Source organism: Ottowia sp. oral taxon 894, from assembly GCF_001262075.1.
Taxonomy (GTDB): Bacteria; Pseudomonadota; Gammaproteobacteria; order Burkholderiales; family Burkholderiaceae_C; genus Ottowia; species Ottowia massiliensis.
In genome coordinates this window covers 1631863-1742370 of record NZ_CP012073.1, presented here as the reverse complement: position 1 = coordinate 1742370, position 110508 = coordinate 1631863, and the positions used below count along the sequence as shown (strand labels likewise).

Here is a 110508-nt window from a genome sequence, read left to right as displayed (position 1 = left end):
TCTGCGCACGTTTCACGGAGACCACAGCCGTTTTCAGGCCCTCAAATTCGCTCCTGGAAAAGGAGCTTTGCACCGACTGCCGGAGAACAGCCAGGCGAAAAAAAGCCGGACGGCCAGCGGGTCGCGCGCCCGCCTTGCCTGCCATCCGGCCCGGTTTGCATGAAGCGGCCCGAAGGCCGTGAGGCATCAGCAGCGGTTCAGATTTTTCCGACCAGCTCCAGCGAAGGCTTGAGCGTTTGCTCGCCTTCCTTCCACTTGGCGGGGCAGACTTCGCCGGGGTGCGCGGCCACGTATTGGGCAGCCTTGACTTTGCGCAGCAAATCGCCCGCATCGCGGCCGATGCCTTCGGCGGTGATTTCCACGGCCTGAATCACGCCTTGCGGATCAACGATGAAGGTGCCGCGATCGGCCAGGCCCTGGTCTTCGCGCATGTTTTCAAAGTTGCGCGTGATCGTGCCCGTGGGGTCGCCAATCATGGTGTATTTGATCTTGCCGATGGTCTCGGACGCATCGGCCCAGGCCTTGTGCACGAAGTGCGTGTCGGTGGAGACGGAGTAAATCTCCACGCCCAGCTTCTGGAATTCGGCGTAGTGGTCGGCCACGTCGCCCAGCTCGGTGGGGCACACGAAGGTGAAATCGGCCGGGTAGAAGAAGAACACGGCCCACTTGCCTTTGACATCGGCTTCGGTCAGCTCGATGAACTGGCCGTTTTTGTAGGCGCTGGCCTTGAAGGGTTTGATTTCGGTGTTGAGTACGGACATGAGAGGCTCCTTGAGTTGAGAGGTTGAGATGGACGCCTGCGAACAGGTTCTGAAAAGCGCGCCTGGCTGGGCGACGGGCTGAATTATCAAGGCAAACTATCAACTATTCCAATTCATTTTGCCTAATCTATTGTTAGGCGGGAGCTATCTGCTGCGGTGAGGCGCGCCTTTGGGCTGATTGCTCCGCCGAACCACATCAAAAACAGGAGCAAATAAAAGGTGCCTGGAGTGCCTGCCTGCGCAGACCCCCACTAGGACATAGTGCTATTAATGTGGGAGCAAAATACTCCAGTGCTTCGCCAACTTCGATCCGCCTTGAAGCGAAGGGATTCAAATTGAAGTGAACGCGAAGCGCGGGCGCGCTTGTTCCCGCGTTCTTGTCTTGGCAAGGCCCGTCCTGCGCTGTCTGCGTTTGCTGGCAGACCGGCGAGCAAGTCCTTATTCGCCCTGTTGGGCTGCGGGGGCGGCAGGCTCTTCAAACTGGGCGCCAGCGGCATTGGCCATATAGGCAACGGCGCGGGCCACCTCCAGCTCGGTCGCAGAACCGCCCGCCTGGGCAGGCATGGCACCTTTGCCGTGGACGGCCGCGCTGACCAGCGCGTCAAAGCCCTGCGAGATGCGCGGCGCCCACTCGCTGCCATTTTCAAATCTGGGTGCGCCAGAAACGCCTGCGGCATGACAGGCGGCGCACTGCGCCTTGAAAACAGCTTCGCCCGCGCGCGGCTCACGCGGGCCTTTGGCGGCCTGCGCAAACCGGATGCTGCCCACCTTTTGAATGCGCCGGGCCATATCCAGCTCTTGCGTAGCGCTGGGCAAAGACTTGCCATAGTCAGCGGGTGAAGGCAACAGCCAAGCCAAGGCAATGAGGGCCAGCAGAGCGGCCGCAGAGGCGGCAATGATGGGGGCGGAGGATTTGGATGTGTCGCTCATGGCGTGTGGGGTCCGGGCAGCGCATCGGAGGTGAACGGCCTGACGGCAATTGCTCCAGAAAGCGTGCGGGCCGAGCCACTCTTTCTTGTTGCGGTTCAAGCGGAGCCGCGAAATTTATAGGTCCGCCCGCACTCCATGTTCGCCATGCCGAATGCCCGAGCGCAGCGCTGGGGAAAAGAGCCGCGCGGACAACAATGCGGCGCCATCGAAGCCGCAAGGCTTATTGCCCGCCGATCAATACGCTTTTTTGCCATTGGCCGGGCCGGTGGAAATTTGATCGGTCTTTGCCCCTGCGGTATTTTTCATGCCAGAACTCCCTCGCTGCCATGCACTCGCTACACGACCTGCCCGCGCCGGCCAAGCTCAATTTGTTTTTGCACGTCACGGGCCGCCGCCCTGACGGCTACCACTTGCTGCAATCGGCCTTCGCGCTCATCGACTGGTGCGACACCCTGCACATTGAAAGGCGCGCCGGTGGACGCCTGAGCCGCGAAGACCTTGGCGCGCCGCTGCCTGCCGATGACCTGACGCTGCGCGCCGCCCGCGCCCTGCAAGCGGCCACCGGCTGCACGCAAGGCGCGCACATCGCCATTGAAAAACGCATTCCCGCGCAAGCGGGCATGGGCGGCGGCTCTTCAGACGCCGCCACGGCGCTGCTGGCGCTCAACCGCCTTTGGCAACTGGGGCTGGATGGCGCGACGCTGGCGCACATCGGCCTGCAACTGGGCGCGGACGTGCCGTTCTTCCTCTTTGGCCGCCACGCCTGGGCCGAAGGCGTGGGCGAAAAACTGCAGGCCATTCACCTGCCGCCCACGCGCTTTGTGGTGCTCAAGCCGCCTGCCGGCCTGGATACCGCGCAAATTTTTCGCTCGCCTGAGCTGCGGCGCGACACGAAACCTGCTATAGTCCGCGCTTTCGCTGCAAGCCCGCTTGCCTTTGGCAAAAACGATTTGCAGCCAGTGGCCGAGCGGCTCAATCCGCAAGTCACCCAAGGCATTCAACTGCTGCAATCTGCGGGTCTGAATGCGCGGATGACAGGCTCTGGCAGCGCTGTTTTTGCGCCGCTTCATCAGGAGCGGCAAAGCGGCCCCATCACGCCGCCGCAAGGCTGGCTGATGAAGGAATGCAGCAGTCTTGCCATCCACCCGCTGGCCGGATGGGCGGCAGGCAAGATTTCAGGGTGATTCATTGCGAATCATCCCGCGCAGGGGAGTCGCCAAGTTGGTTAAGGCATCGGATTTTGATTCCGACATGCGAGGGTTCGAGTCCTTCCTCCCCTGCCAAACATTCTGGGTAAGCGCCATGCTGCGCGGCGCGCCATACAAGTCCCACTGATCCTGCGCCAGCTTATGCAGCCTTCCACATCCAACGAATTTCTGGTTTTCGCCGGAAACGCAAACCCCGCGCTGGCGCAGGAAATCGCCAGCAACCTCCGCATCAACCTGGGCGCAGCCGCCGTTGGCCGCTTCTCCGACGGGGAAGTCACGGTCGAAATCAAGCAAAACATTCGCGGGCGCCACGTCTTCGTTGTGCAGCCCACTTGCGCGCCCACCAATGAAAACCTGGTGGAGCTTTTGATCATGGTGGACGCGCTCAAGCGCGCGTCAGCCGAAAGCATCACCGCCGTCATCCCCTACTTCGGCTACGCGCGGCAAGACCGCCGCCCGCGCTCCACGCGCGTGCCCATTTCCGCCAAGGTGGTGGCCAATCTGCTGCAAACCGTCGGCGTGGCCAGCGTGCTCACGATGGACCTGCACGCCGACCAAATCCAGGGTTTTTTCGACATTCCGGTGGACAACATCTACGCCTCGCCCGTGCTGCTGGGCGACTTGCGCCAGAAGAACTACACCGATTTGCTGGTCGTCAGCCCTGACGTGGGCGGCGTGGTGCGCGCCCGTGCGCTGGCCAAGCAGCTGGGCTGCGATCTGGCCATCATCGACAAGCGCCGCCCCAAAGCCAATGTGAGCGAAGTCATGCACATCATCGGCGACATCGACGGGCGCAACTGCGTCATCATGGACGACATGATCGACACCGCCGGCACGCTCGTCAAAGCCGCCGAAGTGCTCAAGGAGCGCGGCGCGAAAAAGGTTTACGCCTACTGCACGCACCCCATTTTTTCCGGCCCCGCCATTGACCGCATCGCCAACGGCACGGCGCTGGATGAAGTGGTCGTCACCAACACCATCCCCCTTTCCGGCGCTGCCACGCAGTGCCACAAGATTCGCCAGCTCTCGGTTGCGCCGCTGTTTGCGCAGACCATGCAGCGCATTGCGCGCGGCGAATCGGTCATGAGTCTGTTTCTGGAGCAGGACGGCCTGTTCTGATTCCGGAGACGGCCAGGCGGGCCTGCACGGCATCAGCGTGCGGGCCTTTTTTCATCAGAACCGGGCTGGTCGCGGCACGGTTCAAACAGGAGTCACACATGAAATTTGTCGCTTTTGAGCGATCCACGCAAGGCACGGGTGCGAGCCGCCGCCTGCGCAACGCCGGCAAGGTGCCGGGCATTGTTTACGGCGGCGAAGCCCAGCCGCAAATGATCGAGCTGGACCACAACGCGCTGTGGCAAGCCGTCAAAAAGGAAGCCTTCCACGCCTCCGTGCTGGAAATGGAGCTGAACGGCCAGACCAGCAAAGTGCTGCTGCGCGATCTGCAAATGCACCCCGTGCGCCAGCAAATCCTGCACGTTGATTTCCAGCGCGTGTCGGCCAAGACGCGCCTGCACACCAAAGTGCCGCTGCACTACAAGGGCGAAGAAGAATCGCCCGCCGTCAAGCTGGGCAAGGCGCTGATCAACCCCGTGCTGACCGAAATCGAAATCTCGTGCCTGCCCGCTGATCTGCCTGAAGCCATCGAGGTCGATCTGTCCAAGCTGGAAATCGGCGCCACCTTGCACCTGAGCGATGTGGCTCTGCCCAAGGGCGTCAAGCCTGTTCTGCATGGCAAGAATGATCCCGTGCTGGTCACGGTGGTCATGCCTGCGGCAAGCAGTGAAAGCGAAGACGAGGCGCCAGCGCCAGCACCGGCGGCTGATCAACCCACCGCCGAATAAGGCCACCTGTCTGGAGTCAGGGCGCGGGGAGCGTGGCCGATCAGCACCACGCCAGGCGCAAGCCACGGCAACCCGCCACAAGCCGCCATTTGAGTGGCGGCCCCTCCAGACTCCGCTGCTTTTCCTCTTCGGCTTTGCCCGGGGCCACAAAAGCCTGCCAAGAACACTTGGCAGGCTTTTTTTGTGCCTTGGCCAGCTAAAAAACTGTTCACTATCCGCAAGTGGTCTGCAAGGTCCGCCTGCGGGCTTTTGTCCCATGCCGCCAGAGCATGGACAGGCTTTCAAAGGCCAGATGCACCGCTTGCTGCTGGCTGAAATGGTCCGCTGCCAGCTGGCCGCGTCCATGGTCTCGCACGACGTGACGGAAGCTGTCGCCTGTCCAGCACCGCCATCAGCATGGTCAGCCAGCCTCGCGTCCGCCTTGCCTGCCGATGGCGGTGCACCTCCGCCCCGTCTTCCGCCAGCGCGCGCTGCTGAAGGCAAGCTGAAAAAGGGCTGCTGCGCCGCTTCGCCTGCCTGCGCGGCTTCATGGCGCATTCACGGGCCGCTGCGCGTGAGCCAATGACGCCCGGCGTCTGGTTGCAGCCGGCCCGCGCCGGGGCGGGCAAGCCTGCACCGTCAAGATGAATCAAAACAGGAGCAAATTCAAAGGGGCATAAATATCATTCTGCGCAATATCTACTAGGACATCGCGCTATGGATAAAGGAGCTAAAAAGCCATTCTCCGCCGCACATGATCTCGCCTGAAATGCAGCCCGCTCCGCAAAGCGGGGGCTGCCCGCGCGGGCGGCGGTGGCATCCATGCGCTTGCGGCATGCTGCTTGGCCCATGAGCCATTTCACGCGCAGGGATTTTTCGTTTCGCCGTTCATGAGCTTCGTGGCTCGTGTTCCTTTTGCTCTAGCTTGCGCAGCTCTTTTTCCACTTGTTCGATTTGCGCGTGTGTCTGCGCCCGTGTTGGCGCGTCGTGGCCCAGGCGCGCTTCGATGCCGCGCACCAGCGGCATGATGAGCTGGCGGTAGGTGACGGAAAGCGACAGCAGCGCTTCGACCATGCACTTTTCCTGGGCGCGGTCGCTGTGCTGGGCCAGATCGGCGGCGGCGCCCTGCAAGGCCTTGAGGGCGGCTGCCGTGGCGGACAGGGTGTCTTGCAGCTGGCGCTGGGTGGCCGCGTCGCCTTCCTTGATGCTGCGGGCCAGTGCGGTCAGGGGCCGCGCCAGGAGCATGTGGCCTTGCGTGAGCTGGCGGGCCAGTTTTTCGGCGGTTTTTTCGGGGTTGAGGGCTTCGAGGCTGCGTGAAATATCGAGCAGGCCGCGCGTGATGCGGATGGCGGGGTCGTCATCGGCGCCGCCCATCTGGCGCTGGCGGCGGAATTCGGCCTGCACTTGCTGCCAGCGGGCGGTTTCTGCTTCAGTGGCCTGGCCGGTGAGCTGGGCGAGCTGGAGCAGGTTTTCTTCCGCGCCGCTGGTGAGGGTCTGGGCTTCGGCGCGGTAGTGGTCGCGCAGCAGATCGCCGATTTCCTGCGGTGTCATCAGCGGGGTGACTTGCGGGGCCAGGCGCGCCATGTTGCGGTAGCTGCCTTGCAGCCGGAAGGGGGGCGACTGGCGGTAGCGGTCGTCTTGCGCGGCGGACTGGATGTAGGCCTGATTGACCTTGAGCAGCACGTCGCGCACGCTCATCAGGCGCACCAGCAGGTTGCGGATTTCTTCCAGCTCGGCGGCGCTGTAGGGGTGGGCCAGGCGGGCGGCGTCCACGGCTTCGCCCTGGGCCATGCGCACGAGCAGCTGCACGTCTTGCGGCTCGCGGCTGGCCAGCGGCTGGGTGACGGGGTGGCTGGTGAGGCTGTTTTCGATGTAGGAAAGGGCAAACGCTTCTTCGCGGCCCGTGAGCACGTCGCCCAGGTTGTAGATGTCGGCGCGGTTGGCGAGCATGTCGGGGATGCGGAAGACTTCGCCCGATTCGGTGTAGGGGTTGCCGGCCATGACGATGGCAAAGCGCTTGCCGCGCATGTCCCAGGTGCGGCTTTGGCCCTGCCATACGCCTTCGATGCGGCGGGTGCTGTCGGCCAGGGCGATGAACTTTTGCAGGAATTCGGGGTGGGTGTGCTGGATGTCGTCCAGATACAGCATGACGTTGCTGCCCATCGCCAGGCCGAGGTTGAGCTTTTCCAGCTCCTGGCGCGCGGCGCTGTTGGGGGCGGCGGCGGGGTCGATGCTGGTCACGCCGTGGCCCAGCGCCGGGCAGTTGATGCGCACGAACACCAGCCCCAGCCGCTGGGCCACGTATTCCATGAGCGTGGTTTTGCCGTAGCCGGGCGGGGAGATGAGCAGCAGCAGCCCGCTGCGGTCGCTGCGGCTGGCTTCGCCCGCCGCGCCGATTTGCCGCGCAAGGTTGGCGCCGATGAGCGGCAGATACACCTCGTCAATGAGCCGGTTGCGCACGAAAGTGGTGAGGGGCTGGGCCTGAAACTGCGCCAGGTGCAGGCGGGCGCGCTCTTGCTCCAGCAGCTCGTGCCGCAGGGTCTGGAAGGCGTGAAAGCCGGGCAGCACGCGCTCGCGGTGGCGGCGCACGCGCTGCCAGAAGTCATTGAGATCCAGCGCCAGCGCGCCGTTCGTGATGCGCGGGTGCTCGCTGCGCAGGCCGGTGACGGTGGCCGTGAGAGCGGCATTGACGCGGCGGCGCGCGGCGGCGCACGCCAGGCAGGTGGCGGCGTCTTCCACGCTGCCCGGGCGTGCGGCGCTGTCTTTGCCCTGGGCTTGCGCGAAGGCACTGGCCCACTGGCGGGCGATGCGCCACTTCTCCAGCGGAGCGGCGGCGGCCAGGTCGCGCTGCCAGGCCGCCAGCTGGCCGCCGCTGTCCAGCGAGCGCTCCAGCGCGGCAGCCAAGTCCTGCCCGCTGCCGCTGGCGGCCCAGGTCAGGCCCCCTTCGGCTTCGCCTTGCGCCAGCTCGCGCGCAAGGTAGGCGGCGGCTTCGCGGCACAGGCTGGCGCGCTCTTGCGCGTCGTCGGCGGCGGGCAGCAGCTCTTGCAGCACGTCGGGGTGTTCGGCCGCGAAGGCTTGCAGCATCAAATCCGCCTCTGCCGCAAGCGCATCAACGCTTTGGCGCTCTGAAAACAGTAGCGCAATGCCTTGCGCGGCGCGCGCGCGCCGGGCCAGCGATTCGCGCGCTTCGTCGCGCAGGCCGTTTTCCCACATCAGCAGGGCCAGCGCGCGGGCCGCGCCGCTGTAGATAAGCAGCCCGGCGGCGGCCTGCATGGGGGCAAGGGCGCGCACGATGGCCAGCGCGTCATCGTCATGAATGCCGCGCTGGTAGCCCTCCTGGTAGCGGGCGGCGGCAAAGCGGCGCAGCGGCTCCAGCAGGGCAGCGGGGGCGGCCGCTTCGCCGTTTTCAGCGGATTCAGCAGGGTCGGCAAGGTCGGATTCGGTGAGCGCGGCCAGCAGCGCGTCCCAGCCGGGTTCGGCCTGGCCGGCCTGCACGGCGTCCAGCCACTGGGCGGCCAGCCATTCGGCGCGAGCCAGTTGCGGCGTTTCAGACGCCAGCGGCTGGTTCCAGAAAGGGCGCAGCGCCAGCAGGCGCTCGTCTCGCGCGGGGGCCAGGTAGTCGGTGCCGGTGATCTGCCAGGCCAGCGCGGGCTGGCCGCCTTCTTCATGCGCCACCAGCGTCAGGTCGATGGGCTGGCGATTGACGGTAAAGACGTGCTGGCCCAGGCGGATGCCGCCCGCGCCCCCTGCGGCGTCTTCAGCGGCCAGGTCGCGCTGGTCGCGCACGGCGCGCATGGCCTGCTCTTGCGCGGCCTTCAGGCGTGTGGCCAGGTCATCGGCCGCCACGGCCGCGCCCAGGCGGCGCAACTCGGCCCCCTGCTCGCGCAGCTTGGCCAGCAGGGGGTCGGCGGCAAAGTAGCTGTGCACTTGCGCCACGTCGGCAAAGCTGGCCACGCGGCGCGGCACGCCGTCCAGAATGCGGCCCGCCGCGTCGGCCAGGGCCTTGGCGCGGCGCTGGCGCGCGTCCAGCAGGCTCTGGCGGCGCGCGCCCAGGGCTTCGTAAACGGCTTCGCGCTGGGCGGCAATGTCGGCCAGAAAGTCTTCCTGATCGGCAAAGCGCGCCTCGATGTCTTCCAGCTGCGCCAGCAGGCGGGTGAGCGCCTCGTCGCATTTTTCGGGCGTGTCGGCCAGCTCCAGCGCGTTTTCCACGGCCTGGCCGAACAGTTTGAACTGCGCGCCAAATTCGGCCCGCTGCTCGGCCGCGCCCAGCGTGCGGCGGCGCTGGCGGGCCTCGGCGCGCAGACGGTTGATGTCGGCATACAGCCGCGCAATGCGGTCCAGGATGGCGGTGCGCTGCACGGCGTCGCCGCCCGGCAGCAGGCCGATTTGCTCGCTCAGCAAGTCCAGCCCGGCCGCTTGCGCGTCCAGCCCGGCCAGCATGTCGCCCACTTGCGTGGCGCTGCCCGCCTGCGGCAGCTGCTGGGTCAGTTGCGCCAGCGCCTGCTCTTGCGCGGCAAAGGCTTTTTCGCCGCTCAGAAATTGCAGGGCGCGCTCGCCCACGCGCTGCTGCTCGGCGGCCAGCTGCTGCGCCATGCCGTCGATGCGCGGCACATCGGCATAGCGCAATTCGCGCAGCGCATGCATCTCGCCCTGGCGCTGGCGCAGCTGCTCCAGCGCGTGCACGAAATCGGCGGGCTGGCGCCACATCTGCGCGGCCAGCTCGCCCAGCAGCTCGCGCGTTTTCGATTCGGCGGCGTCCAGTGCGCGCGCCGTGCTGGCGCGGATGGCCTCCACTTTCTCGAACTCGGCCAGCGTGGCCTGCGCCGTTTGCTCGATGGCGTGCAGGTCTTGCGCGGCCTGGCCGGCCTCTGGCGCGTCCAGCCAGAAGTAGGCATCGCGCGCGCGCTGGCACTGGCGGATGAGGTCTTCATACGCCGTGCGCGTGGGCGCTTGCTCGCGCACCGCGCGGGCAATGCCGTTCAGGTCGGAAATGCCGCGCACCAAATCGGCATTGCCCACGCGGCCATAAAAGCCCGTGCCGTGCCGCCCCGGCTGGCGGCTGGCGTATTCCTCCGTGGCAAAAGGCGTTTGCCACAGCTGCATGGGGTGTATGCGCGTGGCCTCGCCTTGCGTGGCCTGAAAAACCAGCACCCGCCCGTCATAAAACCGGGCAAAACCGTTGGCCATAATCGGCGCGGCCAGCCGCTTTTCAATCAGGTTGTATGTAAACAGGGCGTAATGCGGAATATCCAGATGCGAAATATCGGAGTGGCCCTGGCCTGATTTTCCGTTATGGGGCGTGCTGCCGTAAAAAATATACGCCACATCTTCGCCATTGGGCGAGCGCAACATGCGGGCAAAACGCAAATTGGCCGCCGTTTCGGCCGGCAAATCAAACTGCTTGTATTCGCCTGATTGCAAATAATAGCCGCCCGGAAAGATAATGCCGTGGTCTTCGGGCAATTGCACGCAGGAAGCGCCGATGGCATCAATGCGCACCACCTGCTGCGTGCGCTGGTTGTAAACCAGATAGCGCACCGTGCTTTCACGGTACGGGCGTATGCGCAGCAAAATCAGCCGGCCCAGTTTCGCGTAGGCAATTTCGGCATCGCCCAGCGCCTGGCTGGCGTCTTCCACCGGCTCGCTGTAAATGCCCAGGCCCGATTCGGTATTGTTTTCCACCTTCACGGTCAAATCGCCGCCCGTGGTTTCAACAAAAACCGTGTCCAGAATATTGATGTGCGGATGCCGCCCGCTCACGTGCTGCTCGCGCGTGACGGCCGTCCATTCAAAATCATGGCTGGCGGGCAGGGCAATATCGCGCTCGCCGCGATTGTCCACATAAGTCAGGCTGCCGTCGGATTCATAGCGCCAGCGGAATACGCGAATATCCTGATTTTGCTGCCCGATTTGAAATGAAGCCAGCACATATTCCTGCGTGTGCGTGAGCTGCCGCAGCGTGGCGTGTTTGTAATAGGTATACAGCTCGCGGAAATCGGCCACAAAGCGCGCGTCTTGCAAAAAGCTGCCCTCAATGGGCAGGGCGATCAGCTCGTCGCTTTCCGCCTCGCCCTCGGTGTGCGCCAGCTCGTAGAGCGCGAACACGTCGCCCACGCCCGTTTCCTGCCGCAAGCCCATGAACACGTTGAAGCCAAACAGCAGCTTGCCGGGGCCGATGCGCACCATGTCGCGCGCCACGCAGTTGTGCTCGGTGCGCGCGCGCGTGCGCAGCACCAGGCGCTGCTCGGTCTGCCCGAATTGCGCCTGCCGCCCGGCGTTGAGCGCCAGCGCCTTGTCCAGCAGCGCACCGCCTTGCGCTTGCAGGCGCTTTTTCAGCAGCTCATAGCTGCTGCTGGCAGCCACGGCGGCATCCACGGCATCTACGGCGGCGGCTTCGGGGTTTTCGGCGGCGCGTTCGGCGTTGCGTTCTTCAGGGGCATTCATGAGGGTGGTCCTTGGCGGATCAGGCGGGCGGGATGGAATGGGAAATGTGGAATGGGAAATGGGAGCGCGCCGCCAGCTCCATGCGGCCAGCAGCCTGGCGGATGCTATCGGAATGAACAGACGGAAACAGCGATGAACAGCAGGAAACAGACCGTGTCCGCGATGCGCCGCTTCACGCCCCAAGAGCCTGTTTGCAATCTGACCGTCAGGGGCAGAGGATCAGCGCGAACGGCAAGGCGCAAACCACAAACGGATCTTGTGACCCGGCGAGGATTCGCAACGCCCCAAGTCACCCGAGGCTGCGCTTTCCGCACCCAAGGCAAACTTTGAGCGGGCCTTCAGAACCCATGCATCAAAAAGAATGCCGCAGTCCCAGCTCAATGCCTTTGCGGCCTGGCTGACTGCGGGCCTGGTCATGCGCCACCGTGGCGTAGAGCACGGTGCGCCGGGAGAGCTTGTGGCGGTAGCTCAAGGCCAGCAGCTTGCGGTCGGCTTGCGGCGCAGGGCCACGGTCATCGAGCCGCGAAAAAGCGGCGCGCCATTCGCCCGCGCCGCTGGGCAGCGCCAGACCGATCTGCCAGGCAGCGCGGCAGCGCCCCTCGCGGGCGCCTGCATGGAACTGGGCCATTGGTTTGATGAAACCGAAATCCCATGCCAGGCCCGCTGATGCCACATGCCCGCCTTCGCCTGGCTGGCCGTAGGCCACGGAGAGATCTGCCGCGCCACGCCGATAGTGCAGGCGAAGTGAACGCGCCCGGCGCCGGGGCTTTGCGCCGCCTGCGGCATGGAGCGAGACGGCAGCAGACAAGGCCAAACCCGCCAGCCGGGGGGTTTCGTAATACACGCCGTTTTCAAAACGCACAAAGGTGGCTGAAGCGTGGCCCAGCAGCAAGGCGCGCGTGCCTGGCGTGCCGATGCCGCCGTCCATTGCGTCATAGCTGGAAGCGGCGTAGCGCGAAGGCGAGTAAGAGCGCCCCATGCGCAGCGCGCCCCAAGGGCCGCGCAGGCCCAGCCAGGCCTGGCGGCCCCAGGGGCGGGCGGCGTCCACAGCGCCGTCCTTCAGGCTGATGCGGCTTTCAAGCTGGAACTGGGCGCGCAGGCCGCCGCCCAGATCTTCGCTGCCGCGCAGGCCGATGCGGCTGTGCGAGGCGCGGTCCATGTGCCATTTCTGACCTCGGGCGCGGGTGAGATTGACGTCCAGGCGTCCATACAGCGTGACGCCGTCCTGTCCTTGCGCCACGGCGGGCGCGAAAAGGCTGGCGGCCAGCAGGGCCAAGGCCAAGCGGTCCGGGCGCGAATAGAAGGTTTTTTGCATCAATAAGAGGAGCAAATTTAGGAGCCAGAAATGGGCGCTCGCGCTCGTTCTACTAGGACCTAATGCTATGGAATAAGGAGCTGAATCGATGCCTGCTTGCGCCCGCACGGCAGCTGCGGGCGGACTGCCAGCGCCGATCAGTGCTTGACCAGGCCGCCATCCACAATCAGGTTCTGCCCCGTCACGGCGCGCGCCCAGGGCGAGGCGAAGAACAGCACGGCATCGGCCAGCTCGGCAGGCGTGGTCACGCGGCGCAGGGGCGTGCTGGCGGCAATCAGCTCGAACACCGCTGCGGGCGTGGCGGCAGAAGCGTCGGTGGTGCGCAGCAGGCCGCCAGAGACCATGTTCACCGTGATGCCCTCCGGCCCCAGCTCCTGCGCCAGCGTGCGCGTGAGCGCCAGCAGCGCCGCCTTGGCTGCGGTGTAGTCGTGGTAAGGCACCACGGGGTTTTGCACGAGATTGGTGCCGATATTGACGATGCGGCCAAAGCCCTGCGCCCGCATGCCCGCCAGCGCCGCCTGCGTGGTGTTGAGCGCGGCGCGCACGCCTTCGAGCTGGCCGGATACGGCCTGCCAGCTCAGCGCATCGGCATGCGGACGGGCGTCACCGTTGAAGCTGAAGGCAGGCAGCGCGTTGTTCACTACGGTGCAAACAGGCGCGCCAAAGTGCGCGCGCGCTTGCTCAAGCATGGCCTGCACAGCCTGCGCGTCACGCACATCCGCCTGCACGGCCAGCGCCTGGCCGGGGTGCTGCGCCGCCAGCGCGCGGGCCGCCTCCAGGCTATGCAGGCAGTTGATGAGCACGCGCGCGCCTTGCGCCAAAAAGGCCTCCGAAATGGCGCGGCCCAGACCGCGCGCGCCGCCCGTCACCAGGATGGTCTGCGCCGCCAGCGGCGGGCAGGCTGCGCTCGCAATTGCGTTCATGATGGTGTTTCCTTGCAAGAAAAATCGTTCAAATGTTGAAAAAAGTCGCTTATCATGCCGTCATTTTTCACTAGGGAGAACACGCATCATGTCTTTGGGATTGGGGCTTTTGCTCATCGTCGCCGTGCTGGCAGGCGTTGGCGCGTGGCTGTACATGAAGCAGCAAAACAAGTCATCCACCGCCTCCATTGACGACAACCGCTACGCGACGGAAGAAGCCATCTCGCCCGCGCACATCAGCTTGCTGATGTACCTGCGCGAGGCTTTCCCGGGCCGCGCCGTGCTGTTCCGCCCCCGCATGGATCAGATCATTTCCGTGCGCCACTCCGAAAACCGCGCGCTGGCCACCGCGCAACTGGCCGCGCATGTGGTGGATTTCGTCGTCTGCACGCCTGACGGCAAGGCCGAGCATGTGTTCGATGTGCGCATGCGCAGCGCCAACATCGACGAGAACCAGCAACGCCGCGAAACCGCCTTCAAAACCCTGGTTCTCAAGAGCGTGGATTTGCGGCTGCTGCGCATCCAGCGCTCGGTCAGCAAGCTGCCGCCGCCTGAAGAATTCGCCGCCAAGCTGGCCGAATCACTGGGCCGCGCGCGCGACCCCATCGCCTCCTACTACATCAAGCAAGACAAAGGCGGCAGCCAGGCTGGCGGCAAACCAGCGGCGACCACCACCAGCCCGGCCAATCTCACCGACCTCATGGGCCTGCCTCCTGACAGCGAGCCGGGCAAGCTGAACAAATAAGCCCCTGTCAGCAGTCCGTGGGCGCGAATGAGGCGCTTCGAAACACGTCTGCCAAGCCGTGCATCAAGGCTTGCGGGAAATAGCAAGAAACGCGGATGCGAGGCGGGCTGCGCAACAGGCAGCTGGTATCGGCTTGTTGCGCTTTTTTATCAATAGCACCGAGTCCTGGCAAAACGGGCATGAATGCCTTTTTTTCTCCTTGAACTCGCTCTTGCTTTAAAACGTCACAGACTGCCTGTGGTGCTATTTACCACCCGGTTTTCCAACGTGGCAGGGCATGCTGCCTGCTGGCACAAATGCAGCGAGCCTGAAACGAGCGGCATAAGCACATTGAAGCAGGCCCCAGGCGCCTGTTAAAGAAAGAGCGCGCACAAGAAAACAGCGCGGCACAAAACACATCGTAAGGGGCCACCTTACGCGGATGGGTGCTCTTGCGTGCGCCCTACCTCTCCAATAGGGGGCAGATGCGCTCAAGCTGTTTTCGGTTAATGTCGCTTGGATATTTCAGTTGGGTATTTTGGGTTGCTTTTCATCCCTCTTCATCAGGCCATGCGCAGAGCTTTTTTGGTTTGGTTTCTGGGCGGAGGATGCTGTAAATGTACAGCATATTACTGAGTGAACAACTTGAATTGGAAATTTCGCATGAGTATGTTTTCTGGCGCGTGTTTTCAATACGCTAACATAATACCCGCACGACAGGTTGACTGTAATATCGTCAAACGATGGTGCGGTATTGAGGATGATTTTTAGAACAGCCTCCAGATGGGCAGAAATAAAAGACCATCCGGATCAGGCTGGCACAAAAGTATCTATGACCGGCCTGCTGTTTAATGAAATGCCACAAGGCCTGCGCGCGGAAAGAGGCGTGCTTCGTCCGGAGCAGAAGACCGGCGCGCCAGCCAGAAGGCAGCCTCTGTCCGGGGCTACCATCTTTTCATTTGCAGGTTTGGAACGCGGGAGCATTTGCGATGAAATGGGAAGGCAATCGACAGTCTGACAATGTGGAAGACCGGCGCGGTTCCGGCGGCAGCTTCGGCGTGGGCGGGCGCGGCATTGGCGTGGGCAGCGTCGTCATTGCGCTGGTGGCCTGGGGCGTGTTTGGCATCAATCCGCTGACCACGCTGGGTTTGCTGGCGGGCAGCGGACAAACACAGGTGGCGCATCAGGCGCCTGCAAGGCAGCCGCCCGCCAATGACCGGGATGCCGCTTTTGTATCTACCGTGCTGGCTTCAACCGAAGATGCCTGGCAGCAGGTGTTCGCTGCGGCAGGGGCGCGGTACCAGCCGCCGCGTCTGGTGCTGTACCGGGGCGCAACGCCTACGGCTTGCGGCACAGGGCAGGCGGCGATGGGGCCGTTTTATTGCCCTGGTGACCGCAAGGTGTATCTGGACATGGATTTTTTTGACACCCTGAGCCGGCAACTGGGCGCGCCGGGCGAATTCGCGCGGGCCTATGTCATTGCGCATGAGGTGGGGCACCACGTGCAGACGCTGCTGGGCACCACGCAGAAGGTAGATGCCTTGCGCGGGCGCATCAGCCAGCGCGAGCAAAACGCCTTGTCGGTGCGCGTGGAGCTGCAAGCCGATTGCTATGCGGGCATCTGGGCGCACCAGTCGCAGCGGGCCAAACAGTGGCTGGAGCAGGGCGATCTGGAATCAGCCATCAATGCCGCCGCCCAGATCGGCGATGACCATCTCCAGCGCGAGCAGTCTGGCGTGGCCCGGCCCGACACCTTCACCCACGGCACCAGCGCCCAGCGCCAGCGCTGGTTTTTGACGGGATACAAAAGCGGCAGCGTGGCGGCTTGCGACACTTTCGGCGCGCAGTCGCTTTGAAACAGATCTACAACACCTTTGCCCGCTGACGTCAGCGCAGCGTGTGGGACGTGCTGCTGACGCTGCTGCACCAGCAGGTGCACGCCAAGGCATGCGGGCCAAGCCCAGCGCGGTCGTCATCAACTCCCAATCGGTCAAGACCGTCTCAAAAGGGGCAGCGCGAATATGACGCAAGCAAAAAAATCTTGGGCGCAAGCGCCACATAGCCGTAGACCCGATGGGACTGCTGTCGGCCGTGGTGATGCACTCGGCTGGCATTCAAGACCGGGCAGGAGCCAGGGCTTTGCTGATCAGGCTGTTCATGCTTGCCTGGCTAATAAGTCAATCGAGACGATTAAGTAAGGACGACGAAGTCAGCGTGGCCTCAGCTGAAGCATTCGTCAAGATCGCTTGCGTCCGGCGCATGGTCAGACTTTTGGGATCGTTTTGAGGACGGAATCTCAATTAAAAAGGAGCAAATTTATAGGGTCAAAAAACCCGTTTTGCGCTGATTTCACCAAGACTTCATGCTATGAAATCAGGGGCAAATTCGCCTCCCCTCTTTCTCTTTCCGGCATGGCCGACATGCATGCCGCAGCGCGGGCTGCTGTGCAGCATGCGTGAAGCCTTGTAGCGATAGCGGTGTGGTTTGCTGCGTGGCGGCAGGCAGCCGCGAACAAAACGTGGGCTGCACCCATGGGCGGATTTCGTACAGGCTCTGAGGGCTTTGCCCTTGCCTGCCAGCCGCTGATGGACAGTTGAAGTGAGCCGTTGAAATCCGCAGCTCTCTATCTGGCATTGCGCTCCAGGCCTTCACGCACACGCCTGGCAGCGCCCATGAACGCGGAAAACGGCCCGCTCTCGTCTGCCGTTTCGACGTCCGGCTCGCCATTGGCCCGGATGCCCTTGACAGCCAGTGGGCGCATGGCGTTGCTCAGACGGGTGTCTGGAGACATCTTGCGGGCCGTATTTGAATCCAGATTCAGCATGCGCCATTGACGACCGGCTGGCGTGGCATCAGCCAGGCTGGCCGCATAAGCCAACAGGCGTTCAACCAGCTTGCCACGCGCGCTTTCGTCGGGCGCTGCCGATACCAGGGCAGCCTGCAACACACCAGCCCAATAGCCCAGCGTTGCCGCAGGGGTGTACGGCGCATAGGGCGCAGCTGGGGCATGGGATGTCGATGGCGCAGTGGCCGTGTTAAAGCGCTGTGGCGCTGGCTGCTGCAATTGCCCTCCTAACACCAGCCGTGCCAGCACATCGGCCAGGGGCTGGGTGTCGCCCGCGCGCAGCAGCGCCCGCGCCCAGTCGTGAAGCGCACGCCCGTCGCGCTCTTGTGCGTGTAGCGCCAAGGCCTGCACCACTTCGGGGGCCTGCGTGCCGGTCACCAGCGCCGTCACTTGCGTTACGGCCTGCACATTGCCTGCGCGCAAAGCATCACGCAAGCTGGCGATGGTCTGCGCAGCTTGCTGGGGCTTGGGTTCGTGGTGAGCGGTCATGAAAGTGCTCCCGGCGCTGGGGGTGGCTTCGGCGTCGTGCCAGACAGGTTGTGAACACGCATCTTTGCACGCCACCAACAGCGCAATCAGGTTGACAAATAGCCATGCATGGCCCAGCCCAGCCTTGCGCCTGTGCGTCAGGCGGATAAACGCCCCTGGTTTCATGGCAGCGCACTGTTTTTGACAAGAATCCATGTCGCTACGAAATAGGTCAATCGAATTCGACTTATATGCTGTCTCCTTATCTTTTTCTCCGCTCGAACGCTGGCGGGCGCTGCCAACAGGCAAAGAGGCATCCAGCAGTTTGGCCACGGCATCGTGCTTGGCACTGACGGATTGATCGTAGACGGCTTTGGCTGCAACACCACTTCCCGTCGCGCCCGAAGTTACACCGGCACCGCCCAAAGGCGGCAGTCTCAGAGCCACCACTGCGACCGTGTTGCTGATTAACGCATTGACGGTCTTTACCTTTTATTGGCGTCACTGAAATTAGGGCTATTGAACAACTCTGCGTGATCTTCCTTCAAGTCATTGCCCCGTGCCAAACGAACCTGAATCGCCCAACTGCCTATACGCTTTGGCATTTATGACCGATTTGGCATAAATAGCCATGGCTGCTTCTGAAAGCTTGCTCACCACCGCACTGGCATCTTCATTCGGTAAATCGGCTACCTCCTCCATGGGTTTTATTGACTGCGGCTGATGCTCCGCCGCCTCCACCCACTTGAGAGCAGGCGCATTGGCTAGCAGCTGAAAGAAGAAAAAGAATCCTCCATATAAAGCCTTTCATGGAAAAAATGGGAAAGCAACCGGTTCGGCTTGACTAAAAAGCCGCCAGAGGCCCTTCAATGCTGACAGCCTCAATTTGCGGGGATCGTTCCCGGCTGGTGTTACTCGCTAGGCGGCCGTTGCGCGCGGCTGCCGCTGCCGCCCGATACAGACCCCGCACAAGCGGTTTTTCGCCGCCCGCAGGCGGGCTATGTGCATGCACTGCAAGCCTGAATGAATCAAAAAAACAGGAGCAAAAAACAGGGCATCAAAATATCAAGTGACGCAGTATTTACTAGGACATTGCGCTGCAAACAAAGTAGCAAAAATAGTATCTATCCGTCTGCTGTTGATACCCGTCCCGCGCCCTGGTGCGGACCACTACGGTTGCGGCGGCGCATCAGTGCATGGGAAACGCCAATGAAGATCTTGCAAGGCGCGGCGCAGGCGCGGCCAGTCAAAGCCGCTGCCGGGGTCATGCTTGCGGCCTGGGGCAATGTGCTCGTGGCCTGCCACGGCGCGGATGGGGCAGGCAGTAGCCAGCGCGCGGCACAGGGCGGCCAGCGTGGCGTACTGGGCGTCTTCAAACAGGCCGCCTTCCAGCCCTTCCAGCTCGATGCCGATGGAGTAGTCGTTGCAGTTGGGGCGGCCCTCGTAGCTGGAAGCGCCTGCATGCCAGGCGCGCGCCTGCACGGGGGCGAACTGCCAGAGTTCGCCCGTGCGGCGGATGTAGAAGTGGGCCGACACTTGCAGGCCGCGTATCTGGCTGAACCAGGGGTGGACGTCCCAGTCCAGCGTATTGGTGAACAGGCGCTGCACTTCGTCGCCGCCGTACTGGCCGGGCGGCAGGCTGATGGAGTGGATGACGACGAGGTCGATCATCACGCCCGCAGGACGCGCGCCAATGTTGGGCGAGGGGCAGCGGCGCGCGCCAGCTAACCAGCCGGCCTGCCAGACGGAGGCGGCGGGAGTAGCGGGAAAAGCGGGGTCAGGCTGCTTCGCCGTCATCGCCGTCGTTACCGCTTTCTTCGGCGTGGCTGCCGGGCGGAACGATGCCCAGGCGCGCCATGCGGTAGCGGATCTGGCGCAGGTTCAGCCCCAGGCGGGCGGCGGCGGCCGTGCGGTTAAAGCCCGTTTCATTGAGCGCGCGGATGAGCACCTGGCGCTCCTGCTCGTTGAGCCAGGCTTCCAGATCAGACGGCAGGGGCGTCTGGCCGCTGGCAACGGCCTCGCCCGGTGGCAGGCCCGCATCTGAAACGGGTGCGGCGGGCGGCGCGGCAGGCGCAGGCTCCAGCGAAAAAGGAGCGCCATACGCCTGGGCCGCGCGGGCCGTCTGCTCGGCGAAGGTGGGCGCGGGCGGCTGGAACGCGGCAGGCGCGGGAGGCGGCACGAAAGGCTGCGCCGCCACGGCAGATGGCGGCGGGTAAGACTGCGGCGGCTGCGCGGGCGCGGCAGGCTGGCCATAAAACGGCGCTTGCGGGAGCGGCGCCTGAAGAGACGGCGTTTGAGGCGGCATTTGAGGCAGCGTTTGAGGCGCCTGAAACGCCTGGGGAGGCTGGGCATACGGCGGCGCAGCCGGGTATGCCGCCGCGAGCGCTGGCGCAGGCATGGCAGCCGCAGGCGGCGGCCAAGCGGGCGTGGCGGCGGCGGCAATGCGCGCGGCATCGGCCCAGTCCAGCGCGCCGGGGCTGCCAGCAGGTGCTACCTCGCCCAGTGCCACGGCGCGGTGCAGCAGGTTTTCAAGTTCGCGCACGTTGCCTTCCAGTGGCTGGGAGGCAATGTCGCGCATGAGCTGCGGCGTCAGGGCCAGCGGCGGGCTGCCCGCCTCGCTGGCGATGCGCGCGAGCAGCGCCTGGCAAAGCAGGGGCAGGTCTTCGCGGCGCTCGCGCAGGGGCGGCACGATGAGTTCAATGACGTTCAGGCGGTAATACAAGTCTTGCCGGAAGTGGCCGGCCTGCACTTGGGCGGCCAAGTCTTTGTGGGTGGCGCTGACGATGCGCACGTCTACAGGCTCTTCCTGGGTGGCGCCCAGCGGGCGAACGCGCCGCTCCTGTATGGCGCGCAGCAGCTTGGCCTGCATGGCCAGGGGCAGGTCGCCGATTTCGTCCAGAAACAGCGTGCCGCCCGCAGCGGCCTGGAAAAAACCAACACGGTCTTGCGTGGCGCCGGTGTAGGAGCCTTTGCGCGCGCCGAAAAATTCGGCTTCGAGCAGGTTCTCAGGAATGGCGCCGCAATTGACGGGCACGAACGGCCCGCTGGCGCGGTGGCTGCATGCATGCACGGCATTGGCCACCAGCTCTTTGCCCGTACCCGATTCGCCGTGCACCAGCACGGGGGCCATGCTGCGGGCCACTTTGGCTATGCGCTGCTTGGCCATTTGCATGGCGGGCGACTGGCCTACCAGCCGCGCCAGCGCCGCCTGACCTTGCGGGCTGATGTCTTCGCCTTCGAATGCGGGCGCAGCGGGTGCAGCAGGCGCGGCGGGGGACGGGGTGGCCGGGGCCGGGCGCGCCGCCGCAGCTTGCGAAGCGGCGGGCGCAGCGGATGCCGCCGGGGCAGCGGCCCTGGCAGGCGCGGGCGCGTCTTGCAAGGCGGAGGCGACAACGGTGCGCAGCTGTTTGAGATCGACCGGCTTGGTGAGGTAGTCAAACGCGCCGGCCTTGAGGGCTTCCACGGCGGTCTCGGGAGATCCGTAGGCCGTCACCATGATGCTGCGCTCCGGCCTTCTGGCGGCGGCCAGTTCGCGCAGCAGCTCCATGCCCAGGCCGTCAGGCAGGCGCATGTCGGTAATGAGCACGTCAAACGTGGCTTCGGCCAGGGCGCTGCGGGCTTCGGCCAGCGTGCTGGCGGTCTGCACCTGATGGCCTTCGCGGATGAGGGCCAGCTCGTAGAGGGTGAGCAGGTCGGGTTCGTCATCAACGACAAGAATGCGTGCGGCTGTAGTCATGGCGGTCAGGCGGGATCATTGAGCGCAAGCTGGGGCTGCACGGGCACGGCGGCGGGCGCGGCAACGCGCTCAAGGGTGACGAAGAATTCGTTGCCTTCCACAAGCTGCCCCTCATACAGACGCGAGGCGCGTTCGTAGGCGATGGCGCCGCCGTGGCGCTGGCACAGCTCGCGGCAGATGAAAAGCCCCAGGCCGCTGGAGCGGCTTTCGGAAGAAAAAAACGGCTCGAACAAGTGGCGTTGCACGCCCGGCTCCAGCGCAGGGGCTTTGCTCCAGACCGCCAGACGGGCCTGCTTCGCAGAGACGAGTTCCGTCACGACCTGAATGGCCCCTTCGCCCGGCGCGGCATAACGCAAGGCGTTGTCCAGCAGATTGACCAGCACGCGGTGCAGATGGTCAGTGGTGAAGCGCACCTGTGCGTCTTCGCCCCTGAGCGTGATGCGCAGATTGCCTTTGATGCCGTGCTGGCGCACCCAGCCAGTGCAGATATCGGCCACCTCTTCGTCAAGCGCGATTTGCTGCAATGTGCCCGTGCTGCCTTCGTGCTGCACGCGGGCAGCGTCCAGCACGTCATTGACGATGCGGCCCAGCCGCTGGGCGTTTTGCGCCACCATGCCCGACAGGCGCCGCATGGCCGGATCGTCCAGCTGCTCCAGCAGCAGCGCGTTGGCCTGGCTGATGGCCGCCAGCGGGTTGCGGATTTCGTGCGCCACGGCGGCTGAAAGGCGACCCATCGCAGCCAGTTTTTCAGTGCGCACGCGCGCCTGCATTTCGCGCAAATCCTGCATGAAAAACACGCACAGGCCCTTGGCGCTGGGCATGGGCGCGGGCGTATGCTGCACGCGCGCCAGCGCATGGCGTGCAGTCTGCCCCTCGCGTTGCAGGGTGATTTCAGCCGTGCGCTCCTGCCCGTCGGCCAGCACCTGCCGGGCCAGCGCCACCAGATCGGCCCAGGCGGCATCGTCCGTCAGCGTGAAAGAAGCGGGCGTGACCACTTCATCCGTGCCCAGCATGGCGCGCGCGGCCGGGTTAGCGGCGCGCACCGCAAGCTGCTCGTCCACGACCAGCAGGCCATCGTGCATGTATTCGATGACCAGGTCATTAACCAGCGTTTGCAGCAGAGCCTCGGCGTGCGCGCGCCGGCCCTGGCTTTCTTCCTGCTTGAGCCGCGCGGCCAGCTGGCTGGTCAGCAAAGCCAGCACGAACAAGCCCGCGCCGCTGAGCGCCGCTTGCGAGAAGCTGTCCACCGACACGCGGCTTTCCGTCAGATAGGTCCAGCCCGCGTTGGACAGCAGCAGCAACGTCGCCACGGCCGCCGTGCCCAGCGCCAGCGCCCGGGTGGCCAGCATGGCCGTCATCAGCACCGGCACCACGAACAGCGGCGTGTAGCTGGCGGCTTCCTGCCACCAGTGCAGCAGGGCGAATACCAGCAGATCCACGCCCGCCACCCACAGCCAGCGCACGCCTGCGGCGCGGGCGGGCGGCGGCGTCAGCCACAGGCGGGTGACCAGCGTGATGACCAGATAGGTGACGCAGATCCACACCGCCACCTGCGGCGCCGGGCGGCCCATGCCCCACGCCAGGCCCTGCAAGGCCAGCAGCGCCAGGGCGATGAGCGTGCGCGCCGTCAAAAAGGCATTCCACAGTCTCGTGAAGCTGCGGCGCGTCTCTGGCGGCTGGGGCCACTCGGCCGCACTGGCGGCGGTCAGGCGGTTCAGCAGCCGCGCTTCGGCAAAACGGGCCTGTTCTGCGGAGGAAGAAGTCACTCTTTTCTCTCCCCTGGGCGGGATAACGCGTCCTGCGCAGCCTTTGCCTGATGCGCCGCGCAGCAATACGCGCCACGGGCATCTTGCAAGGCTTCGCTGGCGGGCGTCTGCGTGCCGCACACCAGACAGCGCAGCATGGGCTGCGGCGCGGGACGGGGCGGGGCCTCGCGCATCTGCCGCAGCTGCCTTGCCAGGCGGCCCACCTGCGCCAGCCGCTGCAGCCACCACAGCCCGGCCACCACGGCCAGCAGCACCAGCAGCTTCATGCCGTGCGCTCCAGCAGCACTTCCAGCACGAAGCGCGAGCCTACATACGCCAGCAACAGCAGCGCCGCACCTGCGTAGAGCACGTGCACGGCGCGCCGCCCGCGCCAGCCCAACTGCCAGCGGCCCAGCAGCAGCACGGCGAACGTGGCCCACGACAGCAGCGTGAACACGCGTTTGTGATCCCAGCGCCAGCCCGTGTGCTGGCTGCCATACAGCGTTTCGCCAAAAATGCCGCCGGCCAGCAGCGTGGCCGACAGCACGATGAAGCCGGCCGTGATCAGCCGGAACATCAACCGCTCCAGCGTCAGCAGCGGCACGCCGCTGGCGTTTTGTGCGCGCTGGCGCAGCAGGCGCTCGGAGCGCAGCATCAGCCAGCCGTGCGCTGTGGCGGCAGCAAACAACCCGTAGGAAGCGATGCCCAGCGCCCAGTGCAGCGGCAGCAAGGGCGATTGCGTGGGCGGAAGTTTCTGCCCCGGGAAAAACAGCGCCAGCAGCACCGCCGCCGAGCCAAAACCGGCCAGCGCCCAGCGCGCACGCAACTGGGGCAGCACCTGGCTTTCCACCACATACACCGTCACCACCAACCAAGCCGTCACGGACAGCGCCTGCGCGAAGCCAAAGCGCGCGCCGCCATGTCCGCCCAGGAGCGCCCAGCCCAGCGCCGCCGCATGCAACGCCCAGGCCACCACCAGCGCCCAGCGCGCACGCCTCTCGCCCAGCGCACGCCAGGCCAGCGCCGGCACGGCGTAGGCCAGCGCCGCGCCCGCGCCCAAAAGCACGCCTTCAAGAGGGGGGCTGGCTAAAATCATGCGCACAAGTTTAGCGGCTGGCCCCTCTGCGCAAGGGGCTTTTTCATGGCTCTTTCACGCTTTCGCCACCGCTGCTGCCACCCTCTTGGCTCTTCTTTCGCGCCTGGCGCGCGATTTCCCGATTGCCCTTGTCCGCGCCGCATTCCAGCGCCCTTTTCCATCGCCCTTCCTGACATGGCCTCCGCCCTTACCGAAAAACTCTCGCGCCTGGTCAAGCACATCAGCGGCCAGGCCCGCATCACCGAAAGCAACGTGGCCGACATGCTGCGCGAAGTGCGCATGGCCCTGCTGGAAGCCGACGTGGCCCTGCCCGTGGTGCGCGACTTCATCGCCCGCGTGAAAGAAAAGGCGCTGGGCCAGGAAGTGCTGGGCAGCCTCAAACCCGGCCAGGCGCTGGTGGGCATCGTCAATCGCGAGCTGGCCGCCACCATGGGCGAAGGCGTGAGCGACATCAACCTGGCCGCGCAGCCGCCCGCCGTCATCCTCATGGCCGGCCTGCAAGGCGCGGGCAAAACCACCACCACGGCCAAACTGGCGCGGCACCTGATCCAGAAGCGCAAGAAAAAAGTGCTCACCGTCTCGGGCGACGTGTACCGCCCCGCCGCCATCGAGCAGCTCAAAACCGTGACGGCGCAGGCCGGCGCCGACTGGTTCCCTTCCTCGCCCGATCAGCAGCCGCTGGACATCGCCCGCGCTGCCCTGGACCACGCCCGCCGCCAGTATTACGACGTGCTGCTGGTGGACACCGCAGGCCGCCTGGCCATTGACGAAGCGCTGATGCAGGAAATCAAAACCCTGCACGCCGCCCTCAAGCCCGTGGAAACTTTGTTCGTGGTCGATGCCATGCAAGGCCAGGACGCCGCCAACACCGCCAAAGCCTTCAGCCAGGCGCTGCCGCTCACCGGCATCGTGCTCACCAAGATGGACGGCGACTCGCGCGGCGGCGCGGCGCTGTCGGTGCGGCAAATCACCGGCGCGCCCATCAAATTCGCGGGCACATCCGAAAAAATCGACGGCCTGGAAGTGTTCGACGCCGAACGCCACGCGGGCCGCATCCTCGGCATGGGCGACATCGTGGCCCTGGTCGAGCAAGTGGCCGAAGGCGTGGATTTGGCCGCCGCCCGGAAGCTGGCCGAAAAAATGAAAAAGGGCAGCAGCTTCGACCTGGAAGACTTTCTCGGCCAGCTCCAGCAGATGAAGCAAATGGGCGGCCTGGGCAGCTTCATGGACAAACTGCCCACCCAGCTGGCCGCCAAAGCCAGCGAAGCCGACCTGACCCGCGCCGAAAAAGACATCCGCCGCAAGGAAGGCATCATCAACAGCATGACCCCCGAAGAGCGCCGCAAGCCCGAGCTGCTCAAGGCCAGCCGCAAGCGCCGCGTCGCCCAGGGCGCGGGCGTGCATGTGCAGGAAGTCAACCGCCTGCTCAAAGAGTTCGAGCAGATGCAGGGCATGATGAAACAGCTCAAAGGCAGCGGCCTGATGAAGCTCATGCGCCGCATGGGCGGCATGAAAGGCCTGGGCGGCCTGCTCGGCGGCGGCCTGCCGCCCATGCCTCCCGGAATGGGCGGGAAAGGGCCGTTTTAAGAACCTGTTCATGATCTGGCTGCGGTCAATCCACATCAGAAACAGGAGCAAATTCGAAGGCCAGATATGCCATTCAGCCCAGTTTGCACTAAGACATGATGCTACGAATAAAAGAGCGAAATCATGGTGCTTGCTGGCGCATGCCGCCATCAAAGCCCAGGACGTAACGGTCGGAATCGCGCACCAAGTGGAGTTTGCCCCGGCAAAGCCCCTTCAAAGCGCCTGCACCTCAGCCAGCAGGGCAGCCTGCTCTTCGGGGCTGTGGTGGCGGGGCCGCAAGGCGGCGCCAGGCGCGGCAGGCAGCGTGGCTCTGTCAATGAATTCAATGAAATAGAGCACGCGCCACTGACTGCATTGCTGCATGACCCGCAACCCATTGCCAAACGGACAGCGGCGCAATCAACCGCAGTGGCCGCTGGCGCGCGCTGAAGCTGGCGCCGCATGGCATCGCCACAGTCAATGAGATGCCAGCCGCGTTCTGAACCCGTCCAAAGTCTGGTCCTGAGAGAAATTAGAAAGAGGAGCGAATTCAAGGGGCCTGAAATGCCTCTTACGGCCATTCCACTAGGCCGAATCGACATTCACCCCACCCACAAGGGAATTGATGCGAGGTAGAGGAAAGCCAGGAAGTGGGAGGGCTTGCGGTCGAAGCAAGTGGCGATGCGGCGAAACGGTTTGAGCCTGGCAAAGCAACGTTCGATGCGATTGCGTAGTCGGTACAGTGCCTTATCGTAGGCACGCGGTTGCTGGCAGCTGCGAGGCGGGATCACCGGCTGGGCGCCGAGCGAGTGGATCTGCGCCACCAGTTGCCGGCTGTCATAGCCTTTGCCGGCCAAGACGCACTTGGGCTTGAACCGGGCCAGCAGCGCTGGGACTTGCGTGATGTCGTTACGCTGGCCGCCAGTGAGGATAAAACGCACCGGGCGGCCCTGGCCATCCACCGCCATGTGGATCTTCGTGCTCAGACCTCCTGGGCAACGCCCCAGAGCCGGGTGCGTTGCCCCCCTTTTGCGGTCGCCGCCTGTGCATGCGCCCGGACAATGCTGCTGTCGATCAGCAGATACTCGTTGCTTCGCTCTTGAATCAGGGACTGCAACACCCGCTCCCAGATACCCTTGGCCGCCCAGCGGGTGAAGCGCTTGTGCACGCTCTTGTAGGCGCCGTAGCGCGTTGGCAGATCACTCCAGCGCGCCCCGGAGCGCAACACCCACAGCACGCCATTGACGAATCTGCGGTTGTCCGCCGCCGTACGTCCAGGGTCACTGGCCTTGCCTGGGAGCAGATCTTCGATCCGCTCCCATTGGGTTTGGGTCAATTCGTAGCGACTGGGCCGCGGATGCTTGGCCTCGGACATCCGCCGAAGATACCGGATGAATGTCGATTCGGCCTAGGGTCTGTTGAGAATTACCGAGATTGAATCACAGCCGAAGCCAGATAGATCACCGCCTTGAAGCTGGCATCGGTCTTGTCACTGCGCATGGCACAAGGCGCTTGAACGTTGCGTACCAGCATAGCGGGTGCCCAACAGGTCTTGTCACTGCGCATGGCACAAGGCGCTTGAACTCCTTGAGCTTGCCAAAAAAGTTTTCTATGAGGTGACGCCAGCGGTACCTGTACTCATCAATGGTCAAAGGCCGGCGTCGATTGGATCTTTGAGAGATCACGATTTGCACGCCTTGTGCTTGCAATCGATCTATCAGCCATTGAACATCAAACGCCTTGTCCGCCAGCAGCGCCTCAAACTTTTGGTTCCGGATCAGTTATTCGACTTCTTTGCTGTCATGCCGCTGGCCTGGCATCAGAGCGAACTTGACCAGATTACCCAGCGCATCGCACAGGGCCAGTATCTTTTTGGTGCTCACGCCCCCACGCGAGTGCCCTATGGCCTGGCTTTGAGTCCCCCCTTTGAGTCCCCCTTTTGCGCCCTGACCGTGACGGTGCACTTTCACGATCGTGGCATCAACCATGGCGTATTGCATATCCGGCTGGCCGCTGACAGCATCAAAGAGTTTTTGCCAGATATCGGCCTTGACCCAGTCACGAAAGCGTTTGAAAACGGTGTTCCATTTGCCGAATTCTTCAGGCAAATCGCGCCAGGGGCTGCCTGTGCGCACGATCCACTGCACGGCCTCTACAAACAAACGGTTGTCCGTGCCTCTTGGCCCTGCATCGCCAGGCTTTCCCAGGCAGTGCGGGGGCATCAGTGCCCAATGCTTGTCGCTCAATACTCTTCTTTCCATGGCGGGATTGCAGCATAAGAGGGGATTCTCAACAGGCCCTAGTAGCTGTTCTTCTCAATTCGCGCAACTCGGTGGCCCCTTCGATGGAGTCATCGAATACAACGACTCCGCTGTTAGCGAAGTCAAAAGAGCAAACGCAATTGGAGTTACTATCGATATTCGTTCTTCTTCATCCAGCAAACAAAAAGGCCTACCAAAAGCTGGCAGGCCTTAAATATTGGTTGCGCGGGAAGGATTTGAACCTCCGACCTTTGGGTTATGAGCCCAACGAGCTACCAGACTGCTCCACCGCGCGACAAAATTATATTGTACTTTATTCTTTAGCTTCCTGCAAGTCACTGCTCTCAACAACGGCATCAGGTCTATCTACCAGCTCAACAAAAGCCATCGGAGCGTTATCCCCTACGCGAAACCCCATCTTCAAAATGCGCGTATATCCTCCTGGACGGGTTTGATAGCGAGGCCCCAGAACGGCAAACAGCTTGACAACACTATCGCGATCGCGCAGACGATTAAACGCCAAGCGTTTATTAGCCAAAGAATCCTTCTTTGCAAGCGTGATCATGGGTTCAATGATCTTGCGCAGCTCTTTGGCCTTAGGCAAGGTCGTCTTGATTGCCTCATGCTCAATCAGCGAATTCATCATATTGCGCAGCATCGCTTGACGATGGGCGCTGGTGCGGTTGAGTTTGCGTAAACCATGACGGTGACGCATAGTGCTTCCTTTCTTTGCTTATAAAAGGCCGCCGTATCAGGTACGGCCTCCGGCACATGGCGCCATTCATGGCGCACAAAAGAACGACATCCAGCGGACATCATTCCAAAACTTCTCACTCATTCAATTAGCGCTTATCCAAACCCAAAGGCGGCCAATTTTCCAGCTTCATGCCAAGCGTCAGTCCACGAGAAGCCAGGACCTCTTTGATCTCATTAAGTGATTTACGCCCCAGATTCGGTGTTTTCAGCAACTCGTTTTCCGTTCTCTGAATCAAATCACCTATATAATAAATATTCTCAGCCTTCAGACAGTTGGCCGAACGCACCGTTAACTCCAATTCATCGACAGGGCGCAACAAGATTGGGTCGAAACGATCCGCCGCCCCTTTCTGTGTTGACTGGTCGAAGGCCGCCAGTTCGTGCCCTTCCAGTTGGGCAAATACTGCCAACTGCTCAACCAAAATCTTGGCTGCTGCACGAACAGCATCCTCAGCACTGATCGTGCCATTCGTTTCAATATCCAAAACCAATTTATCAAGATCAGTGCGCTGCTCTACACGCGCGCTTTCTACGGCATAACTAACACGGCGAATCGGCGAAAAAGACGCATCAAGCACTATTTTCCCAATTGGCTTAGATCCCTCATCAGCGTAACGCCGGACATTGCCAGGAACGTAACCTCTGCCCTTCTCCACCCGAATCTGCATATCCAGCTTGCCGCCCTGCGAAAGCGTAGCAATAACATGCCCAGGGTTCACAACTTCTACATCATGAGGCACCTGGATGTCTGCTCCAGTTACCACCCCCTCTCCATCCTTACGCAGAGTTAGCGTCACCTCATCGCGGTTATGCAGTTTAAAGACGACTCCCTTGAGATTCAGCAGAATATTAACGACATCTTCCTGTACGCCATCCAGAGTTGAATATTCATGAACAACGCCCGCAATCGTTACCTCAGTAGGAGCATATCCTACCATGGATGACAACAACACACGCCGCAAAGCGTTACCCAAGGTGTGACCATATCCCCGCTCAAAAGGCTCTAATATCACCTCAGCCCGATTGTCATCCAAAGATTCGACCGTAATACTTTTGGGTTTCAGCAAATTTGTTTGCATATTCCGAACTTCCTCTCAATACCTGCGGTTCGTTGCACCGGCAAGGTTGGTGAAGCACCAAACCCGCCAAGGTGGCGGGCGTGGAACACTAAGGGACGAGACCCAAAACTAGCGTGAATACAATTCAACGATCAACGATTCATTAATATCAGCACCAAATTCATCGCGGTCTGGCACCTTCTTGAAAACGCCTTCCACTTTGTCGACGCTGACCTCAACCCAAGATGGCATACCCACTTGGGTAGCCAATTGCAAGGCCTCCTGGACACGTGTCTGTTTTCTGGACTGCTCGCGGACAGCGATGATATCGCCCGCTTTCACCAAATATGAGGGAATGTTCACAGACTGGCCATTCACGAGAATGGCCTTGTGCGAAACCAACTGACGCGCTTCGGCGCGAGTCGATCCAAACCCCATACGATAAACCACGTTGTCCAGACGAGATTCGAGCAAAAACAGGAGATTCGCGCCCGTATTTCCGCGACGGCGATCAGCCTCCGAAAAATAACGGCGAAACTGCTTTTCCAAAACACCGTACATGCGCTTAACCTTCTGTTTTTCGCGCAACTGCAAGCCATAATCTGAGGTGCGTGAGCCAGAAGTCCGACCATGCTGACCGGGTTTCGTATCAAATTTCGCCTTGTCACTAATCGAGCGACGGGCGCTCTTCAAAAAAAGGTCTGTGCCTTCGCGACGAGAAAGCTTAGCCTTGGGTCCGATATAACGTGCCACCTTAAATTCCTTTTTTCCTTCTTCCTCACTTATTAAGCGAGGGAGCCTTCACGCTGAACAATGCGACGGCAGTGGTCTTGATTGCAAACACCAGAACAAACCGATTCTGGCAACGATAGTATTAAATGCGTCGCCGCTTCTGAGGACGGCACCCATTATGTGGGACAGGCGTCACATCGGAAATCGATGTAATACGAATTCCAAGAGCTGCCAGCGCACGAACAGAAGACTCCCGACCCGGACCTGGCCCTTTGATTTCGACATCAAGATTTTTGATACCCTGATCCTGTGCTGCACGGCCAGCCACCTCTGAAGCAACCTGCGCAGCAAAGGGGGTAGATTTGCGTGACCCTTTAAATCCTTGCCCACCAGAGGAAGCCCAAGACAAGGCATTCCCCTGTCTATCAGTGATAGTAATAATGGTATTGTTAAATGAAGCATGCACATGAGCGACCCCGTCCGCAATATTTTTGCGGACCTTCTTGCGTACGCGCTGTGCAGCATTTCCTGCTGGAGACTTTGCCATAACTGTTCTCTCTTAAATTATTTTTTCAAAGACTGAGCCGCCTTACGAGGCCCCTTACGGGTTCGTGCATTTGTGCGCGTGCGTTGTCCACGCAAAGGCAGTCCCCGGCGATGACGAAAACCTCGATAACACCCGATGTCCATGAGCCGTTTAATATTCATCGTAGTTTCGCGGCGAAGGTCGCCTTCAATTACGAATCGGGAAACCTGGTCACGAATCTTTTCCAGATCGGCATCACTCAGATCTTTAACCTTCTTAGAATATGAAATGCCGCAAGCGTCGCAAATTTTGCGCGCTCGCGCACGGCCAATGCCATAAATAGCCGTCAACCCGATCTCTGCGTGTTGATGCGGCGGGATATTGATACCAGCAATACGAGCCATAGTTTCTAGCCTCTAAACAATTTATCGCAGGAAAGTGACGCCACTCAACCCTGACGCTGCTTATGCCGCGGATCTGAACAAATCACGCGCACGACATTTTTACGCCTGATGATTTTGCAGTTGCGACAAATCTTCTTTACTGATGCGGAAACTCTCATCCAATTCTCCTAAACCAAAATATTCACTTCTACAGAGACGCCTTGAAGCTCGCTTTTTTCAACAGAGACTCATATTGCTGACTCATCATGTACGTCTGAACCTGCGCCATAAAGTCCATTGTCACAACAACCAAAATTAACAACGAGGTTCCACCAAAATAAAACGGCACATTGTATTTTAGTATCAAAAACTCTGGCAACAAGCAAACCAAAGTCACATAAATAGCACCAACAAAAGTCAAACGCGCCAGAATTCTGTCGATAGCCTTAGCAGTATTCTCTCCAGGCCGGACGCCAGGAATAAAAGCACCACTCTTCTTCAGATTATCCGCCGTCTCCCTACTATTAAAAACCAGCGCCGTATAGAAAAAACAAAAACCAATAATGGCTGTCGCATACAGCATAATATAAATTGGCTGCCCAGGAGAAAGCGCCGCAGCAATATCACTAAGCCAATGAGTAGACTCTCCTGCACCAAACCACCCAACGACTGTTGCCGGCAATAAGATAATAGAAGAAGCAAAAATCGGCGGAATAACGCCTGCCATATTTAATTTTAACGGTAAATGAGACGACTGCCCCCCGTAAACCTTGTTGCCAACCTGCCTGCGGGCATAGTTTACCAAGATTTTTCGCTGTCCACGCTCAACGAACACGACAAAATAAGTTACCAGCACAACCAGTGCGCAGATAAACAGCGCCACTATCTCGCTCATCGCTCCTGAACGAACCAGCTCAAGCATGCCACCAATGGCTCCTGGCAGCCCAGCAGCGATACCCGCAAAAATTAGTATTGAAATACCATTCCCCAAGCCTCGCTCGGTAATCTGCTCACCAAGCCACATCAAAAACATAGTTCCAGCAGTCAGACTAACCACCGTTGTCAATTGAAAAAGCAATCCCGGATTCAGTACCAATCCTTGCGATGATTGCAACGCAACTGCAATTCCCCAAGACTGGAAGATTCCCAACGCCAAGGTTCCATATCGTGTGTATTGGGTGATCTTGCGCCGACCGGCCTCACCCTCTTTTTTGAGCTGTTCGAAAAATGGAACAACGTAGGAGACAAGCTGCATGATGATCGATGCCGAAATATAAGGCATGATCCCTAATGCAAAAACCGTAAAACGAGAAAGCGCCCCACCGGAAAACATATTGAACAAATTCAATATGCCCCCTCCTTGGCTTGAAAAAAACTGCCGTAATTGGTCTGGATTGATGCCCGGAACTGGTATATGCGCGCCAACTCGATATACCACGAGCGCCAGCAGCAGAAAAACAAGGCGACGGCGTAGGTCACCATATTTTCCCGTTTTCGCGATCCGCACTGCGTCTATTGCCACGATGTCCGCTCTAATCAGACAATGGAACCACCAGCCGCTTCAATTGCCAGCCTCGCCCCTGCCGTCGCAGCCACACCCGTCAATTTAACAGCCTTCGTCAGATTTCCGGACTTGATCACCTTGACAGTCTTGGCATGAGCAGGTACTAAACCCCTTTCTTTCAGCAGCAATAAATCAATCACTTCAACTTGCAAACAAGCCAAATCCGAGAGCGTAATTTCCGCGTTAAATCTCAAGGAAACAGACTTGAACCCTCGCTTCGGCAATCGACGCTGCAAAGGCATCTGACCACCCTCAAAGCCGACCTTATGGTAACCGCCAGAACGCGACTTTTGGCCCTTGTGACCTCTGCCAGCAGTTTTCCCCAGACCAGAGCCAATGCCACGCCCAACGCGGCGACGCGCGTGTTTAGCTCCCGCAGCGGGCTTAATTCCATTAAGTTCCATTTGCAATCCTTTAATTAACAACCGATTAAAGCAATTTAACCAGGTAGTCAACCTTATTGATCATGCCTCGAATTGCCGGAGTATCTTCCAGCTCACGCACGCTATTTAACCTACGCAAACCCAAACCACGGACGGTCGCGCGATGAGACTCTTTGCATCCAATCGGGCTGCGGACAAGCTGAACTTTTAACGTCTTGTTTTCCTTAACCATCTCTCACATCCCTGCGAATTACGCAAACAAATCATCGACACTTTTGCCTCTCTTGGCAGCAACTTCCGCAGGAGTCGTACAGTTGGCAAGCGCGTCAAATGTGGCCCGTACCATATTATATGGATTAGAAGAACCGTGACTTTTCGCCACGATATCAGTAATTCCCATCACCTCAAATACAGCGCGCATAGGGCCGCCAGCAATGATGCCCGTACCCTTCGGAGCAGGCGCCATCATGACAACAGCGGCGCCATGCGTCCCCGTTACATTATGGTGAATGGTGCCATCCCTTAAAGAAACTTTCGTCATGTTGCGACGGGCCTCATCCATGGCCTTTTGCACCGCGGCAGGCACCTCTTTGGATTTCCCCTTACCCATGCCAACTCGCCCATCGCCATCGCCAACAACAGTCAAAGCAGCGAAGCCGAGAATACGGCCCCCTTTAACAACTTTAGTAACGCGGTTGACTGAAATCATCTTTTCGCGCAAGCCATCCTCAGGGCCATCGCTTTGCATTTTCGCCTGAAATTTAGCCATTTTGATTCGCCTCGCAAAAATTAAAACTGCAATCCAGCCTCACGCGCAGCATCGGCCAGCGCCTTGACACGTCCATGATAAGAAAAGCCAGACCGATCGAAAGCGACCTTTTCTACGCCAACAGCCTTGGCACGCTCGGCGATACGCTTACCAACGATCTCTGCAGCCGCCACATTGCCACCCTTTCCAGATCCGCACAATTGCTTGCGAACTTCTGGCTCTATCGTTGAAGCGCTCGCCAATATACGAGCACCATCGTCAGAAATCAAACTGGCGTAAATATGCAAATTGGTTCTATTGACCGCAAGACGAGCGATCCCTTGTTCTGCAATACGGATACGGGTCTGCCGGGCGCGACGCAGACGTTGCTCTTTTTTATTCAACATGATGAGAAGCCTTTATTTCTTCTTGGTCTCTTTAATGATGACCTTTTCGTCAGCATAACGCACACCCTTGCCTTTGTAAGGCTCCGGAGGCCGTATTGCACGAATCTCAGAAGCGATTTGGCCGACTCGTTGGCGATCAGCTCCTTTAATCACGATTTCCGTCGGCGAAGGAGTAGCTACAGAAATACCTGCAGGCATCTCAATAATTACAGGATGCGAAAACCCAAGCGCAAGATTCAGCTTATTGCCTTGTGCCTGAGCGCGGTAACCCACGCCCACCAAGGCCAACTTCTTTTCAAACCCTTTGCTTACGCCAACGACCATGTTGTTGACAAGCTGTCGCATGGTTCCACTCATGGCATTTGCTTCCCGCGTTTCATCAGCAGGTTCAAAAGACAAAACACCATTTTGAGACGAGATTTTCACTAAAGCGTTCTGAGCCAATTTCAGCTCTACTCCGCCGCCTTTGACCGTAATTTGATCATCCTTCAAGTTGACATCGATGCCAGAAGGTATCGCCACGGGCATTTTTGCTACACGGGACATTTCATCTCTCCTTTGTTCCGCGCATTAGGCCACGTAGCACAACACTTCGCCACCAACACCGGCAGCGCGCGCCTTGCGATCCGTCATAACGCCTTTTGGAGTCGTCACGATTGCCACCCCCAGACCATTCATCACCTGAGGCAACTTCTCGCACCCTTTATAAACGCGCAGGCCAGGGCGGCTTACACGCTCAATACGCTCGATAACAGGCCGGCCAGCGTAGTATTTCAGAGTGATCTCCAACTCTGACTTCTTGCCATCAGCCTTCACCTGAAAACCATCAATATATCCCTCATCTTTCAGCACCTGGGCAATTGCCACCTTGACTTTGGAAGAAGGAACTACAACTGTAGATTTTGCGACCATTTGCGCATTGCGAATGCGCGTGAGCAGGTCGGCAATGGGATCACTCATGCTCATTATGTATCTCCTGCCCGGATTACCAACTTGCCTTGGTTACGCCAGGGATATCGCCAGAAAAGGCCATTTCGCGAATCTTGGCTCGCCCCAGTCCAAATTGACGAAATGTGCCACGCGGACGCCCTGTAATTTCGCAGCGATTGCGCTGGCGCGTTGGATTGGCATTTCGCGGCAGTTTCTGCAATGCCAGACGGGCTTGTGCACGTTCTTCCTCGGAACGTTTGACATCACCAGCGACAGCCTTTAGTTCGGCATATTTAGCCGCATATTTGGCGGCCAGGTTTTTGCGCTTGAGTTCACGCTCGATCAAAGCGGTTTTTGCCACAACGTTACCCTTTAGTTCTTAAACGGAAAACGGAAAGCTGAAAGCAGCGCCTTGCACTCTTCATCAGACTTGGCCGTCGTCGTAATGCTGATGTTCAACCCTCGCAAAGCATCCACCTTGTCGTATTCGATTTCGGGGAAAATAATTTGCTCTTTGACGCCCACGTTGTAATTGCCGCGCCCGTCAAAAGAACGTCCCGAAATACCCCGAAAATCTCGCACGCGAGGCAGCGCAACGGTTACAAAACGATCAAGAAACTCATACATACGAACGCCACGCAGCGTCACCATGCAGCCAATCGCCTGCCCCTCGCGAATCTTGAAGCCGGCAATGGCCTTGCGGGCCTTGGTCACAACAGGCTTCTGACCGGCAATGCGCGCCAGATCCGACACCGCGTGATCCATCACCTTCTTATCAGCCACAGCTTCGCTCACACCCATATTCAGGGTGATTTTGCTCAGACGAGGAACTTCCATAACGGATTTGTAGCCGAACTTCTGCATCAGTTCGGGCACCACTTTTTCGCGATAGTGTTGTTGCAGTCGTGCCATTTCACGCCACCCTGATTTCTTCACCGCTGGACTTGAACACACGGACACGCTTGCCATCCGCAAGCGTCTTGACACCCACGCGATCAGCCTTGCCTGTTGCGCTATTGAAAATGGCGATATTGGATTGATGAATCGGCATCGTCTTTTCAGTGATGCCGCCAGGCACACCCATCATGGGATTGGGTTTGACGTGCTTTTTCACAATATTCACGCCTTCGACAATCACGCGTTCTTCACTGACGCGCGAAAGCACTTTGCCGCGCTTACCCTTGTCGCGCCCGGCAATCACGATGACTTCATCGCCTTTGCGAATCTTCTTCATGGCAACAGCCCTTTCAGATGACCTCAGGGGCCAGCGACACGATCTTCATGAATCGCTCGGAACGCAGCTCGCGCGTCACCGGACCAAAAATGCGGGTGCCAATCGGCTCCAGCTTGTTGTTGAGCAAAACGGCGGCATTGCCGTCAAATTTGATGAGCGAACCATCAGGCCTGCGCACACCTTTGGCCGTGCGCACCACCACGGCGCTATAAACCTCGCCTTTTTTGACGCGGCCACGCGGAGCGGCTTCTTTCACGCTCACCTTAATGATGTCGCCAACACTTGCGTAACGGCGCTTGGATCCGCCCAGCACCTTGATGCACAGGACGGACTTGGCGCCGGTGTTATCGGCAACCTCGAGTCGAGATTCAGTCTGGATCATTTCAATTTCCCAACTTGCACCCTGTCATATCACCAACAGGAACAGTCTTGGGCCCGTGTATGGGCAGAATTTGCTTGAACCACCCGCTTTGAGTAGCTCGAAAGCAAGTGAAGCAGCGAATTATGGCAACCTGAAACAAGCTTGTCAAGCTCTTTTTGCGCCCCCAAGACTGCCAAATTGAGCAGCCAAGGTCAGAAAGCTTTCCAGCCCGGCATCCCGGCCCGTCTCTTCTTGCAGCACATTCGCCACGGCAGGCGCCACGGCAGCCGCAGCCGCAGCGTCCAGAAACAGCAGGCGCGAGCGGCGCGCCAGCACATCTTCCACGCTGCGGGCGTATTCATGCCGCGCCGCAAAGCGCACCATGGCCTCGCTCAGCCCGTCCGCCACCCAGCGTTCATGCCCCGGCAGTTGCGTCAGCGCATCCGCTTCGCCGCCATACAAATGCGGCCCGGGCGCCTCGTTCAACGGTACGGCTTGCGCGCCATCCGGCAAGGCGCCCACCAGCTTCAAGCCTGCCGTGCGCGATTTACCTTGCGGCACCAGGCCCGCGTCGGCGCAGCGGGCCAGCACGTCCTGGGCCATGGCACGGTAAGTCGTCCATTTGCCGCCCGTCACGGTCACCAGCCCGCTTGCGTCGATCAGGATGGTGTGCTCGCGGCTGATTGACTTGGTTGCAGCCTGGCCCTGCGGCTTGACCAGCGGCCGCAGCCCCGCCCACTGGCTGCGCACATCGGCGCGCCGGGGCGGGCGGCGCAGGTAGCGCCCCGCTTCGCGCAAGATGAAGTCCACTTCATCTTCTTGCGGGCAAGGCTCCAGCGGCAAATCATGGCGCGGGTTGTCCGTCGTGCCCAAAATGAGTTTGCCCAGCCACGGCACGGCAAACAGAACGCGCCCGTCCGCCGTGCTGGGCACCAGCAGCGCGCGGCGGCCAGGCAGAAAGTCCTGATCCACCACCACATGCACGCCCTGGCTGGGCGCAACCAGCGCGCCAGCGCTGCGCCCTGTGGCTGCGGCGTCTTGCTGGCGCAAGGCGTCCACCCACACGCCTGTGGCGTTGATGACGCAGCCCGCCTCAATGTCATATTCCTGCCCTGTTTCGGCATCCCTTGCCCGCAGCCCCGTCACCTTGCCGCCTGCGTGGCGCAACTGCGTCACGGGGCAATGGTTCACCAGCAAAGCGCCATGCGCCGCCGCCGTGCGCGCCAGCGCCAGCGCCAGCCGCGCGTCGTCAAACTGCCCATCCCAATACTGCACGCCGCCCTTCAGGCCCTGCGGCTGCGCGCCCGGCAGGCGGTTTTGCACGGCAATCGTGCCCAGCCACTGCGTACTCCCCAAACTGGCCTGGCCCGCCAGCAGGTCATAAACCTTCAGCCCCATGCCGTACCAGGGCGTTTCCCACCAGCTGTAAGACGGCATCACGAACGCCAGCGGCTGCGCCAGATGGGGCGCCGCCGCCAGGATGTGCGCGCGCTCGTGCAGCGCCTCGCGCACCAGCGCCACATTGCCCTGCGCCAGATAACGCACCCCGCCATGCACCAGCTTGGTGGCGCGTGATGAAGTGCCCTTGGCAAAGTCATGCGCTTCCAGCAGCAGCACTTTCAGGCCGCGCACTGCCGCATCCAGTGCCACGCCCAGCCCCGTGGCGCCGCCGCCAATCACCGCCACGTCATACCGCCCGGGCCGGGCCAGACGTTGCATCAGCTCAGATCGATGGGTCGGCATAGGGGCGGCAGTCATGAAGCACACGCGGCGGTATTGAAAAAGAGGGGCGAGTGTATGCAGGGGCGGCGCTCTTCGCCTGCATTCACTATCAAATCAATAGCTGCAAATCCAGTCTGCACCAGGACGTCAGGCCGATTTGATGCATGACGGCGCGAACCGCATGCCCTGCCGGCAGATCAGCCGGCGGGCTGCTCCAGAAAGTTCCTGAGCATGGCGTGGCCGTGCTCGGTCAGCACGCTTTCGGGGTGGAACTGCACGCCTTCGATGGGCAGGGTTTTGTGGCGCACGGCCATGATTTCGCCGTCATCGTCGCTGGCGGCGGTGATGTCCAGCTCTGGCGGGCAGGTGGCGCGCTCAATCACCAGCGAGTGGTAGCGATTGACGGTGAACTGCCTGGGCAGCCCGGCGAACACGCCTTTTTGATCGGTGGTGATGACGCTGGTTTTGCCGTGCATTTGCCGCCCGGCGCGCACGATGCGCCCGCCCAGCGCCTCGCCTATGGCCTGGTGGCCCAGGCACACGCCCAGAATGGGCACTTTGCCCGCAAAGTGGCGAATGGCAGCCACCGACACGCCCGCCTGCGCTGGCGCGCAAGGGCCGGGGCTGATGCACAGGCGGCTGAATTCGCCCCGGGCAAAGCGCGCCTGCAAATCTTCCAGCGTGGTTTCGTCGTTGCGCAGCGTGCTCACGCGCGCGCCCAGCTCGCCAAAGTACTGGACGATGTTGAAAGTGAAGCTGTCGTAGTTGTCAATCATCAAGAGGTTCATGGCGCAGCTCCTGCACAAGAGGATGAAGCGGAATCGGGGCCAGCCTGCAAGCGGCGCAGCTCTTCGTGCTCATGGGCAATGCAGCAGTCGATAAGGGCGCGGTAGATGCGCTCCAGCAGGCCGGGGTTGCCGCCTTCGGCGGCGGCCTGCTCGCGCACGCGGGCCACGATCTGGTCGATGCGGGCCTGGTCATGAACCAGCCGGGCATCGCCCTTGATGCGGGCCGCTTGCGTCATGTAGCCGCAGCGGGTCACGAGCAGGGGCACAAGGGCGTCGTCCAGCGCGTCCACGCAGGCGCGCACTTCGGCCATGTTTTCGCAGTGGCGAACCTGGGCAATGGCTTTCACTTTCATGATCAGTGCAGCCCTTCTTCCACCAGCTCGCTGGCGCGCAGCAGGGCGCGGGCCTTGGCCTCGGTTTCGCGCCACTCCATTTCAGGGTCGCTGTCGGCCACGATGCCGGCGGCCGCCTGGGTGTAGAGCCGCCCGCCCTTGACGATGCCGGTGCGAATGGCAATGGCCAGGTCCATGTCGCCCGCGTAGCTGATGTGGCCGCACGCGCCGCCATACACGCCCCGCTTGCTCGGCTCCAGCTCGTCTATCAGCTCCATCGCGTGAATCTTGGGCGCGCCGCTCAAGGTGCCGGCGGGGAAGGTGGCCCGGAGCACGTCCATGTGGCTCATGCCATCCAGCAGCAGGCCTTCCACATTGCTGACGATGTGCATGACGTGGCTGTAGCGCTCCACGGCAAAGGCTTCGGTCACTTTCACGCTGCCAATGCGGGCGATGCGGCCAATGTCGTTGCGGGCCAGGTCAATGAGCATGACGTGCTCGGCGCGCTCCTTGGGGTCGGCCAGCAGCTCGGCTTCGGCGGCCTGGTCGGCCTCGGGCGTGGCGCCGCGCGGGCGCGTGCCCGCCAGCGGGCGGATGGTGATCTTCTGCCCGCCTTCGGCCCGCTCGTGGCGCACCAGGATTTCGGGGCTGGAGCCGACAACGTGGAAATCGCCCAAGTCATAAAAATACAGATAGGGCGACGGGTTGAGCGAGCGCAGCGCGCGGTAGAGCGACAGCGCATCGCCCGCAAAGGGCTTGGACAGGCGCTGACCCACTTCCACCTGCATGAAGTCGCCCGCCGCAATCAGCTCCTTGGCGCGCGCCACGGCGGCCAGGAAATCGGCCTTGTCGAACTCGCGGTGCACGGCTTGCGCGGGCGCGGGCCGCAGGCGCGGCGGAATCACGGGCTGGCACAGGCGCTCGTGCAGCTCGTGCAGGCGCGCGCGTGCACGCTCGAAAGCGCCCGCCTGGGCCGGATCGGCATAGACGATGAAATGCAGCTTGCCCGTGAGGTTGTCAATGACGGCCACCTCCTCGCAGTGCAGCAAAAAAATGTCCGGGCAGCCCAGCGTGTCGGGCGGGCAGGTGTGCGCCAGCTTTTTCTCGATGTGGCGCACCGTGTCATAGCCAAAGTAGCCCGCCAGCCCGCCGCAAAAGCGCGGCGCCGCTGGCGGCAGCGCCACCTTGAAGCGGCGCTGGTAGCGCTCGATGAAATCCAGCGGATTGCCCGGGGCGGTTTCCACCACCTGGCCATCGGTCACCACCTCGGTTTTCGCCTGCTCGCCAAAGCCGCTGGCGCGCAAAAAAGTGCGCGCGGGCAGGCCAATGAACGAGTAGCGCCCGAAACGCTCGCCGCCCACCACCGACTCCAGCAAAAAGCTGTAGCGGCGGCCGCCCGTGTCATCCGGCTTGCCCGGCGTGGCCGTGAGCTTCAGATACAGCGACAGCGGCGTCTCCAGATCGGCGAACGCCTGGGCCACCAGCGCAATGCGGTTGTAGCCCTGCGCGGCCAGGGCCTTGAATTCCTGCTCGGTCATGAATCGGTTTCCTGTCATCAGAAAAACATGCGCGCAAAGCCAGCCGCTGGCGCGCGCGAAAGAAACTTGAAAAGGGGAAAAAGGCTGCGGCGGCGGCCTCCGCCGCGCGCGCCCATTGCGGACGCGAAAGCCAGGGGCAAAGTCAGCGCGCAGGCTTGCGCCAGGGCCACGCCCCCCGGGCACGGCGGCCCGCATCAGCAAAAGAAAAAAGCAGCGGCAACATGGGGCGGGCAGTTTACTGGAGGGCCAGCAAACAAGCTGGCGGCGGCAAGCAGGCTGGAAACGGCGCGGGAAAAGCGCCTTGATTCGCTCTTTGTTTCATAGCGCACTATCACGCCAATAAAGCGACGAGTGGCTTTTTTGCCCCTTTGAATTCGCTCTTCTTATTGAAGTATCCGGCTGCCGGGCCGCCCGCGTGATCAAGCCGCTTGCAGGCGCTTGGCGATGGCGGGCAAATCCGGCAGCACGGCATCTGCGCCTTCCTGCTCGACTGGGCAGCCGTAGTTGTAGCCATAGGGCAGCAAGAAGACGGGGCAGCCCGCCGCGCGCGCAGCCTGCGCGTCGTTGCGCGAGTCGCCCACCATCAGCGTGGCCGCAGGGGGCGCGCCCAGCAGGCGGCAGGTTTCCAGCAGCGGCAGCGGATCGGGCTTCTTGCGCGCGAAGGTGTCGCCGCCGTGAATGAAGCGGAAAAACGGCGCCAGCCCCAGCCTGCGCATCAGCTCGCGGGCAAAAGCCTGCGGCTTGTTGGTCAGGCACGCCAGCGGCAGCCCCTGCGCCTGCAAGGCCGCCAGCCCTTCGCGCACGCCCGGATAGAGCCGGCTGTGCGTGCCATTGACTTGCCCGTACGCCTGCAAGTAAGCGGCCCAGGCCTGATTGAACGTGGCCTCATCGGGCATTGCCCCGCCATCTTGCAGGGCCAGCACGCAGCGCAGCAAATGCTCCGTGCCGCGCCCCACGAAGCGGGCGATCTGCTCGCGCTCGATGCGGGGGCAGCGCATCTGCCGCAGCATGGCGTTCAGGGCGGCGTCAAAGTCGCCCAGCGTATCGACGAGCGTGCCGTCGCAGTCAAGCATGACGGCCTGGATGGGAGCTGGCATAGGGCGCGGGAAATGAAAAGAGGAGAAGGGAAAAGAGGAAAAGAAGACAGCGGCGATTGTCCGCTGGCCGCTTTTGGCGTGCCGCCGCCGTCAGGCAAGCAGGCACGCTGGTTTCGCGCTTGATTTAGCTCTTGAATCAAGAGCATGATGTCCTAGTGGAAACTGCGCCAGACGGCATTTGCACCCCCTCAAATTCGCTCCTCTTTTTGGGGCAATGGCGCGCCATGCGGCGGCCCGCGCCTGGCCGCCCCGGCCTTCAGTTCAGCGCCATGGAGAGCTTGCGGCGGTAGCGCGAGACGAGTTCGGCCTGCGGGTCTTGCTGCGCGGCGGCGGCCTTGCCGGTCAGCTCGATGCCGCCAGCGCTCTTGCCTTCATGCGCCTTGGCCTTGTCGGGCGCGGGCGTGAGCAGCTCCAAAATGGCCACGTAGGTTTTGCGGGCCAGATCGTCTTCCCACTTGCGGTCGCGCATGACGATTTCGAGCAGCTCGTCCATCGCCTGCGTCCACACGCCTTCGGCCATGAGGATTTGCGCTTTCTGGTAACGCGCGGTGAAGTTGCGCTTGTCTTGCGCAATGGCCGCATCCAGCTCCGCCAGCTTCCACTGCCCCCAGTCGCCTGCCTTGGCGGCGCGCGCCGCTTGCAGCCAGTGATGGAGCGCGTCAAAGCGCAAGGGGCGCGGCTCGCGCGCCAGCGGCTCTTGCAGGGCCGCGCCCGCTTCGTCCAGCCGGCCCGTGGCAATCAAGAGGCGCACGTAGTCAAAGCGGGCCTCGTCATTGGCCGGGTCTTGCGCCAGCGCATCGGCCAGCTTGGCCAGGGCGGCGGCCGGGTCGCCCGATTCCAGCAGCGCGTCGGCTTCTTGCACGCTGCCCTCGGCGGCCACGGCGCCTTCGCTGGGCACGTGCTTGTCCAGAAACTGGCGCACCTGCCCGGCGGGCAGCGCGCCGGTAAAGCCGTCCACCGGCTGGCCGCCCTTGAGCAAGATGCACGTGGGCAGGCTGCGTATGCCAAAGGCTGCGGCCAGTTGCTGCTGCCGGTCTGAATCCACCTTGGCCAGCACAAAGCGGCCTGCGTATTCGCCCTCCAGCTGCTCCAGCACGGGGCCAAGCGACTGGCAGGGGCCGCACCAGGCCGCCCAGAAATCGAGCAGCACGGGCGTGTGCATGGAAGCGGCGATGACTTCGCTTTCAAAGTTTTGCAGGGTGACTTCAATCATGAAAAACGCTCTCTGGATGAATCAGTGAAACGGGGAAAATCGGGCCAAAAAACCATTGTGCAAGATGATGACCGACACGCCCGCCCCTTCCGGAACCCCTTCTCAAACCTCTTCCCAAGCCCCTCTCGTCGGCGTGCTCATGGGCTCCAGCAGCGACTGGGAAACCATGCAGCACGCCGTGCAAATGCTGCAATCCTTTGGCGTGCCGCACGAGGCGCGCGTGGTCTCGGCCCACCGCATGCCCGACGAGCTGTTCGCCTACGCCGAAAGCGCGCGCGGCCGGGGGCTTGAAGCCATCATCGCGGGCGCAGGCGGCGCCGCCCACCTGCCCGGCATGCTGGCGGCCAAAACGCCCGTGCCCGTGCTGGGCGTGCCCGTGGCCTCGCGCCACTTGCAAGGCGTGGACTCGCTGCACAGCATCGTGCAAATGCCCAAGGGCGTGCCCGTGGCCACCTTCGCCATTGGCGCGGCGGGCGCAGCCAACGCGGCGTTGTTTGCCATTGCCATGCTGGCCTGCCGCGACGCCGCCTTGCGGCAAAAGCTCGACGCATTCCGCGCCGCCCAGACCGAAGCGGCCCGCGCCATGAAGCTGCCGCCAGCGGCCTAGCGCCTGTTCACCCGCCGCCCGCAGGGGCGGCAGAGCAAGGCCAAAGCGCCTGCCATTTCGCTCCTTATTTCGCTCTTTTATTCGGAGCACAACGTCCTAGTGGATACTGCGCGAAGCGGCATTTCCGGCCCTTGAATTCGCTCCTGTTTTTGGCACTCTCAGGCTGATGCGCAGGCCCTGTCTGGCCCATCCGCCGCGCGCAATGGCCGCCCGGCGGATCACGAGTCGCTTCTGCGGCCAAAAACCCTTTGGGCCTTGAAGTGAACCAGGCTCAGATAAGCCGCCACGTAGCTGGCGGCAAAAAGCAGGCAAAAAGCCAGCAGCACGGCGCTGTTGCGCCAGAACAGAACGGCCGGCGCCACGGTGAGCAGCAAAAAGCCCCAGAGATAGGGCGCTGTGCGGCTGTTGCGCTTGAGCATGGCGGCGGCCTCGTCTTCTTGCAGCACGCTGCACGCCAGGCGGCGGTAGATGAGCTGGTGCAGGTGCAGCGCGTCAGCCATGCCGGGCGAGTCGCCCCGGGCCAGCTTGCGGTAGATAGAAAAAACGGTTTCCCACACCGGATACATCAGCACCAGCACGGGAAACCACGGCGACACGCCCGGGTGGCGCTGCACCAGCAGCACGCTGAGCATGGCAATGACCAGCCCCCACAGGTAAGCGCCCGAATCGCCCGCAAAAACCAGCCCGCGCGGGTAGTTCCAGAACAGAAAGCCCGCCGTGGCGGCGGCCAGCGCAATGGCGATGGAGGCCAGCTCCCGGTCGCCCAGCTGAATGGCCACATGCGCGAAAGCCAGGCACACCACCAGCGCCACGGTGCCCGCCAGGCCGTTCACGCCGTCGATCAGGTTGAAGGCATGGGGCAGGCCCGTGACGGCAAAAACGGCCAGCGCCACGCCCAGCCACGGGGCGGCGCTCCAGTAGCCGTCGAGCCAGCCAAAGCCCAGGCGCGGCACCTGCGCGCCCAGCAGCGCCCAGGCCAGCAGGCCCGAAACCAGGGTGAGCAGCAGCCGCCAGCGCGCCGTCAGGCGCTGGGTCAAATCTTCCAGCACGCCGCCAGCAAAGGCGGGCAGCAGCGCGGCCGCCCACCAAGGCAGGGCCAGCCGGACCAAATCAATATTGCCCGCCATGCCCAGCCGCTGGAGCAGCGGCAGCGCCGCGAGGGCGCAGGCCCAGCCCGCAAGCACGCCCAGCCCGCCCAGGCGCGGCACATAGCCCACATGCAGGCGCTGCGAGGCATCTTGCGCATAAGGGGTGTGCCAGCGCAGCGCCAGCCGGCGCACCAGCAAAGTGGCCACCAGTGACACCAGAAAGGCAAACAGCGCCAGCGAAGTCATGTGGGAAAAAGTGCCAAAAAATTCGCGCATGGTAGCATTCGCCGCCATCTGGACGCCCTCTTGCCTCCCCCTTTGCCGCCCCTCTCCGCAGGGGCGTTTTTCCGGGTTTCCGGCGCCGGTTCGCTCTTGCCCATCCACACATGCGAGCGGGCCACAGGAAAGAGAAATTTTTGCTCCTTGATTGGTAGCAACCCATCCCTGCAGATAAAGCGACAATCCTGTTTTTGGATGCCCTGAATTTGCTACTGTTTTAATCGCAAAGGCGGCCACAACCCAGGCTCTTGCCTGATCAAGCGAGCGCGAACGCCTGGCCTTTCAGGCGCGCGCCGCTCCTTTCCTTGCTGAATGCCAGCCCATGACCATGCCCTCTTCCGCCCTGCACGTGTATGACCGCGAGATTCACGGCAGCGAGCGCACCTCCCTTTCCGTTTTGAGCGCCCACATTCCGCCCGGCGCGCGCGTGCTGGACCTGGGCTGCGGCAGCGGCGCCGTGGGCCGCTTTCTCACGCGGCGCGGCGATGGCGCGGTGATTGACGGCCTCACGCTCAACACCGAAGAAGCCGCCCTGGCCGCTCCCGACTACCGCCGCGTGGAAGTGGCCAACCTGGACAGCGCCGACCTCGCCGCCCTGTTCGCCGGCAGCCAGTACGACGCCATCGTCTGCGCCGACGTGCTGGAGCACACCCGCCACCCGGAGCAGGTGCTGGCCAGCGCCCGCCGCCTGCTGGCCGAGAGCGGGCGCGTGCTCATCTCCATTCCCAACGCTGGCTACTGCGGCCTGATTGCGGAGCTGATGGCGGGCGAATTCCGCTACCGCCCCGAAGGCTTGCTGGATGAAACGCACCTGCGCTTTTTCACCCGCCGCGCCCTCACGCGCTTTCTGGCCGAAAACGGCTGGGCCATCGACAGTCTGGAAACCATCCAGCGCACGCTGCCCGAATCAGAATTTCGCGCGGCCTTTGACGCCCTGCCCGCCCCCGTGGCGCGGCACCTGCTGGCGCTGCCCGACGCGCTGACCTACCAGTTCATCGTCGTGGCGCGCGCCGCCGCGCCGGGCGAGCGCGTGGAGCCGCCCCCGGCAGAGCCGCTGCTGCCCGCGCAAGCGCTGTTCAGCAGCGAGCTGTATCTGGGCCAGCCCGGCGGCGGCTTTGCCGAAGAGCACAAGCTGCGCGCAGCAGGCGTGATGGGCCAGCCGCAGCAAACCCTGCGCTTTGAGCTGCCTGCGGGCGAGCCGCCCACGGGCCTGAAGTTCGACCCCGCCGACCGCCCCGGTTTTTTCTACCTGCACGCCATCACCTTGCGCAGCGCTTCAGGCGAGCCGCTCTGGCAATGGGATAGCCGCAACACCCTGCCCCTGCTGCAAGCCAAACGCAGCGGCATGGCCTTGCAGCCGCCCGCCACGCCGCAAGGCGCGCTGGTGGCGCTGCTGCTGGATGACGACCCGTGGATGGAGCTGCCCATCCCGCCAGACGCGCTGGCGCTGGCTGCGGGCGGCGCGTTGGAAGTGCAAGCAGGCTGGCCCATGTCCGCCGACTGGCTGGCGCTGGCTGGCGCGGCCCAGCGTGAAATTGCCGATGCCCGCGAGCAAACCGAAAGCGAGCGCGCCGCGCACCAGGCAGACCACGCCGAATGGGAGCGCCAGATGCACGAGCGCGCCAGCGCCCTGCACGCCGCCGAGGCGCAAGGGCGCGAGCTGGCCCGCCAGGTGGCCGCGCTGGAGCAGCAAAACGACAGCCTGCGCGAGCAGGGCAAAACCCTGCTGGAGCGCGCCAGCGTTCTCACCCGCGAAAACGATGACGCCCGCCGCCTGCTGCGCGACATTGAAAACTCCACCGTCTTTCGCGCCACGCGCCCCATCGTCCACGCCAAGATGTCCATCGACCGCCTGCTGGGCATCGGCTCGGCCCGCCCCAAGCCCGCCCCCGCGCCCCAACCCCTGACCCCGCCTGATGCGCCCGTGGACATCATCGTCCCCGTCTATCGCGGGCTGCAAGACACGCGCCGCTGCATCGAATCGGTGCTGGCCAGCGGCTGCAAAACAGCCTGGCGGCTCATCGTCATCAACGACGCCAGCCCGGAGCCGGAGCTGGCCGAATGGCTGCGCGCCAAGGCCGCCAGCGAGCCGCGCATCACCCTGCTGGAAAACGAACAGAACCTGGGCTTTGTGGGCACCGTCAATCGCGGCATGGCCCTGTCTGATGCGCATGACGTGCTCCTGCTCAACAGCGACGCCGAAGTGGCTGGCGACTGGCTCGACCGCATCCGCGCCGCCGCCTATGGCGACCAGCGCGTGGCCACCGTCACGCCCTTTTCCAACAACGCCACCATTTGCAGCTACCCGCAGTTTTGCAAAGACAACGAGCTGCCCGCCGGCTACGACACCGCGCGGCTGGACGCCCTCTTTGCCCGCGCCAACGCCGGCCAGGCCGTGGACGTGCCCACTGGCGTAGGCTTTTGCATGTACATCCGCCGCGCCGCCTTGCAGGCCGTGGGCCTGTTTGACGAAGAGCACTTCGGCAAAGGCTATGGCGAAGAAAACGACTTCTGCATCCGCGCCGCCCAGGCGGGCTGGCGCAACCTGCACGCGCTCGACACCTTCGTGCGCCACTTTGGCGGCGTGAGCTTTGGCGAGGCCAAAAGCCCGCGCGAGCGCGCCGCCATGCAAACCCTGCGCCGCCTGCACCCGCGCTACGAGGGCGATGTGCTGCGCTTCGTGCAGGCCGACCCGGCCCGCCCCGCGCGCATGGCCGTGGACGTGGCCCGCATCCTCGCGCCCAACCAGGAGGGCCAGCCGCGCCCCGTCATCCTTGCCGTGCTGCACGACCGCCAGGGCGGCACCGAGCGCCACGTGCACGAGCTGGCCGCCGCCTTGCGCGAGCGCGCCCAGTTCATCGTGCTGCGCCCCCTGCCCGGCCAGCGCGTGAGCCTGCGCCTGCCCGATCCGGATGAAGGCTTCGAGCTGGTCTTTTCCTTGCAAAGCGAATACCCGCTGCTGCTGGACGTGCTGCGCCAGTTCGGCGTGTGCCACATCCACTTCCACCACCTGCTGGGCCACGGCGACGAAGTGCGCCGGCTGCCGCTGCGCCTGGGCGTGGGCTACGACTTCACCGCGCACGACTTCTACCTCATCTGCCCCGAAATCACCCTCACCGGCCCCGACGGCCGCTACTGCGGCGAAGACGGCCCGCCCGGCGGCAGCCCCGCCGCGCTGGCCGCCTGGCGGCAAAACCACATCGCTTTTGCCAACCAGGCGCGCTACCTCATCGGGCCGGGGCGCGACGTGCTCCAGCGCCTGGCCCGCTACCTGCCCGGCGCCCCCCTGCGCCACGTGCCGCACACCGACATCGACCCCGCCCGCCCCCTGCCCGCGCCGCACCCCAAGCCGCTGCAAGGCGGCCGCCCGCTCAAAGTGGCCGTGATCGGCGCGCTCAGCGCCATCAAGGGCGCCGACGTGCTGGAAGACGTGGCCGCCGCCGCCCGCAAAAGCGGCGCGCCCGTCGAATTCCACCTCATCGGCTACGGCTACCGCACCCTGCGCGCGCGCCCGCGCACCCACCTCACCGTCTATGGCCGCTACGAAGAAGCCGACCTGCCCGCGCTGCTCGACTGGCTGGCGCCCGACCTCGTCTGGTTCCCCGCCCAGTGGCCCGAAACCTACAGCTACACCTTGAGCGCCTGCCTGCAGGGCGGCTGGCCCGTCGTCGCGCCTGACTTGGGCGCGTTCGCCGAACGGCTGCAAGGGCGCGGCTGGACCTGGGTGCAGCCCTGGGACCAAACCCCCGCCCAGTGGCTGGCCTTCTTTGAAGACATCCGCCAGCGCCACTGGCTCACCGGCCAGGCCCCGCAGCCTTGCGCCGCCGCGCAGCCCAAAGAAGCCACGCACCACATCCCGCCCGCGCCCGAGCGCCCCGTGGACTGGTATCTCACCGACTACCTGGCCCGCCTGCCCGCCGTCCAGCCCCGCCCCGGCGGCCCCGACCGCGCCGTGCTCGAAGCCCACCTGCCCGCCACCGGCCAGGCCAGCGGCCCCCGCAGCGCCGCCCTGCGCCTGCTCGCCTGGCTGCGCAGCCTGCCCGTGCTCTCCAGCCTGGCGCGCGCCGTGCCGCCGCACTGGCAAAGCCGCATCAAAAGCTGGCTGGTGAAGTAAGAAGCTGTTCAGAGCCGGGCCGCAAGGAGCAAAGGCCCGGGAACTGAGATGGCTGCACGGCGCGGAGAGATATCCGCGAATCAGCATGGGCAAGGCTGAATGGGCTGCGTCCTGCTTCAGCAGTATCTTTTGCTCTGTTATCCATAGCACAATGTCCTAGTAGATATTGCGCGAAATGGTGTTTCCAGCCCTTAAATTCGCTCTTCTTTTTGATGTATTTGGGCAAGTCCGGGCAGGCGCTCACATCCGCCAGTTGCCATACCCCAGCGTTGCGTAGATATTGATGGCCATGACCGCCAGCAGGCCCAGCGCGCCAACCAGCATGGCCCAGACGCCCGGCTTGCTCTGGCGGTATGAAAAGCCGCCCAGCAGCAAAAGGCAGCAGATGCTGACGGCGGCCATATTGAAGTGCAGAAGGTGCATGGCAGCTCTCCTCGTTTTCCATGAATGGATTGAATGCGCCCATTGTGGCCCCGGCAGGCGCTGCCGGGCCGCATGGCAAACGGGCTGCGGCAAAGGCCAGCAGCGGGCCTGGCCCGCAAGGCGCGTGATGCCATGCCGTGGGGAAACCCTGCCCGCGCGCGCCCTTTCCTTTTCTGCGGGCGCAAAAAAAGCTGCCCGCAGGCAGCTTTGGGTGTGGGGCGGAGCCGGGAAAAAGCCCGCAAAAAAGTCCTTAATTGCGGGACTTGTCCACCAGCTTGTTGGCCTTGATCCAGGGCATCATGGCGCGCAGCTGCTCGCCCACGATTTCGATGGGGTGCTCGGCATTGAGGCGGCGGCGGCTTTGCAGCGTGGGCGCGCCCGCCTGGTTTTCGAGAATGAAGCTCTTGGCGTATTCGCCGGTCTGGATGTCTTTGAGCGCCTGGCGCATGGCGGCCTTGGTGGCTTCGGTGACAACGCGCGGGCCGGTGACGTATTCGCCGTATTCGGCGTTGTTGCTGATGGAGTAGTTCATGTTGGCGATGCCGCCTTCATAAATCAGGTCCACGATGAGCTTGAGTTCGTGCAGGCACTCGAAGTAGGCCATTTCCGGGGCGTAGCCTGCTTCCACCAGCGTTTCAAAGCCGGCCTTGATCAGCTCCACCGCGCCGCCGCACAGCACGGCCTGCTCGCCGAACAGGTCGGTTTCGGTTTCTTCGCGGAAGCTCGTTTCGATGATGCCGGCCTTGCCGCCGCCATTGGCCATGGCGTAGGACAGGGCCAGATCACGCGCCTTGCCGCTGGGGTTTTGGTGCACGGCAATCAGGTGCGGCACGCCGCCGCCTTGCTTGTAGGTGCTGCGCACGGTGTGGCCGGGGGCCTTGGGGGCGACCATCCACACGTCCAGATCGGCGCGGGGCGCCACCTGGCCGTAATGCACGTTGAAGCCGTGCGCGAAAACCAGCGAAGCGCCCTGGCGGATGTGGGGCTCCACTTCTTCGCGGTACACCTTGGCGATGTGCTCGTCGGGCAGCAGGATCATGACCACGTCCGCCTGGCGGACGGCTTCGGCCACTTCGGCCACTTTCAGGCCCTCGCGCTCGGCCTTGGGCCAGCTTGCGCCGCCCTTGCGCAGGCCGACCACCACGTTCACGCCGCTTTCGTGCAGGTTCTGCGCGTGCGCGTGGCCCTGGCTGCCGTAGCCGATGATGGCCACCGTTTTGCCCTTGATCAGGCTCAGGTCGCAGTCTTTGTCATAAAACACTTTCATGGATTTTCTCCTGGTTTGAATGGATTGATTTTCACGGGAAATCCCGTCATGAAACGGCATTTTCTGCCGCCGGTTTTCCGCTCATGGCGTTTTGCCGCCTTTTCATGGCGCGGCTGGCGGCTGGGGCTGGCCGCCCAGCTTGCGGTCGATGGATTGCAGGGCTTCGTGCATTCTGAAAAACAGAATCAGCCATTCAAAGAATATGCGCACGACAAGCAGCCCCAGGCACAGCATGACAATGCCATTCCAAAAGCTGCCTTTGAACATCTGAATAAGGGACAAAACAATGACGAAGGCCGACAACAGCAGATAAACGCCTTTGGCAATCAGCGGCGTAACCATGACTTTGAAATCGAGAATATCCCGCATTTTTAATCTCCAGGTTGATGAAAAACCGGCCGTGGGATTGGTTTGTGATTTTCTTGATTCATGGCGGGCCTTCACACCCGCAAAACGCGCTCGCCGCGCCCGATGCCGCTGGCGCCGGTGCGCACGGTTTCCAGAATGGCGCTGCGCTCAATGGCGTTCAAAAAGGCGTCGTTCTTGGACTGGTTGCCCGTGAGTTCGATGGTGTAGCTCTTGTCGGTCACGTCGATGATGCGGCCCCGGAAGATGTCGGCCATGCGCTTCATCTCTTCGCGCTCCTTGCCGATGGCGCGCACCTTGACCATCATGTGCTCGCGCTCGATGTAGCCGCCTTCGGTCAGGTCAATCACTTTCACCACTTCGATCAGGCGGTTCAGGTGCTTGGTGATTTGCTCGATCACGTCGTTGGAGCCGCGTGTTTCGATGGTCATGCGCGAGAGGCTGGCGTCTTCCGTGGGCGCGACGATGAGCGATTCGATGTTGTAGCCCCGCGCGGAAAAGAGGCCGACCACGCGCGAGAGCGCCCCGGCTTCGTTTTCAATGAGAACGGCGATGATGTGTTTCATGGTGTCTGGTTCCTCTGAAGGCCGCCGGCGCTGGCCGAAGCGCCTTGCGCTGGCGCGCCGCTGGCTTGTGGGTCATGGCCTGCGCGCGTCTGGCAAGGCCGCGCCGCAGGCTGGCAGGCCGCAGCTTCAGGCCGCGTCCGTTCTCAGCATCATTTCCGTGATGCCGCGCCCTGCGCGCACCATGGGAAAGACGTTTTCCGTGGGGTCGGTGCGGATGTCGAGAAAGACGGTGCGGTCGCGCAGCTTGCGCGCTTCGCGCAAGGCAGGCTCCACGTCTTGCGGGCGCTCGATGAGCATGCCCACGTGGCCGTAGGCTTCGGCCAGCTTCACGAAATCGGGCAGCGCGTCCATGTAGGTGTGGCTGTAGCGGCTGCTGTATTCAATTTGCTGCCACTGGCGCACCATGCCCAGGTAGCGGTTGTTCAGGGCAATGATTTTCACGTGCGCGTCGTAGTGCTTGCAGGTGGCCAGCTCCTGGATGTTCATCTGGATGGAGCCTTCGCCGGTGATGCAAAACACTTCGCTGTCGGGCCGGGCGATCTTGATGCCCACGGCAAAGGGCAGGCCCACGCCCATCGTGCCCGCGCCGCCGGAGTTGATCCAGCGCCGGGGCTCGTCGAATTTGTAGAACTGCGCCGCCCACATCTGGTGCTGGCCCACGTCGCTGGTGATGTAGGCGTCGGCGCCGCGCGTCATGTTCCACAGCGTCTCGACCACGTGCTGGGGCTTGATGACTTCGGTATTGGCGCGGTCGTATTGCAGGCAGTCGCGGCTGCGCCACTGCTCGATTTGCTTCCACCAGGCGTCCAGCGCGGCCGCGTCGGGCCGGGCCGGGTTTTCGCGCAGCATGGCAATCAGCTCCGAGAGCACTTCCCTGGCGTCGCCCACGATGGGCACGTCGGTCTTGACGCGCTTGGCAATGCTGGAAGGGTCCACGTCAATGTGGATGATCTTGCGCTCTTGCTGCGCGAAGTGTTTGACGTTGCCGATCACGCGGTCGTCAAAGCGCGCGCCCACGGCCAGCAGCACATCGCAATGCTGCATGGCGTGGTTGGCCTCCAGCGTGCCGTGCATGCCCACCATGCCCACAAAGCGCCGGTCGGTGCTGGGGAACGCGCCCAGCCCCATCAGCGTGGCGGTCACGGGCACATTGAGCAAGTCTTCCAGCTCGCGCAGCTGCTGGCAGGCATTGCCCAGCAGCACGCCGCCGCCCACGTAAATCAGCGCCCGCCTGGCCGACAAAAGCAGTTGCAGCGCCTTGCGGATTTGCCCCGCGTGGCCCTTGCGCACGGGGTTGTAGGAGCGCATCGAAACGGACTCGGGGTAGCCCGTCCAGAGCGTTTTGTTGAAGGAAACGTCTTTCGGAATGTCCACCAGCACCGGGCCGGGGCGGCCTGTGCGGGCGATGTGGAAGGCTTTTTTCATCACCTCGGCCATCTGCCGCACATCCTTGACCAGAAAGTTGTGCTTGACCACGGGCCGCGTCACGCCCACGGCGTCGCACTCCTGGAAGGCGTCTTGCCCAATGAGCGGCAGCGGCACCTGCCCGCTGATGACCACCAGCGGAATCGAATCCATGTAAGCCGTGGCAATGCCCGTGATGGCATTGGTCAGGCCGGGGCCGGATGTCACCAGCGCCACGCCCACCTCGCCCGTGGCGCGCGCGTAGCCGTCAGCCGCGTGCACGGCGGCCTGCTCATGGCGCGTGAGGATGTGTTGGATGCTGTCTTGCTGGAACAGCGCGTCATAAATGTGCAAAACCGCGCCGCCCGGGTAGCCAAAAATCTGCCTGACGCCTTCGGCCTGCAAGGCCTTGATGAGAATTTCCGAACCGCGCAGCTCCTGCGGCGCGCGCTCGGACGTGTCAGACGTGCATGAGTCCATCGTGATCAACCTTTCGGAAATTTCAGTCGAGAAAAACCTTGGGTGCCCCTTGCCAGCCCTTGTGGGGCCGCGTCAGGACTTGAGGCCAGCGGCCATGGGCGGGCATGAGTGGCACCGCCGGGCCGTGACCCGTTTGCCTTGTGTATGTGCAGCCGCGCATTATGGCACCGCCTCCTGCGGCCAGGCCGGACGGCGGGGCCTGGCCAGGCCGGTTCATCGCCACAATCGCCGTCTTTGCCCAGCCTCCCGCTTTCGCCTGCCCGCCCATGCCGCCCCTTGCGCCTTCCGTTGATTCAGCTTTTTCTGGCAGCCAGCCCGCCGCGCCGCGCCAGGCGTGGTGGCAAATGGCGGCGCTGGCGTGCCTGCTCTGGGCATGGATGTCCACCGTGGCCAATGGCAATCTGGACAGCCAGTTCGACATGCTGGAGAACTACGCCTGGTCGCAATCTTTCCGCTGGGGCACGCACAAGCATCCGCCGCTATTTGCCTGGGTGGTGGGCGCGTGGTTCGCGGTGTTTCCTCAAACGGACTGGGCTTACCGCCTGCTTTCGTACGCCAATGTCTGGGTGGCGCTGGCCGGAGTGGCGGCGCTGGGCCGCCGCCTGGGGCTGGGAACGCTGGCGCAATGGGGGGCGCTGCTGCTGCTATGGAGCTTTCCCTACACCACGCTGGCGGGCAAGTTCAACGCCAACAGCCAGCTTTTGCCGTTGTGGCCGTGGACGGCGGCGCTGCTGCTGGCCAGCTGGCGCGCCAGCGGCTGGCGCGGCGGCTGCGCCAGCGTCTTGCTGGGCCTGCTGGCAGCCGCCTGCATGCTGGGCAAGTACTACAGCGGCGTCTTCCTGGCGGGCCTGCTGGCGCCTGTTTTTTTGCACCCGCAGGGGCGGCGCTGGCTGCTCACGCCCCGGCCCTGGCTGGCGCTGGCCGTGTTCGCGCTGGCGCTGTGGCCGCATCTGGACTGGGTGGCGCAACACGGCTGGGCCACGCTGGCCTACGCGGCCGACCAGAACGGCGGCCAGACGGTATGGCGTCACGTGCTGCGCTTCGCGCTCTCGCCCCTGCTGTACTGGCTGCCCGCCTGGCTTGCGCTGTGCCTGGCGCACGCCGCAGCCGGGCGGCGCGAGGCCGGCGGCTGGCGGCGCGCGGCAGTCCGCGCGGCCTGGCAAAGCTGGCGCCCGCAAGGCTGGGGCGACACGCTGTTCTGGCTGGCTTTCGCCCCCTGGGCGCTCACATTGGGCTTTGGCGTGGCGGGCGTGGCGGAGCTGTCCATCCCCTGGGCCATACCCATCGGCTATGCCTTTTCGCTGCTATGGCTGCGCAATTTGCGCGCGCTGGACGCGGCGGCGCTGAACACGGCGCTGGCGCGCCTGCAACGCGCCTGGTGGCCCGCGCTGGCCGTGGCGCTGGCGCTGGCGCTGGGCGTGGCCGCCTTCAGGGCGATCACGGGGCAGGCCGACTACTACCGCCCTTCGCGAGAAGCGGCGCAAGCCATCGTGCAGGACTGGCAGGCCCGCCATCCTGGCCAGACCCTGCACTGGGCAGGCGGCGAATGGGCGGAAAACGCCATGCTCGCCTTTTACGCACAGCCCAATCTGCACACCGTGCCCGGCCTGCCTGACAGCCTGCCCGCGCGCCTGACCTGGCCTGGCCCCTGGCAAAGCCTCGATGGCCTGCTGCTTTGCCCGCTGGGGCCGCTTTCACAGGCTCCGCAGCCTGCCGCCGTGCCAGCCACCCAATGCGTGGCGCAAGCGCAAGCCTGGCTGGCCGCGCGCGGCCAGCCCGCCGCGCCGCGCATGCTGACCGCGCAGCGCCACGGCTGGGCCTTTCCCCGCGCCATGCCATTCGCCTACGCGGTGTTTGACGTGCCTGCGGCAACGCCCGCCCCCTGAAAGACAAGCCAGGCTGCACTCACAAGATGAGCCAATCAGAGAGGTCATGAACACCCGCCTGCGCAGTCTCTGCTGAACCTTTTAACGATGGTTTTTGATAGCAAGCCCCTTCTCCGCCCCCTGCCATGACCGAGCCTGACCGCAACGCCGAGCCGCCACAACGATTGGAACAACTGGATCGCCTGCGCGAGCTGGCGCGCAGGCGCGAAAGCGCACGCGAAGCAGGCAATGCGCCCCCGCCCGCCGCCCGCCCCGGCTGGCGCTTTTTGCGGCATCCGGCGCACTGCATCGCCCTGGGCTTTGGCTCCGGGCTTGCGCCCGTGGCAGCGGGCACGGCAGGCACGCTGTGGGCCTGGGGCGTTTGGGCCTGGCTGATCGCGCCCTGGCTGCCAGCGCCCGCGCAAGGGGCGCTGGCAGCAGCGGCGCTGCCGCTGGGATGGTGGGCCTGCGCGGTGACGGCGCGCAAGCTGGGCCAGCCTGATCCGCGCGCCATCGTGTGGGATGAAGTGGCCGCTTTCTGGCTGGTGCTCTGGCTCATTCCTGCGGCCTGGGGCTGGGCCTCCCAAGCCGTGGCCTTCGCGCTGTTCCGCTTGTTTGACGCTGCCAAGCCCGGCCCCGTGCGCTGGGCCGATCAGCTCTTTCATGACCGGGGCGGCTGGCTGGGCGCGCTGGGCATCATGCTGGATGACCTGGTGGCCGCTGCCTGCACCTTGCTGGCTGTGGCGCTGGCCGCGCGCGCAGGCTGGCTGCCGCTGCACGTGTGAGGCTGCGCGTGCAGCTTGGGGCTTTTGCCTTCATTTCGCTCCTCTATCCATAGCATGATGTCCTAGTGGATATTGCGCAGCCGGTTATTTAAGGCCCTTTGATTAGCTCCTTTTTTTGATGCCATTGCAGCCGCTGCTGCGGATGCTCCGCCCAGTGGTGGCGCTGCGCCCGAGCTTTACCTGCGCTTGACGGGAAGCCGCGAGAATCCGCGCCTTTCCGGGCTTTGCCCAGGCGGCCTTCTGCGGCGGCCTTTCTCTTTTTTCCCGCCATGAAAAACATCCGCATCGCCCTTTGGGCCGTTTTGCTGGGCCTGACGGGCCTGTGGCTGCTGGCCGATACGCTGTGGCCGCAGCCGTTTCACTACTTCACCTTCCGCTCGGTGGCCGTGCAGTGGACGGGGGTGCTGGCCATTGGGGCGATGAGCGTCATCCTCGTGCTGGCCGCGCGCCCGGCCTGGGCCGAGCGCTGGCTGGACGGGCTGGACAAGTCCTACCGCCTGCACAAGTGGCTGGGCATTGCGGCGCTGGCCGCTTCGGTGGCGCACTGGTGGCTGGCGCTGGGCACCAAGTGGATGGTGGGCTGGGGCTGGCTGGTGCGCCCCGAGCGCGGGCCGCGCCCGAAGGTGACCGATCCGGTTCAGCTGTGGTTCAACAGCCAGAAAGGGCTGGCCGATACGCTGGGCGAATGGGCCTTTTACGGCGGCGCGGCGCTCATCGTGCTGGCGCTCATCAAGCGCTTTCCCTACCGCTGGTTTGCCAAAACGCACACGTTGCTGGCGGTGGCGTATCTGGCGCTGGTGTATCACTCGGTGATTCGCACGCGCTTTGCCTATTGGGCGCAGCCGGTGGGCTGGGTGGAGGCGGCGCTGATGCTCGCTGGCAGCGTGGCGGCGCTGATGGTGCTGGCTGGCCGCGTGGGCGCAAAGCGCCGGGTGCAGGCCACGGTGCAGGCCGCCGACTGGCTGGCGCCCATGCAGACGCTGCGCATGCGGCTGGCTGTGCCGCCAGGCTGGGCGGGGCACGCGCCGGGGCAATTCGCCTTTGTTTCTTTCAGCCGCGCCGAAGGGGCGCATCCGTACACCATCGCCTCGGCGTGGGACGGGCAGCGGCGCGAAATCACCTTTCTCGTCAAGGCGCTGGGCGACTACACCAGCCGCCTGCACGAGTGGCTGCGCCCGGGGCAGCGCGCCATGCTGGAGGGGCCGTATGGCTGCTTCACGTTTGAAGACGGCGCGAGCGCGCAAATCTGGGTGGGCGCGGGCATCGGCATCACCCCTTTCATGGCGCGCATGGAACACCTGGCGCGGCTGCGTAATGCAGGTGATGCTGCGGGCAGTGCAGGCGATGCAGGCGATGCAAAAGGCGCGCAAAACATCCGCCTGTTCTATTGCGCGCAGCAGCCCGATGCCGCTTTCACCGGCGAGCTTCAGGCCCTGGCCGCCCGCGCGGGCGTGACGCTGCACGTCATCGCCAGCCAAAGCGAAGGCCGCCTGACCGCCCAGCGCCTGCGCGAGCGCGCACCCGAATGGACCGCCGCCAGCGTGTGGTTCTGCGGCCCCACGGCCTTCGGCCAGGCGCTGCAACGCGAGCTGACGGCCGCCGGCCTGCCTGCCGGGCGCTTTCATCAGGAGCTGTTTGAGATGCGCTGAAAAAACGGGCCGCTCCGTCCATCAGACAAGATCAAAAACAGGAGCAAATTCAGAGGGTCTGAAATACCGTCTTGCGCAGCTTCCACTAGGACATCATGCTATGGATACAGGAGCTGAATAACCGGCCAGTCATGCTTGCTCCGCCACGCCTTTCTTACGCCAGCGCAGCGGATACGAGAGCGGGCATTGCAGGTGCCAGACGCTGAACAGGCTCTCAAACCCCGCGCGCACGGTCTTCGTGAAAGCGCCGCACGAACTCGCCGAAGGCGCCTGCGTCAAGCGCGGCGCGCATTTCGGCCATCAGGTTCAGGTAGTAGTGCAGGTTGTGCACGGTGGCCAGCATGGGGCCGAGCATTTCGCCGCAGCGGTCCAGGTGGTGCAGGTAGGCGCGCGAAAAGCCTTCGCGTCCGCCTTCGGCCCAGGGCACGCCGCTGCTGCCCGCGCAGGCGTGGCAGGTGCAGGTTTCGTCGATGGGGCGCGGATCGGCCTTGTGGCGGGCATTGCGGATTTTCAAGTCGCCAAAGCGGGTGAAATAGTGGCCGTTGCGCGCGTTGCGCGTGGGCATGACGCAGTCGAACATGTCCACGCCCTGCTGCACGCCGAACACCAGATCTTCGGGCGTGCCCACGCCCATGAGGTAGCGCGGCTTGTGCGCAGGCAGGCGATGCGGGGTGTGGGCGGTGATGCGCTGCATGTCTTCTTTCGGCTCGCCCACGCTCACGCCGCCCACGGCGTAGCCGGGAAAGTCCATGGCCACCAGGGCCTCGAGCGACTCTTGCCGCAGGTGCTCGAACATGCCGCCTTGCACGATGCCAAAGAGCGCGTTGGGGTTTTGCAGCCGCGCAAACTCGGCCTGGCAGCGCCTGGCCCAGCGCAGGGAAAGCTCCATGCTGGCGCGCGCTTCGCGCTCGGTGGTGACGTGGCCTTTGGTTTCGTATGGCGTGCATTCATCGAACTGCATGACGATGTCGCTGTTCAGCACGGTTTGAATCTGCATGCTGACCTCGGGCGTGAGAAACAGCCGGTCGCCATTGACGGGGCTGGCGAACTTCACGCCTTCTTCGCTGATCTTGCGCATCTCGCCCAGGCTCCAGACCTGAAAGCCGCCGCTGTCGGTGAGGATGGGCTTGTGCCAGTTCTCAAAACCATGCAGGCCGCCAAAGCCTTGCAGCACGTCCAGCCCGGGCCGCATCCACAGGTGAAAGGTGTTGCCCAAGATGATTTGCGCGCCCATTTCATGCAGGCTGCGCGGCATCACGCCTTTGACGGTGCCGTAGGTGCCCACGGGCATGAACACGGGGGTTTGCACCACGCCGTGGCGCAGCACAAGGCGTGCGCGGCGGGCGTGGCTGGCCGGGTCTTGCGTCAGCAGCTCGAATTGCAGCATGGCGGCTTTACGCGGCAGCGGGGGCGTCGGCCGGCGCGGCCAGGGGCTTGCGGGCGATGACGATGAAGCCCGGCAGGGCCTTGCCGCCTTCATTGCGCAGGCTTTCCAGGTGTTCAAACTGCACTTCGTCAAAGCCCGCTTCGCGGCACTGGCGCTCCACGGCGCTGGCCTTGTGCGCATAGCGGTTGCTGTCCGGGCGCAGCACGAGATCGGCTTCGCCTTCGCTGGCGGCTTCGCAGGTGAAGATGAAATGCCCGCCTGCTTTGAGAATGCGGAAGGCGTTGGGAATGACGGGGGCCAGATCGCCCACGTAAACCAGCGCATCCAGACAGGTGATGACTTCGTAGTGGTCGGCCGGCGTGTCGCGCAGCGCATCCAGAATGTTCACGTGGTGAAAGCGCGAATAAACGCCGTGGCGGGCGGCCTGTTCAATCATCTTCTCGGACAGGTCCACACCAATCAGGTGGCCGTGCAGGCGGCCCAGGTACACGCCCAGCAGGCCCGTGCCGCAGCCCAGGTCCAGCACGTTGAAGCGCCGGTCGGGCCGCAGCGCCAGCAAGATTTGCGCCACGCGCTCGGGCGCGCGGTATTTCAGGCCGCCCACCAGGTGCAGGTCAAAGCGCTGTGCGTAGTCGTCAAACAAGCCTGTCACCGAGGCTTCGGGCTGCGTTGCCGGCGTCTGGCCGTGTGCCACGGCATGCCAGTAGCGCACCTGCTCATCATCGGGGCTGCGGATGATGAGCACGTCAGCCAGGCGCTGGGCTTCGCTCTGGTCGCCCAGTTGCAAGGCGCAAGTCAGCAGGTTTCTCAGCGCGGTTTCGTTGCCGGGCTGAGCTTGCAGCACCCGGTTGAATTCGTCTTGCGCCTGCTTGTATTGCCGATCGCGGTACAGCATGCCAGCGTAATCCAGCCGAAGCGGGTGGTTTTGCGGGTCAAACTGCAACGCCGTTCGCGCCCAGGTCAGCGCCTGCTTCCCATCGCCAGCCCCTTGGGCCACGTTGGCGGCGGAGTGCAGCACGCGCGGCTCTTTCGGCGCCAGCGCCACGGCGTGGCGGGCGTGTTCCATGGCTTCGCTGAATTGCCCTTGGGCGGCCAGTTGCAGGGCCAGCTCGGTGACGGCCACAAACCAGCCCGGCTCCAGCGCCACGGCGCGGCGCGCGGCCTGCACGGCGCCCGCCAGATTGCCCGCCTGCTGCGCCAGGCGCACGCCCATCAAAGCCACCCGCACGTCCTTCGGATGCTGCGCCTGCGCCTCAGTGAGCGCCTGCGCGGCTGGCTGCAACAGCCCTTGCGCAATCCACTGGCCGATTTGCTGCAGGCGCTGGGTGAATGGGTCGTTTCGAATCTGGAGGCTCATGGCGCAACTCTGGAATGGGCAAAGCCGCGAATTATCCAGTGCCAGCCAGGGCGCTGCTAGCATTTCCGCTTCGCTTTTACCCCGCTCATGAAAGGCCCGCTCATGCCCATGCGCTTGTTGCGTTTTCCCGCCCTTGCGGCCCTGGCCAGCCTGGCCGCCAGCCTGCCTGCCGCAGCTGCCGCGCCTGAAAGCGCGGCTTCGCGCATCACCCGCGTCACGGTCTATCCGGGCGCAGCGGTTGTGGAGCGCGCCGCGCCCGTGGCCGCTGGCGCGCGCCGCGTGGTGTTTGAATGCCTGCCCGCCAAGCTGGATGAACAAAGCCTGACAGCCAGCGCCAGCGCGGCCGTGCGCGTGGGTGAAATCAGCGTGCAAACCCTGCCGCGCGAGCAGGCAGCGGCCTGCGCCAGTCCGCTACAGGAACGCATTCGCGAGTTGCAGGACAAGATCGCCGCCGCTGATGCGGAAAAAGAAGCGCTGGACTTGAGCGCCGAATACCTCAAAGCCGTCATCAAAGCCGTGCAGGCCGCGCCAGACGGCGGCGAGCGCGCCACGGCCACCAACGCCAGCGCCATCACCGCCACGGCGGAAGCCCTGCGCAAAAGCGGGCAGGACAACGCCCTGCGCGCCCTGCAACTGGATCGCCGCAAGGAAGACTTGCAGCGCCAGCTCAAGCCCCTGCTGGCCGAAAGCCGCCGTCTGGGCGGCAGCCGCGTGACCACCGTCACCGTGACCCTGGCCGCCGAAAAAGCGGGCGAGGTGCGCCTGAGCTACCAGGTGCGCGGCCCCGGCTGGCAGCCGGGCTACCGCGCCGCGCTCGATCCCGCAGGCCCCGGCGTGAAGCTGGAACGCCTGGCCCTCGTGGCGCAAGACACCGGAGAAGACTGGCAAGACGTGGCCCTGACCCTTTCCACCGGCCAGCCCGGCCGCGCCACGCAGGCCGAACTGCCCCGCCCCTGGACGCTGGACATCAGCCAGCCCGAACTTGAGCGCGCCCGCAGCGCCAGCTTCAGCGACCGGTCCTACTCCATCGCAGCGGCCCCTGCCGTGATGTCCCAGGAAGCCAGCGCTGAAGAAGCCGACAGCGCCCCCGAAATGCCCCGCTTTGAAGTGGAAACCACGGATCGCGCCTACGCCACCGAATTCAGGGCGCCGCAACGCATCACCGTGCCCGCCAGCGGCGAGCGCGTCACCCTCACGCTGGGCAGCGTCACTGTGCCCGCGCGGCTCATCACCCGCGCCGCTCCGGCGGTGGAAGAAGCCGCCTACCTCATTGCCGAAATCACCCCGCCCGACGGCATATGGCCCGCCGGCCCCATGCAGCTCACGCGCGACGGCGCGCTGGTCGGCAGCGGACGGCTCGACTTTTCCCAGCCCGCGCCCATCGCCCTCTCATTCGGGCCTGACGAGCAAGTCAGCGTCAAGGCCGAAGCGGCGCAGGACAGGAGCGGCACCGCCGGTTTCATGGGCAGCAAGGGCGAGCGCAAAACCCGCCGCGCCTTCAGCGTGCAAAACCGCCGCAAAACACCCATTGAGCTGCAAGTGATTGACGCCGCGCCCGTTTCCAAAAACGAGCGCATCACCGTGCAATCGGCCTACACGCCCAAGCCCGCTGACACCGCCTTTCTCAAACAGCCCGGCCTCATCCTCTGGCAGCAAAGCCTGGCTGCTGGCGCCACGGCCAGCTTCAGCGCCGAACACACCATCCAATGGCCCAAAGACGCGCAAATCGACGAAAGGCAATGAACGGCCCGGGTCATGGCAATCGTCAGCTCCTCTATTCATAGCATGACGTCCTAGTGGAGATTGCGCAGAGCGGCATTTATTGCCCCTGTATCTGCTCCTGTTTTTGCTTCAGATCAAGCCTTCGAGCGGCTGCTTCGGGCTGGGCGGCGCTCATGCCGGGGCCGTCGTCTTCCAGGGACGGGCGCAGGGCGCGGAGCCGCCCCTCACGCCTGCCGCGCCAGCAGCATGGCGTCGCCATAGCTGAAAAAGCGGTAGCGCTGCGCAATGGCGTGGCGGTACAGCGCCATCACGTGCGCGTGGCCTGCGAAGGCGCTCACCAGCATCATGAGCGTGCTGCGCGGCAGGTGGAAATTGGTCAGGAGCATGTCCGCCACCTGAAAGCGAAAGCCCGGCGTGATGAAGATGCGCGTGTCGCCCCTTGCCTGCCCCGTGGCCGCCCACGCTTCCAGGCTGCGCACGCTGGTGGTGCCCGCCGCCACCACGCGGCCGCCGCGCGCGCGGCAGGCGGCAATGGCCTCTTGCGTGGCGGCGGGCACGTCGTAGCGCTCGGCGTGCATCTGGTGCTCGCTCAGGCGCTCGGTTTTCACCGGCTGGAAGGTGCCCGCGCCCACGTGCAGGGTGACGAAGGCGCGCTGCACGCCGCGCGCGGCCAGCGCCTGCAAAACGGCTTCGTCAAAGTGCAGCGAAGCCGTGGGCGCGGCCACCGCGCCGGGGCGCGCGGCAAACACCGTCTGATAGCGCGCCTCATCTTCCGCGCCATCGGCATGCGTGATGTAAGGCGGCAGCGGCACGTGTCCGTGCGCGGCCATCAGCGCGTAGGCGTCGCCCGAAAAGCGCAAGTGAAACAGCGCGCCGTCCGCCTGCGGCCAGCGCCCCAGCAGCTCGGCCTCGAAGCCGCCTTGCTCCGTGCCGCCAGCCATGCGCAGCCGCGCGCCCACGGGCGGCTTTTTGCTCGCGCGCATGTGCGCGGCCACCGTGCCGTCGGCCAGCACGCGCTCGACCAGCAGCTCCAGCTTGCCGCCGCTGGGCTTTTCGCCAAACAGGCGCGCCTTGACCACTTGCGTGTCGTTGAGCACCAGCAAGTCGCCCTCGCGCAGCAGGCCGGGCAAATCGGCAAAGCGCCGGTCAGCGGGCGCTGCGCCCGTGCCGTCCAGCAGGCGCGAAGCGCTGCGCGTGGCCGCCGGGTGCTGGGCAATCAGCTGCGGCGGCAGGTCAAAGTCGAAATCGCTGGTGGCGTAGGTGCGGGGGCAAGTCATGTCAGTCGGCGCTTGGCTGGCGGCTGTTGTCATTCACGAAAGGCGGGGTTGGGATGCCATGGCGTCCAAACCCCGAAGGGCAAAATTCTTCCATGCCCGCAGCACCCTCTTCACTCCCGCCGCCGGATGCCGCCGCAAAGAAAGCGGTCAGGGCCTTGTCTGCGCCGCAAAAGGCGCTGCGCAAGCTGGGGCTGGTGCGCGATATGGATTTGGCGCTGCATTTGCCGCTGCGCTATGAGGATGAAACGCACATCACCCGCTTGCGCGATGCGCGCGAGGGCGATGAGGTGCAGATCGAGGGCGTGGTGCGCCATCAGGAAGTGGCGGCCGGCGGGCGGCGGCAGCTGCTGGTCACGCTGGATGACGGCAGCGGCACGTGCCTGCTGCGCTTTTTCAACTTCTACCCCTCGCTGATGAAGCAGATGGCCGTGGGCGCGCGGCTGCGGGTGCGCGGGCAGTTGCGCAGCGGGCTGGCGGGGCCGGTGATGCTGCATCCGGCCGTGCGCGCGGCCGGTGCGCCGCTGCCTGAGCGGCTCACGCCCGTGTATCCGGCCACGGCCGCGCTGGCGCAGGCGTATTTGCGCAAGGCGGTGCAGTCGGGCCTGGCGCGCGCCGATGCCAGCGGGCAGCTGGGCGAGACCGTGCCGCCCGATCTGGCGGCGGGCATGTTCGCGGGGCTGAAGGGCGCAGCGGGCGTGCCTCCGCAAAGCCCGCCGCCCACGTTGCGCGAGGCGCTGTTTTTTTTGCACCAGCCGCCGCCCGATACGCCGCTGGCCGCTTTGCAAGAGCGCGTGCATCCGGCCTGGCTGCGCCTGAAGGCCGAGGAGCTGCTGGCCCAGCAGCTGTCGCAGTGGCGCGCGCGGCAAGAGCGCGCGGCGCTGGCCGCGCCCGCGCTGCATGTGCGCCCAGGCGGACTGCATGAAAAGCTGCTGGCGGCGCTGCCTTTTGCGCTGACGGCGGCGCAGCGCCGCGTGAGTGAAGAAATTGCGCGCGATCTGGCCCGCCCCCAGCCCATGCACCGCCTGCTGCAAGGCGATGTGGGCGCGGGCAAAACGGTGGTGGCCGCGCTGGCCGCTTGCATGGCGATGGACTCGGGCTGGCAGTGCGCCCTGATGGCGCCCACGGAAATTCTGGCCAGCCAGCACTTTGACAAGCTCACGCAGTGGCTTGCGCCCCTGCTGCAAGCGCGCGGCCAGCGCGTGGCGTGGCTGACGGGCAGCCAGAAGAAAAAAGAGCGCGCCGCCGCCTTGCAGGCCATTGAATCGGGCGAGGCGGCGCTGGTGGTGGGCACGCACGCCGTCATCCAGCAGCAGGTGAACTTCGCGCGGCTGGGGCTGGCCGTGATTGACGAGCAGCACCGCTTTGGCGTGGCGCAGCGCCTGGCCTTGCGGCAAAAGCTGGCCGGGCAGGAGCCGCATTTGCTGATGATGAGCGCCACGCCCATTCCGCGCACGCTGGCCATGAGCTGCTACGCCGATCTGGACGTGTCCACGCTGGACGAGCTGCCGCCCGGGCGCACGCCAGTGCTCACCAAGCTGATTGCCAGCCACCGGCGCGGCGAAGTCATCGAGCGCCTGCACCAGCAGCTGCGGCGCGGCGCGCAGGCTTACTGGGTGTGCCCGCTGATCGAGGAAAGCGAGGCGCTGGACTTGCAAAGCGCCACGCAAACCCACGCCGAGCTGGCCGCCGCCCTGCCCGGCCTGAACGTGGGCCTGCTGCACTCGCGCATGCCCGCTGCCGACAAAAAAGCGGTGATGGACGCCTTTGCCAGCGGCCAGATGGCCGCGCTGGTGAGCACCACCGTGATTGAAGTGGGCGTGGACGTGCCCAATGCCAGCCTCATGGTCATCGAGCACGCCGAGCGCTTTGGCCTGAGCCAGCTGCACCAGCTGCGCGGCCGCGTGGGCCGGGGCAGCGCCGCCAGCGCCTGCGTGCTGCTCTACGAAGTGCCCGAGGGCGGCCGCCTGGGCGAAGTGGCCCGCGAGCGCCTGAAGGCCATGCTGGAAACGCACGACGGCTTTGAAATCGCCCGGCGCGATCTGGCGCTGCGCGGCCCCGGCGAATTTCTGGGCGAGCGCCAAAGCGGCGCGGCCCTGCTGCGCTTTGCCGATTTGCAGCAAGACGAGCCGCTCATCGAATGGGCGCGCCAGGCCGCGCCGCAAATGCTGGCGCGCTACCCCGCCCTGGCCGGGCAGCACGTGCAGCGCTGGCTGGGCGCGCGCATGGACTATCTGAAGGCGTGATGCAGGGCTTGGGAGCGAAGGATTGTTTTCGCTCCTTGATTTGTAGCATGAGGTCCTAGTAGAACGGGCGCAAGGCGGCTTTTTGGGCACCTGTTTTTTGCTCCTCTTTCAAGCACTCCGCATGCATATCCCAGCCGCCCAGGCTGGCACTTGAGTGGCCGAGAGCCTGTTCACGGCTTGCCCGTGAGGGCAAAAGGCGCGGCCTGAAGGCGCTCTGCGGCGTTGCAAATGCCTTGCTGGAACTCAAACCCGTCTGCGGTTTGAGCCTTGCGGCCATCCCAAGCCAGGCTTTTGCCCTACGGTCAGACTCAGAAAAGGTTCTGAAAGCCTCTTGCCAAATCAAACCACGGGCAATCTGGGCCACGCTTGAGCAAAACCATGCCGGCCTCCTCGTCCTTGCTCAGCCAGACGAAGAGCCGCTCCACAGAACAGGAGCAAAAAAACGGGCCTGAAAACCGCCAGAGCGCCCTGGATACGGGCGCTACCACTATTCAAACGATAGCGAATTCAGGCCAGTTTTTTGAGCTGGTAGAGCGCCTCCAGCGCCTGCCGGGGGCTGAGTTCGTCGGGTTCGAGGGCGGCCAGGGCGGCTTGCAGTTCGCTGGGCGGGGCCGGTTCGGCGGCGGGCGCGGGGTCAGGCTCTGGCAGGGGCGCGAAAAGGTCGGGCTGGGCCTGCTGGCTGGCGGCGGCGGTTTCCAGCTTGGCGAGCATGTGGCGGGCGTGGTTCACCACGGCGGCGGGCACGCCGGCCAGGCGGGCGACCTGGATGCCGTAGCTGCGGCTGGCGGGGCCGGGCTGGATTTCGTGCAGGAAGGCGATGGCGCCGCCTTCGCCGGTTTCTGCGGCGCTGACGTGCACGTTGATGGCGGCGTGGCAGGCGGCGGGCAGCTCGGTGAGTTCAAAGTAGTGGGTGGCAAAGAGGGTGAGGCACTGGGCCTTGCCGTGCAGCCAGGCGGCAATGGCGGTGGCCAGCGACAGGCCGTCATACGTGCTGGTGCCGCGCCCGATTTCGTCCATGAGCACCAGCGACTGCGGCGTGGCGCTGCGCAGGATTTGCGCCGCTTCGGTCATCTCCAGCATGAAGGTGGACTGGGCGTTGGCCAAATCGTCGGCCGCGCCGATGCGGGTGTGAATGGCATCCACCGGCCCCAGGCGGCAGCTTTCGGCGGGCACGTAGCTGCCCATGCTGGCCAGCAAGGTGATGAGGGCCACTTGCCGCATGTAGGTGCTTTTGCCGCCCATGTTGGGGCCGGTGATGATTTGCAGGCGCTGGCGCGGCCCCAGGTGCGTGCTGTTGGCAATGAAAGCGCCCTGGCCGCTTTCTTGCAGGCGCGCCTGCACGACGGGGTGGCGGCCTGCGGTGATGTCAATGCCCGGCTCGCGCGTGAATTCGGGCCTGCGCCACTCCAGCGTGTGGGCGCGCTCGGCCAGGGCGGCCAGCGCGTCCAGCGCGGCCAGCGCGCGGGCAAAGCGCGTGAGGGCGGGAATGTGCGGCTGCAAGCGGCGCAGCAGCTCGTCAAACAGCCATTTTTCGCGGGCCAGCGCGCGCTCTTGCGCCGACAGGGCGCGGTCTTCAAACGCCTTGAGTTCGGGGGTAATGAAGCGCTCGGCGTTTTTCAGCGTCTGGCGGCGGCGGTAGTCGGCGGGCACTTTGGCGGCCTGGCCTTGCGTGACTTCAATGTAAAAGCCATGCACTTTGTTGAACTGCACGCGCAAATTGGCAATGCCGGTGCGCTGGCGCTCGCGCGTTTCCATCTCCAGCAAAAAGGCGTCGCAGTTGCTGGCAATGGCGCGCAGCTCATCCAGCATGGCATCGTGGCCGGGGGCGATCACGCCGCCGTCGCGCACCAGGGCGGCCGGCTCCTGGGCAATGGCCGATTGCAGCGCTTGCAGGCACTCGGCGGGCGGGGCCAGGTCTTGCGCCAGCTGCGCCAAAAGCGCCGCCTGCGCTTGTGCGGCCAGGGCGGGCAGCTCGCTTTTTTGCAGCGCCTGCCGCAAGGCGGCCAGCTCGCGCGGGCGCACTTGCGCCAGGGCGATGCGGGCCGTGACGCGCTCAACATCGCCCGTGCCTTTGAGCAGGGCGCGCAAGCGCTGCCACAGCGGGGCCGCGTCACCTTGCGGGGCCAGCAGCGCGGCAATGGCGGCGTGGCGGCCGCTGGCGGCGGCGCGGTCGCGCTGCGGCGCCAGCAGCCAGGTTTTGAGCAGGCGGCTGCCCATGCCGGTCTGGCAGGTGTCCAGCAGCGAAAACAGCGTGGGCGCGTCTTCGCCGCGCAAGGTTTGCACCAGCTCCAGATTGCGGCGCGTGACGGCGGGCAGATCGATCAAATCGCCCGCGCGCGCCACTTGCAGGCTGCGCACATGGGTGAGCGCGTGGCCTTGCGTGTGCTCGGCGTAAGCCAGCAGCGCGGCGCTGGCGGCGTGGGCCAGCGCGCAGCCCTGCGCGCCCCAGGCGGCCAGGCTGGCGGCCTGCAACTGCTCTTGCAAGCGGGCCGCGCCCAGGGCGGCGTCAAACTGCCACTCGGGGCGGCGCGTGACGGGCGCGGCCGGCTGGGCCGTTTGCAGGGCGGTTTGCAAAGCCGCTTCCAGCCGCTGCTGCTGCGCGGCGGTGAGACCGGCCGAAACCAGCACTTCGCTGGGCGCAATGCGGGCCAGCCAGGCGGGCAAGTCATCCGCCGCGCACTCGGCCAGGTTCAACTGCCCTTGCGTGACCGCCAGCCAGGCCAGCCCGCACTGCTGGCGCGGGCCGAAATGCACGGCCAGCAGCATGGACTCGCTTTTTTCCGCCATCAGCGTGCTGTCCGTCAGCGTGCCGGGCGTGACCACGCGAACCACCTTGCGCTCCACCGGCCCCTTGCCGGCGCCTGCCGCGCCTGCTTCGCCCACCTGCTCGCAAATGGCCACCGCCTCGCCCAGCCGGATGAGCCGCGCCAGATAGCTCTCCACCGAATGAAACGGCACCCCCGCCATCGGAATGGGCTGCCCCGCCGATTGCCCGCGCGTGGTCAGCGTGATGTCCAGCAGCTGCGCCGCCTTTTCCGCATCGCCATAGAACATCTCGTAAAAGTCGCCCATGCGATAGAACAGCAGCGTGTCCGGATAGTCTTTTTTCAGGCGCAGATACTGCTGCATCATCGGCGTGTGGCTACTTATTTCAGCATCCGTAAGCCGGTGATTTTCGACTGATTTTTTCGCTAACTGATTGATTTGGCTGGGCATCTTTCCACAATCTCATTCCTGCATCAGCTTTTTTGCGCGCGCCTAATCTTGCCTACACTTGCTAATTTGGCGTAAGTTTTTAAGGCATCTTGCAAAACCTACGCCGCCAGAGCGGAGAGGCGCATGAAGATCGACGCACGCACAGCAAAGAGCCTGCTGCCTGGGCAGCGGCTGATTGTGGATGGTTGCCCAGGCTTGCGGCTGGTGGCCACTCGCACGCATCGGACATGGACGTACAGATACAAGTCCCCTATAGATGGCCGCATGCGCCAGGTCGCGCTGGGGCACTGGCCAGCCATGTCGCTCGCAGCGGCGGCGGGCGAGTGGGAGCGCCTGCGCGGTGAGCGTGAGGCGGGCGTCGATCCGGCGCTGGTCAAACGCACCGCTCGCGCCCAGCGGCAGTCCAAACAACCAGCTCGCGTCGATATCTACACGGTCGAACATTTGGTCTCCGACTACTTGCAGGGGCACATTCGCCAGCGGCGCAAAGCCAAAGGCGCGGCGGAGATCGCTCGGCTATTCAGCCGGCATCTCGGCACTATCGCCCTCCAGACTGCCAGCGCATTGCCCCGCGCCGCTGCATTCGAGTTGCTGGAAAAGCTGTCCAGCACGCCCGTGCAAGCCAACATGCTCCGCCGCGAGCTGGCGGCGGCATGGGATTACGCCGCTGATGCGGGCCGCCTGCCGGATTCCGCCGTCAACTGGTGGCGGCTCGTCATGCGAACGCGCCTGCGCAGCAAAGGCACCCTCACGAAACAAGGGCACCAAGACCGCGCCGCCCGCGTGCTCAGCGAGGCCGAAATTGGCGCACTGATTAATTGGCTGCCCAATTTTTCGCCCCTGATCGCTGATATTCTGACCATGTATTTATGGACAGGCACACGCGGCGCAGAAATCGTTGCCATGCAAGCCGCCGAAATCACGCAAGAAAATGACGGATGGTGGTGGACGATTCCAAAAGTAAAAACCAAAAATGCACGCCACAAAAACGCCACGGCCCAGCGCGTGCCGTTGGCAGGGCGGGCGCTGGATGTCGTTCAGCGCCGCATGCGCACCGCCCCGCCATCCGGCTGGCTTTTTCCTGCCAGCACAAAAGACGGGCGCATCACTCATTCCGATCAAAAAGTGGTCGGCGTCGCCGTCTGGTTTCACATGCCCGGCTGCCAGCTCCGGCCGCAAGAGCAACGCCCGCGCCTGCCGGTTGTTGGCTGGACGCCTCACATATTGCGGCGCACCGTCCGCACCTTGCTGGCCAGCATGGGCTGCCCGGCCGACGTCGCCGAAAGCGTTCTCGGCCACATGCGCCCAGGCGTTGAGGGCATCTACAACCTGCACTCATATGACGCGGAGCGCAGGCATTGGCTCCAGCGCCTCAGCGACAAACTAGAGCAGGTCGCAAAAACGTAATAAAACCTGAACGAACTGCACGTAGTCCGGCTTATTCCCACGTTCCTCCTGATACCTTAATCAAGGCTTTTGCATGCTCCAAAGCTGCACGCTCTATCAAGTGGACAAGGCCACGTTTCAGGTTCCTGTTATCAAGATCGCCCCCGGACCATTGGGAATGATCCGCCAGACCTTTTCTGTGTATGTCAAGGAACCAGTAACGTGTCCCAAGTGGCGGAGGCTCCATAAGCGGCTTCGGTACACGCACATCTCCAATCTGTATTAATTCTGGCTCGCGTATCAAATACCCTTTTGCCCGCAAAGCCGCAACCATTTGCGCTTCAGTCATTTCCTTCCTTTCTTCCCCCATCCTGTTTAACATCCGCTGCACGCCCGATTTCGGCCTTGAGGCTGCTGACCAGTTTCCCCGCATTCAAGATGGCTTCATCCAGCGCGTCCTGCTCCGGCGTCCAGTCACCTTCTTCTCTTTTCAGGCTCTCAATTGCTGCCTGCGTTGCGGCTTCGTCGCACCTCAAAATCTCGTCCAGAGCATCCAACAGTTTCGGCGCGGCTCCTATCAGCACAGCCTTGGCCGCATTGTTTCTGGCGCGGCTTGCGACTACTGCGATGCATTCACCCCTGCACAGGCTGCCTTCATTATTGATGATGGCGTAGCCAGCCTGCCGTCCATCGGCCGAGATTTCAGCGCACAGCCACGGGCCGCGAATGTATTCCTGCACGTCAATCCGTGGCTGCTCATTTTTCTTGCTTGTCATAATCTTCCTTCCTTTTCCCAATTCTGCCCAATCCGCGACGGGCATTTCCCATTGATAAATTTCGGCGGCATTATCATTACCTGATTATCCGGCCGCCCCGGTTCGCGCCGTCTGCAATTGAGGCATTCGGCTTGCCCGATGTGGAGATTCAAAAATCTATCGGTGCGCGTTTGCATATGCCCGGCGCAGCGGGCGTAATCGAAGGGCAACGTCATTGCGCCACATCCTTGATAAACACTTGCCAATGCGTCAAGCCTTTGTTGCCTGATGTGTGCCCATAATGCGGCAATTGCGGCGCGAGTTGCAAAACTTCGCGCAATTTGACTTGCGTTTCGTTCCACTTAAACACCAGTGTGCCGCCGGGGCATAAAACGCGCCAGCACTCGGAAAAACCTTGCCGGATATCTTGTTGCCAGTCACCGTCCAGCCTGCCATATTTTGCCGCCAGCCAGCTTTTAGGCCCGGCAGAAATCAGATGCGGCGGGTCAAAAACAACATGAACAAATGTGCCGTCGTCAAACGGCAAATTGCGAAAATCCAGCAGCATATCCGGCTCGATACGCAGCGCACGCCAGAGGCGTTGCCTTTGCTGTTATCGGTGACCGTGCGCGTCTCGCGGCGGCAGTCGCCATAAACGACGCCCGCGCGCTGGCGGTCATGCCACATCATCCGGCTGCCGCAACAAGGGTCAAGCACTGGCGGCGTCATTGCAAGTCCTTGGCGTCAATGACGATACCTTCGCCGCACGGCAGGCCGTTGAAATCCTTCATGGTAAATTTCGCATGCGGCAAATCGGTTTTTATGCGCCAGCAATCGCGGTCGTCGTTCCATTTGAGTGTTGCCAAATACGCCTTTTCGAGGCCATTGAACCATTCCCGCGCCTCCTCAAGGGTGGGCAGGTCATAAACAACTAGCAGTCCGCTGTCTTTTGCATTGGCTATTATCATCTCCAGTTGTTCAGCGTAGTCTGCTTTGCTGCTAAGCATTTGGGCAAATTCTTCTTTTGTCATTTCTTATCCTTTTTCTTCTGCTCCATCGCCTGCATGGCATCAATTTCATCAGCCGCTGTAAGCAACATGCGGGCCACGTCTCGCATTTCGGGGGCTTTCATGCGCTGCTCGAATTGCGCAAAAGCATTTTCCATCATGCATCCAATACCCAAAATACCAGCTTCTTTTGTGACGGTGCACCGAATCATTCCTAAAGTGAAATCCTTCTTCCCGTCTGGAAATGCGGCAAAGTAACCAGGCATTGGCTTATATTCAAAAACGCGCTTATTTGTCATTTGTATTTTCCTTGCCGAATACATCCATAATCAACCGGTGAAACGCCCTGTATCGAGCCAAATCTTGCGGGCTGTTCTGGTGCGTTTTTTCAATTGCGGCGGCAAATTCCGCCAGCGAGCCGGAAAAACAGCCGCAATTGACGCGCACGCCCAGCTCCGCATCCCGGTGCGCCGTGGTAAAGCGGCGGCTGGAGGCAGACGGGCCAACATATATCCAGTCCGCGCTGTCGCAGATGACCGCGTCACCGCCAACCCATGCGCGGTTGTAGACATGCGCGGCGCTGTAGACACGCGCGTCGTCGTAGATACGCGCTCTGTTGTAGACCCATGCGTCATCGTAGACACGCGCGTTGTCGCAGACCAGCGCGTAGTCGCTGACCCATGCGTTGTCGAAGACCTGCGCCTTGCCGGAGACCTGCACGTGGTCGAAGACCTTCGCCTTGCCGTAGACCTGCGCGTAGTCGAAGACCTTCGCCTTGCCGTAGACCTGCGCGTAGTCGAAGACCTTCGCCTTGCCGTAGACCTGCGCGTTGAGGAATATCCATGCGTGGCTTTTTTGGGGCAAATTCTCTTCGTGCTCTACGTAGCCGCCAAAATCTCCAGCCTGGACGCCATATTGAGGCATATTCACCAGCGCGCGGATTCGGCGCAATATGCGCCCATCAACCTTTATTTCGGAGTTTGGCACGAATTCCCAGCGCTTTGATTGCTTCGTCATTCTCAACCTCTCTTTAAAACTTGCCGGATACACAAATATCCACTTCATTCCGGCACCGTGTTTCTCATTAACACGTTCACCAGATGCACATAATCCCCGCTTCTGGCTTCTTCAATAACGCGGTCTATATCTGCTTGCGTGACCCCCTGTTGCTGGGCTGCCTTGCGAAAAGCGCCCAGCATGGCAAATGCGTTGTCTTTTACGCCGACCCAATCCATTTTGACTTCCATCATCTATCCTTCTATTCATTAATCGTTTTACCCGCTGATTCATTTAGCGCAGCGCAGCGGGGCCGTGGCTTGGCCGCGCCGGTATTGGGTGGCGGCAAAAAACTGGACACCGGCCTGCTTTCCAGCCACGCATCCAGCTCGCGCACCAGCCAGCCTGTGCGCCGACCTGAAAGCACGCGCGGCTTCGGAAAATCAGCCTGCTCGCGCGTCAGCTTTTCCAGCGTTGATTCAGATAAGGACAAATACCTAGCTGCCGCCGAGCGATCCAGGCAAGCTGGCCGTGTCGTCACCACGCTCATGCCGCCGCCTCCTCTGCAACGTCTTGGGCGTGGCCTTCTGGCTGGCTGGCGTTGTAGATTTCCGGCCCGGCCACGTCGCTCAATTGCACCGTGCCGTTTTTGATGCGCAGCTCAATGCCTTCGGCCCACGGCTGCATGCGCAGCGCCAGCCGGGCGTTGTCAATCAACAGCTTTTCGGCCAGGTGCAATGACCGCTCAATCGCGGGCGTCAGCGCCGCATCCCAGCGCGCCCCCGCGTGAGCGGCTTGCACAATGCCACGCAAAGTGCCGTGCAACTGCTTCATGCGCGCGCTGCCAAATTCGATTTCGCTCGCCATGGCCAGCCCCCAGCCCACATAAAAACCCATCAGCGCCAGCTGATCGCGTGCCGCCTCGCCATGTGGCGTCATATACATGCCAATGGCTAAATGGGTAATTCCACTTAGTAGTCTCTGATGGGCGTAAAACTTGACCACCGGGCTGGTAACCGGGCGCGGCCTGTACGTTTTTGTGCGTTTGGCCTTTTTCATAGCGGCTCCTTGCTGGCGCGAGCGCGCCGCGCTTTGGCGCACGCCTCAGCAAATGCCTTTTTGAAAGCGCGCCCGGCTTCGCTGAAGAACGGATACGGGCAGGCCGCTTCCAGGCTCATGCCCGCCTGCGCCGCGTCGCGCGCCGTGCTTTCCACTTCGGCGCGCGTCACCGTTACCACTGCGCCGTTCCACATCGTGCCCACGTGCAAGCGCTCGGGGGCGGGGCTTTCGGCGGCGTTCATGGCAGGCTCTCCGCAAGAGCCTGCAAATGCTCCATGCGCAGCCTCAGCGCCCGCGCCACCGCCTCGCCGCTTCCGGCGTGCACCGTCAGCACCACCACGGCCAGCGCATCCAGCAGGCATGCCACGGCCTCGCCGGCCGGCATATCTGCCAGCGCCGCCAGCGCGCCTTCCAGCCCTTGCGCCAGCCGCTCCGCATTCATGTGCGGGGCGGCCAGCGTTGCCAGCGGCGCTTGCGCTGCCAAAGCCATCCATTGCTCCAGCTTCATGGCGCGCTCCTTGCGGCCCAGGCCACATCCTGCGCGCGCTCGGCCAGGCGGCGCGCTTGCGCCTCCTGCGCCGCCTGGCGCTCCGCATCCAGCGCCTGCGCCCGCTCAATGGCGTCGCGCACGCTCGCCTGCGTGGCGGCGTCCAGCGCGGCATCGTCCTGCACGCCCAGCCAGCTGGTCAGCGTGCAAAAAGCCAGCGCCAGCGCCACGCCCAACAGCCAGTCCGCGCGGCTCATTGGGCGGCTCCCCTGGCGGCCTCGCCGCGCCAGAAAGCGGCAAGCCCGTCGTGGTGGGCTGTGGCGTGGTGCAAGGCGCTGAAAAGCGCCACCCGCAGCGCGTCATCTGCGGGGGCGTCGGCTTGCTCCAAGGCGGAGCAGGCAGCGCTGTAATAAGCTGCTGCCTCCCGCTCATATTTTTCAAGCGCATCGGGCGCGGCGCTCGATGGCAGGGCGGGGAAGGGGGGGATGGTGGTGTTGGGCATATGGCCTCCTTGTTGCGACACCCCCGATATTAGGCTATGCCTACTTAATAGTCAAGCATCTGCCTAATTATTTTTGCGGCTCCCACCTTGTGTCTCTCCAACGAGACAAGCGCATAAGTTACGATTGCAAACTTTTGAAAGGGAAGGCCATGCGTTTTTGTGCTCGCAGCTTGATCATGGTTGGTGTATCTGCCTGTGGTGCGTCCTGGGCCGCAGACGCCACGCCAGCGCAACAAACTTACGCGCAAAACCTAATCAAACAGGAAGAAAAAGTGCTTGACGCCTACTGGAAAACAGCCAAGTGGCTGTACATCGGCGTCTACAACGATGGCACGCGCCGCGATGGCTACGCCGCCTACATTTGCACGAGCGCCAAAGCTCAGGGCGCTGAGATGGTAAAAATCATCGACATCGTGCAACTTAAGCGCACGGGCAAGTGGGTCGAGCTGGGCCGCGCCATGTGCAAATAAGCGCCTCAGCGCTGTTCTCCCCCGCCGCCCCGTGTTGTAAGGGGATGACTTTTGCCAGCTTACGCGGCGGCTTGGCGGTGGGCTTGCGACTGGATCAGCAGCGCCTGCACCAGTCCCTCCACCTGTCCGCGCTCATATTCGTCCAGGCGCTCGTAATCAGCGGGGGAAACCCGGCGGAACGGCCAAGCAGGATGTGCATGCAACGCCAGCGTCTTGCTCTCGGCCGCCGAATGATCCAGAGGGGCGGGTATATCAAACCACCAATGCAAGTCCCGCCCCGACCACTGCACCAGGGTTGCGTAGTGGTCTTTTGACACGCGCCCGGACTCAATCCACTGCCGGGCTGACGGCACCGACACGCCAAAAACGTTGGCCAGCGCCTTGTAATCACCTTCCATTCCCTTGAGAGCCAAGATGGTGTTCATCTTGACTCCAAAGGCGTTTTGCGTCTTGATGGGTTGTTTGGGTCTAGGCATTGCCTAAATATCGCCGCGCAACCTTACTTAGGCAACATGCTACGTAGTAAGGTTAAGCCTTATAATGGCCGAATGACCTTCTCAGAAGCAATGAACCACCATCGCGCGCCCCGCCTGAGCTACATCGCCAAGCTGCTGGGCGTGCACGTCGTCACAGTCCATCAGTGGCGTACAGGCAAGCGTCCCGTTCCCGTGCGTCATTGCGCACAAATCGAAAAAATTTTTGAAGGCACGCTCACGCGCAAAGACCTGCGGCCCGATGACTGGCAACTCATCTGGCCCGAACTGGCCCAGCAAGACCCGGCGTCCAAATCTTGAGCGCATGCCTGCTCCCGCGCCCTCCATCCGCCAGGCCCTGCTCGCCGCCGCCGCTGATCTGGCCGCGTGCGGGCAAGGCGCAACCCTGCGCGAAATGGCCGCCTGTGCGCAAGTGCATCCGCATCAGGCCCGCTGGGCCGTGCGCGATCTGCGCCGGGGCGGCCATCTGCGCATCGTGGGCGAGCGGCGCGTGGCCTGGCGCAACCGCCCCGTCGCCGAATACCTGCCGGCCGCCCTCGCTGGCGGTCCCGCGAGCGATCTGATGGACGTCATCAGCCGCTGGCGTTCCACCTGACCCAAAGCCGTTATGTTTTTCAGACACACCCCCGCGCAGTACCCGTTTCACGGTCATGTTGAGCAGAGCGCCGAGCCTGCCATGCCTTCTCCTGCCAGCGCCCGCCAGGTGGGGGGCACGCATTACAAAGACATGGCTGTCCAGCCGTGGGACGCCATGCAATCGTGGATGAGTCCAGAGGCTTTTGATGGCTACTTGCGCGCTTGCGCCATCAAGTACTTGGCCCGGTGCGACGCCAAAGGCGGGCTGGAAGACCTGAAAAAAGCCAGGCACTACCTGGACAAACTCATCGAAGTGCGTGAGCGCGCCAATGCGTGACCTGGCCTTCCCGGCAGTTGTCAAAGTTTGCTTGACAACTGCTATAATTTCGGCGTTCTCGCGCAAAAAACGCGGGGCCGGGTGTCGCAGCCCGCAAGCATGGGCGGCTCAGGCCGCAATGAACCACCGCAGTTCTTGCGGCCTTGTCGTTTTTCGCGCCTCCAGTTTTTGGCGGCCCGGATGGGAGGGCGCAAGCCCTGCCGGTTTTGGCCTCCGCCTGTGCACCGGTCTGCGAACCCGTCCGGGCTGCCACCCAAACCCCGTTTCGCAGCGGCCGTGGCAGTTTTCGCAACTGCACAGGAGGCCGCTGATGGCATCTTCCATTTTTTACCTGCCTGATCATTTCCGTGGCGTCGCGGAAATGATCCCGGCACAAGGCGGCTGCAAATGACCGGCAGCCAACTTCCCCCCATCGACTTCAAGGGCCTGAACGAGGCCCTTTTGCGCCAAGCCGAGACGCTGCTACCCCAGTGGCTGTCAGGCGGCCAGCGGGTCGGGCGCGAATACACATGCGCCAGCCTCTCCGGCGGCGCAGGCCACAGCTGCTCCGTCAATCTGAGCAATGGCCGCTGGGCCGATTTCGCCACAGACGTGCGCGGCGGCGACCTGATCAGCCTGTACGCGGCCATCCATGACATCGCGGACGGGGCAGCCGCCCTGGAGCTGGCCCGCGCCTACGGTCTCGAAGACGTAGCGGGGGTGCGCCGCGCCAGCGGGGCCATGCCCGCCCCGCGCCCAGCGCCCAAACCGGCCCCGGCCCCGGCCCCGCCGAAGCAAGCGGCTCCGCGTGAAGGCTGGCGCACCCTCATGCCCGTGCCCGCCGGGGCCGTGCGGCCTACTTTTTTGCACCAGCACCGCGTCAAGGCGGACATCACGCACACCGCCCGCTACGAGCGCGATGGCGCGCTTTTCGGCTACGTCGTGCGTTTCCGCACCGGCGACGGCGGCAAAGACGTGCTGCCTTGCACCTTTTGCCAGAGCGACGCAGACTCATCCATGGGCTGGCGTTGGCGGCAGTTTGACGAGCCGCGCCCCCTTTACTTACCCGGCTTGTTGTCTCCAGCTGACGGCCAAACGGTCGTCATCGTCGAGGGGGAAAAAAAGGCCGACGCATTACAAAACCTGCTCACAGCCGCCCGCCCCGGCGTGTACTGCGTCGCCAGCTGGCCCGGCGGCTGCAAAGCATGGAATCGTGCCGACTGGTCATGGCTGGCCGGGCGGGATGTGCTGCTGTGGCCGGATTGCGACGCCAAGCGCGCCCCCTTGACCGCTGCCGAGCGCAAAGCCTGCGCGGGCGATGCCGCCGCCGAAAGCGCCGCCAAAGCCGCCAAGCCCCTGCTGCCGCCTGAAAAACAGCCCGGCACCCAGGCCATGTTGGCTATTGGCCATGAGCTGACGGACAAACACGCTTGCCGCGTGCAAATCCTGCCCATCCCCGCCCCAGGCGACGTCAAAGACGGCTGGGACTGCGGCGACGCCATCGAGACCGACGGCTGGACCGCCGCCCGCGTGCTGGACTTTTTCGCTCAGGCCCAGCCTCTGCCCCCCGCGCCCGGACCTGGCCTCGCCGCGCCCCCCACGGGCGGCGGCGCAGCAAGCAATCCCCCCCAGCGCCCCGCTGGCGCGAGCCAGCCTAAGGCGTCCAGCGGCCCTACGCAAGATTGGCTCGCCCCGTTTTGGGACGCGGACAAATGCCGCTGGCACGTCTCCCGCAAGCTTGTCATCAAGGCCCTGCGCCACGATCCGGCGCTGGCGGGTGTGCTGGGATACAACGAGCTAGCCAATGGCATCGAGGCCCGCCGCGCCTGGCCCTGGGCCAATGGAGAGGCCGGCCCCATAAAAGGACACACTGATCTCGCCCTCGGTCAATACCTGACCGACGCCTACGGTCTGCCATCCATCGCCCGCACCGCGCTCGCTGAGGGTATCGAGACAGTCGCGCAGGAGCAACGCTTCCACCCCATCCGAGAGTGGCTATCCAGCCTGGAGTGGGACGGCAAAAACCGAATCGACAAGTGGCTGATCCACGTGCTCGGCCACCGCCCGGACGAACTCCAGCCAGCCATGCACGAATACCTGCGGCAAGTGGGTCGCTTCTGGGTTCTTGGCATGGTTTACCGGGTCATGCAACCCGGCTGCAAGTTTGACTACTGCCCGGTGCTTGAGGGGCCAGGCGGTATGGGCAAATCCACGCTGGTTGAAACCCTCGCGACCACCGCTTTTTTCAGCGACACACACTTTGATGTGGGTAAAGGCAAAGACGGGCAGGAGCAAGTGCAGGGCTTGTGGAGCTACGAAATCGCCGAGCTGGCGAATTTCAACAAGAGCGACATCGCGCTCATCAAAGCCTTTATTACGGCCAAAGTCGATCGCTACCGTCCGGCCTACGGGCGCGTGCTCGAAAGCTACCCGCGCCAATGCGTCATGGTCGGCACCACCAACGAGCGCACCTACTTGCGAGACCGCACCGGCAACCGGCGCTTTTGGCCTGTGCCTGTGCGCCAGCGGGTCGATAACACCTGGCTCAGCAAATACCGTGGCCTGCTTTTCGCAGAAGCTTACGCGCTCTACCAGCGCGGCGAGTCCTACACGCCAACGCCCGCCGATGAAGAGCGCTTGTTCAAGCCCATGCAGGACAGCCGCCTCATCGAGACGGCCGTGCAATCCGACCTCATGCGGCTGCTGACTCGCCAGCCCATCGGCGCGGCCAGCGACGAGCAAGTCAATTGCTACAGCGCCTGCGTCACCATGAGCGATCTCGTGCGCGCCATGGGGGCGGATGCCGCCAAGTCAAATGCCGGGCTGGAAGCCCAAATCCGTGCGTTTATGGAGCATGAAGGCTGGGACTACACCCGCCGCCGCATCGGCGGCGTGCGCATGATGTGCTACGTGCGCCCGCCGAACTGGCCGCCGCAAGACGCGGACGAGCCGCCCATGGATGCGCCGCTGGCAGCCCATGAGCCGTCCGCCGCCGCGCCAACGCCCCCTGCCCCTGTAGTCAGCGGCAGCGGGGCTTCGCAGCCGCATGAGAGCGCTGACGTCGTCATCGGAGACGTGAATGCGCCCTTCTAAACCCTATTCCCACTTCTACGGAGCCGCCCTGTGCGCCGGGCGTGGCCTATGCCGCGCCCGCGCCGCAAAAGCTCCGTTTGCCAGGCCAGGCAGGAGGCGCGATTCGCAGCCCGGTCTCGTTCAGTCGCGGCATGAACGCCGCGCCTGCTGGCAAACGGCAGCCGGGAACCGGGCGGGAGCCGCCATGTAAGCGCCCGCCTGTCCAGCTGTCCACGCTGTCCAGCCTTTTTACATAGAGGTCTTGCAGCTCCCCTACAGCCCATTTCCGGGGTTGCAGCTGCTGCATTGCCTGTTTCAGGGCGGTTTGCTGGATCAGCCGGACTGCATCTGCACCGCAAAGCGCGGGCAGGCGGGCGCGGCGGCGCGCCCAGGCGCTCGCGCGCGCGGGCATCCGCCCATTTTTCATGACCTCTATACAAAAAGGATGGACACAGTGGACAAAGGACAAGCCAAGGCAAGCAAGCAAGAAATTGAGGCCGCCATCGCCACCATCAAAAACAAAATGCCGCAAACATACGCCGCCATTCATGAGCGGGCCAAAAAAAGCGGCAATCAGGTATTCGGCTGGGTTCGGCGCGGCATAGGTGGAGAGGCCAATTGCTTCTGGGCCTGCGAAAACGGCCACGTCGTCGGCACACCTTTTTCAGCCTTCATTTCTGCCGATGTCGCCCAGCTCATCGTCCAGTTTCTGCCCCGCAGCCTCATTCTTTTGCCAGTCGATGCGGGCGCAAAAACAGCTTCACCCACATAGGACTGTTTCGGCAAAGTTTCAGCATGCGCATCCACGTCACCGAAAACTTCGATCAGATCGCCCGCCAGCTGGCAGCCATGGGGGGCAACGTATTCGAGCGCGCGGCGGCCAGCGCCATGAACAAAACCGTCGCCAAGGCAAAAACCGCCATGAAGCGCGAAATTCGCGCCGAATTCAACATCCCCGCCAGCACGGTCGAAAAATCCCTGCGCATCCGCCGCGCTTATTTCCGCTCGGGAACGGTGAATCTGGAAGCCTCGCTCGAATCGCCCACGCAAAACGGCCGCGCCATGAACGTCATTCACTTCGGCGCGCGCCAAACCAAAAAAGGCGTCTCCGTCCGCATCCGCAAAGCAGGCGGGCGCTCCGTCATTTCACACGCCTTCATTGCCAATGGCGGCCGCACCGTTTTCGCCCGCGTCGGCCAATCGCGCCTGCCCATCAAGCCTGTGCGCACCATTGCCGTCGCGCAAATGTTCAATGCCCGCCGCGTGCGCGGCAAAGTCGAACAAATGGTTCGCGCCGAATTCCCGGTCGAATTCAAACGCGCCGCCGAATACTTCTCCGCCCGCCATTAACTTCACGGTTCCTTTCCAGCCATAGAAAATACGGGGGCGAAACGAGCGCGAAATCGCTCTAGTAAATAGCCTTTTGATTTACTTGACAAAATGCTTGACATTCCAGGCGCTGATTTGTTTTCAGACTTCGATCCTGAAGAAGTTGCGGCCATTCACGCTCAATATGTCAGCGAGCGCGAAGCTGATGGACAAGCGCGTGCCATTCGCAGGCAGTCACGCCACCAAATGCGCCGCGCCAAGGCCCAGGCGCACCTGGCCGAACTCCTGCCTGCCCGCTTCATGCCAGGTGAGAGTTGGCATGTCATCAGTCATGGCGACATTGACGCCCAATCTTATTTTCAGCATGCAATCAATGGCGTTGAATATTTTGATTTTGTCCTTATTTCCACTTGGTGTATTTGTAAAGACAACCTATTGGCCCTTGAATCTTGGCTGGATGCCGGGAAAATAGACCGCCTTTCATTATTGATGGGCGAAATCTTTCCAAGCCGTTACGGGGATGAATATGAATTCTCCCTGCGTTTGCAAAAAGATTACGGAGTCCAGTTTGTCGTCGCTCGCAATCACAGCAAAATAACGTTAGCCGCCAATTACGCAGAGAAATATTTTCTGGTTATCGAATCCAGCGCGAATTCAAATGCCAATCCACGCATTGAACAAACAGTGATTCACACCGATCAGGCGCTTTACGATTTTTATCTGGAGTTTTTCAGTGGCATCCGCAGCATCGACCGCGACAGCGCCCGTGCGCCCCGCTGAACTGGCCCGCCGTCTGGGCGTCAGCCGCCAGGCCGTCTCCGACCTCGTCCGGCGCGGCATCCTCACGCCTGACGCCAATGGCCGCATCGACGAAGCCGCCGCGCGTGCCGCCATCCTGTCCAGCGTCCACCCCACATCCAAAACCGTGCAAGCCGCCCAGGCCAGCGCCCCTGCCCCCATCGCCCCTGTTGCCGCTGCTCCTGCGCCTGCGCCTGCTGCCGCCCCCCAGCCCGAAGCCGCCGCCACCAATTACCACGTCGCCAAAACCATGCGCGAAGCGGCAGAGGCCCACATCGCGCGCCTGAAGCTGGCCGAAATGCGCGGCGAACTCATCCGCACCGACGCCGTGCGCGCCGTCATGTCCAACATCTTTGCCACCACGCGCGAAGCCGTGCTGCAAATGCCCGCCCGCCTGGCCCCCCTGTTGGCCGCCGAATCCGACCCCGCCGCCGTGCAAAACCTGCTGCATGCCGAACTGCACGCCGCCCTCGAATCCCTCGCCAATTCCCCGGCGGCCATCGAACACCTGGCCGCCGAACCCGCCCAGGCATGAGCATGCAAACCGCCGCCACCCGTCTTGACATCGAGCGCGCCCAGCAAATGGCCGCCGAAATCATGCGCCGCTTCCTGGCCCCCCCGCCCAACGTCTCGGTCGATGAATGGGCGGGCCGCTACCGGCACATCGCCAAAGGCCCCGAGCGCGGCCTCTGGCGCAACGAGCGAACGCCCTACCTGGTCGAACCCATGCGAGCCGCCAGTGCTTACAGCCCCTACGAGCGCGTCGTCCTGTGGTTCGCCACGCAGATGGGCAAGTCCGAATGCCTCTACAACAGCATCTTGCAGCGCATCCACACCGATCCGCAAGACATGATGATGGTGCAACCCACCCTGCAAGACGCTCAAGACCACAGCCAGCAGCGCTTTTTGCCCACCATCATCCAGACCCCCGCCCTGGATGGCCTTGTTTCCATCCGCCGCAGCCGCGACGAAACCGCCAGCTGGCGCAGCCGGTCGATTCAGGGCGGCTTCGCCCTCTTTTTCGGCGGGGCCAACAGCGCTGCATCCCTGGCATCCAAGCCCATCGGCTTTGCCGTGGCCGACGAAGTCGATAAATGGCCGGCCGACGTCGACAACGAAGGCCCTCCCCTGGGCCTGCTCGAAGAGCGCATGAGCAACTTCGCCCGCCGCAAGCTGCTCATCGCCAGCACCTGCACCATCAAAGGGCAATCCCTGATCGAGGCCGAATACCTCGCCAGCGACCGCCGCCGCTACCACGTCCCCTGCCCGCATTGCGGCGAATACCAAGTGCTGGAGTGGGGCGCAAAAACCCCCTGGGGCCTGAAGTGGCTCAAAAGCCCCAGCGGCCAGGCCCGCCCCGAAACCGCCCACTACGTTTGCCGCCATTGCGGCGCGGCCATCGAAGAGTGGCAAAAAGACACCATGCTGCAAGAAGGCCGCTGGATAGCCGACGCCCCCGGCGCGGGCATGGGCAAGCGAGCGGGCTTTTGGCTCAACAAGCTCTACAGCCCCCTCGGATGGAAATCATGGGCCTCACTGGTCGAAGAGTGGGAACAGGCCCTGGCCGAACAGCGCAAGGGCAACACCGCTCCCCTCAAAAAATTCAAAAACTCATCGCTCGCCGAAACGTGGGAAGAAGAAGGCAGCGGCGCAGACGGCAAAAGCCTGGCCGCCCGCGCTGAAGACTACCCCCTGGGGGCCGTCCCAAGGGGTGGCCTCATGCTCACCATGGGCGTCGATACACAGCCCGACCGGCTCGAAGCCCGCGTCTGGGCCTGGGGCCGGGGGGAAGAATCATGGCTGGTCGACCGCCACATCATCTACGGTGACCCCAATCTTGACGAAGGCACCGAAGGCAGCCCATGGACGCGCCTGACCGAAATCCGCGCAACCCCATTGCTGACACCAGGCGGCGCGCAAATGCTCATCGAAGCCACCTGCATCGACTCCGGCGGCCACAACACCCACGCCGTTTACGCCTACTGCCGCAACCACGCGCATGGCAACGTGCTTGCCATCAAAGGCGCAAGCACTTACGGCCGCCCCGTCATCGGCTCGCCCCGCCACATCGACGTCAACTGGCGCGGCAAAACCATTGCGCGCGGCGTCAAGCTCTGGCAGATCGGCACCGACACCGCCAAGCACCTGCTGCACGGCCGCATGCGCATTGACCGCGTCGGCCCCGGCTATGTCCACGTCCCCAAATCGCTCGTGCCCACCGACGAATTCGAGCAAATGACCGCCGCGCGCCTGCTGCCCGCCACCGTCAATGGGCGCGCCGTCATGCGCTGGATCACCCCCGCAGGCAAGCGCGAAGAGGCGGGCGACGCCTTCGTCTACGCCTACGCCGCCGCCTGCTGGCTCGGTATCCAGACCCTGCGCGAAGGCGGCTGGGCGCGGCGCGAAGCCCGCTACGGCCCCGCTACCGGCGGCCTGTTTGACGAGCCGTCCCCTGCACCGGCTCCCACTGCCCCCATGCCTGCATCCGCGCCTGGCGACGCCCCGCCAGCCGCCGCCCCGGCTGTCGCGGCTACGGCGGCCGCCCGCCCGGCGGACCAAAACGCGCCTGCCACCCCCCCCAGCCTCGCCTGGCTCATCAACCCATCATGAACGCACCATGCCCGCCCAGCCCGAAAACACCCTTGCCCTGCTCGAACACGAAATCCGCGCCGCGCTCTACGCGCACGGCGTCGCCGCCCCAGACGATGCAGCCCAATCCATCATCACCCGCCTGCAAACCTGCATGGGCGGCGCGCCCCTTTACCTGCCCAAAACAGGCCGCCACCGCCGCCAGGAGCGCGACACCGCCATCCGCGCCCGCTTCAACGGCCGCAACGCCGCCGACCTTGCGCGCCAATACGGCCTGAGCCTGCGCCGCGTGCAGCAGATTGTCGGCATGTGTTAAGCCCTGGCCTCTGACGTCGCGCGAAGCATTTTTAGAAAATTTCGCATGGCTATTTCGCGCCCATCCCGCCAAAGTTGCGGGCATGGGCCTTTACTCGCACCTGACCGACGCCGAGCTGCACGCCAAGCGTGACAGCCTGCTCGCCTCCATCGAGGCGGCGGCCACCGGCGTGGCCAGCGTGGCTTTTGGCGGGCGCACCATTGCCTACCAAAACAACCTGAGCGAGGCTCGCCGCCTGCTGGCGGAAGTCTCGGCTGAAATCGCGCGGCGCGAGGGCAACCCCCGCCACCGCCCCTTGTATCTGGTGGGGTGACGCATGGCAAGCCTGCTCTCCCGCCTCTGGCCCTTCAGCCCGCGCGCCGCCTCTGCGCCTTCGCCCGCCCCCGCCATGTCCAGCCACACGGGCGCGGGGTCGGAACCGCACCTGGCCTCCTGGAACCCCTACCCAGGCAGCGCCGACGCTGACCTCCTGCCCGACCTGTCCACCCTCATGGCCCGCTCGCGTGACCTCTCGCGCAACAACGGACTCATGACCGGCGGCATGCAGACCCTGCGCGACAACATCGTCGGCAGCACCCTGCGCCTGTCGGCCCTGCCGGATTACCGTCTGCTCGGCTGGAGCCGTGAAAAAGCCCGCGAATGGGCCAATGATGTTGAGGCCCAGTTCCGCAGCTGGGCCGACACCGCCGAATGCGACGCCGCCCGCACCCTCAACCTGCTGGGCCTCACCTTGCAAATGCTGGGCGGGGCCATGCTCAACGGCGACGCCGTCGCCCTGCCCCTGTGGCTGCCGCGCCCCGGCCAGGCATGGGCCACCCGGCTGATGATCGTCGAGGCTGACCGCCTCTGCACCCCGCCTGAAAAACGCGGCGCGGAAGACGTGCGCGGCGGCATCCGCTTTGGCCCGCACGGCGACCCGCTGGCTTACTACATCCTCAAAAAACACCCCGGCGACGCCCTGCTTGGCAAAGGCATGGACTACGCCGAATGGGAAGAGATCCCCGCCTTCACCGCCTGGGGCCGCAAACGCGTCATCCATCTGCACGACAAAGAGCGCAGCGGCCAAAGCCGTGGCAAGCCCGTCGTCGCTGGCGTCATGCGCGAGTTGCGCATGGCGGGCGAGTACGCCAGCAACGAGCTGAAGGCCAGCGTCACCAACTCGCTCATCGCCGCCTTTTTGGAGAGCGACCAAGACACCCAGAGCATGGCCGAAATGCTGGGTGACGGCGCAGCCGCCTTCAACGCCCAGATTGCTGACTCCGCCCGCGCCGCCTTCAGCCGCCTGCGCGGTCCCGCCCTCATCACCATCCCGCCTGGCACGCGCGTCAATACCGTCGCGCCGGGCCGCCCCAATCCGGCCTTCGACGCCTTTATGAAAGCCGCCCTGCGCCACATTGCGGCGGGCATGAACATGCCTTACGAGCTTTTGCTCAAGGACTTCAGCCAGACCAGCTACAGCAGCGCCCGCGCCGCCTTGCTCGAAGCCTGGCGCTACTTCAACGGCCGCCGCCGCTGGATCACCGACTACTTCCTACGCGACGTCTACGACCTGTGGCTGGAGGAAGCCGTCAATTCCGGCCGCGTGCAAGCCCCCGGCTACTACGACCGCCGCTACGCCTACGCCCGCGCCCGCTTCCTCTTTGGCGGCCGGGGCTGGGTCGATCCCGTCAAAGACGCCCAGGCCGCCGAAATCCGCCTGCGCGCGGGCCTATCCACGCTCGAAAGAGAGTGCGCGGATCAAGGCGAAGACTGGGAAGAAGTCATGGATCAGCAACAAACCGAGCGCCGGATGCTGCAAGAGCGCGGCCTCGATTTTTACGGCGTCACCCGCCAAACCGCCACCGGCAAAAGCATCGCCCCGCCTGACGGCCCCGGAGCGGGCGACGCCGAAGCCTCCGAAAAGGACACCGTCGCATGAGCGCCTACCCCCACCTGGCCGCCCGCCTGTTCAACACGCCCCTGATGGTTCTGCCCGCCAAGCTGGACGCCATCATTGCCGGCCTCGGCGGCCGCCTGCTGGGCGTCGATGGACTGACCTTGCCCGCCGCCCAGAGCGCCGCCCCGGAAATGCTCAGCACCCGCCGCAGCGAACAGCACCCCGGCGGCTGGCGTCTGGACAACGGCGTGGCCGTCATCGACGTGCGCGGCGCGCTCGTGCACCGCTCGCGGCTGGAAGCCGACAGCACCAGCTTGCTCGGCTATGACACCATCGCCGCCGCCTTCCAAAGCGCCCTCTCGTCTGACGACGCCCGCGCCATCGCCCTCGTCATCGACTCCCCCGGCGGCGAAGTCCAGGGCGCTTTCGAGCTGGCCAGCCGCATCCATGCCGCGCGCGGCCAAAAACCCGTCATTGCCATCGCCGACGGCATGGCCGCCAGCGCCGCCTACCTGATCGCCAGCGCCGCCGACGAAGTCCTCGCCACCCCCACCAGCTACACCGGCTCCGTCGGCATCGTCATGCGCCACGTCGACATGAGCCGCGCCTTGTCCAAAGAGGGGCTGCAAGTCACCCACATCTTTGCCGGGGCGCACAAAGTCGATGGCAACCCCTACGAGCCGCTGCCCGGCAACGTGCGCCACGCCCTGCAAGCGGACATTGACGACCTGTACGGCGACTTTGTTCAGGCCGTCGCCCTGCATCGCGGCCTGCCAGAGCACGCCGTGCGCGACACCCAGGCGCAGGTGTACCGGGGCGCTGCCGCCCTGCCGACCGGCCTCATCGACCGCATCAGCACCGTGGACGACGCCATAGCCCAGCTGGCCGCCCTCGTTGCCGCCCCCGCACCCAAAAAAGCTATGGCTGCACCCAACAGGAAAGGAAACACCATGACCCACCCCGAAGCCACGGCGGCACCTGCCGCCCAGGAACAAGCCCTGCAAGCCGCCCGCGAGCAAGGCCACGCCGCCGGTTTGAGCGAAGGCATCCGGCAAGGCACACAAGCCGAGCGCGAACGCACCGCCGCCATCCTCGGCCACGAGCGCGCCGCCGCCTGCCCCGATCTGGCCCGCCAGTGCATCGCCACCGGCCTCACCGCCGAGCAAGCCAGCGCCATTTTGGGCGCGGCCCCTGCCCCTGCCGCCACGGCCAGCGCGGGCTTTGCCCAGCACATGGCCGCTCTCAATCCCGCCGTCAGCGGCATCGAGGCGTCCAGCCCGGCAGACGAAACCGCCGCCCTTGCCGCCCAGGTCTTGCAACACGCGCGCCACGCCTGAACCAAGGAGCCACCATGACACACGCCTCATTTCGCACTGACGGCATCTACACCCCCGACAGCCTGCTCGCTGGCAACGCCCACCTGCTGGTTTCGCGCCGCATCACGGTCGCCTCGGGCGAAAACCTCAAGCGCGGATGCGTCCTCGGCAAAGTCACCGCCGACGGCAAATACAAGGCCAGCGCTGCCGCCGCCAGCGACGGCAGCCAGACCCCCGACCTCATCCTGGCCGAAGACATCGACGCCACCAGCGGCGACAAAACCGCCCTGGCCTACGCACGCGGCGACTTTGCCGCCAGCGCCTTGAGCTTCGGCACGGGCCACGACGCCGCCAGCGTCACCGAGGCCCTGCGCACCAAAGGCATCACCCTGCTGGCCGCCGCCTGACCGTCCCCGCTGAAAGGAAAACACCATGAACATTTTTGACACCGCCGTCCTGATCCGCGTCGTGCAAGAGCTGATCGCGCCCGCGCCCTTTTTCCTGAACTCGTTTTTCCGCGCCCTCCAGACCGAAACCAGCGCCGAAATCCATTTTGACGTGAACAAAGGCAGCCGCCGCCTGGCCCCTTTTGTCTCCCCCATCGTCGCCGGGCAGGTCGTGCGCAGCGAGGGCTACAGCACCCAAACCTTCAGCCCCGCCTACATCAAGGACAAACGCGTCTTTGACCCCAATCGCCCCTTCAAGCGCCTGGCGGGCGAACGCATCGGTGGCGAACTCGCCCCCGCCCAGCGCATGCACGCCCTGCTCGCCAGCGAGCTGCAAGACCAGCTGGACATGCTCACCCGCCGCCAGGAAGTCATGGCCGTCGAAGCCCTGCGCCGGGGCAAGGTGGTTATCGAGGGCGAACACTACCCGCGCGTCGAGCTGGACTTTGGCCGCCATGCCGATCTCACCGTTGCTCTCACCTCCACCGCCCGCTGGGGCGAAAGCGGCGTCAGCCCCTTCAAGGACGTGCAAGACTGGTCGATGCTCGTCACCAAGCACAGCGGAGCCATGGCCAACATCGTCGTCATGGACGTCAAGGCGTGGGAGCTGTTCAGCCAGGACGCGCAAGTCCAAAAGCTGCTTGATCGCTTCCGGGGGCAAGACGCCCTGCACCCCACCGTCATTGGCGAAGGAGGCCGCTTCATGGGCAGCCTCGGCAGCCTGGACATCTACGTGCATGCGGGCTGGTACGAGGACCCATCCACCGGGCAGCTCACGGCCTACCTGCCAGACTACACCGTCATCGTCACCGGCCCCGACCTCGAAGGCGTGCGCGCCTACGGAGCCATCCGCGACGAAGACGCGGGCTTCCAGGCGCTCCCTTACTTTGCCAAGAGCTGGAAAGAAAACGACCCGAGCGTGCGCTACCTGCTCATGCAAAGCGCCCCGCTCACAGTTCCGTACCGCATCAACGCCAGCTTCTGCGCCACCGTCCGCTAACGGAGCCTGCCATGCAAGTCATCGCCCTCGTCACACTCTGGCCCGGCCCCATCGCCCCCGGTGAGCAGGCCGAAGTACCCGACGAACAAGCCCAGGCGCTCATCGCGCGAGGCTTGGCCAGCGCCCTGCCCGGCGACGCGCCTGCGGCCAACCCGCCAGCGGGCAAGCCGGGCCGCAAGTCCAAAGCACCGCAACCCGCAGCCGCCGCCACGCCCGACGCCGCCGCGCCTGCAGCCGCCGCCACGCCCGACGCCGCCACGCCCGCAGCCGCCGCCACGCCGGAAGCGCCGCCGTCTGGCTCTGAGATGGTGTAAGCCATGCCCCTGCCCGCCTTCGCCGCCCAGGAAGCCCGTGCCAACGCGGCTGTCATGAGCCACCTGTCCAACGCCACCGCCAGCTTTGCGGGCCAGCCTCCGCTGCCCGTCATTTTTGAGCGCGACTACGTCGAGGCAGAGGGCATGGCAACTAGCGTGCCCCTCATCCGCTTGCCCAGCGCCAGCGTCCCTGGCTCCGTCCGGGGCCTGCGCGTCACCGTGCAAACGCAAGCCGGGGCCAGCCACTGGCGCGTCGCCGAACACCACCCGGACGGCGCGGGCCTGTCCACCCTGTACCTGGAGCAAGCATGACCGTCTTTACCCGCCTGCGCGAGCAACTAGCCCAGGCGCTGCTGGCTGCCCCTGCCCTGGCCGATGGCCGCATCTACATCGAGCGCGACCGCCCCATCGCGCAAGAAGAACCCGACGCCATCGTCATTCGCCTGCTCTCGGCAGACGCCAGCCAGAAAGTGCATGACCACACCGACTGGTTCGTGGCCGTCTCCATTGAGTGCAACGCCCGCGCCGCCAGCGCCGCTGCTGCCGCCGAACGTGCCGAAACCCTCGCCGCCCAGGCATGGCAACGCCTTTTTGCGCTGGCTGACCCGGACATGGAGCGTCAGGGCGTCGAGTGGCAGCACGCCGCTGAAGACACCCCCATCGCCCAGCTTGCCATGCGCGTCATGGCCCTCGTCCGCACCCCACAAAGCAGCCTCGAAAGCACCCCATGAGCCGCAAAACACCGCCAGCCGAAACGCCTCCGCCGCCTGCCCCGACCTCGCCCCAGCCGCCCGCGCCTGCCGTCATGCCCCGCCAAGGCGGCCGCTGGCAGCGCGAAGCCGACGGCACCCTCACCGAACTGCCCCTGAACCACACCTGAAGGACGCATCATGGCCCGCAAGATCAAAAAGACCCTCATCCTCGCCAAACTCGAAACCACCCAGGGCACCGACGCCGCCCCCGCCGCTGCTGACGCCCTGCTCATCAGCGACGCTACATTCAGCGTCGAATACGACAACAAAGACCGCAACCTCATCCGCCCCACCATGGGCCACGGCGGCACCCTCGTCGGCACCCGTCATCTCAAAATCGACTTCAGCGTCGAGCTGGCTGGCAGCGGCACGGCGGGCGACGCCCCCGCCTGGGGCCGGTTGCTGCTGGCCTGCGCATTTGCAGAGACCGCCACGCCGGGCCAGATGGTCGAATACACCCCCGTCTCCGACGCGCTGAAAAGCCTCACCATCAAGTACAGCGCCGACGGCGTCATTCACACCGCCCTCGGCTGCATGGGCACCGTCACCTTCGACATGACCGAAGGCGAGCGCCCCACGCTCAAATTCAGCTTCGTCGGCTTTGACGGCGGCAGCCAGGCCGCCGCCGCCCCCACGCCCAACTACACCGCGTGGAAGATGCCGCACATCGTCAACACGCACAACAGCGGCAAGCTCACTTTCGGCGGCACCTACGCCACCGGGGCCATCACCGGCGGCGACAGCTTTTGCAGCAAGGGCCTGACGCTCAACATGGCAAACGACGCCAAGTACTTGGCTCTGCTGGGGTGCAACAGCATCGACATCACCGACCGCAAGCCTGCGGGCAGTTTTGCCCTGGCCCTGCCAGCGGACAAGGAGGTTGCCATGCGCGCCGAAATCAACCAAAACACTCCCACCAGCATCAGCCTGCTGCACGGCACGCAAGCGGGCGAAAAAGTCCTGCTCCACATCGCCCGCGCCGTGCGGCTGAATCCCAAATACGAAGACTCCAACGGCCAACTGCTCCTGGCGTGCGACTTCAACGCCGAACCCGTCAATGGCGACGACGAACTTCGCATCGTTTGCCTGTAAGCCCCTCTTCAACCCTTTCTGCAAGCCCTGATATGACCGACCAAGCCAAATACCAGCTCGCCATTGACAACACCGTCGATTTCCCCGTCACGCTCGAAATCAAAAGCGGCCGCGTCACCAAAACCTTCAACATGCGCCTGACGGGCCGCCGCCTGAGCGTGCCCGAATGGAACCGTTTCTTTGGCCCCAATGCCGACAACCCCAGCCTCACCACGGCAGACTTTCTGCGCGAACACATCACCGACTGGCGCGACCAGCGCCTGGTGGTCGATGACAAAGGCATCCAGGCCCCCTTCAGTCCCGAAGCCTTCGACATTTTGCTGAGCGTCGTCGGCGCGGAGATGATCATTTTTATCGCTTACCAAAAAGCCCTCTTCGCCAGCGACGGCGACGCTGGCCGCCGAAAAAACTCGCAGAGCTGACCCGCCTTTGGGCAGCGGGCCAGCTCACCAGCCCCACAGCGCCCGCCGACGAGCCTGAACAAGACGGCCTGTCCGACGCCGCCGCCGCCTTTGGCATCCGCATCGAGGGCGACGCCCCGGCAGACGCTCCCGCGCCCCGCGCCGTCCTCTGGCCCGACAACGTGGACGCCTGGCGCGTCTGGCAGTCCGTGCAAACCCAGTGGCGTTTCGCCCCCCTGGGAATGGCCGGAGCCATGCAAACCGGGCTGGACTACGCAGGCGTGCTGGCTTGGCTGCAAGCCAGCGGCATCCCGCGCAACAACTGGCCTCGCCTCATGGGCGACCTGCAAGCCTGCGAGACCGCCGCGCTCGATATCTGGGCCAGGCAGGCCCGCAAAAAACAAGATTGACTTCCCATCATGGCTTTAATTCCCTCGAATTCGAGGGAATTAGAAAGGCCCGCAAAAAACAAGATTGACCTCCTATCATGGCCCTTGCCGACATCCCCGCCCGCATCCGCCTCTCCCTCGAGGGCAGTCAGGCCGTCGTGCGCGACCTCAAAACCGTCGAGCGCGGTTTTGCATCCGCCAAAAGCGCCATGGTCGCCTTCGCGGGCGGCCTCAGTGTGGCCGCATTTACAGCCAAGATCGTTGAGGTGCAGCGCGAATTTGACGTACTCAACAGCTCGCTGATCACCGTCACCGGCTCCAGCCAGGCCGCTGCGCGGGAAATGGAGTGGATCAAAAAATTCGCCAAGGAAACCCCCTTCGGCCTGGCCCAGGCCACACAGGCATTCGTCAAAATGAAATCGCTGGGGCTAGACCCCAGCCGCGAGGCCCTCACCAGCTACGGCAACACCGCCTCGGCCATGGGCAAAGACCTCAATCAAATGATCGAGGCCGTCGCGGATGCCGCCACCGGACAGTTTGAGCGCCTGAAAGAGTTTGGCATCACCGCCAGCAAACAAGGCGACAAAGTCGCGTTTACGTTTCAGGGCATCACCACCACCGTCGGCAAAAACGCCGCCGACATCACCCGCTACTTGCGCCAGATCGGCGAGGTCAATTTCGCCGGGGCCATGCTGGAGCGCACCAAAACGCTCGATGGAGCCATCGGCAGCCTGGGGGATGCCTGGGACAACCTGCTGCTCCGGGTCAGCCAAAGCGGCCTGGGCGCAGCCATCTCTGGCGCAGTCTCTACCGCAGACAAGGCGCTCACCTGGCTGGCGGACAACATCGACGATATCGGCGCGGCGCTTGTCACCGGCAGCATGGCCGTTGGTGCCGCGCTGCTCATCACCAACTTGGGGGCTATCGCCAGCGCCGCCGTTGCCGCCGCTGGCGCGATGCTGAAATTCGCGCTCTCCATGGGGGCTTTCGGCGTGGCCACCGCCGCCGTGGTCGGCCTCACGGCCGCTTACATGGCGTTCAAAGACGAATTCGATGGCACAGGCGAAGATGCCATGCGCCTGGGCAACATGTTCGCCGTCGCCTTCGACATGATCACCGGCAAGGCGCAAGACGCGGCTGCCGCTGTGTCCGAAGCCGCATCTACCAGCGCCAGCGAACAAGGCAAGGCCGCCACCAGCACCGTCGGTTTCTGGGAGCGCGCCTTGCGCGGCATCGCCGACGTGCTGGACATGGTCGCCAGCCTGACCCTGGGGGTTTGCGATGGCATTGCGGCGTCTTTCGTTGCCGTCGGTCAGATCGTGCGCAACGCTTTTGCGCAGGCTTTCAACGGCATTGCCGCGATGGCCGAAAACACCCTCAACGTCATTGCCGACAAATACAACAAGCTCCCGTTTCTGCCCGGCAAGATCCGCGCCAGCCAATTTGGCCGCATGAGCACCGAGGGGGCCACGTCCCTGTCCGACGTCGGCGATGCCTTCAGCCGGGGCATGGCCAGCAACATCCGCACGGATTGGAGCGAAAAGGCCGACGCCTACATCGCCGCCGTCAAAGCCAAAAACGCCGTCGATGACCTCTCCAAGTCCGCCCAGGCCGCCGGAACCAGCCTGGCCAAGGCGGGCGAAAAAGGGGCCAAGGGCCTCAAAAAAGCCAAGGATGAGGCCATGGAGCTGTTCAACCGCCTGCAAGCCAAGCAAGCAGGCGTCGATCCCAGCTACTACGCCGACCTGCAAAAGCTCTACTCGCTCTACACCCAAGGCCGCATCAGCCTTGACGATTACCGCGCCGCTGTCACCACCCTGATCAGCGAGCAAAAGTACGCGCAAGATGCCGCCCGCGAGCTGAAAGAAGAAGAAGACAAGCTCAAAAAAGCGCGCGAAGAGCACGAAAAAACCGTCGAAAACCAGATCAAAAGCGCCCAGGAAATCCTGGCGAATCTCGAGTTTGAAACCCGCTTGATCGGACTGAATGCCGCCGAGCGCGAAAAAGCCACCCTCATGCGCGAACTCGAGCGCCAGGGCATCGAGCGCGGCACGGTCGCGTGGCAGCAATACGCCGCCGCCATCGGCGAAGCCATCAAGCGCAAGCGCGCCGCCACCGACCTGCAAGAAGCGAAAAAACAGATGCAGGACGAGTGGCAGCGCACCACGGACGACATCAACAAGTCCCTCACTGACGCCCTGTTTCGCGGCTTCGAGGACGGCAAAGGCTTCGCCAAAAATTTTCGCGACGCCCTCAAAAACATGTTCCGCACGCTGGTGTTGCAGCCCCTCATCCGGCCCATCGTCGCGTGGTCTGGCGGCATGCTCTCCATGCTGATGAGCGGCCCGTCAGGCGCGGCCCAAGGTGGCGCAGGCAGCGGGCTGGGCAACATGGGCGGCTTCAATTTCGGCGGCTTCGGCGGCATGAACAACCTGGGCATGCTGGGCAGCTACGGACAGATGTTCGCCAACGGCGCGACTCTTCTGCAACAAGGCTGGGGCGCGTTTTCGGACAACTTGGCCGCCCTGTGGGCCAACGGCCAATACGGCAGCGCCTTCGCATCCGGAGCCGGAGCCGCCATGTCCGCCCTCGGCGGCATCTTTGGCGGGCGCGCCGTCGGTCAGGCCCTGAGCGGCGGCTACTCCGCCTGGGGCCGCAGCGGCAACAGCGCCGTCAATACCGGCACGGCAGCAGGCGCGGCCATTGGCTCCATCATCCCCGGCGTCGGCACTGCCATCGGCGCGCTGGTAGGCGGCGCGCTGGGCGGCGTGGTCAATCGCCTGTTTGGCCGCAAGCTTAAGGATTACGGCATCGAGGGCACGTTTGGCGGCGAAGAGGGCTTTTCCGGGCGGGCGTGGAAATACTACAAAGGCGGCTGGTTCCGCTCGAACAAAACCCGCTACGAAACACTGGATGAAGAGACGCGCCAGACGCTGGCAAAGCCATATCAGGCCGTGCGCGATCAACTGCGCGCCTACGCCGAAGCGCTGAATATCCCCACGGACAAGCTCAACAGCGTCACACACACCCTGCGGCTGAGCTTGCAGGGGCTGAAACCGGAAGAAATCCAGCAGCGCTACACCGAAGCCTTGGGCGCGGCGCAAGAAGCACTGGCCGAGTCGCTCTTGCGCGAAGCCGAGGGGCAGCAGATGGAGCGCCTGGCGCGCGGCCTGGTGGAAAACTTCACCGTCAAAGCGCAGGATGCCGCCGTCCAGCTGCAAACACGCAGCTACTTCCGGCGCGACGGCGAGACCGCCGTGCAAACGCTTGAGCGCATGGCCGCCAGCCTCGCCACCGTGAACAGTGCCTTTGCCCTGCTGGGCCGCACCCTGTTTGAAGCCAGCGTGCGCAGCGGGGACATGGCAAGCCGCCTGGTCGAACTGTTCGGCCAAGGCCAAGAAGGCCGCAACGCCTTCAGCCAGGCCGTCGGTAGCTACTACCAAAACTTTTACAGCGAGACCGAGCGAAAAGAGAATGCCCGCCGCGCCATCACGCAACAGATCCAGGACCTGGGCCTGAAAGCGCCGGACTTGCAATCTGCCAACGCCCGCGCGCAGTTTCGCGCGCTGGTAGACGGCCTTGATCTGACCACAGATGCTGGCCGCCGGGCCTTCGCCGCGCTCATGCGATTGCAAGGCGCGGTGGCAGAAGTCACCGAAGCCGCAGAGGATGCCACGCAAGCCGAGCGCCGCCGCGCCGAAGCGCTGAAAGAGGCGCTCGACGCCGCGGAAAAAGCCACGGATGCCGCCTTGTCCGCGCTCGAAAAAGCCATTGACCGGCAAATCGGCAGCCTGCAAACCGCCCTGCAAGCGGCGCAAGACCTCGCCAGCGAAGCGCGCTCCGTCATGCAGACGGCGCATGCGGCAGCGCGCCAGCTCTACGGCCAAACGGGCGCGGGCAACGCCATGCTGGCGGCCCAAGGGCAAGCCTTCATCCGCAACGCCCTGACGTCTGCCCGCGCGGGTGTGTTGCCCGATGCCACCGAGTTGAGCCGCGCCATCGAGGCCGCACGCGGCGGCCTGACGATGGACAACTATGCAACCGTGGCCGAATACGAGCGCGACCAGCTCGTCATGGCCGGGCGCTTGCAGGAGATCGGCGACAAAGCGGGCGGGCAACTCACGCTGGCCGAGCAGCAGGTGGCACATCTCAAGACGCAAATCGACCTGCTCACCCAGCAAAAAGAGTACTGGCGCGAGCAGATTGCGGCCATGCGCGGGCAGGGCGAGGCCCTGCGCTCGATCGACCAAGCGCTGGACTGGCTCCGCCAAAAAATGCAAGCCGAGCGCGCGGCGCAGCAGGCCGCAAACGGCAGCGCCACGGGCCAGTCCGGCAGCGCAGGCGGCAGCGGATCGGGCTTCGGCCCCGGCCCGGCCACGCCCGCGCACACGCTCTCCTACGACGCAAACACGGGCCGTCTGGATGTCGGTGGCGGCACATACATCGATTTCCGCTCGGGCGAGCGGCATTACGCCGACGGCAGCGTGGGCCGCCTCAACCGCGCCGAGCTGGACTTGTTCCGCTACCGGGCGCTTGAGCGCGGCATCCGCATCCCCCAGTTCGCCGCTGGCGGCTGGCATCGAGGCGGCCTTGCCCTGGTGGGCGAAGAGGGGCCGGAGCTGGTGCATTTCGCCCAGCCCGCCCGCATCTACAACAGCGCCGACACGCGCGGCATGCTGGCTGGCGGCAGCGGCAGCAGCGCCGAAGTGGCCGCCTTGCGGCAGGACGTCGCCGCCCTGCGCGCCCTGCTGGAACGCATCGCCGACGCCTCGCAGCGCAGCGCCGACACCTTGCGCAACGTCACATCCGAGACGGGCGGCGGCGCGTTTGCCATGATGGAGGTCGCGCCGTGAAAGTCACCGAGCCGCTGCACATCACCGAAGCGATGCTGGCGCACTCCAGCATCGCCGAGCCAGCGCCGGGCGAGCCTGCCATCTGGACAAGCGGCACGGCCTACCGCGTGGGCCAGCGCGTCACGCGCACGCAGACGCACCGCATCTACGAGTGCGTCAAGGATGTTCAGGGCCGCGCCGCCGCCACGCCGGAAAGCGCCGCCGACCTCTGGAAAGACATGGGGCCGACGGCGCGCTGGAACATGTTTGCGCTGGACCGCAACACGCCCAGCACATCGAGCGACCCCATCCGCGTCCGCATCAAAGTGCCTGGTCGCATTGATACCGTGGGCCTGTTCGGCGTGCGCGGGCGCAGCGTGCTGATCGTGATGCGGGACAGCGCGGGCGCAGAGGTCTACCGGCACGAAACCAGCATGGTGCGCCGCATCTCGATGCGGTGGAGCGACTACTTTTTCGGGGGCTTTGACGCCGCGCAGGTGGAGTCCCTACTCCGCTTTGACCTGCCGCCCGTGCCAGGCGCAACGCTGGAAGTCACGGTCTCCGGCGGGGCCGGGCCTTACGGCTTGGCCGCGCTAGTGATAGGTAAAAGCTATTACATCGGCGCAGCCCAATACAACGCCCAAAGCGACGCCCTGAACTTTTCCCGCATGGACAGGCAGGCCGACGGCACCACCATTTTGCTGCCGCGCCGCAATGTGCCGCGCGTCGATATCCGCTTGGTAGGGCCAGCCGAGCTGACGCCGCTGATCTACGCCTTGCGCCCCCGCTTGCTGGGCAAGGTGGTGATTTGGAGCGGTCTGGATGACCAGAAAGAACACCCGTATTTCGAGCCGGTTTTGAGCCTGGGCTTTGCCCGCCGCTGGCAGATTGACCTGGCCTACCCGCGAAACATTTTGCAAACGCTTGAGATTGAAGATTTTTAAGGAGAGGATGCATGCCCCTTGTAACCCCCTCGGCCATTTCGCCGCTGCCGACGCCGCCGTCCAGCAGCGATCCGGCCAATTTCGACGCCCGCGCGGATGCGTTTTTAGGCGCGCTGCCCGGCTTGCAATCCGAAGCCAATGCCCTGGCGCAAAACCTGCACGCCAACGCAACATTCGCCACCGGACAAATGGCGTCTGACCTGCTGGCGGCAGGCCAGGCGCGAACGGCCGCCGCGCAATCTGCCGCACAAGCCGCGCAGCACGCCGCCAGCGCGGGCGCGGCCAGCAACGCCCGCTCATGGGAGTCGGGGCAATCGTGGCGCGTCAATGACGTGGTTTGGGGTGTGTCCACCCCCGGCGTTCTTTACCGCTGCATCGCCGCGCACTCCGGCAGCAGCACGCCGCCGGAGCGGGACGCTACCCACTGGGCCAGCATCGGCGCGCGCATCGCCGCCGACCCGCTGGCCGGGCCAGCCAGCGTCACGTTCGAGCGTGACGCGCAAGGCCGCCTGATCAAGACCGTGGCACTGGTGGATGGCAAGACACAGACCGACACGTTCGAGCGCGACCCGCGCGGCTTGATTGTCAAAACCGTCACCGCCTGGGACGGCAAAACGCGCACCGAAAGATACACGCGCGACGCCGCCAGCGGCTCCATCACTCAAATGACTGCGGAGGTGGCATGAGCACATCCCAAACTGTTTTTGCGGCGCTGGATGACTTGTCGCGCGCCACATTCGCCCGCCGCACCGTCTGCTACATCGCCGCCAGCCAGGTGTGGACATGCCCGGCCGATGGCTGGCTGGTGATCCGTTGCCTGGGCGCGGGCGGAAGCGGGGCCTACAGCGCCATGAACGTAGCCACGCAAGGCGCTACCGGCGGCAGCGCCGGGACGGTCGGCATCAAGCGCGTCCGCGTCTCGCGCGGGCAGCAATTTACAGTCACCATCCCCGCAGGCGGCGCGAAGCAGTCGAGCCATGAATCAGGTAATGCGGGCGGCACGCTCACTGTGCAGGGGCCGGGCGTCAATATCTCGATCCCTGGCGGGCCAGGCGGCGTCCAAGGCGTGGCAGGCACAACCAACCCTGACGCCGCTGACCCTACGGGGCTGGACTGGTTTATCAAGTCCGCACGTAATGCAGTCGTTGCGGGTCAAGCAACGGGAGGGGCCTCGCCTGCTTTGCTGGTCGGCAGCACCAGCCACGCATCATCCTCGGCATCTGGCGCTGGCGTCAATGGCGCATCAGCATTGATGGGCACTTTTACATCCGCTGGGGGCTTGCCGCCGATAGACGTCAGTCACTGCTGGCTGCTGGTCGATGTGTCCGGCGCTCTGGCGTACTTTGATAACACCGGTCGCATTCTCTCGCGTAGCGGGCAGGGCGGTTACGGCGATCAGGGAGGTGGTTTCGGAGGCGGCGGCGGCGGCAACACTGGGCGCCCCGGTAGCGGAGGCGGTGTAGGCGGGGGTGGCGGTGGATATCGCACACCATCCTATGGCTCCGGCTCCGGCAGCGGCTCTGGCGAGGGCGGCCCCGGCTTTGTCACTTTCGAGCTGTTGGAGGCGCAACCATGACCGGCCAAGTTTTCGAGATTCTGGACGGCGGCGGGGCCGTCATCAACCGCATCGTGGCCTGCCCGGCCTTTGTCGAGCAAGCCTATCCGGGCCGCTGGCGGCTGGCCGCCGCGCCGCTGGAACCGGCCGCGCCGCCTGCCGTGCCCGAAAAAGTGACGCGCGCCCAGGGCAAAGCCGCGCTCTACAAAGCCGGTCTGTTGTCAAAAGTAGAGGACTACGTCCAGGCCCTGCCCGAGGGCGACGACAAGGCGTTCGCCCAGTTCGCCTTGCATGACTGCCCGCACTGGGAGCGCAGCAGCGTGTTTCTCAACAGCGCCGCCGAGCAGCTAGGGCTTACGCAAGAGCAAATTGACAACCTGTTCCGCCAGGCCGCACAGATTGAGCTATGAGCCGTCTCAAAAACATCCTGATCGCGCTGGATCAGCTGGCAAACGCCATCGCCAACGGCTCGCCAGATGAGACCTTGTCCAGCCGCGCACACCGCGCCCGCTTGGCGGGCAAACCCGGCTGGCGGCGCGTGGCAGGCGTCATTGACCGCCTCTTTTGGTGGGACAAAGACCACTGCCGCGAAAGCTGGCTGGCCGAGCGTCACCGCCGCCACCTGCCGCGCGAAATGTGGGACGAACCCGGCGCAAACGCAAGCCGCGCGGGCACAGTCAGCTATGAAAAACGAAGCAAAAGAGGAAGGAGAAAACCGAATGAGCATAAAAGCCGCTGAGAAAGCCCTGCGCCTGGCCGAAGTGCCGGGCGAGCTGCACGAACAGGCGCTGGCCTGCCTGCAAGAGTCGCGCCGCCGCGCCAAGGGCTTGACGCTGCATCAGCTCCGCGCCAGGCTGGCGGCCAAACGCCTTGCCCAGGCCCTGCCGTGGAGCGCCGAGACCGTAGAGGATGCCTTGCCCGCCTACGCCAGCTTTGGCGTCGCGCCCAACGGCGGCAACGGCGTCAATGGCGACAACGTGCCCTGGGCCGAGCATTACCAGATGCCCGACGGCTCCATCCGGCAGGTGTGGATGCTGGGCAAACCGCGCGGCGGGGAGTTGCCGCCCGGCCTGCGCGAGCGGGCGCAGGCTGATGTGGATGCGCGCCGCGCCGCCGTCATGGCCGCTGGCGGCCAGTGGCTCAAAGCCGCGCCCTGCACCCTGCCCCTGGAGCTTGACCCCAACCCGCAAAGCCTGGAATACCAGTGCGCCTGCGCCCGCAACTACTGGGGGCATCGCTTTTTCAGCGGCGGCGCGGGCAAGCACCCGCGCAGCGTCGAGGCCCGCACGGCGTGGCTACGAAGCAACGGCGGCGAGCGCGAGGCGTGGAGCCGGGGCCAGCCGGTAGACGGCGGCATCCAGCAATGGACGGGCCAGCGCAGCCGCTGGACCGCGCAAGTGCTCAAGCAAGGCGACGTCTGGCAGGTCAATCTGCAAATGCGCCTGGCCGGGCGCTGGCAGCTGGGCTGGCGGCTGGGCTACGAGATTGATAACGCGCGCAATGCACACCCGCGCCCCGGCTTTGACAAGCGGGCATGCCTCACGTGGAGCATGCGCCCAGAAAGGAGCAAAACATGAGCAACATGAAAACGGACGTGGTGGAGCGCCTGGGCAGCATAGGCAACCAGGTCACGCTCACCACCGGGGCCACGAGCGCGGTCATCGGCTGGTGGACTACCGAACATGTGCTGAGCCTGATGGGCGTGATTTTTGCGGCCATCAGTTTGCTTGTGACGTGGTACTACAAGCGGGTGGCCGCCGAGCGGCTGGCCGCCGAGGCCGTGCGGCGCGCCGAAATCCACGCACTGGATGTGGAGGCGCACCAGCTGCAACTAGAGGAGCAGCGGGGGCGCATTGAGGAGCAGCGTGCGCGCATCCAGCTTTTGCTTAGCGGCCACTGTGTTGCGCCTGCGGTCAATCAAGCTCTCAACGAGCTGGATACCGGTCTGGGCAAATTGGAGGCCGACCTGGGCAAGATGAGCGCCGCCACGGCCAATCCGGGGGCCGATCTGGTCACGATGGAGGCGGACGAATGACGCCCCGGCAAAAACTCATCGCCAGCATCGGGGCCAGCGCCGCCGCCATTGTCACCGCCTTCGTCGCGCAACATGAGGGCCTGCGCCAGTGGGCCTACCGCGACCCCGTGGGCGTACTCACGGCGTGCTACGGCCACACCGGGCCGGACGTGCAGCCCGGCCAGACTTACACGCGCGAGCAATGCCGGGCGCTACTGGAGCAGGATTTGGCCCGCCACGCCCAGGCCCTGGCCTGCATCCGCCGCCCGCTCACCGACGGGCAAAAAGCCGCCTTTGTGTCGTTTGCCTACAACGTAGGCCCGCAAGCGTTTTGCGGCAGCTCGCTGGTGCGCAAAGCCAACGCAGGCGACATGGCAGGGGCCTGCGCCGAGTTGGACAAGTGGGTGTATGCCAAGGGCCAGCGCCTGCCCGGCCTTGTCAAGCGGCGCGCCGCCGAGCGGGCCATGTGCGAGGGGGGCGCGCCATGATTCCTGTCCCTGTTTACTTGCTGGCCGCCAGCGTGGCGATCAACGCCGCGCTGGGCGTGGCCTGGCAGCGCGCGGGCAACCATGCGCGCGAGCTGCAAGCGCAAATTGCCGCCGTCACTGGCGAGCGCGACCACGCCCTGCAATCCGCTCAAGCATGCAGCGACGGCGTGGCCAGGCTGCAAGCGCTGGCAGAAAGGCGCGAGCGCGAGGCCGCCGCCGCGCGCCGGCAAGCCGCGCAAGCCGCCGCCGAACATGCGCGCCAGGCGGATGCCGTGCTGTCCGCGCCGCCTGCCGTGCCCGGCGATGACTGCGCCAGCGCCCGCGTGCGCGTAGGAGACTGGCTCAAGGGGCGCGCACGATGACGGCAACAGTCAAGCAATCATTGATAGTTGCGGCGCTGTCCGCCCTGCTGGCCGGTTGCGCCGCCCAGCCTGCCCCGCGCGTGCAGCAGGTCCATGTGCCCGTGCCCGTGGCGTGCCGCGAAAGTGAGCCGCCGCGCCCGGCAATGCCCACGGAAGCGCTAGCCGCCGATGTGACGCTGGATGCTTTCGCGGCGGCCGCCATCGCGGAAATCGAGCGTCGCGAAGGCTACGAGGTCCAGCTACGCGCCGCATTGGCGGCATGCACCGCGCCGCCATAACCGACTCAAAAAAGGACGGAGCGACCGCGCCAGATGCGTCACCACCTGGCCCGGCCCCGCCCCGCAGAACGCACCTGCGAGCCAGCAAGGCCCCGCCCACCCGATCGGGCGCGGGCAGTGTAATCACTTTTTACAAGCCGAAAGACTCGCAAACATGCCCACACCCATCATCCCGTGGATCGGCGGCAAACGCCGCCTGGCCGAACACCTCATCCCCCGCTTTCCGCGCCACACCTGCTACGTTGAGGTCTTCGCAGGTGGCGCGGCCCTCTACTTTCTCAAAAACCCTTCAAAAGTTGAGGTCATTAACGACGTCAATGGCGAGCTGGTCAATCTCTACCGGGTTGTCAAAACACATCTCGAGGAGTTCGTTCGCCAATTCAAGTGGGCGCTTTCCAGCCGCGAAGTGTTTAAGTGGCTGCAAACCACCCGCCCCGAAACCCTGACTGACATTCAGCGCGCCGCCCGCTTTTTTTACCTGCAACACCAGGCATTCGGCGGCAAAGTCCAAGGGCAAAGCTGGGGCAACTCCACCACCGCGCCAGCGCCAACCGTCAATCTGTTGCGGCTGGAAGAAACCTTGAGCGCCGCCCATCTGCGCCTCACCGGCGCTTACATTGAGCGTCTGGACTGGCGCGAATGCCTGCGCCGCTACGACCGCCCGCACACCCTTTTTTATCTAGACCCGCCTTACTGGCAAACGGAAGGCTACGGCGTTCCGTTCGACTGGCCCGAATACGAGCACATGGCCGCCACCCTGCGCACCCTGCAAGGCAAAGCCATCGTCAGCCTGGGCGACCATCCCGACATCCGCCGCTGCTTTGACGGCTACGACATCGAGCGCACCACCCTGGCCCACGGCCTTGCAGGCGGCGACACCAAGCACGCGGGCGAACTCATCATCTACAACTGGAGCCGCGCCAGCGATCCGGCGGGGCTTTTTTGACACGGCGTGCAGCGTGTGCTATATTTCGCGTGCGCCCTATGGCGCTTCAGCCTTGTAACACTGCGGGCTGTGTGTTGAAACCAAAAGACTCTGCTCATCGCAATGGAGTCCGTCCCGACAAATGGCCCCTCACGGGGCCATTTTTTTTGCCCTGACATCGGGTGGGCGTCAGCCGCACACACCGCCGCAACTCCTTTGTGTGCGGGGCTTTCCTGCTATCAATGCAATAGCAATTGGCAAAAAGGCAACGGCGAAAGGCCCCACAAGCAAGTCGGGAATAAAAAAGATTTGACAAACGGGCGTTAGTCATGCATAATACAAGTCATGTTGATCGGGGTGATCAACACCGACGCCCGGCGGCACCGGGAACTCTAAGGAGATCAAAATGAGCAAGCCCCAAAACCAACTGCAAGACGGCCTCTACAAGGTGTGGGAAACGAAAAAAGCAGTCATAGATGCCTTGCGGCAAGCAAGGCATCTGTCTGAGTCAAGTAAAGGGGGGAAGTTTTTCCCTGCGGGGAGATATTATTTGGCGCATGGGGAATACGAAGCGCCCGATTATGTGCCGTGCAGATACAAGGACGGATGGGGCATCAAGGAAATAACCTATTTTTACCCTGGAACATTTCACGCCAGGGTGTCAGGAAGGCGGGTGATGCACGTGCATACAGTTGATTCTGATATGCCGCCAGAAATCGACATAATCAGCGAAAAAGCTTGGTAAATGAATAAAACAAAGGCCCCTGAGAGGGCCTTTGTTGCTTATACGGTTGAAAGAAAAGCGAGTGTCGAGAAATACACCGGTAGCATAATTGACTTTTGCAACGGCGAACTCGTGCTGCAATGCCCCCGCCCGGACTAGCAGCGGCCTGAAACCTGGGGCCTGGGCGCGGCCCCGCAAACGATGGATGCACGCTGGGTGCGCCTGACGGTTTGCTGATGACGGGCAAGCATGAACACTTTGAAACAAAGTAACATGATGCACAATTGACTACCGGGCGTTAGTCATGCATAATACAAGTCATGTTGATCGGGGTGATCAACACCGACGCCCGGCGGCACCGGGCACTCTAAGGAGTCAAACATGACAAACGCAAACGAAAAACTGGCCGCCCTGGAAGCTGCATTGCCTGATCTGCTGGATGGCGGCTCTTGGATGGTGGAAGCCGTGGAAACGGCCGACACGCTGGCCGACTTTGAGGCCGCCAGCCAAGGCTGGGCCGAATGCAGCGCCAAAACGATTCGTGGCACTGTGGCCGGCATGCCCTTCGTGGCATGGGAGCATGTGCAAGTGCGCAAAGGCGACCGCCGCCGCCCTCTGGCTGTGATCGACCTGGGTGACAAGCGCGTAGCGCTGGATGACGATGCCAGCTTCTGGCGTGTCTGACCTCTCGCAAAACAGGCCCCGGCAACGGGGCCGCTGAATATTTTTGCGTGGGATGTTGCTTGGCTACCAATGCTGTGACGGCCAAACAACAGCAAAGACCACGCAAGCGAGTCGGAAATAAAAAAAGACTTGACTAACGCCCGTTATTAAGGCACAATACATCTCATGTTGATCGGGATGATCAACACCGACGCCCGGCGGCACCGGGAACTCTAAGGAGAAAAATTATGTCGCGTAAAACGTTTACACATTCTTGCGGTCACGCAGGTGAAGCCTTTATCCCAGGCTGCGGCTACGGCAAGCAGGTGGCCTACATGGCCGAGCAGGGGGAGCACCAACCGTGCCCCGCCTGCCGCGCAAAAGCGGCGCAGGAAACAGCCACCGCCGAAGGGTTGCCCGCCCTGGAAGGCAGCGATAGACAAATCGCATGGGCGGCCGATATTCGGCCCGGTATGATCCAGCAGGCGGAGCAATTGCTGCACTCCGAGGTAGCTAAATTGGGAGACCGCGCCAATGAGCCTGTCATCGCAGGCAACCTGCAAAAAGCGCGTGCCAACATCGAGCGCCTGCGCGCAATCACCAATGCGGGGTGGTGGATTGACAACCGCTCCTTGCCATCCAAGTTCGTGCTGGTTGGGAGGTTCTGACATGCTGGCCGCAACACTCAAGGCGGCCATTGAGGCCGCCGCCCGGCCTTACGCTATGGCCGGGATTTACCCATGCGCCGTCTGGCCGGCGTCCCTCTACCGGCCTATGAGCCACATCTGGTGCACGATTACGTGGACTATGCCGCACGCCACAATCGAGGCGCCGCAATATGCGTTGCCCGGCGTGCGCGCGGAGGTCTGCGAGGCCCCCTCAGATGCTGTGCTTGCCATTCCTGTCGGGTCTGTCAGCCCGGCGGAAATCGAAGAGGCGGTGTTGCACGTCGCATGGGAGACGGGGGCGTGGGAAGCGCGCCGCATTGAGCGCGGTCCACGCCCGATGGGCTGGCGTAGCCCCTACTGGGGACCTGACGCCTTTCGGGCGGCTGGCGTGTCGCACTTCGGGCGTCTGGATTCGGAGGGCGCAGAGGCCGCCGACTGGGTGCGGGAGCAAGCTGCTCGGGATGGCTGCTTGGAGTGGCTTTTTGTCCCCGTGGCGCTTAACCACTCATCGTTATACCGGCAACGCCACTTGCAAAAAGATGCAAGTTTGCGGGCTGACTGCACCCGCCCGCCCAGGGCCGGAATCCGGATGTTTGATTTTGTTCGCCCGCGTGGCGAAATTGGGGCTGAGCATATCTATCAATTCGGGCGCAAAGCCCGCAAGGAGAGGTGATGGGTGGCAAACATCGCTACTGGCATCGCGCCTGGCGGCGTGATGCCGCCAGGCCCACCTGCCTGCTGCATGACAGCGGGCTGGTGGTGGAGTATGACCATGAGCTGGACTGCTGGGCGGCCACGGAAGAGTCATGCGAGGCGTGGGCTGCGTGGGAGTGCGCGCGCGGCGTGCCGCTGCATGACCTGACGGCGCGCATGATCCGTTTGTGCAAAGAGGCCGCCATGTGGGCGGCGTGGGAGAAAAAACATGCGAAAAATTGATCTTGCGAAACAAGCCGTGTGGTCGCGCGCCAACGAAAAGAGCCGCATCGAAAAAGGCGCGCGCTATCTGCCAGGCGGGCTGATGACCCCCGCCGCCGCCGCCGCGCTGGATGCGCTCATGGCCGCTGGTGCGGCCAGCAGCAAAACAGCGGCCATCAACGCCGCGCTCGTTGAGGCTGCCGCCCGGCGCGGGCTGAACAAACCCGCACACTTTGAAACAAAATAACATGATGAACGCTTGACAAACGGGCGTTAGTCATGCATAATACAAGTCATGTTGATTGAGTTGATCAACACCGACGCCCGGCGGCACCGGGCACTCTTAGGAGAAAAAGATGACCAACGCCACCACCACCGCCGCCGTCCTGTGCAATGGGCGGCTTGTGGGCTATGCCCGCACCACCCTTCCCAGCGGCCCCTGCTGCTGGGGGTATGAACTCTTGGACGGAGGGCGCGCCCTCGTTCAGTGCGGCACGGGCCGCATCAGCCGCGCGAAAGCGTGGCTGGAAGAAGTTGCCATCGGGGAGGTCCCCGAGGTGTATGTGAACATCGGCGGCGGCGGGGCTATGTAAGCCCGCCCCAAAAACAAAAGGCCACCTCTGGGTGGCCTTTTTGCTGCCTGTGCGGCAGAGAAATTGGCAAGACGCTTTGCGCTTGTCTCTCGCATTACTGCTTGAGCTGCTTCTCGCCGTTGTTTTTTCTAAGCTGCCTATTCGGCAGAAAAAAGCGAGTGGCGCATTGCCTGACTGCATTATAGCAATGCCTGCATCTATCGCCACCCGCCCGCCGCGTCAGTTGCATCTTGTCCACGCAGGCGGCCACCCGGCGCTGGCTAATAACCCTACAAATAAGCAGGAAATAAAAAAAGACTTGACTAACGCCCGTTATTGATGCATAATACATCTCATGTTAATCGCAGTGATTGACACCGACGCCAGGCGGAATCTGGCACTCTCAGGAGTCAACCATGAACATGCATCCTTCGCAACTCGAAAACAGTGGTCGCGCCGAAATTCACGCCTTCGCTGAAAAAGCGGCCGCTGCCCTCGAAAAGGCAGGGTGCGCCGTACGCCTGGAATACAGCGGGTCTGCCTTCGGCGCATCTGTTTATCTGGACGTCATTGACCCGCTGGGATTCCCGCTGCATAAGCAAGTGCGCGTATCCGGGCACCGCAAATCGGGCTGGCAATCCAGCTTGGTTGTCGATATCAGCTCCGACGCAGCCTTGGCTGAATTGATTGCGGCAATCCAGGCCCGCTGCACGCCAGAAAAACAGGCGTGGGTGAACGAAATGCAAGCCAGGCAACAGGCAGAAGAAGCCGCGTGGCTCCAGCGGCAAATCGAAAAAGAGGCAAACGCCTTGGCGCGTGCAGACGCCAAGGCCGCCACCGGCGAAAAACTGTCCCGATTGGAGTCCAACGCCGTAAAAGCCCGCGCCGCAGGCTGTTTGGTTCGCGATGGCGGGAAAATCTACTGGTAAACCGCAACGAGGGGCGCAGCCTCCGCAAGAGCTGGCGGGGGGAAGCATAAGGCCATGCCGTCACATTTTGATCAGCGTAGTTTTTGGCGTAACTTCAGCAATCTATGTCCACATTCCCCTGCGGGAAACGCCCCTGCATCATCGGCGTGTGGGCGGCAAATTCATCGGGGCGGGTCACGGCAATTCCTTCAGGCAGAACAAACGATTAGACATGAGCAAAGCCTTCACCAAAGAAACCGATGGCGATGACAGCGAAGACGGCGCCCAGGCGCTGCCGCCCCTGCCGCCGGGCGGGCGCAACTACATCACGCCCGCAGGCTACGCCGCCTTGCGCGCCGAGCTGATGCAGCTGATGGACCACGAACGCCCGCAAGTGGTGGAAGCCGTGCACTGGGCCGCCAAAAATGGCGACCGCAGCGAAAACGGCGACTACCTCTACGGCAAAAAGCGTTTGCGCGAGATCGACCGGCGCATCCGCTTTCTCACGCGCCGGCTGGAAATCGCCGCCGTCACCGACCCCAGCGCCCACCACGGCAGCGACCAGGTTTTCTTCGGCGCAAGCGTGACTTACTTGGACTGCGACACGGGCGAAGAGCGGCGCGTGACCATCAAGGGCATTGATGAAGCCGAGAGCGCGCGCGGCGAAGTCAGCTGGATCAGCCCCATCGCCCGCGCCCTGCTGCGCGCCCGCGTGGGCGACGAAATCAAGCTGATCACGCCTTCAGGCGCGCGGCTGATTGAAGTGCTGGCCGTGGAATACCCGCAAGGCTGAAACGGCCCCGGGCGCTCTCGAAAAAATAGCTGCATGCGCCCATTCCATGCGGACTTGCGGGCGATTTGGCCCTCAAAACCGGGCTTGGGAGCGGGCCTTGGGCGGCTGGCCTGCCCCTATCATCAGCCAGGCTGATGCGAAACGGTGACATTCATGCTCCATTCCTCTCGATTGCTGCACCATCTCTGGCTTGATGAAGCCGATGCCCGGCGCGCCGTGCCCCCGGCTCTGGCACAGCGGCTGGCGCGGCTGGTTGCTGAAAGCGAGACGCGGCATGAGGGCGAAGTGCGCCTGTGCGTGGAAGGCTCGCTGCCCATCAGCTATCTGTGGCGGCACGTGCGCCGCCGCCAGCCCATGCCGCAAGTGCTGCGCGAGCGGGCGCTGATGCTGTTTGCCAAGCTGCGCGTGTGGGACACG

Annotated in this window: 120 protein-coding genes, 2 tRNA genes and 2 pseudogenes (1 of these 124 only partly in view); 60 read left to right on the top strand and 64 right to left on the bottom strand. The window is 63.7% G+C overall.

Features of this window, described 5'->3' with window-relative positions:
- Positions 1-197 precede the first annotated feature (197 nt).
- Entirely contained in the window at positions 198-761 is a 564-nt protein-coding gene (ahpC, locus tag ADJ79_RS07585) for an alkyl hydroperoxide reductase subunit C (protein ID WP_050715461.1), read from the bottom strand.
- 438 nt (positions 762-1199) lie between these two features.
- Complete coding sequence (locus ADJ79_RS07580) at positions 1200-1691, bottom strand: cytochrome c5 family protein (RefSeq protein WP_050715460.1); 492 nt, start codon at positions 1689-1691, stop codon at positions 1200-1202.
- Between the two features lie 326 nt (positions 1692-2017).
- Here ADJ79_RS07580 and ispE point away from each other — a divergent pair, with 326 nt between their 5' ends.
- The 4 genes from ispE (at position 2018) to ADJ79_RS07560 (ending at position 4743) form a co-directional block, all read left to right on the top strand.
- A complete protein-coding gene (gene ispE / locus ADJ79_RS07575) occupies positions 2018-2875 on the top strand; it encodes a 4-(cytidine 5'-diphospho)-2-C-methyl-D-erythritol kinase (protein ID WP_050715459.1) in 858 nt (285 codons plus the stop codon).
- A 22-nt stretch (positions 2876-2897) separates the two neighbouring features.
- Positions 2898-2974, top strand: a tRNA-Gln gene (locus ADJ79_RS07570).
- 66 nt (positions 2975-3040) lie between these two features.
- Positions 3041-4018, top strand: a complete 978-nt coding sequence (locus ADJ79_RS07565; protein WP_050715458.1) for a ribose-phosphate pyrophosphokinase — start codon at positions 3041-3043, stop codon at positions 4016-4018.
- A 98-nt stretch (positions 4019-4116) separates the two neighbouring features.
- Positions 4117-4743 carry a 50S ribosomal protein L25/general stress protein Ctc gene (locus ADJ79_RS07560; protein WP_050715457.1) on the top strand — a complete coding sequence of 209 codons (627 nt, stop codon included), beginning with the start codon at positions 4117-4119 and terminating at the stop codon, positions 4741-4743.
- An 867-nt stretch (positions 4744-5610) separates the two neighbouring features.
- On the opposite strand, the gene ADJ79_RS07550 is transcribed toward ADJ79_RS07560, so the two are convergent.
- From ADJ79_RS07550 to ADJ79_RS07540, 3 genes are all read right to left on the bottom strand, one after another.
- Positions 5611-11166 (bottom strand): DNA repair ATPase, encoded by a 5556-nt coding sequence (locus ADJ79_RS07550; protein WP_082203187.1) that lies wholly within the window; start codon positions 11164-11166, stop codon positions 5611-5613.
- A 352-nt stretch (positions 11167-11518) separates the two neighbouring features.
- Positions 11519-12481: a porin gene (locus ADJ79_RS07545; protein ID WP_050715455.1), complete on the bottom strand. Its 963-nt coding sequence runs from the start codon at positions 12479-12481 to the stop codon at positions 11519-11521.
- 137 nt (positions 12482-12618) lie between these two features.
- Positions 12619-13404, bottom strand: a complete 786-nt coding sequence (locus tag ADJ79_RS07540) for a 3-oxoacyl-ACP reductase (protein ID WP_050716492.1) — start codon at positions 13402-13404, stop codon at positions 12619-12621.
- Between the two features lie 88 nt (positions 13405-13492).
- Here ADJ79_RS07540 and ADJ79_RS07535 point away from each other — a divergent pair, with 88 nt between their 5' ends.
- Positions 13493-14149 (top strand): DUF2726 domain-containing protein, encoded by a 657-nt coding sequence (locus ADJ79_RS07535; protein ID WP_158241626.1) that lies wholly within the window; start codon positions 13493-13495, stop codon positions 14147-14149.
- Between the two features lie 968 nt (positions 14150-15117).
- Entirely contained in the window at positions 15118-15984 is an 867-nt protein-coding gene (locus tag ADJ79_RS07530; RefSeq protein WP_050715453.1) for a neutral zinc metallopeptidase, read from the top strand.
- A 767-nt stretch (positions 15985-16751) separates the two neighbouring features.
- Here the strand turns inward: ADJ79_RS07530 and ADJ79_RS07525 are convergent.
- From ADJ79_RS07525 to ADJ79_RS07500, 7 genes are all read right to left on the bottom strand, one after another.
- Positions 16752-17462, bottom strand: coding sequence for a hypothetical protein (locus ADJ79_RS07525; protein ID WP_156304087.1), 711 nt, complete (start codon positions 17460-17462; stop codon positions 16752-16754).
- A gap of 528 nt (positions 17463-17990) precedes the next feature.
- On the bottom strand, positions 17991-18143 hold the full coding sequence (locus tag ADJ79_RS14245; RefSeq protein ID WP_156304086.1) for a hypothetical protein: 153 nt from the start codon (positions 18141-18143) through the stop codon (positions 17991-17993).
- Positions 18144-18611: 468 nt separating this feature from the next.
- Entirely contained in the window at positions 18612-19238 is a 627-nt protein-coding gene (gene ampD / locus ADJ79_RS07520; RefSeq protein ID WP_050715451.1) for a 1,6-anhydro-N-acetylmuramyl-L-alanine amidase AmpD, read from the bottom strand.
- The gene (locus tag ADJ79_RS07515) at positions 19219-21177 is read right to left on the bottom strand and encodes a sigma-54-dependent Fis family transcriptional regulator (protein WP_050715450.1); all 1959 of its coding nucleotides are present in this window, start codon (positions 21175-21177) and stop codon (positions 19219-19221) included. Before ADJ79_RS07515 ends, ampD begins: the two co-directional genes overlap by 20 nt.
- 5 nt (positions 21178-21182) lie before the next feature.
- On the bottom strand, positions 21183-22943 hold the full coding sequence (locus ADJ79_RS07510) for an ATP-binding protein (protein WP_156304085.1): 1761 nt from the start codon (positions 22941-22943) through the stop codon (positions 21183-21185).
- Complete coding sequence (locus tag ADJ79_RS07505; protein WP_050715449.1) at positions 22940-23209, bottom strand: PP0621 family protein; 270 nt, start codon at positions 23207-23209, stop codon at positions 22940-22942. The genes ADJ79_RS07510 and ADJ79_RS07505 overlap by 4 nt, the downstream gene beginning before the upstream one ends.
- A complete protein-coding gene (locus ADJ79_RS07500; protein ID WP_050715448.1) occupies positions 23206-24018 on the bottom strand; it encodes an inner membrane protein YpjD in 813 nt (270 codons plus the stop codon). Before ADJ79_RS07500 ends, ADJ79_RS07505 begins: the two co-directional genes overlap by 4 nt.
- A gap of 174 nt (positions 24019-24192) precedes the next feature.
- On the opposite strand from ADJ79_RS07500, the gene ffh reads away from it, so the two are divergent.
- Positions 24193-25605, top strand: a complete 1413-nt coding sequence (gene ffh / locus ADJ79_RS07495) for a signal recognition particle protein (RefSeq protein WP_050715447.1) — start codon at positions 24193-24195, stop codon at positions 25603-25605.
- 213 nt (positions 25606-25818) lie between these two features.
- Here the strand turns inward: ffh and ADJ79_RS14240 are convergent, their stop codons facing one another.
- The 27 genes and pseudogenes from ADJ79_RS14240 to ADJ79_RS07370 all read right to left on the bottom strand — a co-directional run bounded on the left by ADJ79_RS14240 (position 25819) and on the right by ADJ79_RS07370 (position 43617).
- Entirely contained in the window at positions 25819-25968 is a 150-nt protein-coding gene (locus tag ADJ79_RS14240; RefSeq protein WP_156304084.1) for a hypothetical protein, read from the bottom strand.
- Positions 25969-26186: 218 nt separating this feature from the next.
- Positions 26187-26959 (bottom strand): annotated as a pseudogene (locus ADJ79_RS13185) (IS5 family transposase).
- Positions 26960-27009: 50 nt separating this feature from the next.
- Positions 27010-27845 (bottom strand): annotated as a pseudogene (locus tag ADJ79_RS13180) (IS5 family transposase).
- A 218-nt stretch (positions 27846-28063) separates the two neighbouring features.
- Positions 28064-28140: transfer RNA gene (locus ADJ79_RS07470), tRNA-Met, on the bottom strand.
- 18 nt (positions 28141-28158) lie between these two features.
- On the bottom strand, positions 28159-28560 hold the full coding sequence (gene rplQ / locus ADJ79_RS07465; RefSeq protein WP_050715444.1) for a 50S ribosomal protein L17: 402 nt from the start codon (positions 28558-28560) through the stop codon (positions 28159-28161).
- A 127-nt stretch (positions 28561-28687) separates the two neighbouring features.
- On the bottom strand, positions 28688-29680 hold the full coding sequence (gene rpoA, locus ADJ79_RS07460; RefSeq protein WP_050715443.1) for a DNA-directed RNA polymerase subunit alpha: 993 nt from the start codon (positions 29678-29680) through the stop codon (positions 28688-28690).
- A gap of 108 nt (positions 29681-29788) precedes the next feature.
- Positions 29789-30412, bottom strand: a complete 624-nt coding sequence (rpsD, locus tag ADJ79_RS07455; RefSeq protein ID WP_050715442.1) for a 30S ribosomal protein S4 — start codon at positions 30410-30412, stop codon at positions 29789-29791.
- A 121-nt stretch (positions 30413-30533) separates the two neighbouring features.
- Positions 30534-30938, bottom strand: a complete 405-nt coding sequence (gene rpsK / locus ADJ79_RS07450) for a 30S ribosomal protein S11 (protein WP_050715441.1) — start codon at positions 30936-30938, stop codon at positions 30534-30536.
- Between the two features lie 17 nt (positions 30939-30955).
- On the bottom strand, positions 30956-31321 hold the full coding sequence (rpsM, locus tag ADJ79_RS07445) for a 30S ribosomal protein S13 (RefSeq protein ID WP_050715440.1): 366 nt from the start codon (positions 31319-31321) through the stop codon (positions 30956-30958).
- A gap of 44 nt (positions 31322-31365) precedes the next feature.
- Positions 31366-31479: a 50S ribosomal protein L36 gene (rpmJ, locus tag ADJ79_RS13175; RefSeq protein ID WP_082203185.1), complete on the bottom strand. Its 114-nt coding sequence runs from the start codon at positions 31477-31479 to the stop codon at positions 31366-31368.
- Between the two features lie 29 nt (positions 31480-31508).
- Entirely contained in the window at positions 31509-32822 is a 1314-nt protein-coding gene (gene secY, locus ADJ79_RS07440) for a preprotein translocase subunit SecY (protein ID WP_050715439.1), read from the bottom strand.
- Between the two features lie 14 nt (positions 32823-32836).
- A complete protein-coding gene (gene rplO, locus ADJ79_RS07435) occupies positions 32837-33268 on the bottom strand; it encodes a 50S ribosomal protein L15 (protein ID WP_050715438.1) in 432 nt (143 codons plus the stop codon).
- Between the two features lie 25 nt (positions 33269-33293).
- Entirely contained in the window at positions 33294-33479 is a 186-nt protein-coding gene (gene rpmD / locus ADJ79_RS13170) for a 50S ribosomal protein L30 (protein ID WP_082203184.1), read from the bottom strand.
- 18 nt (positions 33480-33497) lie between these two features.
- On the bottom strand, positions 33498-34016 hold the full coding sequence (rpsE, locus tag ADJ79_RS07430) for a 30S ribosomal protein S5 (RefSeq protein WP_050715437.1): 519 nt from the start codon (positions 34014-34016) through the stop codon (positions 33498-33500).
- A 20-nt stretch (positions 34017-34036) separates the two neighbouring features.
- Positions 34037-34402 (bottom strand): 50S ribosomal protein L18, encoded by a 366-nt coding sequence (gene rplR, locus ADJ79_RS07425; RefSeq protein WP_050715436.1) that lies wholly within the window; start codon positions 34400-34402, stop codon positions 34037-34039.
- Positions 34403-34414: 12 nt separating this feature from the next.
- The gene (gene rplF, locus ADJ79_RS07420) at positions 34415-34948 is read right to left on the bottom strand and encodes a 50S ribosomal protein L6 (RefSeq protein WP_050715435.1); all 534 of its coding nucleotides are present in this window, start codon (positions 34946-34948) and stop codon (positions 34415-34417) included.
- 24 nt (positions 34949-34972) lie between these two features.
- Complete coding sequence (rpsH, locus tag ADJ79_RS07415; RefSeq protein WP_050715434.1) at positions 34973-35368, bottom strand: 30S ribosomal protein S8; 396 nt, start codon at positions 35366-35368, stop codon at positions 34973-34975.
- A gap of 19 nt (positions 35369-35387) precedes the next feature.
- On the bottom strand, positions 35388-35693 hold the full coding sequence (rpsN, locus tag ADJ79_RS13165) for a 30S ribosomal protein S14 (protein WP_082203183.1): 306 nt from the start codon (positions 35691-35693) through the stop codon (positions 35388-35390).
- Between the two features lie 11 nt (positions 35694-35704).
- Positions 35705-36244, bottom strand: a complete 540-nt coding sequence (rplE, locus tag ADJ79_RS07410; RefSeq protein ID WP_050715433.1) for a 50S ribosomal protein L5 — start codon at positions 36242-36244, stop codon at positions 35705-35707.
- A 1-nt stretch (position 36245) separates the two neighbouring features.
- A complete protein-coding gene (gene rplX / locus ADJ79_RS07405; protein ID WP_050715432.1) occupies positions 36246-36566 on the bottom strand; it encodes a 50S ribosomal protein L24 in 321 nt (106 codons plus the stop codon).
- Positions 36567-36579: 13 nt separating this feature from the next.
- Entirely contained in the window at positions 36580-36948 is a 369-nt protein-coding gene (gene rplN, locus ADJ79_RS07400) for a 50S ribosomal protein L14 (RefSeq protein ID WP_050715431.1), read from the bottom strand.
- Between the two features lie 144 nt (positions 36949-37092).
- Complete coding sequence (locus tag ADJ79_RS07395) at positions 37093-38646, bottom strand: FAD-dependent oxidoreductase (protein WP_371256803.1); 1554 nt, start codon at positions 38644-38646, stop codon at positions 37093-37095.
- 200 nt (positions 38647-38846) lie between these two features.
- Entirely contained in the window at positions 38847-39437 is a 591-nt protein-coding gene (locus tag ADJ79_RS07390) for an aminodeoxychorismate/anthranilate synthase component II (RefSeq protein ID WP_050715429.1), read from the bottom strand.
- A complete protein-coding gene (locus ADJ79_RS07385) occupies positions 39434-39790 on the bottom strand; it encodes a chorismate mutase (protein ID WP_050715428.1) in 357 nt (118 codons plus the stop codon). The genes ADJ79_RS07390 and ADJ79_RS07385 overlap by 4 nt, the downstream gene beginning before the upstream one ends.
- A gap of 2 nt (positions 39791-39792) precedes the next feature.
- A complete protein-coding gene (gene trpE / locus ADJ79_RS07380) occupies positions 39793-41307 on the bottom strand; it encodes an anthranilate synthase component I (protein ID WP_371256802.1) in 1515 nt (504 codons plus the stop codon).
- Between the two features lie 419 nt (positions 41308-41726).
- Positions 41727-42404, bottom strand: coding sequence for a phosphoglycolate phosphatase (locus ADJ79_RS07375; protein ID WP_050715426.1), 678 nt, complete (start codon positions 42402-42404; stop codon positions 41727-41729).
- A gap of 256 nt (positions 42405-42660) precedes the next feature.
- Positions 42661-43617, bottom strand: coding sequence for a tetratricopeptide repeat protein (locus ADJ79_RS07370; RefSeq protein ID WP_050715425.1), 957 nt, complete (start codon positions 43615-43617; stop codon positions 42661-42663).
- A 139-nt stretch (positions 43618-43756) separates the two neighbouring features.
- On the opposite strand from ADJ79_RS07370, the gene purE reads away from it, so the two are divergent.
- On the top strand, positions 43757-44224 hold the full coding sequence (gene purE / locus ADJ79_RS07365) for a 5-(carboxyamino)imidazole ribonucleotide mutase (protein ID WP_253273800.1): 468 nt from the start codon (positions 43757-43759) through the stop codon (positions 44222-44224).
- 218 nt (positions 44225-44442) lie between these two features.
- Here purE and ADJ79_RS07360 read toward each other — a convergent pair whose 3' ends face one another.
- Complete coding sequence (locus ADJ79_RS07360; RefSeq protein ID WP_050715424.1) at positions 44443-45558, bottom strand: glycosyltransferase family 4 protein; 1116 nt, start codon at positions 45556-45558, stop codon at positions 44443-44445.
- Positions 45559-45913: 355 nt separating this feature from the next.
- On the opposite strand from ADJ79_RS07360, the gene ADJ79_RS07355 reads away from it, so the two are divergent.
- A complete protein-coding gene (locus ADJ79_RS07355; RefSeq protein ID WP_050715423.1) occupies positions 45914-49705 on the top strand; it encodes a methyltransferase domain-containing protein in 3792 nt (1263 codons plus the stop codon).
- A 240-nt stretch (positions 49706-49945) separates the two neighbouring features.
- Here ADJ79_RS07355 and ADJ79_RS07350 read toward each other — a convergent pair whose 3' ends face one another.
- The 5 genes from ADJ79_RS07350 to ADJ79_RS07330 form a co-directional block, all read right to left on the bottom strand.
- Positions 49946-50128: a hypothetical protein gene (locus tag ADJ79_RS07350; protein ID WP_050715422.1), complete on the bottom strand. Its 183-nt coding sequence runs from the start codon at positions 50126-50128 to the stop codon at positions 49946-49948.
- 250 nt (positions 50129-50378) lie between these two features.
- A complete protein-coding gene (gene ilvC / locus ADJ79_RS07345) occupies positions 50379-51395 on the bottom strand; it encodes a ketol-acid reductoisomerase (RefSeq protein WP_050715421.1) in 1017 nt (338 codons plus the stop codon).
- Positions 51396-51497: 102 nt separating this feature from the next.
- Entirely contained in the window at positions 51498-51737 is a 240-nt protein-coding gene (locus tag ADJ79_RS15700) for a hypothetical protein (RefSeq protein ID WP_371256949.1), read from the bottom strand.
- A gap of 98 nt (positions 51738-51835) precedes the next feature.
- Positions 51836-52327: an acetolactate synthase small subunit gene (ilvN, locus tag ADJ79_RS07335; RefSeq protein WP_050715419.1), complete on the bottom strand. Its 492-nt coding sequence runs from the start codon at positions 52325-52327 to the stop codon at positions 51836-51838.
- Between the two features lie 126 nt (positions 52328-52453).
- On the bottom strand, positions 52454-54211 hold the full coding sequence (locus ADJ79_RS07330; protein ID WP_050715418.1) for an acetolactate synthase 3 catalytic subunit: 1758 nt from the start codon (positions 54209-54211) through the stop codon (positions 52454-52456).
- A 266-nt stretch (positions 54212-54477) separates the two neighbouring features.
- Between ADJ79_RS07330 and ADJ79_RS07325 the strand changes: the two genes are divergently transcribed.
- The 3 genes from ADJ79_RS07325 to ADJ79_RS07315 all read left to right on the top strand — a co-directional run bounded on the left by ADJ79_RS07325 (position 54478) and on the right by ADJ79_RS07315 (position 58510).
- On the top strand, positions 54478-56097 hold the full coding sequence (locus ADJ79_RS07325) for a glycosyltransferase family 39 protein (protein WP_050715417.1): 1620 nt from the start codon (positions 54478-54480) through the stop codon (positions 56095-56097).
- Positions 56098-56222: 125 nt separating this feature from the next.
- A complete protein-coding gene (locus ADJ79_RS07320; protein ID WP_082203182.1) occupies positions 56223-56861 on the top strand; it encodes a phosphatidylglycerophosphatase A in 639 nt (212 codons plus the stop codon).
- A 269-nt stretch (positions 56862-57130) separates the two neighbouring features.
- Positions 57131-58510: a ferric reductase-like transmembrane domain-containing protein gene (locus ADJ79_RS07315; protein ID WP_050716489.1), complete on the top strand. Its 1380-nt coding sequence runs from the start codon at positions 57131-57133 to the stop codon at positions 58508-58510.
- Between the two features lie 214 nt (positions 58511-58724).
- On the opposite strand, the gene tgt is transcribed toward ADJ79_RS07315, so the two are convergent.
- Both tgt and ADJ79_RS07305 read right to left on the bottom strand, forming a co-directional pair.
- Positions 58725-59897 (bottom strand): tRNA guanosine(34) transglycosylase Tgt, encoded by a 1173-nt coding sequence (tgt, locus tag ADJ79_RS07310; protein WP_050715416.1) that lies wholly within the window; start codon positions 59895-59897, stop codon positions 58725-58727.
- Positions 59898-59904: 7 nt separating this feature from the next.
- Positions 59905-61254 carry a methyltransferase domain-containing protein gene (locus ADJ79_RS07305; protein WP_050715415.1) on the bottom strand — a complete coding sequence of 450 codons (1350 nt, stop codon included), beginning with the start codon at positions 61252-61254 and terminating at the stop codon, positions 59905-59907.
- Between the two features lie 87 nt (positions 61255-61341).
- Between ADJ79_RS07305 and ADJ79_RS07300 the strand changes: the two genes are divergently transcribed.
- A complete protein-coding gene (locus ADJ79_RS07300) occupies positions 61342-62997 on the top strand; it encodes a DUF4139 domain-containing protein (RefSeq protein ID WP_082203181.1) in 1656 nt (551 codons plus the stop codon).
- Between the two features lie 203 nt (positions 62998-63200).
- Here ADJ79_RS07300 and queA read toward each other — a convergent pair whose 3' ends face one another.
- The gene (queA, locus tag ADJ79_RS07295) at positions 63201-64253 is read right to left on the bottom strand and encodes a tRNA preQ1(34) S-adenosylmethionine ribosyltransferase-isomerase QueA (protein ID WP_050716487.1); all 1053 of its coding nucleotides are present in this window, start codon (positions 64251-64253) and stop codon (positions 63201-63203) included.
- A 92-nt stretch (positions 64254-64345) separates the two neighbouring features.
- Here queA and recG point away from each other — a divergent pair, with 92 nt between their 5' ends.
- A complete protein-coding gene (gene recG / locus ADJ79_RS07290) occupies positions 64346-66496 on the top strand; it encodes an ATP-dependent DNA helicase RecG (RefSeq protein ID WP_050715414.1) in 2151 nt (716 codons plus the stop codon).
- Positions 66497-67003: 507 nt separating this feature from the next.
- Here the strand turns inward: recG and mutS are convergent.
- The gene (gene mutS, locus ADJ79_RS07285) at positions 67004-69628 is read right to left on the bottom strand and encodes a DNA mismatch repair protein MutS (RefSeq protein WP_082203179.1); all 2625 of its coding nucleotides are present in this window, start codon (positions 69626-69628) and stop codon (positions 67004-67006) included.
- A 207-nt stretch (positions 69629-69835) separates the two neighbouring features.
- Between mutS and ADJ79_RS07280 the strand changes: the two genes are divergently transcribed.
- Positions 69836-71119 carry an integrase family protein gene (locus ADJ79_RS07280; RefSeq protein WP_050715412.1) on the top strand — a complete coding sequence of 428 codons (1284 nt, stop codon included), beginning with the start codon at positions 69836-69838 and terminating at the stop codon, positions 71117-71119.
- A gap of 31 nt (positions 71120-71150) precedes the next feature.
- On the opposite strand, the gene ADJ79_RS14230 is transcribed toward ADJ79_RS07280, so the two are convergent.
- The 13 genes from ADJ79_RS14230 to ADJ79_RS07225 all read right to left on the bottom strand — a co-directional run bounded on the left by ADJ79_RS14230 (position 71151) and on the right by ADJ79_RS07225 (position 75904).
- Positions 71151-71447 carry a hypothetical protein gene (locus ADJ79_RS14230; RefSeq protein ID WP_156304081.1) on the bottom strand — a complete coding sequence of 99 codons (297 nt, stop codon included), beginning with the start codon at positions 71445-71447 and terminating at the stop codon, positions 71151-71153.
- The gene (locus ADJ79_RS07270) at positions 71440-71874 is read right to left on the bottom strand and encodes a hypothetical protein (RefSeq protein WP_156304080.1); all 435 of its coding nucleotides are present in this window, start codon (positions 71872-71874) and stop codon (positions 71440-71442) included. The genes ADJ79_RS14230 and ADJ79_RS07270 overlap by 8 nt, the downstream gene beginning before the upstream one ends.
- Positions 71875-72085: 211 nt before the next feature.
- On the bottom strand, positions 72086-72421 hold the full coding sequence (locus tag ADJ79_RS07265; protein WP_253273799.1) for a class I SAM-dependent methyltransferase: 336 nt from the start codon (positions 72419-72421) through the stop codon (positions 72086-72088).
- 157 nt (positions 72422-72578) lie between these two features.
- The gene (locus tag ADJ79_RS07260) at positions 72579-72884 is read right to left on the bottom strand and encodes a hypothetical protein (protein ID WP_156304079.1); all 306 of its coding nucleotides are present in this window, start codon (positions 72882-72884) and stop codon (positions 72579-72581) included.
- On the bottom strand, positions 72881-73159 hold the full coding sequence (locus ADJ79_RS14225) for a hypothetical protein (protein ID WP_156304078.1): 279 nt from the start codon (positions 73157-73159) through the stop codon (positions 72881-72883). The genes ADJ79_RS07260 and ADJ79_RS14225 overlap by 4 nt, the downstream gene beginning before the upstream one ends.
- Positions 73149-73877, bottom strand: coding sequence for a hypothetical protein (locus ADJ79_RS07255; RefSeq protein WP_050715408.1), 729 nt, complete (start codon positions 73875-73877; stop codon positions 73149-73151). The genes ADJ79_RS14225 and ADJ79_RS07255 overlap by 11 nt, the downstream gene beginning before the upstream one ends.
- 44 nt (positions 73878-73921) lie before the next feature.
- The gene (locus ADJ79_RS07250) at positions 73922-74107 is read right to left on the bottom strand and encodes a hypothetical protein (protein WP_172674042.1); all 186 of its coding nucleotides are present in this window, start codon (positions 74105-74107) and stop codon (positions 73922-73924) included.
- Positions 74108-74118: 11 nt separating this feature from the next.
- Positions 74119-74406: an AlpA family transcriptional regulator gene (locus ADJ79_RS13160; RefSeq protein WP_082203178.1), complete on the bottom strand. Its 288-nt coding sequence runs from the start codon at positions 74404-74406 to the stop codon at positions 74119-74121.
- Positions 74403-74801, bottom strand: a complete 399-nt coding sequence (locus ADJ79_RS07245) for a hypothetical protein (protein WP_156304077.1) — start codon at positions 74799-74801, stop codon at positions 74403-74405. The genes ADJ79_RS13160 and ADJ79_RS07245 overlap by 4 nt, the downstream gene beginning before the upstream one ends.
- A gap of 110 nt (positions 74802-74911) precedes the next feature.
- Complete coding sequence (locus ADJ79_RS07240) at positions 74912-75157, bottom strand: hypothetical protein (protein WP_050715405.1); 246 nt, start codon at positions 75155-75157, stop codon at positions 74912-74914.
- Positions 75154-75423 carry a hypothetical protein gene (locus ADJ79_RS07235; RefSeq protein WP_050715404.1) on the bottom strand — a complete coding sequence of 90 codons (270 nt, stop codon included), beginning with the start codon at positions 75421-75423 and terminating at the stop codon, positions 75154-75156. The genes ADJ79_RS07240 and ADJ79_RS07235 overlap by 4 nt, the downstream gene beginning before the upstream one ends.
- A complete protein-coding gene (locus tag ADJ79_RS07230; RefSeq protein WP_050715403.1) occupies positions 75420-75659 on the bottom strand; it encodes a hypothetical protein in 240 nt (79 codons plus the stop codon). The genes ADJ79_RS07235 and ADJ79_RS07230 overlap by 4 nt, the downstream gene beginning before the upstream one ends.
- Positions 75656-75904, bottom strand: a complete 249-nt coding sequence (locus tag ADJ79_RS07225) for a hypothetical protein (RefSeq protein ID WP_050715402.1) — start codon at positions 75902-75904, stop codon at positions 75656-75658. Before ADJ79_RS07225 ends, ADJ79_RS07230 begins: the two co-directional genes overlap by 4 nt.
- 176 nt (positions 75905-76080) lie before the next feature.
- On the opposite strand from ADJ79_RS07225, the gene ADJ79_RS07220 reads away from it, so the two are divergent.
- On the top strand, positions 76081-76374 hold the full coding sequence (locus tag ADJ79_RS07220; RefSeq protein ID WP_050715401.1) for a hypothetical protein: 294 nt from the start codon (positions 76081-76083) through the stop codon (positions 76372-76374).
- 59 nt (positions 76375-76433) lie between these two features.
- On the opposite strand, the gene ADJ79_RS07215 is transcribed toward ADJ79_RS07220, so the two are convergent.
- On the bottom strand, positions 76434-76799 hold the full coding sequence (locus tag ADJ79_RS07215) for a hypothetical protein (protein WP_156304076.1): 366 nt from the start codon (positions 76797-76799) through the stop codon (positions 76434-76436).
- Between the two features lie 141 nt (positions 76800-76940).
- On the opposite strand from ADJ79_RS07215, the gene ADJ79_RS07210 reads away from it, so the two are divergent.
- From ADJ79_RS07210 to ADJ79_RS07195, 4 genes are all read left to right on the top strand, one after another.
- Positions 76941-77168, top strand: a complete 228-nt coding sequence (locus ADJ79_RS07210) for a YdaS family helix-turn-helix protein (protein ID WP_253273798.1) — start codon at positions 76941-76943, stop codon at positions 77166-77168.
- Between the two features lie 4 nt (positions 77169-77172).
- Positions 77173-77463: a hypothetical protein gene (locus ADJ79_RS07205; protein WP_050715398.1), complete on the top strand. Its 291-nt coding sequence runs from the start codon at positions 77173-77175 to the stop codon at positions 77461-77463.
- 81 nt (positions 77464-77544) lie between these two features.
- Positions 77545-77781: a DUF3310 domain-containing protein gene (locus ADJ79_RS07200; RefSeq protein ID WP_050715397.1), complete on the top strand. Its 237-nt coding sequence runs from the start codon at positions 77545-77547 to the stop codon at positions 77779-77781.
- 387 nt (positions 77782-78168) lie between these two features.
- Positions 78169-80853: a VapE domain-containing protein gene (locus ADJ79_RS07195; protein WP_050715396.1), complete on the top strand. Its 2685-nt coding sequence runs from the start codon at positions 78169-78171 to the stop codon at positions 80851-80853.
- 46 nt (positions 80854-80899) lie between these two features.
- On the opposite strand, the gene ADJ79_RS14220 is transcribed toward ADJ79_RS07195, so the two are convergent.
- Positions 80900-81478 (bottom strand): hypothetical protein, encoded by a 579-nt coding sequence (locus ADJ79_RS14220; RefSeq protein ID WP_156304075.1) that lies wholly within the window; start codon positions 81476-81478, stop codon positions 80900-80902.
- 149 nt (positions 81479-81627) lie between these two features.
- Between ADJ79_RS14220 and ADJ79_RS07185 the strand changes: the two genes are divergently transcribed.
- The 40 genes from ADJ79_RS07185 to ADJ79_RS07010 form a co-directional block, all read left to right on the top strand.
- The gene (locus tag ADJ79_RS07185) at positions 81628-82182 is read left to right on the top strand and encodes a phage tail protein (protein ID WP_050715394.1); all 555 of its coding nucleotides are present in this window, start codon (positions 81628-81630) and stop codon (positions 82180-82182) included.
- Between the two features lie 90 nt (positions 82183-82272).
- Complete coding sequence (locus ADJ79_RS07180; protein ID WP_050715393.1) at positions 82273-82941, top strand: hypothetical protein; 669 nt, start codon at positions 82273-82275, stop codon at positions 82939-82941.
- The gene (locus tag ADJ79_RS15205; protein WP_050715392.1) at positions 82928-83494 is read left to right on the top strand and encodes a hypothetical protein; all 567 of its coding nucleotides are present in this window, start codon (positions 82928-82930) and stop codon (positions 83492-83494) included. The genes ADJ79_RS07180 and ADJ79_RS15205 overlap by 14 nt, the downstream gene beginning before the upstream one ends.
- On the top strand, positions 83491-85569 hold the full coding sequence (locus ADJ79_RS07170; RefSeq protein ID WP_050715391.1) for a phage terminase large subunit family protein: 2079 nt from the start codon (positions 83491-83493) through the stop codon (positions 85567-85569). Before ADJ79_RS15205 ends, ADJ79_RS07170 begins: the two co-directional genes overlap by 4 nt.
- A 7-nt stretch (positions 85570-85576) precedes the next feature.
- Complete coding sequence (locus ADJ79_RS14215; protein ID WP_050715390.1) at positions 85577-85864, top strand: Mor transcription activator family protein; 288 nt, start codon at positions 85577-85579, stop codon at positions 85862-85864.
- Positions 85865-85946: 82 nt separating this feature from the next.
- A complete protein-coding gene (locus tag ADJ79_RS07160; protein ID WP_050715389.1) occupies positions 85947-86177 on the top strand; it encodes a phage head-tail joining protein in 231 nt (76 codons plus the stop codon).
- Between the two features lie 3 nt (positions 86178-86180).
- A complete protein-coding gene (locus ADJ79_RS07155; RefSeq protein ID WP_050715388.1) occupies positions 86181-87782 on the top strand; it encodes a phage portal protein in 1602 nt (533 codons plus the stop codon).
- Positions 87779-89077, top strand: a complete 1299-nt coding sequence (locus ADJ79_RS07150; protein ID WP_050715387.1) for a S49 family peptidase — start codon at positions 87779-87781, stop codon at positions 89075-89077. Before ADJ79_RS07155 ends, ADJ79_RS07150 begins: the two co-directional genes overlap by 4 nt.
- Positions 89078-89091: 14 nt before the next feature.
- Positions 89092-89463, top strand: coding sequence for a head decoration protein (locus tag ADJ79_RS07145; RefSeq protein WP_050715386.1), 372 nt, complete (start codon positions 89092-89094; stop codon positions 89461-89463).
- A gap of 25 nt (positions 89464-89488) precedes the next feature.
- The gene (locus ADJ79_RS07140) at positions 89489-90502 is read left to right on the top strand and encodes a major capsid protein (protein ID WP_050715385.1); all 1014 of its coding nucleotides are present in this window, start codon (positions 89489-89491) and stop codon (positions 90500-90502) included.
- 11 nt (positions 90503-90513) lie between these two features.
- On the top strand, positions 90514-90816 hold the full coding sequence (locus ADJ79_RS07135; RefSeq protein ID WP_050715384.1) for a hypothetical protein: 303 nt from the start codon (positions 90514-90516) through the stop codon (positions 90814-90816).
- Positions 90817-90819: 3 nt separating this feature from the next.
- Positions 90820-91128 (top strand): hypothetical protein, encoded by a 309-nt coding sequence (locus ADJ79_RS07130; RefSeq protein ID WP_050715383.1) that lies wholly within the window; start codon positions 90820-90822, stop codon positions 91126-91128.
- Entirely contained in the window at positions 91125-91547 is a 423-nt protein-coding gene (locus ADJ79_RS07125; protein ID WP_050715382.1) for a hypothetical protein, read from the top strand. The genes ADJ79_RS07130 and ADJ79_RS07125 overlap by 4 nt, the downstream gene beginning before the upstream one ends.
- The gene (locus ADJ79_RS14210; protein ID WP_156304074.1) at positions 91544-91696 is read left to right on the top strand and encodes a hypothetical protein; all 153 of its coding nucleotides are present in this window, start codon (positions 91544-91546) and stop codon (positions 91694-91696) included. The genes ADJ79_RS07125 and ADJ79_RS14210 overlap by 4 nt, the downstream gene beginning before the upstream one ends.
- A 10-nt stretch (positions 91697-91706) precedes the next feature.
- Positions 91707-92660 carry a phage tail tube protein gene (locus tag ADJ79_RS07120; protein WP_050715381.1) on the top strand — a complete coding sequence of 318 codons (954 nt, stop codon included), beginning with the start codon at positions 91707-91709 and terminating at the stop codon, positions 92658-92660.
- Between the two features lie 32 nt (positions 92661-92692).
- Positions 92693-93082: a hypothetical protein gene (locus tag ADJ79_RS07115; protein WP_050715380.1), complete on the top strand. Its 390-nt coding sequence runs from the start codon at positions 92693-92695 to the stop codon at positions 93080-93082.
- On the top strand, positions 93079-93471 hold the full coding sequence (locus tag ADJ79_RS15435) for a DUF1799 domain-containing protein (RefSeq protein ID WP_082203177.1): 393 nt from the start codon (positions 93079-93081) through the stop codon (positions 93469-93471). The genes ADJ79_RS07115 and ADJ79_RS15435 overlap by 4 nt, the downstream gene beginning before the upstream one ends.
- 77 nt (positions 93472-93548) lie before the next feature.
- Positions 93549-98303 (top strand): tape measure protein, encoded by a 4755-nt coding sequence (locus ADJ79_RS07110; RefSeq protein ID WP_050715379.1) that lies wholly within the window; start codon positions 93549-93551, stop codon positions 98301-98303.
- Positions 98300-99226, top strand: coding sequence for a hypothetical protein (locus ADJ79_RS07105; protein ID WP_050715378.1), 927 nt, complete (start codon positions 98300-98302; stop codon positions 99224-99226). The genes ADJ79_RS07110 and ADJ79_RS07105 overlap by 4 nt, the downstream gene beginning before the upstream one ends.
- A gap of 11 nt (positions 99227-99237) precedes the next feature.
- Positions 99238-99912 carry a hypothetical protein gene (locus tag ADJ79_RS07100; protein ID WP_050715377.1) on the top strand — a complete coding sequence of 225 codons (675 nt, stop codon included), beginning with the start codon at positions 99238-99240 and terminating at the stop codon, positions 99910-99912.
- Positions 99909-100802, top strand: coding sequence for a hypothetical protein (locus tag ADJ79_RS14205; RefSeq protein ID WP_050715376.1), 894 nt, complete (start codon positions 99909-99911; stop codon positions 100800-100802). The genes ADJ79_RS07100 and ADJ79_RS14205 overlap by 4 nt, the downstream gene beginning before the upstream one ends.
- Positions 100799-101191 (top strand): hypothetical protein, encoded by a 393-nt coding sequence (locus tag ADJ79_RS07090; RefSeq protein ID WP_050715375.1) that lies wholly within the window; start codon positions 100799-100801, stop codon positions 101189-101191. Before ADJ79_RS14205 ends, ADJ79_RS07090 begins: the two co-directional genes overlap by 4 nt.
- Positions 101188-101520 carry a hypothetical protein gene (locus ADJ79_RS07085; protein WP_216597109.1) on the top strand — a complete coding sequence of 111 codons (333 nt, stop codon included), beginning with the start codon at positions 101188-101190 and terminating at the stop codon, positions 101518-101520. Before ADJ79_RS07090 ends, ADJ79_RS07085 begins: the two co-directional genes overlap by 4 nt.
- On the top strand, positions 101501-102358 hold the full coding sequence (locus ADJ79_RS07080) for a hypothetical protein (protein WP_050715374.1): 858 nt from the start codon (positions 101501-101503) through the stop codon (positions 102356-102358). Before ADJ79_RS07085 ends, ADJ79_RS07080 begins: the two co-directional genes overlap by 20 nt.
- Positions 102355-102816, top strand: a complete 462-nt coding sequence (locus ADJ79_RS07075; RefSeq protein WP_050715373.1) for a holin — start codon at positions 102355-102357, stop codon at positions 102814-102816. The genes ADJ79_RS07080 and ADJ79_RS07075 overlap by 4 nt, the downstream gene beginning before the upstream one ends.
- Positions 102813-103283, top strand: a complete 471-nt coding sequence (locus ADJ79_RS07070; protein ID WP_050715372.1) for a lysozyme — start codon at positions 102813-102815, stop codon at positions 103281-103283. The genes ADJ79_RS07075 and ADJ79_RS07070 overlap by 4 nt, the downstream gene beginning before the upstream one ends.
- Positions 103280-103645 carry a hypothetical protein gene (locus ADJ79_RS07065; protein WP_050715371.1) on the top strand — a complete coding sequence of 122 codons (366 nt, stop codon included), beginning with the start codon at positions 103280-103282 and terminating at the stop codon, positions 103643-103645. The genes ADJ79_RS07070 and ADJ79_RS07065 overlap by 4 nt, the downstream gene beginning before the upstream one ends.
- A complete protein-coding gene (locus ADJ79_RS07060; RefSeq protein ID WP_050715370.1) occupies positions 103642-103923 on the top strand; it encodes a hypothetical protein in 282 nt (93 codons plus the stop codon). Before ADJ79_RS07065 ends, ADJ79_RS07060 begins: the two co-directional genes overlap by 4 nt.
- Positions 103924-104077: 154 nt before the next feature.
- The gene (locus ADJ79_RS07055) at positions 104078-104869 is read left to right on the top strand and encodes a DNA adenine methylase (protein ID WP_050715369.1); all 792 of its coding nucleotides are present in this window, start codon (positions 104078-104080) and stop codon (positions 104867-104869) included.
- Positions 104870-105254: 385 nt separating this feature from the next.
- Entirely contained in the window at positions 105255-105593 is a 339-nt protein-coding gene (locus tag ADJ79_RS14200) for a hypothetical protein (RefSeq protein WP_156304072.1), read from the top strand.
- A 360-nt stretch (positions 105594-105953) separates the two neighbouring features.
- Positions 105954-106256, top strand: coding sequence for a hypothetical protein (locus ADJ79_RS07050; RefSeq protein WP_050715368.1), 303 nt, complete (start codon positions 105954-105956; stop codon positions 106254-106256).
- 227 nt (positions 106257-106483) lie between these two features.
- Positions 106484-106903 carry a hypothetical protein gene (locus ADJ79_RS07045; protein ID WP_156304071.1) on the top strand — a complete coding sequence of 140 codons (420 nt, stop codon included), beginning with the start codon at positions 106484-106486 and terminating at the stop codon, positions 106901-106903.
- A gap of 1 nt (position 106904) precedes the next feature.
- On the top strand, positions 106905-107576 hold the full coding sequence (locus tag ADJ79_RS07040) for a hypothetical protein (protein WP_050715366.1): 672 nt from the start codon (positions 106905-106907) through the stop codon (positions 107574-107576).
- Positions 107576-107839: a hypothetical protein gene (locus ADJ79_RS07035; RefSeq protein ID WP_050715365.1), complete on the top strand. Its 264-nt coding sequence runs from the start codon at positions 107576-107578 to the stop codon at positions 107837-107839. Before ADJ79_RS07040 ends, ADJ79_RS07035 begins: the two co-directional genes overlap by 1 nt.
- Positions 107826-108065, top strand: coding sequence for a hypothetical protein (locus ADJ79_RS07030; protein ID WP_050715364.1), 240 nt, complete (start codon positions 107826-107828; stop codon positions 108063-108065). Before ADJ79_RS07035 ends, ADJ79_RS07030 begins: the two co-directional genes overlap by 14 nt.
- A gap of 109 nt (positions 108066-108174) precedes the next feature.
- Complete coding sequence (locus ADJ79_RS07025; RefSeq protein ID WP_050715363.1) at positions 108175-108411, top strand: hypothetical protein; 237 nt, start codon at positions 108175-108177, stop codon at positions 108409-108411.
- Positions 108412-108493: 82 nt separating this feature from the next.
- The gene (locus tag ADJ79_RS14195; RefSeq protein WP_156304070.1) at positions 108494-108730 is read left to right on the top strand and encodes a hypothetical protein; all 237 of its coding nucleotides are present in this window, start codon (positions 108494-108496) and stop codon (positions 108728-108730) included.
- 76 nt (positions 108731-108806) lie between these two features.
- Positions 108807-109319 (top strand): hypothetical protein, encoded by a 513-nt coding sequence (locus ADJ79_RS07020; protein WP_050715362.1) that lies wholly within the window; start codon positions 108807-108809, stop codon positions 109317-109319.
- Positions 109320-109530: 211 nt separating this feature from the next.
- On the top strand, positions 109531-110091 hold the full coding sequence (greB, locus tag ADJ79_RS07015) for a transcription elongation factor GreB (protein WP_050715361.1): 561 nt from the start codon (positions 109531-109533) through the stop codon (positions 110089-110091).
- Between the two features lie 153 nt (positions 110092-110244).
- On the top strand, positions 110245-110508 hold the start of the coding sequence (locus tag ADJ79_RS07010) for a TPM domain-containing protein (RefSeq protein ID WP_050715360.1). The gene runs 279 nt beyond the window's last position; only the first 264 of its 543 coding nucleotides appear in the window; the start codon lies at positions 110245-110247; the stop codon falls past the right edge of the window.

Coding starts and splice junctions, on each gene's coding strand:
- ADJ79_RS15700 (WP_371256949.1), bottom strand. CDS start 51,737: ATGGTTACGCCGCTGATTGCCAAAGGCGTTTATCTGCTGTTGTCGGCC.
- ADJ79_RS14240 (WP_156304084.1), bottom strand. CDS start 25,968: ATGCAGCAATGCAGTCAGTGGCGCGTGCTCTATTTCATTGAATTCATT.
- greB (WP_050715361.1), top strand. CDS start 109,531: ATGAGCAAAGCCTTCACCAAAGAAACCGATGGCGATGACAGCGAAGAC.
- ADJ79_RS14215 (WP_050715390.1), top strand. CDS start 85,577: ATGCCCGCCCAGCCCGAAAACACCCTTGCCCTGCTCGAACACGAAATC.
- ADJ79_RS07515 (WP_050715450.1), bottom strand. CDS start 21,177: ATGACTACAGCCGCACGCATTCTTGTCGTTGATGACGAACCCGACCTG.
- ADJ79_RS07245 (WP_156304077.1), bottom strand. CDS start 74,801: ATGTATATGACGCCACATGGCGAGGCGGCACGCGATCAGCTGGCGCTG.
- ADJ79_RS07535 (WP_158241626.1), top strand. CDS start 13,493: ATGTCTTTGGGATTGGGGCTTTTGCTCATCGTCGCCGTGCTGGCAGGC.
- rplQ (WP_050715444.1), bottom strand. CDS start 28,560: ATGCGTCACCGTCATGGTTTACGCAAACTCAACCGCACCAGCGCCCAT.
- ADJ79_RS07315 (WP_050716489.1), top strand. CDS start 57,131: ATGAAAAACATCCGCATCGCCCTTTGGGCCGTTTTGCTGGGCCTGACG.
- rpmJ (WP_082203185.1), bottom strand. CDS start 31,479: ATGAGAGTTTCCGCATCAGTAAAGAAGATTTGTCGCAACTGCAAAATC.
- ilvC (WP_050715421.1), bottom strand. CDS start 51,395: ATGAAAGTGTTTTATGACAAAGACTGCGACCTGAGCCTGATCAAGGGC.
- ADJ79_RS07350 (WP_050715422.1), bottom strand. CDS start 50,128: ATGCACCTTCTGCACTTCAATATGGCCGCCGTCAGCATCTGCTGCCTT.
- ADJ79_RS07225 (WP_050715402.1), bottom strand. CDS start 75,904: ATGCCCAACACCACCATCCCCCCCTTCCCCGCCCTGCCATCGAGCGCC.
- rpmD (WP_082203184.1), bottom strand. CDS start 33,479: ATGGTTAAGGAAAACAAGACGTTAAAAGTTCAGCTTGTCCGCAGCCCG.
- ADJ79_RS07195 (WP_050715396.1), top strand. CDS start 78,169: ATGACCGGCAGCCAACTTCCCCCCATCGACTTCAAGGGCCTGAACGAG.
- ADJ79_RS07130 (WP_050715383.1), top strand. CDS start 90,820: ATGCCCCTGCCCGCCTTCGCCGCCCAGGAAGCCCGTGCCAACGCGGCT.
- ADJ79_RS07040 (WP_050715366.1), top strand. CDS start 106,905: ATGCTGGCCGCAACACTCAAGGCGGCCATTGAGGCCGCCGCCCGGCCT.
- rplE (WP_050715433.1), bottom strand. CDS start 36,244: ATGGCACGACTGCAACAACACTATCGCGAAAAAGTGGTGCCCGAACTG.
- ADJ79_RS07090 (WP_050715375.1), top strand. CDS start 100,799: ATGACCGGCCAAGTTTTCGAGATTCTGGACGGCGGCGGGGCCGTCATC.
- ADJ79_RS07125 (WP_050715382.1), top strand. CDS start 91,125: ATGACCGTCTTTACCCGCCTGCGCGAGCAACTAGCCCAGGCGCTGCTG.
- recG (WP_050715414.1), top strand. CDS start 64,346: ATGCCCGCAGCACCCTCTTCACTCCCGCCGCCGGATGCCGCCGCAAAG.
- ADJ79_RS07305 (WP_050715415.1), bottom strand. CDS start 61,254: ATGAGCCTCCAGATTCGAAACGACCCATTCACCCAGCGCCTGCAGCAA.
- ilvN (WP_050715419.1), bottom strand. CDS start 52,327: ATGAAACACATCATCGCCGTTCTCATTGAAAACGAAGCCGGGGCGCTC.
- ADJ79_RS07545 (WP_050715455.1), bottom strand. CDS start 12,481: ATGCAAAAAACCTTCTATTCGCGCCCGGACCGCTTGGCCTTGGCCCTG.
- ADJ79_RS07395 (WP_371256803.1), bottom strand. CDS start 38,646: ATGCAACGTCTGGCCCGGCCCGGGCGGTATGACGTGGCGGTGATTGGC.
- ADJ79_RS14205 (WP_050715376.1), top strand. CDS start 99,909: ATGAGCACATCCCAAACTGTTTTTGCGGCGCTGGATGACTTGTCGCGC.
- ADJ79_RS07110 (WP_050715379.1), top strand. CDS start 93,549: ATGGCCCTTGCCGACATCCCCGCCCGCATCCGCCTCTCCCTCGAGGGC.
- ADJ79_RS07120 (WP_050715381.1), top strand. CDS start 91,707: ATGGCCCGCAAGATCAAAAAGACCCTCATCCTCGCCAAACTCGAAACC.
- rpsE (WP_050715437.1), bottom strand. CDS start 34,016: ATGGCTAAATTTCAGGCGAAAATGCAAAGCGATGGCCCTGAGGATGGC.
- ADJ79_RS07270 (WP_156304080.1), bottom strand. CDS start 71,874: ATGACAAGCAAGAAAAATGAGCAGCCACGGATTGACGTGCAGGAATAC.
- ADJ79_RS14245 (WP_156304086.1), bottom strand. CDS start 18,143: ATGGAGGAGGTAGCCGATTTACCGAATGAAGATGCCAGTGCGGTGGTG.
- ADJ79_RS07200 (WP_050715397.1), top strand. CDS start 77,545: ATGCCTTCTCCTGCCAGCGCCCGCCAGGTGGGGGGCACGCATTACAAA.
- ADJ79_RS07150 (WP_050715387.1), top strand. CDS start 87,779: ATGAGCGCCTACCCCCACCTGGCCGCCCGCCTGTTCAACACGCCCCTG.
- trpE (WP_371256802.1), bottom strand. CDS start 41,307: ATGACCGAGCAGGAATTCAAGGCCCTGGCCGCGCAGGGCTACAACCGC.
- ADJ79_RS07385 (WP_050715428.1), bottom strand. CDS start 39,790: ATGAAAGTGAAAGCCATTGCCCAGGTTCGCCACTGCGAAAACATGGCC.
- ADJ79_RS07160 (WP_050715389.1), top strand. CDS start 85,947: ATGGGCCTTTACTCGCACCTGACCGACGCCGAGCTGCACGCCAAGCGT.
- ADJ79_RS07030 (WP_050715364.1), top strand. CDS start 107,826: ATGCGAAAAATTGATCTTGCGAAACAAGCCGTGTGGTCGCGCGCCAAC.
- ADJ79_RS07220 (WP_050715401.1), top strand. CDS start 76,081: ATGGTTGGTGTATCTGCCTGTGGTGCGTCCTGGGCCGCAGACGCCACG.
- rpsH (WP_050715434.1), bottom strand. CDS start 35,368: ATGAGCATGAGTGATCCCATTGCCGACCTGCTCACGCGCATTCGCAAT.
- ADJ79_RS07025 (WP_050715363.1), top strand. CDS start 108,175: ATGACCAACGCCACCACCACCGCCGCCGTCCTGTGCAATGGGCGGCTT.
- rplX (WP_050715432.1), bottom strand. CDS start 36,566: ATGAAGAAGATTCGCAAAGGCGATGAAGTCATCGTGATTGCCGGGCGC.
- tgt (WP_050715416.1), bottom strand. CDS start 59,897: ATGCTGCAATTCGAGCTGCTGACGCAAGACCCGGCCAGCCACGCCCGC.
- ADJ79_RS07075 (WP_050715373.1), top strand. CDS start 102,355: ATGAGCAACATGAAAACGGACGTGGTGGAGCGCCTGGGCAGCATAGGC.
- ADJ79_RS07185 (WP_050715394.1), top strand. CDS start 81,628: ATGCGCATCCACGTCACCGAAAACTTCGATCAGATCGCCCGCCAGCTG.
- ADJ79_RS07235 (WP_050715404.1), bottom strand. CDS start 75,423: ATGAAGCTGGAGCAATGGATGGCTTTGGCAGCGCAAGCGCCGCTGGCA.
- ADJ79_RS07070 (WP_050715372.1), top strand. CDS start 102,813: ATGACGCCCCGGCAAAAACTCATCGCCAGCATCGGGGCCAGCGCCGCC.
- ADJ79_RS07135 (WP_050715384.1), top strand. CDS start 90,514: ATGCAAGTCATCGCCCTCGTCACACTCTGGCCCGGCCCCATCGCCCCC.
- ADJ79_RS07550 (WP_082203187.1), bottom strand. CDS start 11,166: ATGAATGCCCCTGAAGAACGCAACGCCGAACGCGCCGCCGAAAACCCC.
- rplN (WP_050715431.1), bottom strand. CDS start 36,948: ATGATCCAGACTGAATCTCGACTCGAGGTTGCCGATAACACCGGCGCC.
- ADJ79_RS07035 (WP_050715365.1), top strand. CDS start 107,576: ATGGGTGGCAAACATCGCTACTGGCATCGCGCCTGGCGGCGTGATGCC.
- ADJ79_RS07565 (WP_050715458.1), top strand. CDS start 3,041: ATGCAGCCTTCCACATCCAACGAATTTCTGGTTTTCGCCGGAAACGCA.
- ADJ79_RS07100 (WP_050715377.1), top strand. CDS start 99,238: ATGCCCCTTGTAACCCCCTCGGCCATTTCGCCGCTGCCGACGCCGCCG.
- ADJ79_RS07325 (WP_050715417.1), top strand. CDS start 54,478: ATGCCGCCCCTTGCGCCTTCCGTTGATTCAGCTTTTTCTGGCAGCCAG.
- ADJ79_RS07155 (WP_050715388.1), top strand. CDS start 86,181: ATGGCAAGCCTGCTCTCCCGCCTCTGGCCCTTCAGCCCGCGCGCCGCC.
- ADJ79_RS07530 (WP_050715453.1), top strand. CDS start 15,118: ATGAAATGGGAAGGCAATCGACAGTCTGACAATGTGGAAGACCGGCGC.
- ADJ79_RS07085 (WP_216597109.1), top strand. CDS start 101,188: ATGAGCCGTCTCAAAAACATCCTGATCGCGCTGGATCAGCTGGCAAAC.
- rplF (WP_050715435.1), bottom strand. CDS start 34,948: ATGTCCCGTGTAGCAAAAATGCCCGTGGCGATACCTTCTGGCATCGAT.
- ADJ79_RS07370 (WP_050715425.1), bottom strand. CDS start 43,617: ATGATTGAAGTCACCCTGCAAAACTTTGAAAGCGAAGTCATCGCCGCT.
- ADJ79_RS07205 (WP_050715398.1), top strand. CDS start 77,173: ATGCCTGCTCCCGCGCCCTCCATCCGCCAGGCCCTGCTCGCCGCCGCC.
- ADJ79_RS07055 (WP_050715369.1), top strand. CDS start 104,078: ATGCCCACACCCATCATCCCGTGGATCGGCGGCAAACGCCGCCTGGCC.
- ADJ79_RS07330 (WP_050715418.1), bottom strand. CDS start 54,211: ATGGACTCATGCACGTCTGACACGTCCGAGCGCGCGCCGCAGGAGCTG.
- ADJ79_RS07240 (WP_050715405.1), bottom strand. CDS start 75,157: ATGAACGCCGCCGAAAGCCCCGCCCCCGAGCGCTTGCACGTGGGCACG.
- ADJ79_RS07250 (WP_172674042.1), bottom strand. CDS start 74,107: ATGGAAGTCAAAATGGATTGGGTCGGCGTAAAAGACAACGCATTTGCC.
- ADJ79_RS13160 (WP_082203178.1), bottom strand. CDS start 74,406: ATGAGCGTGGTGACGACACGGCCAGCTTGCCTGGATCGCTCGGCGGCA.
- ADJ79_RS14230 (WP_156304081.1), bottom strand. CDS start 71,447: ATGACTGAAGCGCAAATGGTTGCGGCTTTGCGGGCAAAAGGGTATTTG.
- ADJ79_RS07115 (WP_050715380.1), top strand. CDS start 92,693: ATGACCGACCAAGCCAAATACCAGCTCGCCATTGACAACACCGTCGAT.
- ADJ79_RS07180 (WP_050715393.1), top strand. CDS start 82,273: ATGCTTGACATTCCAGGCGCTGATTTGTTTTCAGACTTCGATCCTGAA.
- ADJ79_RS07360 (WP_050715424.1), bottom strand. CDS start 45,558: ATGACTTCGCTGGCGCTGTTTGCCTTTCTGGTGTCACTGGTGGCCACT.
- ADJ79_RS07320 (WP_082203182.1), top strand. CDS start 56,223: ATGACCGAGCCTGACCGCAACGCCGAGCCGCCACAACGATTGGAACAA.
- ADJ79_RS07145 (WP_050715386.1), top strand. CDS start 89,092: ATGACACACGCCTCATTTCGCACTGACGGCATCTACACCCCCGACAGC.
- ADJ79_RS07390 (WP_050715429.1), bottom strand. CDS start 39,437: ATGAACCTCTTGATGATTGACAACTACGACAGCTTCACTTTCAACATC.
- ADJ79_RS07500 (WP_050715448.1), bottom strand. CDS start 24,018: ATGATTTTAGCCAGCCCCCCTCTTGAAGGCGTGCTTTTGGGCGCGGGC.
- ADJ79_RS07020 (WP_050715362.1), top strand. CDS start 108,807: ATGAACATGCATCCTTCGCAACTCGAAAACAGTGGTCGCGCCGAAATT.
- ahpC (WP_050715461.1), bottom strand. CDS start 761: ATGTCCGTACTCAACACCGAAATCAAACCCTTCAAGGCCAGCGCCTAC.
- ADJ79_RS07080 (WP_050715374.1), top strand. CDS start 101,501: ATGAGCATAAAAGCCGCTGAGAAAGCCCTGCGCCTGGCCGAAGTGCCG.
- ADJ79_RS07580 (WP_050715460.1), bottom strand. CDS start 1,691: ATGAGCGACACATCCAAATCCTCCGCCCCCATCATTGCCGCCTCTGCG.
- ADJ79_RS07230 (WP_050715403.1), bottom strand. CDS start 75,659: ATGAGCCGCGCGGACTGGCTGTTGGGCGTGGCGCTGGCGCTGGCTTTT.
- rpsK (WP_050715441.1), bottom strand. CDS start 30,938: ATGGCAAAGTCTCCAGCAGGAAATGCTGCACAGCGCGTACGCAAGAAG.
- ADJ79_RS07540 (WP_050716492.1), bottom strand. CDS start 13,404: ATGAACGCAATTGCGAGCGCAGCCTGCCCGCCGCTGGCGGCGCAGACC.
- ADJ79_RS07140 (WP_050715385.1), top strand. CDS start 89,489: ATGAACATTTTTGACACCGCCGTCCTGATCCGCGTCGTGCAAGAGCTG.
- ADJ79_RS07050 (WP_050715368.1), top strand. CDS start 105,954: ATGACAAACGCAAACGAAAAACTGGCCGCCCTGGAAGCTGCATTGCCT.
- purE (WP_253273800.1), top strand. CDS start 43,757: ATGGGCTCCAGCAGCGACTGGGAAACCATGCAGCACGCCGTGCAAATG.
- ADJ79_RS07045 (WP_156304071.1), top strand. CDS start 106,484: ATGTCGCGTAAAACGTTTACACATTCTTGCGGTCACGCAGGTGAAGCC.
- ADJ79_RS07280 (WP_050715412.1), top strand. CDS start 69,836: ATGAAGATCGACGCACGCACAGCAAAGAGCCTGCTGCCTGGGCAGCGG.
- ADJ79_RS07505 (WP_050715449.1), bottom strand. CDS start 23,209: ATGAAGCTGCTGGTGCTGCTGGCCGTGGTGGCCGGGCTGTGGTGGCTG.
- rplO (WP_050715438.1), bottom strand. CDS start 33,268: ATGGAACTTAATGGAATTAAGCCCGCTGCGGGAGCTAAACACGCGCGT.
- rpoA (WP_050715443.1), bottom strand. CDS start 29,680: ATGCAAACAAATTTGCTGAAACCCAAAAGTATTACGGTCGAATCTTTG.
- queA (WP_050716487.1), bottom strand. CDS start 64,253: ATGACTTGCCCCCGCACCTACGCCACCAGCGATTTCGACTTTGACCTG.
- ADJ79_RS07260 (WP_156304079.1), bottom strand. CDS start 72,884: ATGACAAAAGAAGAATTTGCCCAAATGCTTAGCAGCAAAGCAGACTAC.
- ADJ79_RS07265 (WP_253273799.1), bottom strand. CDS start 72,421: ATGCTGCTGGATTTTCGCAATTTGCCGTTTGACGACGGCACATTTGTT.
- ispE (WP_050715459.1), top strand. CDS start 2,018: ATGCACTCGCTACACGACCTGCCCGCGCCGGCCAAGCTCAATTTGTTT.
- ADJ79_RS07255 (WP_050715408.1), bottom strand. CDS start 73,877: ATGACGAAGCAATCAAAGCGCTGGGAATTCGTGCCAAACTCCGAAATA.
- ADJ79_RS07375 (WP_050715426.1), bottom strand. CDS start 42,404: ATGCCAGCTCCCATCCAGGCCGTCATGCTTGACTGCGACGGCACGCTC.
- ampD (WP_050715451.1), bottom strand. CDS start 19,238: ATGACGGCGAAGCAGCCTGACCCCGCTTTTCCCGCTACTCCCGCCGCC.
- ADJ79_RS14200 (WP_156304072.1), top strand. CDS start 105,255: ATGAGCAAGCCCCAAAACCAACTGCAAGACGGCCTCTACAAGGTGTGG.
- ADJ79_RS14225 (WP_156304078.1), bottom strand. CDS start 73,159: ATGACAAATAAGCGCGTTTTTGAATATAAGCCAATGCCTGGTTACTTT.
- rplR (WP_050715436.1), bottom strand. CDS start 34,402: ATGTTGAATAAAAAAGAGCAACGTCTGCGTCGCGCCCGGCAGACCCGT.
- ADJ79_RS14210 (WP_156304074.1), top strand. CDS start 91,544: ATGAGCCGCAAAACACCGCCAGCCGAAACGCCTCCGCCGCCTGCCCCG.
- rpsM (WP_050715440.1), bottom strand. CDS start 31,321: ATGGCTCGTATTGCTGGTATCAATATCCCGCCGCATCAACACGCAGAG.
- ADJ79_RS07065 (WP_050715371.1), top strand. CDS start 103,280: ATGATTCCTGTCCCTGTTTACTTGCTGGCCGCCAGCGTGGCGATCAAC.
- mutS (WP_082203179.1), bottom strand. CDS start 69,628: ATGATGCAGCAGTATCTGCGCCTGAAAAAAGACTATCCGGACACGCTG.
- ADJ79_RS07560 (WP_050715457.1), top strand. CDS start 4,117: ATGAAATTTGTCGCTTTTGAGCGATCCACGCAAGGCACGGGTGCGAGC.
- ADJ79_RS07355 (WP_050715423.1), top strand. CDS start 45,914: ATGACCATGCCCTCTTCCGCCCTGCACGTGTATGACCGCGAGATTCAC.
- ADJ79_RS07215 (WP_156304076.1), bottom strand. CDS start 76,799: ATGAACACCATCTTGGCTCTCAAGGGAATGGAAGGTGATTACAAGGCG.
- ADJ79_RS07300 (WP_082203181.1), top strand. CDS start 61,342: ATGAAAGGCCCGCTCATGCCCATGCGCTTGTTGCGTTTTCCCGCCCTT.
- ADJ79_RS07210 (WP_253273798.1), top strand. CDS start 76,941: ATGAACCACCATCGCGCGCCCCGCCTGAGCTACATCGCCAAGCTGCTG.
- ADJ79_RS07060 (WP_050715370.1), top strand. CDS start 103,642: ATGACGGCAACAGTCAAGCAATCATTGATAGTTGCGGCGCTGTCCGCC.
- ffh (WP_050715447.1), top strand. CDS start 24,193: ATGGCCTCCGCCCTTACCGAAAAACTCTCGCGCCTGGTCAAGCACATC.
- ADJ79_RS07525 (WP_156304087.1), bottom strand. CDS start 17,462: ATGACCGCTCACCACGAACCCAAGCCCCAGCAAGCTGCGCAGACCATC.
- ADJ79_RS07170 (WP_050715391.1), top strand. CDS start 83,491: ATGAGCATGCAAACCGCCGCCACCCGTCTTGACATCGAGCGCGCCCAG.